Genomic DNA, 115,343 nt, shown 5'->3' with positions numbered 1-115,343 from the left:
TCCTGGATTTCCTGCAGATCATAGCCGCGGCGGAAGGCCTCGGCAATCAGGAACAGGCGCTCATCGTCTGCCTTCGCCAGTCTTGTGCGCAGCACACTGTCCTCCAGCTTCTCCGCACCCGGGAGACGGAAACGGTGAAGACCGATTTCCAGAGAACGGATGGCCTTGTGAATCGACTCTTCAAAGGTACGGCCAATCGCCATTACCTCACCGGTTGCTTTCATCTGCGTGCCCAGCTTGCGGTTCGCGTAGATGAACTTGTCAAACGGCCAGCGCGGAATTTTGCTGACAATATAGTCCAGGGTCGGCTCGAAGCAGGCATACGTCTGTCCGGTCACCGGATTGACGATTTCATCCAGCGTGTAGCCGAGCGCGATTTTGGCCGCCATCTTGGCAATCGGATAGCCGGTTGCCTTCGACGCCAGCGCCGAGGAGCGGCTGACACGCGGGTTCACTTCAATGACATAATATTGATAGCTCTGCGGGTCGAGCGCGAACTGCACGTTGCAGCCGCCTTCGATATTCAGCGCACGGATAATCTTCAGCGAAGCGCTGCGCAGCATTTGATATTCACGGTCGGACAAGGTCTGGCTTGGTGCTACGACGATGCTGTCGCCTGTGTGCACGCCAACCGGATCGAAGTTCTCCATATTGCAGACCACGATGCAGTTGTCATTCGCATCGCGCATAACCTCATATTCAACTTCCTTCATGCCGGCGATGCTCTTCTCCACCAGACATTGGCCAATCGGGCTGTAGCGGATACCCGCCTTGACGGTTTCGCGCAGCTCTTCTTCGTTGTCGCAAATCCCGCCGCCGGTACCGCCCAGCGTATAAGCAGGCCGGACGATCAGCGGATAGCCGATTCCGGCTGCGAAGCCCATAGCTTCTTCCACACTTGTGATAATGGTGCTCTCCGGTACAGGCTGATTCAGCTCACGCATCAGTTCACGGAACAGATCGCGGTCCTCCGCCTTCTCAATGGACTCCAGTTGTGTGCCCAGCAGCTTCACATTCTCCTGCTCCAGCACGCCCGCACGGGCCAGCTCCACAGCCATATTCAGGCCGGTCTGTCCGCCCAGCGTCGGCAGCAAGCCGTCCGGACGCTCCTGGCGGATAATTCCGGTAACAAATTCAAGGGTAATCGGCTCGATGTATACCTTGTCGGCCATATTGGTATCGGTCATAATTGTGGCCGGGTTGCTGTTGATCAGCACAACCTCCACGCCTTCTTCTTTGAGGGCCTGGCAGGCCTGGGTTCCGGCATAGTCGAACTCGGCGGCTTGGCCGATAACAATCGGGCCGGAGCCGATGACGAGAATTTTTTTAAGCTTATCGTTCTTTGGCATGTTATAGAGCTCCTTTCACGGCTTCAAGCTGCGGGGTAACGTTCGGTGCCGTGATTCTGGCGTTGGCCGCAAGCTGTGCCTGTCTTGTGACGGCAGGTCTGCTGGCCTTATGATCGGCAATCATCTGCAGGAAACGGTCGAATAAATAGCTGCTGTCATGCGGTCCCGGCGCCGCTTCCGGATGGTACTGCACAGAAAATGCGGGGTAGCGGGTATGCTTCAAGCCTTCGATGGTCTTGTCATTGTTGTTGATGTGTGTAACTTCAAGCTCAGTGCTCTTCACGGATTCCTCGTTGACCGTGTAGCCGTGGTTCTGCGAGGTGATGAAGCAGCGTCCGCTCTCCAGCTCCTTCACCGGATGGTTGCCGCCGCGGTGGCCGAATTTAAGCTTCTCTGTATCCGCGCCGCAAGCCAGTGCAAACAATTGATGGCCCAGGCAGATCCCGAAGATCGGATATTCACCGAGCAGCTCGGAGATCGTCTTCACCGCATATGGCACATCCTTAGGGTCCCCAGGGCCGTTGGAGAGCTGAATGCCATCCGGGTTCAGGCGGCGGATCTCGTCGGCTGTCACATCATGCGGCACGACAACCACATCGCAGCCCCGGTTGTTCAGCTCACGCAGGATACCCGTCTTTGCACCGTAATCAACAAGCACGATCCGTTCCTTGGTGCCCGGGCTGCTGTAGGTTGTAGTGGTAGAGGTACGGGCAACCTGGTTGCGCAGCTCTTCAATGGAAGTGTCGCCCATCATCTCCATCAGCTCTTCCACACGTTTGTTAGAAGTGGTCAGGATCGCCTTCATAGTGCCGTAGTGGCGGATAATGCGGGTCAGCATCCGTGTATCAATCTCGCTGATTCCGGGAATGCCGTATTCCTTCAGCAAGTCGTCCACACTGTATTCAGCGCGCCAGTTGCTGGGAACCGCCTCATGGCGGCGTACGACAAAGCCGTGCACAAAGGGACGAACCGATTCGAAGTCATCCCGGGTAATGCCGTAGTTTCCGATCAGCGGATAAGTCATTGTGACGATCTGGCCGCAGTAGGAAGGGTCCGACAGCACCTCCTGATAACCTGTAATCCCTGTGTTAAAAACAACCTCGCCCGTCTTTTCGCCTTCCGCGCCAAATGCGGTGCCTGTAAATAGCGTACCGTCCTGTAGCAGCAATCTTGCCTGCATTCCCTTCCACTCCTTCTTGGTTCTGTAGTCTGATACTTTCTTATGTCTTCCATGTCTGCCGGAGTGTGCGCGCGAAAATGCCGCTGTATGTTCTACCTGCCCCATACAGCCGGCAGCTCCGCTCTACCAGTCCGTCAGTTATTCTTCAGTCCATACGGCCCGGCCGTCTACCCATGTCATTACCGGCCAGCCTTTAAGCTTCCATCCGGCAAAAGGAGTGTTGCGCCCTTTGCTGGCAAACGAAGCGGGATCTACTTCCTTCTCTGCCGTCAGATCAATCAGTGTCAAGTCCGCTGGCGCGCCAACCTTAAGGCTGCCTGTGTTCAGCCGGAAAACCCGTGCCGGATCAGCGGTCATGCGCTGTACCAGCAGTGAGAGGTCCCATTTGCCTGTTGCCACAAAAGCTGTGTACAGCAGCGGGAATGCCGTCTCAAAGCCAACGATGCCGAACGGCGCAAGCTGCATGCCTTTGGCCTTCTCTTCTTTGCTGTGCGGCGCATGGTCAGTGACGATGATATCAAGCGTACCGTCCAGCAGACCGGCGATGCACGCCTCCACATCACGGCGCGAGCGCAGCGGCGGGTTCATTTTCCAATTGGCGTCCAGGCCAGGAATGTCTTCCTCCGAGAGCAGCAGATGATGCGGGCATACCTCAGCGGTCACCTTGATACCGATCTCCTTCGCCTGACGGATCAGCCGCACCGACTGCTCTGTGCTGACATGGCAGACATGGTAGTGAACGCCTGTTGCTTCAGCAAGCAGAATATCGCGGCCGACATGAATCGCTTCCGACTCATTTGGGATTCCCTTCAGACCATGCTTGTCGGCAAAAGTGCCTTCGGCTACCGCGCAGCCCTCAACCAGCGAGTTGTCCTCGCAGTGGGCAATCACCGGCATATCCATCCCTGCAGCGATCTTCATCGCATCCTTCATCATTTGGGCACTCTGTACGCCTACGCCATCATCCGTGAACCCAATGGCACCGGCCTCCTTCAAGGCGGCAAAATCAGTCAGCTCGCGTCCAAGCTCACTCTTGGTAATTGCTGCATACGGCAGCACCTTCACCAGTCCCGCTTCACGCGCTTTATCCTTCACGAACTGCACAATCTCCGGGCTATCCGTCACCGGCCGCGTGTTCGGCATACAAGCAATTGTCGTAAAACCGCCTTTGGCCGCCGAGCGGGCCCCGGTCTCCACTGTTTCCTTATGCTCAAAGCCAGGTTCGCGCAGATGCACGTGCATATCAATCAGTCCCGGAATCAGCAGCTTGCCATCAGCTTCAATGATCTCTCCTGCTCCGTCTACAGCCTCGATTTCGCTCTTGATTGCTGAGATAATCCCATCCTGCACTACGATGTGCTTGCGCTCCAGCACGCCTTCCTCATTCAGTACACTGGCGTTCTTGATGATCACGGTTCTGATTCTCCTTCTACCCGCAGACAAAGGCCGCGGGCTCTGTAGTTATTATATAATAAAAATTCATCTTTGTGTATATTTATTAAAATAGAAGTTGTCAGGTCTTTAGTGGATCGCTCTTTCCATTACAGCCATGCGTACCGGCACTCCATTCGCCATCTGAGGAAAAATCCGCGATTTGTCGCTTTCCACCACTGCGTCGTCAATTTCGACATTCCGGTTCACCGGCGCCGGGTGCATGATGATCGTATTCTTGTCCAGCTTCGCGGCGCGCTCTTCGGTAAGTCCATACTGCTTGCGGTATTCTTCCGCCGACTGCAGAATCCCTGTAGCATGGCGCTCAAGCTGCACGCGCAGCATCATGACCACATCCGCTTTCAGCGCTTCCTCCATGCTGACGTAAGGTGCGAATTCGGCAAGCTCAGGCGCCTTCATGCTGTCCGGTGCGCAGAACTGCACCTGGGCTCCCATTTTGGTCAGTCCCCACAGGTTTGAGCGGGCTACCCTGCTATGCATAATATCTCCGATGATTGAAACCTTAAGCCCCTTAAATTCTCCAAAGTTTTTGCTCATCGTGTACAGATCCAGCAGCGCCTGTGTGGGATGCTCATTATTGCCGTCCCCTGCATTGATCAGCGGGATGGATACTTTCTCAGCGAGCTGCTGAAGCACACCCGCAGGCTTCAAGCGCACTACTCCGGCGTCGATCCCCATCGACTCCAGCGTGCGTACGGTGTCGTAGATCGACTCGCCTTTTTCGACACTGGAAGCAGCAGCCGTGAAGTTGAGCACCTGAACGCCCAGCCGTTTCTCAGCCATTTCAAAGGAAAACCGGGTACGCGTGCTGTTCTCAAAAAACATATTCGCCACAAAATGCGATCTCAGCACCGGTGTTAGCTTCTCGGCCTGATTGTCCCAGTATGCCGTTCTGTTCAAAAGCTGCAAAATCTCCGTCCGGTCCAGCTCCTTAATTCCCAGCAGACTGCGTTCCTTCACCTTGGTTGCTGTCATCATCGTTATCGTTCCTCCCGGTTGGAAATAATGTATACCTCGTCCTTGCCATCGAACTCCGTCAGCGCCACTTCGATCTGCTCATGCTTGGAGGTAGGTACGTTCTTGCCGATGTAGTCAGGCCGGATCGGAAGCTCCCGGTGTCCACGGTCCGCCAGCACAGCGAGCTGAATCATCCGCGGCCGTCCGCAATCCATCAGCGCGTCCATCGCAGCACGGATCGTGCGGCCGGTGTAGAGCACATCATCGAACAAAATCACTTTTTTGTCGTGAATGCCCCCGCAGCCCGCCGGCAGCGTCAGATTGCTGTTCACCACCGCAAGGTCCATAGCTTCGCGGTTGTCGCCGCCCTCACGGTCATCGCGGTAATGCGTGATGTCCAGCTCGCCGTAAGGAATTTCGACTCCTTCGATTTCCTTAATGCGTTCCGCAATCCGCTGCGCCAGATATATCCCGCGTGTGCGGATGCCCACCAGCAGGCAATTCTCAATACCTTTGTTCTTCTCCAAAATCTCATGGGCAATGCGTGACAACGCCCGGCGAATTGCCGTTTCGTCCATAATGACATTTTTCTCAGTAACCATAATCCCTGCCATCCTCCTGCTTGATCGCCTGTTCAAGTTCCCCGGATAACAAAAAACTCCTTGCCCAAAGCAGGCAAGGAGTGAAATCCGCAGATTCAAAAAGATGGCGTGTCCGCGCGCAGAGAAAGACCCTCCGTACACATACGGATTCCTCTCAGTGTGTCGCGAACCTCGATTCACGTTACCTTGCCAGCCTCACGGGACTGAATTAAAGGCGCATATTCAACTACAAGGATTATGACAGATGTTGTGGCGGGTGTCAAATGGGGGGAGGAACTAAAAAACACAGTTTGGTATGGTGACGGCCGCAGCTCCAGGGAATGTTTGGACTTCCGGCCGCTGTTAGGTTTGGATTTCTTGATTATCTTCCGCTGTCTGCGGTAGAAATCCAAACCTAAAGGCGGACGCTACCGCTCCTCCAGTTCCAAACTTCCCCTCCGCTGCTTACACCATACCATTTGGTTTTTAGTTCACGGGAGAAAAGCAAAAAAAGCTGCCGCAGATTTCTCCACGGCAGCTTTGTAGGAACCAAATCAATTAAAATTCAAATTCAACGTCGCTCAGGCGGCGTTTGATTTCGGAAATGACACGTTTCTCTTCCTCTTCGCCCTTGGCGATGAAGGTGACGGAGAAACGGACGAAGGCGCCGGCATCATCCCAAGGCACGGTGGAGATCAGTTTCTCGCGGATGAGGTATTGCGAGAAGTCCTCACCGGATTCAAAGCGGCGTCCGCCCTTAACCCCCTTCGGTGCAGCCACATACAGGAAGAACGAGCCCTTAGGCTTCTCAGCATGGAAGCCCAGGCTGTTCAGCGCGTCCACCAGCATATTGTGGCGGCGGGAATACTTGTCGGCAATCGCTTCAGTGATCTCAGGATGGGCGAGACCGTAGGCTGCTGCCTTTTGAATAGCGATGAATTGACCGGAGTCATTGTTGTCCTTCACATCGCTGAAGGCTTTGACTACGAGCGGATTTCCGGCCACGAACCCGATTCTCCAGCCTGTCATATTGTAGGACTTGGACAGGGAGTGCAGCTCTACGCCGACATCCTTCGCGCCAGGCACAGACAGGAAGCTGAGAGGCTTCAAGCCATCATATGTCAAGGCGGAATATGGAGCATCGTGAATGACTACTACATTATATTTCTTCGCCCAGGCTACTACCTCGCTGAAAAATTCAGGAGTTGCACTTGCGCCTGTCGGGTTGTTCGGATAGTTCAGGTAGAGCAGCTTGGCCTTCTGGGCAACGTCCTCAGGGATGGAGTTCAGGTCAGGCAGGAAGTTGTTTTCCTTCTTAAGCTCTACTGTGAACACTTGTCCACCCAGATATTTGGTGTGGGTGCCCAGCACCGGATAGCCCGGAACTGTCATAATGGTAATATCGCCCGGGTTGATGAAGCAGGATGGCAGCATCGCCAGTGCCGGCTTCGAGCCAATGGAGTGCACAACTTCTGTTACAGGGTCGATGCCGTCCACACGGAATACTTCCTTCAAATAAGCTGCGGCAGCAGCTTTAAATTCAGGAATTCCGTTGTCGGAATATCCGCGGTTTTCTTCTTTGGCGGCTTCGGCAGCAAGCGAAGCAACAATGCCTGCATCCGCCATTTCATCCGGTTCGCCAACACCCATATCAATCAGCTCAATATTCGGGAAATCCTGCTTCGCCGATGCTTTGGCGCGTTTGATTTTCTCGAACTTGTAGATGGCAGTGTCTTTGCCGTAATTCGCACCGCCAATGCGGTCCGCAAAATTAGTCTGAATAAAAGTATCCTGATATTGTTCAATACTCATAATCTTCGTTTCATCTCCTGGTTTGTATTATTCTCATAGTCTAAATATGAAGCAAAGCTGCCTTCAAAACCATAGATTTATAATCACTTAATTTGTATTTATCTGCTGCGCAGCATAAACAACACATCTTCCATATCTGCCGGGATTGGCGCATTATACTCCATATACTCACCAGTGGAAGGATGCACAAATCCCAGTACAGCGGCATGCAAAGCTTGTCCGTTCATCGTGATCCCCTTGCTGCGTCCATAGACCGGATCGCCAACCAGCGGATGCCCGATAAACTTCATATGCACACGGATTTGGTGGGTACGTCCGGTTTCTAGCTGCAGTTCCACCAATGTGCAATCACCAAACCGTTCCAATACGGTGAAATGGGTCACGGAACGTTTGCTGTTCTTCTCCGTCACCGTATACAGTTTGCGGTCATGCGGATCACGACCGATAGGAGCATCCACCGTTCCCTGATCATGGGACAGGTTACCATGCACTACCGCTATGTACCGGCGTGTTACACTATGCTCCTTGAGCTGGGCTGCGAGCGAAGCGTGGCTGAGATCATTTTTCGCCGCCATAATCAGTCCTGAGGTGTCTTTGTCGATACGGTGCACAATGCCCGGACGAATCTCGCCGTTAATGCCGGACAGGTCCTTGCAGTGATACATCAGCGCGTTGACCAGCGTGCCGGAAGGGTGACCGGCTGCCGGATGCACAACCATGCCGCGGGGTTTGTTCACCACGATAACATCGCTGTCTTCATATGCCACTTCAAGCGGAATATCCTCCGCAATCAGATCGGTTACCTCGGCTGCCGGAACTGTAACAGCGACCACATCGCCTTCCGCCAGCTTATAGTTGGCTTTAACCGGACCTCCGTTAACCGTAACATGTCCACCGCTAATCCACTGCTGCACCTGGGAGCGCGAAATTTCCTCTTCCCAGGACTCCGTAATGTATTTATCAATCCGCTCCCGGGCGTTCTCCCCGGCAACCGTCCATTCGGTGACGTCCCTTTCTTCTTCGAAGGCAGCGGATGCCGCCTGCTCATTGACGTCCTTGTTCAAGCCTATTCATTCCCTTCCTTAACTTCCTTGGATTCCTTAACTTCGGTAATTTCCTCTCCGCCCTTCATATCGCGCAGTGTATCGAGAATAATCAGCGCCACCCCAATGACGATGCAGGAATCGGCCACATTAAAAATCGGGAAGGTGTAGCTGCCAAAATTGAACATCAGAAAGTCAACTACCTCGCCGTTCAGCATCCGGTCCAGAAAATTGCCCACGGCTCCTCCCAGCACCAGCGCGAGCGCGGTAGGCAGCAGCTTCCGGGTGGCTTTGGCCTTATTGAGGTACCAGACGATACCAGCCACAACTACAACGGTGATCAGGAAAAAGAACCACTGCTGTCCCTGGAGAATCCCAAAAGCGGCTCCTTGATTGCGGTGGGAGGTGATAATGAAGAAATCCTTGATAACCGGAATCTGTTCTGCGATCTCCAGCCGGGTAGCAATCAAATACTTGGTACCCTGGTCGATCAAAAATACGATTAGCGCTATCAGATAGTACACCACAGAAGCTGTCACTCCGTTCTTATTTTTCCCGCTGAGGGCGGTGCGAATTCTGTATAAAGACTTGTATATTGTAGCACAGGCCTCAAGAAGCCGTCTATTGCGCGCGCATACAATGCATCCGGTCATAGGACTATTTTCCAGCGCTAAAAACGGGCCTCCCCGGTCAAGCTAACAGAGAACGAAGCCGGTGTACGCCGGTGAAAAGCCTGCCTTAAGCAATAGAAAGGAGCGACCTCCTATGAGCCATTTGACATCACAGCAGCTCTCCGGGCTGCATGCAGAACTGCTGCGGCAGCAGCAGGAAATCAGCCACAGACTGCAGAACAATGAGCACTACGGATTGCAGGATGCCATGCGCGATTCAACCGGAGAGCTGTCCGAAATCGACAACCATCCCGGCGATGCCGCCACGGAGCTGTACAACCGCTCAATAGATATCTCCCTGCTGGAGCGGGATGAACATGAGCTGGAGAATATTGACGCCGCGCTGTCCGCCATGGAAAAAGGAACCTACGGAAGCTGTGCCGTTTGCGGTGAAGCGATTTCCTTCGAACGTCTGTCGGCAGTCCCGGCTACCCGGTTTTGCAAAGAGCATAATCCCCGCCAAAACGCGCATTTCACGCGCCCCGTTGAAGAAGAGCTGCTGTCTCCGCCCTTTGGACGTACCAGCCTGGACGAGCGTGAGGATCAAAATGGCTTTGACGGCGAAGACGCCTGGCAAATTGTTGAAAGCTGGGGCAGCTCCAATTCCCCCGCCATGGCCGAGGACAGTGACATTTCTTCATATAATGATATGGAGATTGAAGCTGACGAAAACGAAGGTTTCGTGGAGCCTTGGGAGAATTTTATCGCCACCGATATCGCCGGAAACCATGTGACTGTCATCAAGGGCTCAAGCTACCGCCATTATATGGACAGTGAGGAAGGCAGCCATCTGCTGGACCCGCTGAGTAAAAGAGAAAGGGAGTAGCCGGTGCTGCTCCTTTTTTTGTTATTGATCCCTCTTCAAAAGGTCTTCAGCTCAAGCTGATGCTGCACAATCCGCACGATGTCTGCAATGTAATCGCCGATGATCGGCAGATTTAACGCACCAAGCACCTGAAGCACATAAATAATCGTCGCCGCAAAAAATGTAAAGCCCAGCGCAATCCCCAGTCCACGCGCAACGCCTGACAGAATATTCAGCCAAATCAGCCGCAGGGGAGAATTGAGCAGCTCTGTATACTCGGCAATTCTGGCTTTCTCCATTTGCTGCACCAGTCCCCTGGTCAGCCGGTAGACAGCATTCAGCTTCTCCTCCTGCGGCATGTCGTGCAGATCGCGGTTTGACCCGCCGGAGTCTGCCGGATCATGAACATTACGGGCTGCTGCGCGCTGCTGCTTAGGCCGAACCGGCTCCGAGGAATGAACCTCGCGCTGGCTCTCTCCAAGCCTATCCGTGCCGCCTGCCCCTGATGTCCGAACCGAAATTCTCCCGGTTTTCCATGTGCCCATCTTGTCCTCTTTCCGTCCCTCCATGCGTCTGGCTCCTCTCTAGCGTCACTCTATAGTTCCACAAAGTAAACGAGCCCGGTCAAAAGAGAGAGGACTCTCTTTAAGCACCGGGCTCGCCATTTTGCTTCTAACCCATAGAACCTTTTCCTTTGCCGCTAGGTTGCCTGCGAACTGCAATCGAATGATCAACAGCGGCATTTTTATCAGCAAAACGGAAGTTTATATACTATTTGCGCTGAACGCATACCTAGTATATGCCATTTAGGGACAGGTAATGCAGAGGATTAGACTCCGATATGAATTCCGAAGGTTCGGCCCCCGGCCTCCACCGGCTCAAAGACTTGCTCCCCGTCAAAATCAACCGTTGTCACCAGCACGTTCTCACGAAGCACATGCTCAAACGCCGTTACCGCAGCCTTCAGCTCCTCGTCTACCTTCAGAGTCAGGGCGACCCGCTTCTCGATCGGCAGATCCAGACGTTTGCGGTAATCCTGCACCGCGCGCACAATCTCGCGAACCCAGCCTTCCTGCACCAGCTCTGGCGTAATTTCGGTATTCAGCGCCACAGTAAGCCCATAACCGGATGCCGAGGCAAAGCCCGTTTTGGCCTGTTTCTCCACAAGCAGCTCCTCGGCGGTGATTTGCAGTTCTTCCCCTTCAGGCGAAAGAATCGAGATGACACCGTCCTGTACCGTTTTACGGGTAGCGCCGCTGTCCATTCCTTTCAGGAAACCTTGAAGGAAGCCAACATTTTTGCCGTATTTTTTACCGGCTACCTTGAGGTTCAGCTTGAGTGTAAAATCAACAAATCCGCTGTCGCTGTTCTCCACCACGATCTGTTTGACATTGATCTCATCCTTGATGATCTCTTCATAATCCGCCACACGGAAGCTGCGGTCGATCGACACAATCAGCTCGGACAGCGGCTGGCGTGTCTTGATGCCCGATTCGTTGCGGACGTTGCGGGCCAGCTCAACGATTTGTCTCGCGCTCTCCATGTCCCGTTCCAGCTCAAGATCAATCAGGCTCTCGTCTGCGGCCGGATAGTCAGCCAGATGCACGCTTTCCCCGCCGCCCAGGTTCGTAAAGATATCCTCGGACAGCATCGGCATAAATGGAGCCATCAGCTTAGCTGTAGTCAAGAGTACATGCGTCAATGTGCGGTAAGCGTCAAGCTTCTCTTCGCCAAGGCCGCTGCCCCAGAACCGGTCACGGGAACGGCGGATATACCAGTTGCTCAGCTCATCCACGAAATTCTCAAGCGCTCTGGACGTATTGACAAAATCATTGATGGCCAGGCCCTTATCAACCACAAGGATCAGACTGTTCAGGCGGGACAGAATCCAGCGGTCCAGCTTGTGCTTAGACACCCTGAACGGATGATCCGCAGGTTCATAGCCGTCGATACCGGCATACAGCGTCAGGAACGCATGTGTGTTGACCAGCGTATCCACCACCTTGGATTTCGTCTCACCGACCAGGCCGCGTGAAAAACGTTTGTTGTTCCACGGCGCGCTGTCGGACAGGATCGCCCAGCGGAACGCATCCGTACCGTATTCGTTCATGATTTCCCAAGGGTCGATGACATTGCCTTTGGATTTGGACATTTTTTGGCCGTTCTCATCAAAGATGTGGCCGTGCGCGATAACCGCTTTGTATGGCGCTTTGCCCTTGAACAGCGTCGATACGGCAAGCAGGCTGTAGAACCAGCCGCGGGTCTGGTCGATCCCTTCGCAGATCATATCCGCCGGATACTGATCCTCGAACGTATCTTCATTCTCAAACGGATAATGGCTCTGTGCGAACGGCATCGAACCGCTGTCAAACCAGACGTCGATGACCTCGGAGGTCCGCACCATCACGCCGCCTTCACTGAACGGGCTGCGCAGCTTGATGTTGTCGACATACGGCTTATGCAGCTCGATATCCTCAGGCACTTCACCGATGGCCATTGAACGGAGTTCCGCGATGCTGTGCGGCGCGAATTCCTTGCCCGTGTCCTGGCAGACCCAGATATTCAGCGGCGTTCCCCAGTAACGGTTGCGGCTGATATTCCAGTCCACCAGCTCTTCCAGGAACTTGCCGAAGCGGCCTTCACGCACATGCTCAGGATACCAGTCCACACTGTTATTGTTCGCAATCAGCTCATCCTTGATGGCTGTTGTTTTGATGAACCAGCTATCTGTTGCATAGTAGAGCAGCGGCGTATCGCAGCGCCAGCAGAACGGATAGCTGTGCTCGTATTTCTCCTTGCTGTACAGCAGCCCTTTCTCGGAGAGCACCTTCACGATATCCAGATCGCATTCCTTCACGAATCGTCCGGCAAAATCAGAAACCACGTCGGTATATTTACCGGAGACATCCACCACATTCACGAAGCTGATGCCGTTCTCGCGGCAGCTCTTATAGTCATCTTCACCATGCGCCGGAGCCATATGCACGATTCCGGTACCGCTGGAATCCGTAACAAAAGACGCACCGACAATTACATTGTGCTTCTCCGCCTTGATGTAGCCGAATGGCGGAGTGTAGCTCTGGCCGATAAAATCCGTACCCTTATGTGTGGACAGGATTGTAAAATCGCCCTTAAGCACATCATCCACAAGATTCTTCGCGAGTACATACACGCCGTCTTCCTGCTGAACGCGGACATACTCCATGTCCGGGTTCATCGCCAGCGCCATGTGCGCCGGAAGTGTCCAAGGCGTGGTGGTCCAAGCCAGCACATAATCGCCGCTGCCAGCCAGCTTGAACTTGGCTGTTGCACTAAGATCCTTGACCGTCTTGTAGCCCTGCGCCACTTCGTGGGAGCTAAGGGTAGTCTGACAGCTCGGGCAATACGGGCTTACGCGGTGTCCGCGGTACAGCAGCCCTTTCTCATGCACCGTCGCCAGGATGTTCCATACACTCTCAATGTAGGTATTGTCCAGGGTAACATACGGATGATCCAGATCGGTCCAGTACCCGATAGCTTCCGTGAACTCGCGCCACTGCTTCTCATAGCCAAATACGCTGTCTTTGCACTCCTTGATGAACTTCTCGACTCCATATTCTTCAATATCCTGCTTACCGGAGATCCCCAGCTTCTTCTGTACGCCCAGTTCTACCGGCAGGCCGTGTGTATCCCAGCCCGCTTTGCGTACAACACGATAGCCCTTCATCGTCTGGTAACGGCCGATAAAGTCCTTGATTACGCGGCCCAGCACGTGCCCGATATGCGGCACGCCGTTCGCTGTTGGCGGCCCTTCATAGAACACATAGTTCGGACGGCCTGCGCGGTTCTCCATAGATTTGCGGAACGTATTTTCGTCGCTCCATTTCTTCAGAATGCGGACGTCTCTCGCCCGCGCTTTTTCTCTGACATCTACTTTTTGCATAGTAATGGTCAACCCTTCCATAGTAATTTCCGTGGTAATTTCGATCCCTCCCAAACCCTCCCTTAGCCAAGGGAGGGCTCCAAGGGCTCCGCCCTCTGGACACCCGGAAAAAGTTGTCTAAATTCCGGGGAGAGGCGGTTTTTGATCTTGTTTGGTTGTAATGCCCGCTTATCGCCGCAAGCGGCACGCTCTACCTCAGGCCCCCGGCACGCGATCCCGTCAGGGCAGCACTAGGCCGGGGGCCTCTACGGCGTGGCGCGCAGCCCGCCGCTGCTCTTGCTTTGCCTCTGGGACCCGGCACGCGATCCCGAAGGGCAGCGATGGGCCGGGGACCTCTGCGGCGGCATGGGGCGCAGCCCGCCGCTGGCTTTGCCCTTAGGGACCCGGCCTGCGATCCCGAAGGGCAGCGATGGGCCGGGGACCTTGCTCTAGGCTGTTGCTCTTTGTTTTTTGCTCTTTGCTCTTTGCTCTTTGCCCTTTGCCCTTATGCAGTCAAGGCCCCGCAGGCGTTCCCGCCAGGGGAGCCTAAGAAGGGCCGCTCCCCCGCCGAACAAGTCCTTTCCCTTCCGCAGACGTCCGTCTTTCCGCGATAATCCCTTGTTGCGGGTGTCCAGAGGGCGGCCAGCCCTTGGGGTCCCCCTTAGAAGGGGGATTTAGGGGGATGCCCACACAACAAAAAGGCGTCCCCCCGCCCCCAAAGGGGCGAGACGACGCTCGCGATACCACCCTAATTCTGCGCCTCATGCACACCCTCAGGGGGGAGTGTACTCAGCACAATCTCAGTTCCGCGCACAGATTACCGCGCGGGTCCGGGATAACGTCCGGCAGACGGCCAAGCTTACCCACGTATGCTACGCTTCAGCTTGGCTTCTAGGGGAAGATCTTCTGAACAAGGCTTGAACCATCGGCTCGCAGCAATCACCGATTCTCTGGAGAACGTTACCTCGCCCTTACTTGTCCCGTCATCGAATAAATATAACGATACAGATATGATCTAGTTATAGACGTTTTTGGGTGAAAAGTCAATATTGGAGGAGGTGTGCAGCATGAGTATCCCTGCAATACAGGATGTACCCATTACAACCTTTTAAAGCGCGTTCTCACTCACTTCACGGCTCTCCAAAGCATTCCAGTCATCAGTGGACAGCAGCTCCAGTTGTGCTTCCAGCAGGGTCCGGAACCGGGTACGGTAGATCGAAGCCTGCTTGCGCAGCTCCTCCGTCTCAATCGCTACCTTGCGGGATTTGGACAAAGCTTCATTAATGATCCGGTCTGCGTTTTTCTCGGCTTCCTTGATGATCAGTTGTGATTCTTTTTTGGAGTTATTCTTCACATCATCTGCAGCTTCCTGAGCAACGAGGATCGTCTTGGACAGGCTCTCTTCGATATTGACAAAATGATCGAGACGCTCCTGCATGGACAATAGCTGGTTATGCAGCTCTTTGTTCTCACGGATGACGCTCTCATAATCCTTGATGACCTGATCCAGAAACTCGTTGACCTCGTCCTCATCATAACCGCGGATTCTCCGGGAGAACTCCTTGTTATGTATATCGAGCGGTGTTAATGGCATGCTGTGCACCTCCTAGAAATTTCGGACCTCTAATGCCCCTGAACTCATCTGTCCCGCAGGCATAGAAGAAAGACTGTATCAAGTGGAACGGCCGCGCCGTCCACACATCCATATAGTTCAAGTATACGGCGAATGGCAAGATTTCATTCGGCTGCCGCTTCAGGGTCCGCCTCTTCTACAAATATCGGCGTACAGCATTCAAAATGTTTGCTTCCCTTAGAGATAATCAATTTCGACAGGCAAAGCCGGATTCCTGCATGCCTTTCAGACAAATTTGCCGATCCGGACACGGTAACGGCCTTTTTTCGTCAAACTGCCGATCTCCAGAACCTTAAACCGTCCAAAGCCTTGGATGGAGATCATATCACCGTCTTTAAGCCCGTAGGAAGGGTCCTCTTCCACTTTCCAGTTGATGCGGACTCGTCCGGCTTTGATAGGGGCAAGAATTTTGCTCCGGCTAAGCCGGGTAACATCCGCAGCAATGCCATCCAGCCGCAGGGAAGCCACTGTCAGCTCCATTGTCTCCAATTTGACGCTGCTTCTGCGCAGGGCAGACAGAGGCAGAATTTCCGTACTGACGTTAATCCGGTGCACACCGGTTAAATTCATAGCTAAATAATCGGCAATGTCCGCTGCCACAATAACATGACAACCGTCCTCCAGCACATGGATGTCGCCGATTTTTCCTCTTTTAATACCGAGTCCAAGAATAGCGCCCATATAATCGCCATGCTCCAGATCCAGAAATTTCTGTTCTCCCGAGGAAATGGCCAGAACCTTCAGCTCCATATCCTCACCGGCGAGCTCACGATAATCTGGGGCCACCAGCGCCCGCTTTCGTTCAGCCTCTTCAGAACCGCCCTCCCATCTTACCGATACGTCGGGATGCCTGTTCACAAGCGTCTGCAGGATGTAACACTGCCGGGGGTCCAGAAATTCAGTCAGCTTCGTCTCATGATATTCACCTGCATGGGTAACCCATTCCCAGGCCTTATCTACAAATTGCCGCTCGTCAGGGTGAAAATGTCCGTAAATTTCATTCTTCATCTTAGCTGCCTAAAATATATACCAAATCAGATACTTCAATCCGTTCTTTGCGAATTCAAGCACGAACAGCGCAATGATCGGGGAGACATCAATCGTTCCGAACAGCGCCGGAATGAACCGCCGAAACGGGGCCAGGTAAGGCTCCACCAGCTTGCCCAGCAATTCTCCGATAAAGCTGTCACGGACATTCGGCAGCCAGGACATAAGAACGTAAATAAAGATCATTGCAAAGTAGATGTTGTAGAGAATATCAATAATTAGATTTATTTGGGACAAAGCCCATTCACCTCATTCTGTTATAGTCTTGATCGTCACTCAGAATTTCCGTAATGGAGCCTTGGATTTCAACCGTATCCGGTGTGCACATAAATATATTGCCCCCAATCTTGGAGATTCCTCCACCCAGGGCATAAACAGTTCCGCTGAGAAAATCAATAATGCGCATCGCCTGATCATTTCGTACCCGCTGCAGGTTAATGACCACCGTACGGTGGGATCTCAGATGATCGGCAATTTCCTGTGCTTCCTCGTATGAACGGGGCTCATACAGCACGACCTTCACATTTTTTTGCGAATGGATACTGACGACGTTGGCCCGCTGATTTTTGCGGGTTTCTACAGGGGCGGGCTCGTATTCTTCCTCATCGCGGGAAATTTGCTCCCGCTCTACAATTTCCTCTTCCTCCTGCAAGCCCAAAAAACTCATAAACCGGTTCATCACGCCCATCAGGCTCCCTCCTCATGACCTACTAATACCGTACCCAGGCGCACCTGGGTGGCTCCTTCCTGAATAGCCACTTCAAAATCATTCGACATTCCCATCGACAGCTCTTGTATAGGCTCAGGTGTCAAAGCTAGCAGATTGAGCTCATCGCGCAGCTCACGGAGCCCCCGGAATACCGGGCGGGTCTCCTCTGGTTCAGCTTCATAAGGCGCCATCGTCATAAGTCCAACCACCTTAATACGGTGCAGGCCTGAGATTTCACGCAGAAACCCCGGTACCGCTTCAGGCGGCAATCCAAACTTTGTATCTTCCCCTGAAATGTTCACCTGGAGAAAAACGTTTACGGTAAGTCCCGCAGCCTCAGCCTTTTTATGTAATTCCCGGGCCAGAGACAGGCGGTCAAGCGAGTGTATATATTGAAATTTACCGATAACATCCTTAACCTTATTGGTCTGCAAATGTCCTATGAAATGCCAGGTTCCCTGATGCCCCAGGGCGTTCCATTTGTGTTCGGCATCCTGCCAGCGGCTTTCTGCAATATCCTCAAGACCGGCATCCAGCACAGCGGATACTGTTTCCAGAGACACATATTTTGTCACTGCGATAACCTTGACGTCCGCCACATCCCTGCCGCTTGCCGCACAGGCCCGTGCTACACGTTCCTCTACCCTGGCTATTCTTTCCTGTAGTGTCGCCAAGCTTCAACTCTCCTTTATTCCGATCCAGCTCGTCATTCTCCCTGTAACCCCATTTTCCTTCCGGTAAGAAAAGAATAAATCGTGATTACAGCTTGTACACCATGATGTACATTCGATATGAGTCGGCAATATTCCTGCTTTAATCATAATGCGTCGATTCATTTCTTTCAAGTTCAGCATGCTTTTGCCTGCGTCTGCTTCCGACTTTTTGTATAAGTCCTGTCCAGCCCCGTAAGCAATCCCTGCCAGTTCCACCTCAAGGCGGCGGACGTGATTCATCACATAATCATCCACCTCATAGCAGCAGTCGCCGATGGAGGGACCGATACCCGCAAGAATATCCTGAGGGCGGCTGCCGTACACCGATTCCATTCTGGACACCATCGCAGAAGCAATCTCCGCCACCGTTCCCTTCCAGCCTGCATGAGCCAGGCCAACCGCCTGATGATGCGGATCGTAGAAATACAGAGGGACACAGTCGGCATAAAAGGAGGTCAGCAGCACCCCCGGCACATCGGTAAGCAGACCATCCGTAGCTTGAAAAGCAGATGCTCTGTCCAGGCTGCCGCGGCCGCGGTCCTCCGCTTTAACCACTGCTATATCTTTTCCATGTGTTTGCTCTCCGCAGGTCCAATCCTGTAATGTAAACCCGAGGCTCTCGGCAAGCAATGAACGGTTCCCGAGCACATCCTCCGGCTGATCGCCAACATGAAAGGCACAATTAAAGCTGTCATAAGGCGCCTTGCCAATACCGCCCTGCCTGCCTGTGAACCCTGCTGTGATTGCTGAATGGTTCGTACGCCAAGGCTCCAGATGAAGCAGCGCGGGCGTCCCGCCCTTTTGCATAAACGGTTCCATATCCTCACCTCCGCCTAAGTGTACCACAAGAATCCTTCCCTTTGCGCCAAGACTCTATCATTTAATACATCCCCAAAATCCAGAAAAAAGACGCACTCCTCAGTAAGTGCGCCGTTCACTGCGGTCTCCCCGCTCCAGATACATCGTTTCCCGTTCCTCCTGCCCTTGAGACATCCTCGACTCTTCAATTCTCACAAGCACTACATCGGCGCCGATCTTCACAATATTCCGCCACGGAATGATCAGATCGGTACCGCCTCCGAACAGCCCCATGAAGCGCGTGAAGCCCGGGACAATGATCGCATCAATGACGCCGCGGCGCAGATCCAGCTCCAGATCGCTGACCTGCCCGAGCCGCTTCCCGTCGACAATATTGATCACATCCTTCGTCTGAAAATCGGAGATTTTCATTTTTTTGCCGCTTCCCAAGGAATCCTCGTTCACCTCGCCACCCCTGTACATTTAGACGTATAGTCCAATATATGTTCCCCGGGCTTGGCAACATGCCAATCTGAATTGGATTCCCCCCGCACAAAGGGGCATCCCGTGCAGCAACGCCGCTCCCGGAATACCCCTGTTACTTTCCGCTAGATTTGTTTAAGACTTAACATGCTTCTGCATTTGCTGAATTGCCGATTTCTCAAGCCGCGACACCTGGGCCTGGGAAATGCCGATTTCATCTGCTACCTCCATTTGGGTCTTCCCTTCAAAAAACCTCATCGACAAAATCCGTTTCTCCCGCTGGCCCAGCCTCTGCATGGCTTCACGCAGCGCAATTTCCTCGATCCACGACACATCCTTATTTTTGTCATCGCTGATCTGGTCCATCACATAAATCGGATCGCCGCCGTCGTGGTAAATCGGCTCGAACAGGGAAACCGGGTCCTGGATGGCATCGAGTGCAAACACTACATCTTCTTTGGGAACTCCTAGCGCCTCAGAAATTTCAAATATCGTCGGCTCCCGTGAATTCTGATTCGTCAGGCTGTCACGTACCTGAAGCGCTTTGTAGGCAATATCGCGCAGTGAACGCGACACCCGGATCGGGTTGTTGTCCCGCAGGTATCTGCGGATTTCACCGATGATCATCGGCACGGCGTAGGTAGAGAATTTCACATTTTGCGATAGATCAAAGTTATCAATGGCTTTCATCAGTCCAATGCAGCCTACCTGGAACAGATCGTCAACGAACTCTCCCCGGTTATTGAACCTTTGAATAACGCTAAGAACGAGTCTAAGGTTACCGTTTACCAATTTCTCTCTGGCGGATCGCTCGCCCTGCTGCTGCAGCGAAGTGAACAGCTCCCGCATTTCCACGTTGGTTAGAACGGGCAGCTTGGCGGTGTCCACACCGCAAATCTCGACTTTGTTTCGGGTCATGATGATTTACCTCCCAAGGAGAAACATTACTGTACATTATCTCCCCGGCCGGGCATTTTATTCCTTCGCTTCATAAGCTCACACCATCTTATTGAACTCCTTGCGCAGCCGCTTGATAATTCTTTTCTCCAGACGCGAGATGTAGGATTGGGAGATGCCGAGCAGATCGGCTACGTCCTTTTGCGTCTTTTCTTCGCCCCCGCGCAGCCCGAAACGCAACTCCATAATCAGCCGTTCCCGCTCGCTGAGCTTCTCCAGCGCCTTCTGCAGCAGCTTGCGGTCCACCTGCTCTTCGATGTTCCGGTAGATAGTGTCATTCTCCGTGCCCAGCACATCTGAGAGCAGGAGCTCGTTGCCGTCCCAATCAATATTCAGCGGCTCATCGAAGGAGACCTCGCTCCGGGTTTTGCTGTTGCGCCGCAGGTACATCAAAATCTCATTTTCAATGCAGCGCGAGGCGTAGGTCGCCAGCTTGATTTTTTTCTCCGGATCAAAGGTATTAACCGCCTTGATTAGACCAATCGCCCCGATCGACACCAAATCCTCGATGTTGATGCCGGTATTCTCGAATTTGCGTGCGATATAGACCACCAGCCGCAGGTTGCGTTCAATCAGCATAGCCCGGACTGCCGCATCGCCGCTTGACAGCCGCTGCAGCAGATACTCTTCTTCTTCCCGCGTCAACGGGGGCGGCAGCGCCTCACTGCCGCCGATATAATAGATTTCCTGGCTCTTCAGCCCCAGCAGAAACAGCATGCGGTAATATTGCAGTTGCAGCGCAATCTTCCATTTGACCATTATTGTTCCTCCTCCAAGAAGGGCACAGTTACCCTGAGTTAGTTACTCGATCCCATATTCCCATTTCGGAAGCCGCTTGCGGCATCTGCGATGCTCAGGAAGACACCGCCGTCTCTGCAGCGGACTCTTTTTGAATCAGGTCTGGATGGATAATCGCCCGGTACGCCCCTTCTCCCGACAGTGTCCCGCCATCCAGCCCAATAAGAACCCTCTGAATATAAAAGCTCTCTTCACCCAGCTTTATCGTCACCAGATCAGGCTTCAGCGCCAGCATAAATGACGCCCCGCGGTTAATCCCCCTATAGGGCACAAGCCGCATTCTGTCCTGCCAGGCAAAAGACTGCCCGTCCGTTTCCAGCAGAAGCTTATCGGCGCTCATTTGAGTCATTTTCCCTTTCCAGGAGGCCGGTAAATATCCCTCCCAGAGTGACGCCTCCATCACCATCACGGGTATCCGGGTCAGAGGATCGTTCAGACGATTGCCGGTATCCAGCAGGCCGGGGCAGGTCACACTCACCCCATCAATCTCAACGCACACTTCGCCGATGTACGTCTCGAGCCGCTCTCTCCTGTTTTTTGAGGATTGAATAAATTTGAAGATGAGCAGCACCAGCGGCAGGACCGCAAGCACGAACCAGAAGCCGATTTTTAGGCGGTAAGCTTGGCCTCCCGAAGAGGTGAACAGAATACCGTTCCAGATTTCGCCGGAGCTTTGCAGCAAATAATGAATCCCGACAACCCCGCCCGCCGCTGCAAAATTAATAATATAAAAAGCCCCCAGCACCCGAAGGTAGCTTTGCAGACTCCTGAATCCAAAAGCAATCCACAGCATCACTACCGACAATCCAAACTTGATGAGGAAGGTGTACAGGAAGGAAAGCTCCGGCACAAACATCATCACCACATACAGTGCGCCCACCAGCGCGGAGAGAAAGAGCCGCCACCAAGAGACTTTAAGCTTGACCAGCCAGCCCGTCAGCCACAAAAGAATTCCGTCGATCAGCAGATTGGCAGCGAAAATCAAGTCAATATAAACAACCAGTGCACTCACCTGCCTGCGAACGGATATTATGCGAAAGACTGAAGATCAGGCTCTCTTTTTGGACGATATGATTAGTATAGAAAGACTCGCATCCAAAGTCTGTCTAAACATGGGGGGCATTCCTGAGGTTTTTTTGTCGATTTATAGAGGCAGCCTCCACGCATATTTTCATAGCGGCCGTTCCGTCCTTACCGCTTTGTCACAATCCGCTCACAACCCTCGCCAACCGTTGAAGATCTCAAACACTTTCCACAAGATATTCCATTCTTGAATAAATTAGCAATCCGTATAATGAGTGCACACCCCGCAACAAAATGGATTCGAATTTTCGCATGTGAAATAAAGTGCAAATGAAGCTGAAGGGGTTTAAATAACAACGAGGAGTGTTGAACCATGAGTATGGCTCTGAAAGAGGGCTATGATGAGCTGAAGCAATCGGTGACCGGGAAGAGCAAGGGCCTTAGTATGAAAGAGAAGATATCCTACGGGTTCGGAGACTTCGGCAATGGATTTATGTTTGATCTGGGGCAATTGTACCTGTTGAAATTCTTCACGGATGTGGCGGGAATTCCGGCAACGGCGGCAGGAGGAATCTTTCTGGCCAGCAAGCTGTTTGCCGCCGTCTGCGATCCAATCGTCGGCTCTTCCATCGACTATCGCAAAAACATCGGCCCCCGGGGCAAGTTCCGTCCTTATCTTTTAATCGGCAGCATTGTGCTGGCCATATTGACTGTGCTGACGTTTATTTCTCCAAATGTCTCACCCACCGGCAAGCTGGTCTACGCTTATGTTTCTTATATGCTTTGGGGTCTGGGCTATTCCTTTGCGAACATTCCCTATGGGTCTCTGAGCGCATCTATGACGCAGAATTCGGCAGAACGGACTTCCCTGGCCTCCTTTCGGCAGGCTGGCTCCCTGGGCGCACTGTTCTTCACCAGCATCATCGTCATGCCGCTTATCCTGCTGTTTTCCAACGCACATCTGGGATATCCGGTAATCATGGGAGCCATGTCGTTAATCGGCATTGCCTCCTTCTATATTTGCTACCGCAACTGCAAGGAGCGGATTGTGCCGCAAAGCCCGCCCAAGGAGAAGCTCAGCGCCAAAGCCATTATCAAGACCTTTGCTGCCAACAAGCCGCTGCTTGTCCTGGTGCTGATGACCGTCTTCACCATCTCGGCCTACAATCTGAAATCGGCCATGCTGATTTATTTTGCGCAGTACAATCTGGGCAACGTAAAGCTGATGTCTTACATGAACTTTATCATCATCGGCTCCTCCTTCCTCGGCGTATTTCTTCTGCCCAGACTGGTTAAGCGGTTCGGCAAAAAGAAAACTGCCATTCTCGGCATGGTGATCAGCGTTGCGGCGGACAGCCTTAACTTCTTTATGCCGTCCAACATCTACCTCTTCACTATTCTCGCAAGCATTGCCTTCATCGGGATCAGTATCCCGAACGGCATCACCTGGGCCCTTGTGTCCGATATTATCGACTATGGCGAATGGAAGTCGGGAGAGCGGAAGGAAGGCACCACTTACTCCTTGTTCAACTTCTCCCGGAAACTGGCCCAATCACTGTCCGGCTTTCTCTCAGGGATTGGCCTGGGCTTAATTGGATATATTCCAAATGTGGCGCAATCTGCCGGTACCCTGCTTGGAATCAAAGGACTGCTGCTCCTGTACCCCGCGTTTGCTCTGACTGTTGCCATGCTGGTTATCGGCCTCATGTATAAGCTCACGGACCAAAAGCATGCAGAGATTGTCTCCGAGCTCCAGACCCGCGGTTAAGCAGCTCCACGACGCAAGAGGATGTACCTCAAGCCTGCATGGCTGTCAGTACACCCTCTTTGTTTTACCGCCCTTGTGTAATTCTTACAGCACTGTTACCGGGACTGCCGAAATTCCGACGGAGTCATGCCGGTATGCTTCTTGAAGCTGACGCTGAAATACTGCGGATTTCCGTACCCTACCCGCTCTGCTACCTCGTAGGTCTTCAAGTTCTCCTTGCCCAGCCACTCCATAGCCGCCTGCAGGCGGGTCTCCGTCAGGAAATCGCTGAAGTTCACCCCGGTTATCTTTTTGAAAATGGTGCTTAAATAGGTAGTGCTCACGTGCACGTGATCCGCCACCTCCTGAAGAGACAGGCCCTCCTTGCCGTACCACTCCCGGATGTAGGCTACCGCCTGGTCGGCCAGATGATTCTGCTGGCTGCAGCGGCGCTCCCGCACAGCCGCCGACAGCTTGATGACAAAGATGCGGATATGGTCAAAGATCTCCTTCGCGGTGCGGAGACGGCGGATTTCATCGAATAGGATCTCCGCTGCATTACGTGGATAAGGCGGCTCCTTCCAATCCGAGAAAGCGTTAATCAGAATAAATGCCATTTCCATTCCAAAGAGATGCAGGCGATCCAAAGATACGTTTGCTCTCACCCGTATTTCTTCCTCCAGCCGGTCTATGACGGTTAGCGTCTCCTGCTCCAAACCGGCCTTGATTTTCATGGACAACTGCACCTCCCACCCCGCCATCTCTCCCGGCGCAATCTCAACAGGCGTATGAATCAGGCTGTCCCTGTACAGGAACACCTGGTTGGTTCCGGTTAAATGCCGGTATTCCGTAGCAGCCAGCGCACCGCGGTAAGATAAGGCCAGCTCCTCCAGCCGGTTGACCACAGGACCGATACCGACCGTTACGGTTGTTTTCAGATAAGTCTCAACATGGCACCGAATCAGCTCGGCAAGGAGCAGCGCCCCGCGTTCCAGCACCGAATCATCAGCTCCTTGGTCATGACCATACAATATAACAATGGCCTCCTTGATGGATTCAAAGACCAGACTGCCATTCCCGCCCGTACATTGCGTTCCGCCTTCGCCCTGGAGAACCTCTTCAGCCACATTATGAATGCAATATTTCAGCAGCTCCTGGCTGTAGCGGCTCTGTGCGCCTGTCTCATAATACTCATCGGCCAGCAGCAAAATTACCGAATAGCGGGAGCAGTGCAAATCCAGGTCAAGAAAAGCCAGCTCCCGCTCGATTTCCTCCTGCTTGTAACGCCTGTACAGTAAATTTTCAAGGAACCGCTGTTTCAACAGCGGCACTCCCTCCATGACCTTTTTGGCGAGTACATGCTCCCGCTCCCATTCCTCAGCCGCCCGGTTGACGGTTTCGATCAGCCGGTCCTCATCAAGAGGCTTCAAGATAAAATCAAATACCTTAAGCTTCAGCGCCTTCTGCGCAAATTCAAATTCATCATAACTGGTCATCATGATGATCTGGATGTCCGCGTAACGCTCTTTAAGCAGCTCCGTTAGCTCCAGCCCGTCCATGAACGGCATCCGGATGTCCGTCAGCACTATCTGGGGGCGTTCCTGTTCGATGGCAGCCAGTCCGTCCTCCCCGTTGGTATGGGCTGCCACAAGCTCGAACCCATGCTGCTTCCAGGCTATTCCCTTGGACAGTCTCCTCAATATGATCTGGTCATCATCCAGTATCACCAGCTTCCTCATGGCCTCTTCCCTCCCTGAACGAATCTCAGACAGCTCCTCCAAGCTTTTTCAGTATTCAGTACTCCTTGGATGACACCTCTGCAAGCGGCGGCTGAACGGCGAACCTCACCGTCACCGTCGTCCCTTGTCCCAGCTTGCTCTCATAAGTGAGGCCGTAGCCCGGCCCGTAGTGAAGCCGCAGCCGGCGGTGCACATTGCGGACTCCATAGCCTACCTGCGAGGACTCCTCGGCATGAACGTCTCCAGCAGCATCCCGCTCCAGCCCCTCGCGCAGTGCCCGGAGACGCTCCGGTTCCATGCCGTAGCCATTGTCCCGCACCTCGAAGTAACCGTCGCCTCCCGACAGCCAGCCCCGTACCTCTATCAGTCCCGGATGCCGGATTTTTTTTACTCCATGATATATAGCGTTCTCCACCAGCGGCTGCAGCGTCAGCTTCACCACAGGGCAAGTGAGCATTCCCTCCTCCAATTCCAGCTCGTAACGAAAGGTGTCGCCATACCGCATCTGCTGAATATACAGGTACTGAATGATATGCTCCCTTTCACTGGCAACGGAAATAATGGGGCTGCCTTTGCTGATGCTGATCCGGTAATAATGGGACAATGCCGTCAGCATGCGTGAAGCGTCTTCTGTTTCATTCATTTCGCACAGGCTTTTAATTGAATACAGCGTATTGTACAAAAAATGAGGCTGAATCTGCGCCTGCAGCACTGACAGCTCAGTCAGCCGCTTCTGCTCCTGTTCTTGTTCCACCTGGCCGAGCAGTTCCTGGATACGTCGGAGCATATCCCGGATACTTTTGTTCAGAATGGAAATTTCCTGATTGGGATGGTCGAACAGCTTCACCTCCAGATGGCCCTGGTCGATGGCGTTCACCGCCCGGGTGAGCTGGGAGAGCGGTTTTGTGATTTTGCCGGCAATCCATCCCGACAGCATTACGGCGAGAACAATTACAGCCCCCATAACAGAGAGGATCGCCACCCTGACCGAACGGAACCTGGTGTACAGATCCTGCTGGGGATAGACGGCTGCAAGCTTCCATTTGTTCATCCCTATGGTGTCATATATCACCGTCAGCTTGCGCCCGGTCAGACTCTCCGTTTCGAAACGCCCTTTCCCGGCGGGAGCTGCCAGCAGCTTCTTTTGAAGCAATATTTCATCCATGGCATAGAGGCCTTTCACTGTCTTGAAGCGGACAAGCCCGTCCTGGCTGGCAGCCAACAGGTAGCCGTTAGGACTGATCTCTGGCGCAGACAACAGGCTTCGGAGGAGCCGCTCCTTCAATTGGATCACCAGTATGCCTTCCCGGGCCCCCACTTTGCCCTCCTCCCATTTGTACAGGCTGATCACCTGCTCCCCCGCTGAATCCCTTTGGCTCGGATGCAGATTCAGCCAGTACACCCAGGAGGAGGAGGTGTAAGGCAGGGATTCGAATTCAACAGGAGGCCTGACATTCTCTGTCTGCAGATAATCTTTGCGGTAGAAAGCAAGCTGCCCGTCTTTGTAGTAAAAATAGACCGAATCGACGATGCTGTACAGATTGGCGTACGCTGTATCCAAATGGCGGCTCAGCACCAGATAATCCTCCGGTGTCATTTGAAAATCAGCCTTATCCGCACGCTGCATCAGAGCGCGAAGCTCGCTGCTGTTGTCGATGGCCGTTAGCTCGGCCAGTACAACAGATAATTTCTCATTCAGATAATCCTTGGTCTGGGTCAGCGTATCCTGAATGCTGGTTTCCGCATTGGCCCGCAGTTGTGAAGACGCAAGAAAGTAGGATACCATGCCAGTCACAGTAACAAACACCAGAATAAGCGGTATGAAAAACAGCAGAAAGGTCGACTTCAGTGTTCGTTTGAACATGATCTTCAAGGTCCCCCTCTTTCGGACGTGCATTCCAGCAGGATCATTGGCGATAATGGGAATAGGCCTGCTCCATTACCTGTGCCCAATCGTTGAGAAAATCCTCATCTGTCATGGAGCCGGACAACACTTTCTGAAAATTAGGCTCCAGCCGCTGTTGGATAATATCGGTATAATTAGGCAAATTATAAGGAACCCGCAGCATCACTGTGCGGTTGTCCTCCATTGCCAGTAGAGCCTCCTTCAAGAAAGGGGTGTCCTGGATAAAGTTCTGCAGCAGCGCCTGCTGATTTGTAGGAAGCTGTCCCACATTGCGGTTCCAATAGGTCTGGCTCTCTTCCGACAACAGAAATTTCACAAGCTCCCAGGCAGCGTCCGGATTGGCAGTGGAGCGGAATATCCCGTAGCCGTTGGCGGTCAACGTCATTACGCGGTTACCGGTTACGGACCGAGGCAACAGGGCTGCTCCTACATTGGCGGCTCCGAGGGCCGACAAATGGTCTCGATAGGAACCAAAATTATGGGTGAACATAGCCGAGGCTCCCGAATCAAAAGCCGCCACCATTTCCTTGTAGCCGTTCAGAATATCGCTGGTTTTCGTGCGGCTGCCGTAAAGAGCCGTATACCGTTGCAAAAACTCCAAATGACGCGGATCATTGATCGTACAGCGGCCATCCTTCGTGAAATATTCAGTAATACCGGAATATGCATATAGCAGAGACGTAAGCTGTGTAATACTGCCCGCCCCACCGCGGAGGCTATAGCCGCGCCGGCCCTGATCCGGCTTATCCAAGCGGTCGACTGCCTGGAAGAAGCCGTCCCAGGATTGCGGGGCTGCAAGCCCCTCCTTCTTCAGTAAATCACTTCTGTACCACAACACATCGAAAAAGAACGTGCCGGGAATTTGATACAGCCTGCCGTCCGGGGCCAGCCCACGATTGAACGAAATGAACCGGTCCGCGATTTGCTCACGTTCAGGCCACTGCGCATAATAGCCGTCCAGTGGCAGAAGAACGCCCTTCGCAGCAAATCCGGCCAACCACTCCGCGTTCATCGAGGCCACATCCGGGGTATCGCCGGACAGTATAGCCATATCAAACTTCAGCTTATTGAAGCTTACCGGAATCCCTGAGTATTCTACCTTGAGATTTGGATGCAGCTCCTCGAAGCGGCGGAACAGTTCCAGATAATACGGAGTGCGGCTCGGGCCGGCATTCTCATCCCAGAAACGGATGACAGTCCTCTCCGTCTTCGCTGCTTGCTTGTCTTCATGAAAGGGAAAGTAGCTGCAAGACGACGTCAATGCAAGCATTACCGCAAGGAGTAGCGCCTTGCTGGTTGTTGAAATTACTCTGTTACCCATCAGCTTCTCCTTCTTCCTACTGCCCCCGAAACGGATACGCCTCTCAAACATCTTTCAAAAGCATCAATAATGTACAGCGCTTTCAATTAGAACAATCAAACGTATCTATTCGTCAACAACGAGGAGGCTGTCCCAAGTACCTGCTAACCGGTCTATTGGACAGCCACTCTCATTGAATCTTACGTACGGTCAGTACAGACTGCGCTTTTTCGGTGATCCTCACTGGGAGTGCTGTTTATTTGTATTAGATAGACTTCATTTCCTCATCCGTCAGCCCTGTCGCTGTCTGTATAGCTGAGCGGTCCAGACCCATAGCCAGCAGGTTCCTTGCAACTTCTAGTTTTCCTTCTCTTAAGCCTACTTCTTTCCCTAATTCTAAACCTTCCACTTTCCCTAATTTGATACCTTCCACTTTCCCTAATTCTAAACCTTCTTTTTTACCTTCTTCAATTCCCTCTTTAATTCCTTCCTGCAATCCTTTAGCAAAACCTTCTCTTTGCGCACCGTCCCGTTGCGAGGCTTCGTCATGCAGGAACTTCTGACGGTCCTCATATCTACGCCGGGCTTCCGAATCCTGACTCAAAAACTCCAGCGTTTCCATTGCCTTTCTCAAAGCCGGTTCGTTCATCCTGAGTACCTCCCAATTCGAATTATCGTTCCCTTTCAAAAAAAGCAGCCAGTTGACCAGACCGCCTTCACCGGGGACAGCAGACTGCTTCAGCTTAGGCAATTCCAGAAAATGAATCTCTATGTCGTCGTTAAGCGGGGCTCCGCTGCTATCCTCACGCAGATGAAAAACGCTGTGGGTGTGTTCATTCGGCAGCACCTTATAATTCAAAATATTTATCGTCACACATTTTTTGAGCTCTGAGTACCTGCCGCCGGTCTGCATTTGGCCTGAGTACCGCTTGCTCCAGTAATACAAGGTCCGCTTTTCCATATCATATTTGTTGAAGAGCTGCATCTCAATATTAATCAGCATTCCATCTACTGTCTTAGCCCATATGTCAAAAATAGATTGTTTATCCAGAGGATCATCCTTATCCGTATAGGGATTAAGCAGTACCACTTCTTCCAGCGGCGAGTCCCCGGCATCCATAAATACACGGTTCAAAAAGGCGAGCAGCACATCCTTATTATTCTCGCTTGCAAATATTCTTTTAAACACAAAATCCACCCGGGGGTCCAGCAATTCCATCATATTCACTCCCGTTATCCGTATTATAACAGCCTGTAAATCAAAAAAACACCGTATCCGTCATAGCTCTTCGCTATGGCAGATACGGTGCTTCCGTAAGTTGGTATAAAATTATGGCTATTCGTTGTTGCCGCGTGTCCGGTTGCGCAGGAACGTCGGAATGTCGAGCTGATCAGAGGTGGTCTGATTGCCGAACGGGCGCAAATTAGCATTCTTGTCTGCTGCTGCAGGCTCACTGCCCGCCGCCGGACGTCTGTTAGGGGCAACAGGGGAGGTCTTATGCTCAAAGCCGGTGGCAATCACCGTAACTTTAATTTCATCCTTCATGCTCTCCTCAATAATGGCCCCGAAGATCATGTTGACTTCAGGATCTGAAGCTGAGGTAACAATCTCGGCAGCTTCATTGACTTCATACAAGGAGAGGTTCGAGCCGCCAGTAATGTTCATGATTACGCCGCGCGCGCCTTCAATAGAAGTTTCGAGCAGCGGGCTCATGATGGCTTTGCGGGCCGCTTCCGAGGCACGGTTCTCGCCAGTGGCAATTCCGATGCCCATCAGTGCCGAACCGCGTTCTGTCATAATCGTCTTCACATCGGCAAAGTCAAGGTTGATCAGACCCGGAACGGCAATAAGATCCGAGATCCCTTGCACAGCCTGCCGGAGCACGTTGTCCGCTTCGCGGAAGGCCTCCAGCATCGGTGTTTTTTTATCAACAATTTCAAGCAGGCGGTCATTCGGGATGACAATTAAGGTATCTACCTTTTCTTTCAATGCTTCAATGCCAAGCTCCGCCTGGTTAGAGCGTTTTCTTCCTTCAAAAGTAAACGGGCGGGTGACAACCCCAACAGTCAGCGCCCCGCATTCTCTGGCGATTTCAGCAATAACGGGCGCTGCGCCGGTACCTGTACCGCCGCCCATGCCTGCGGTCACAAATACCATATCTGCGCCCTTGAGCGTATTGGAAATCAGATCGCGGGATTCTTCGGCCGCTTTCTTGCCCACCTCAGGATTGGCACCAGCGCCTAGTCCCCGGGTCAGCTTGTCCCCGATTTGCAGCTTATGCTCCGATTTGGCCATATGCAGCGCTTGGGCATCTGTATTAACTGTGATGAATTCAACACCCTGAACGCCGTTTTCAATCATCCGGTTGACAGCATTGCTTCCGCCGCCGCCCACGCCGATGACTTTTATTTGAGCTAAGCTCTCCATTTCAAAATCAAATTCCAACATATTGTTCCATCTCCCCCTAGAATAGTGCTTGGATGGCCGGTCCAAGTATATCTGGACTTACACTTATATGAATTCGCTGAACATATTCTTTAGACGTTCTACCAAACCGGGCTTCTTCGCAGTATCCTGGCTTGGTACGGCGTTCTGCTTGTTTCGGTTGACCGTCTTCTTGTTGCCGCTTCCGCCGCCGCCGCTCCGCCCGCGGAATCTGCGGACGACAGTGTGAAGAATGCCTACTCCACCGGTAAATCCGGGGTCCCGGACACCGATATAATCCGGCACAGCAATGCGCACAGACGCAGCCAGCTCGGTCTGAGCCGCCTTCAGGACACCCGGCATAGATACCGTGCCGCCGGTAAGGATATAACCTCCCGGAAGCTCAGTATAGCCAAGCCGTTTCACTTCCTGACGGATCAGGTGAAAAATCTCCTGTACCCGCGGCTCAATAATCGCTGCCAAATCTTCCTGATTGAATTCCTTTTCCACATTGCTGCCGATACGCAGAACCTTGAACACTACGTCAGAAGCCGCATCGTCTATCCAGGCGCAGCCATACTTCAGCTTTACCTTCTCCGCCTGATCGGTAAGTGTACGGAGTCCGTATGCAATATCATTGGTAACAAATTCTCCTCCGATCGGGATCGTGGAGGTTGCACTAAGGGAACCTTCTTCATATACGGCTATCGTCGTTGAACCTGCACCGATATCCACCAGCACAGCGCCCATAGATTTCTCATCTTTGGAAAGCGCCAACCCGCCGGCTCCAAGAGACATCAGCACGAGATCTTTAACTTTCAGCCCTGATTTCTCTACACAGCGAAGCAGATTATGTATTGGCGTTTTGGCTCCGGTAATGATTGTCGCTTCAACCTCCAGACGAACACCTATCATTCCGCGAGGATCCTGAATACCTTGAAGACCGTCGACGATATATTGTTTGGCGACAACATCAATTACTTCGCGTTCAGGAGGCAATGCAATGACTTCCGCAGCCTTAATAACGCGGTCGATATCCTCCTCGCCGATTTCACGATCCTCATTCTGGACAGCTACAACACCATGACTGGACTGCAGACCGATATGATTACCGGATATGCCGACATAGACCTCGGATATTTGAATACCGACCATTTGCTCCGCATGATCCACAGCACTCTTGATAGATTGTACAGTCTGGTCGATATCTACGATCGCACCTTTGCGGATTCCTTCCGAATCGGCAGATCCAACGCCAATAATATTAAAGGTTCCATTGGTAACTTCCCCAATAATTGCCCGAACTTTGGATGTACCGATGTCCAAACTAACAATGATGTCATTGTTGCTCAAGCTCTATGGCACCTCCTGTTATAATCAAAATAAAAATGTAATAAAATTGCTCGTTCCCGGTCCCGGGAAACATCTCTGTACATATTCAACATACCTAATCCTTTCCCTCTTTTTTCTACAAATTTTTTGAGTGGAATAATATGACAAGCATTCCGCATATACATAGATGCTTACTAGAATCTGTAAAATCAGCGTTTTTAGCAAGAAATATATATATAATAAAGAAATGATACCCAAATTTATGAATTCACTTCAAAAAATCCGGAGAAAAAAGAGGGATAGTGCTTATTGCCCGTAAATCCGATTGTAGCATTTTTTTGGTCCTAATAGTAGGGACTATTTACTCTAGTGTGTCTGCATTCTCTTCATTAGCAGCCGGTGCAGCCTGAAAAGGAACATACGAATCTGCTTCAAGCATCTTGATCAGACCGGGCTCTTCCGTCTCTATGACCTTATTCAAATATTCCACCTTATCCTTAAGCAGGGATATTGCCGTTATGACTTCAAAATGCGAACGTGTGTACAGCTTAATCCGGTCTGGAAAAGACAGCGTCGGCGATGGAACAATTTCAGAGATGTCACTGGTAAGCTCATTTGGAATGAGGGCGAGCGCCTGGCACAGCTTGGCCTTATACGGGTCGGAGTCTTTCCAGTTGGTCAAGATTGGCTTTTCCACGGCAATTCCGGTGTCATTTACGGATACAGCGGCTCCGCTGGAGAGAATCGCCTTAAGCGTACCTCCCTGGTCCAATTCGTAAGCGACGGCAGGATACTCATCAATGCTTATCGTGACAACTCCGGGAAATTTCTTCTGTACGCTTACATCCTGTATCGTCTTAAGCTTTTCCAGGGAGTCCTTCACAGATGTCTTGGAGACGGCAAAAAACTGTCCTCCAATTGAAAGGCCGCTCTGAGACAGCAGCTCCTCCCGGGTGGTATATTTGCCGCCTTGGAAATGAATTTCAGTAATGCGGCTGACGGACGAGCGGAAAAATATCACAGCCAGCAGCGCAATGAACAGCAGCAGCAGGATGATTGTGATTTTGCGGCTCACTTTCTTAGGTGGCTTGTCCTCTTTAAGAAGAGGTAAACGGGTTTTAGGCATTCTCATATCTCCGTAATAAGGCCCTGTCTCCTCCCCTCACATAAGCCGAAGGAGACAGGGAGCTTTAATTGGCCAAATCTAACGGACCCGGCACAGGTATTTTGCGTGTAATGTGTGCGCCAAGCTTCTGGAACAGCTTCTCAATGCCGTCATATCCGCGGTCAATATGGTGCGCCTGCTCAACAATCGTAGTGCCTTGAGCCGCGAGACCGGCGATCACCAGGGCAGCCCCCGCCCGCAGGTCGGTAGCTTCCACCGTGGCACCGTACAGCCTTTGCACTCCGCGGATAAACGCACGGTTAAGGTCTATGGAGATATCGGCACCCATCCGTGCCATCTCCTCCACATGCTTGAACCGGCCCTCAAACACCGTTTCTTTGATCACGCTGAATCCATCGGCCAGTGACAGCAGAACCATAATCTGAGATTGCAGATCCGTGGGAAAAGACGGGTAGGGTGAGGTTACAATCCTCTCCACCGCACGGGGACGACCCATGCAGCTAATATTAATTATATCATTGCAAACTGTGATTTGAACACCAGCCCGCCTCAGCACATGAATGAGCGAGGATAAATGCCCGGCATTAGTATGGGTCAATGTCACACTTCCCCTTGTAGCTGCTGCGGCGATCATTACTGTTCCGGCTACAATCCGGTCGGGAATGACCTCGTACGTACAGGGGGAGAGCTTCTTGACGCCTTGAATCGTAATGGTATCGGTGCCCGCACCGATGATCTGAGCACCCATCTGGTTCAGATAGTTCTGCAAATCCTGGATTTCCGGTTCTCTGGCCGCTCCGGATATCGTAGTGGTGCCTTCCGCCATGGCAGCGGCCATCATGATATTCTCCGTTGCTCCTACGCTCGGATAATCGAGATGAATATCGTTGCCGATCAGCCTTTCGGCCCGGCAGGAAATCTGCCCGCCCGATTCCTCGATTTCCGCGCCAAGCAGCCTCAGCCCCTGCAAATGCAGGTCAATTTTGCGTTCCCCGATTGCGCAGCCTCCCGGCTGATAAATCGTCACCTCTCCAAATCTGGACAGCAACGGTCCCATCAGAAAAATGGAGGATCTCATCTGCCGCATCAAATCCTCAGGAACATGGGAGGTAAAGGCAGCCGAAGTATCTAACGTTACCGTCCCTTCAGCATGCACTCCCCTGCACCCCAGCCGTTCCAGAATATTCAGCATGGTTTCGATGTCCAGCAGCTCCGGCACATTATGCAGTGAGTGAACTCCTTCGGCCAGCAGGCTAGCCGCCAGAATCGGCAGTGCCGCATTTTTTGCTCCATGGATACGTATGGTGCCTGACAGGGGACTTCCACCCTCAATCACCAATTTGTCCAATGTATCACCTCCGAGATTACCGCTCACCCACCACCGGGCACTTTCCATACGGGGATTAGCAAAATGCCTGTAAGAGCTTTCCTGCCCCGCATTTCACAGTCCGAAAGTGCTCTGGGTGATTGTCACGATTATAGGATTATCCTATGTTCGTAGCCTCGGGTGTGTGACAATGAAGGTCAGGCAACCGGCAACAGCCTTCAGCACCCATGTGCAATAATATTTATAACTGGCCATACGGGGCCAATAGGAGTGGTTAAGACCGCTTCTTCTGGGCCGCCAGTCTGCGCAGCTCGGTGACGACTAGTGCAGCAGCGTCTCTTTTGCCGAGGCGCCGGGAGGCTTCCGACATTTGAGAGCGTACAGACTCTGCACCGATAATCTTCTGGACCGCCTCCATAAGAGACTGGCCGTTCAAGTCCTTCTCAAGCAGCACTGCAGCCGCACCTTCGCGCTCCAGTTGTCTTGCATTTGCCTCCTGGTGATTGTTTGTCACGTTAGGGGACGGAATAAGAATAGAGGGAATTCCCAGCGCTGTAATCTCAGCCAGAAAAGAAGCGCCTGCCCGGTTCACAATAAGGGAGGTACAAGCCAGCACCTCGGGCATATTGTGAACATATGGGAGAAGGTGCAGCCAGTTCGGCACGCCGCCCAGCTTCTGCCGAAGAGCCTTGCGGGTTTCTTCGAAATAGGACTCACCGGTTACATACACATAGTGGACACTATTCCCTTTAACCACAAGCGGGGCCATTTCGATCATTGCCTGGTTAATCGCTCTTGCTCCACCACTGCCGCCAACCATCAGCACAACCGTACTGCCCTCTGGAATGCCCAGGGAAGCAAAGCCGCGCTGCGGATTGGCGGTGGTTACGGTGGTCGCCCGGGGATTGCCGGTATAGATCACATTTTTTCCTCCGGGAAAAGCCGATTCCGTTCCTTCGAAGCTTACGGCAACCGTGTCGGCATAACGGCTGAGAAATCGGTTCGTCAGCCCCGGAATCGCATTCTGCTCATGAATGAGCGTGGGAATGCCCAGCTTGGAGGCCGCATACACCACAGGCCCGCATACGTATCCTCCGGTGCCGATCACAACATCCGGTTTAAACTCCCTCAGCATCTCCTTGGAGGCTTTCACCCCCTTCAGAAAACGCATCACGGTCTTCACATTGTCGATTGAAAGCTTGCGGCGGAAGCCGGTGATATCTATTGATTTGAACGGGAGATTCTCCTGGGGTACCAGCTTGCTCTCCAGCCCCCGCTTCCCGCCAATATACAAAAAGGACGAGTTCTCTTCTTCAGCCTCAAGCTGCCTGGCGACGGCGACGGCGGGATAGATATGTCCGCCTGTACCGCCGCCGCTTAATACGATACGCATGTCTTTCACCTCGCATAACGGGATAAATTAAGTAAAATTCCAAGTGCGGTGAGCATCAGTGTCAGCGATGAGCCCCCGTAGCTGATCAGCGGAAGCGTAATGCCGGTGACCGGCATGAGACCGATGACAACGCCGATGTTGATGATGACCTGAACGGCCACCATACAGACGATCCCGACTGCCAGATAGCTGCCAAAGCGGTCAGGCAGGCTCATCGCCACCTTCATGCCGCGCCAGATCAGAATCAGAAACAGGACCAGCACAATCAGCCCGCCGATGAACCCCAGCTCCTCCGCCAGGATGGAAAAAATAAAATCGGTCTGCGGCTCAGGCACATAGCTGTACTTTTGCCGGCTCATGCCAAGCCCCAGCCCGCCAAGCCCGCCGGGACCAATCGCGTATAGCGACTGGATAATCTGGTAGCCCGCCCCCAGCGGATCAGACCAGGGATCAAGAAATGCGGTGATCCGCTGAAGCCGGTAAGGCGCAGCAGCGACGAGACCGGCGAAGCCAACGACTCCCAGCGCGCCAAGAGAGAGCAAATGCTTCATCCTTGCCCCCGCTGTATAAACCATCATCAAGGCAGCGCCGAACATTACGGTGCCTGTGCCGAGATCCGGCTGGAGCATAATGAGCGCAAATGCGGAGCTGATCAGCGCCAGCGGCGGGAACAGTCCGCGTGTGAAGGTGGAGATGTCATAATCGTCTTTTCCAAGCCAGTTAGCCAGAAAAAGAATCATCCCCATCTTCATGAACTCTGAGGGCTGAATCCCGAAGGAACTGATCCCCAGCCAACTGCGCGCCCCGCCGCGTACAACGCCGATTCCGGGAATCAGCACCAGAACAAGCAGGATGAAGCAGACAATCAGGGCCGGTCTGGCGAATTTCTTCAGCACCAGATAGTCGGTGTTCGCGGTGACGAACATTGCTCCCAGCCCGAGTCCCGCGAACAGCAGTTGCCTTTTGACAAAATAAAACGAATCTCCATAATTGCGGAAGCCCAGAACGGACCCGGCGCTGTATACCATCACCATACCGATGGCCAGCAGGGAGAGTATGGCCGCCAGTATCCAGATATCGGGCGCATGACGGGATTTATTCATCAGGAGCACACCTCTTGCATCCGTAGTAGGGGCTTATCCACCCCCCTACTTAAAGGTTATGCACCGCCTCTTTAAAAATACGCCCGCGCTCCTCATAGGATGTAAACATATCCCAACTGGCACATGCAGGAGAGAGCAGGACAACATCTCCCGCTTCCGCCAAGGCGGAAGCCTCCCGCACAGCCTCTTGCAGCACGGCGGCGGCGCTCTCCCCAGTATCGACGGAGATAATGCTCTTTACTCCTGCGAGCTGCGCGACGTTAACAAGCTTGTCCTTCGTTTGACCCAGGGCCACAAGCGCTTTGACGCCTCCAAGGACAGGCACAAGCTCCATATAGTCAGAGCCGCGGTCTAAACCTCCGGCAATCAGCACAACCGGCGCCCGGAAGGAGGCTAGCGCCATGGCCGTTGCTTTGGAATTGGTAGCCTTGGAATTGTTATAATAGGCGGCTCCAGAATGATCGGCCACATATTCAAGCCGGTGCTCCACCCCCCGGAAGGAAGCCAGCACTCCGCCCAGCACTGCCGGATCAGCCCCGGCGGCGATGGCAATGCCGCAGGCAGCCAGCGCATTCTCCACATTGAACCGTCCCGGCAGGCCGATGGAATCAACGGGCGCTATTTCCGTCTCACTCTCTGTATAATCACGGTAAACGATAACCCTCTTCAGGTCATCATCGGTTCCCGGCACAAAGGCCGGTCGGACAAATATCCCCTGAACCAGTTCCTCAGTCATCGAAAAAGGCAAAATCCCGGCCTTGATATAAGGCACCAGCTCCCGGCAGACCGGATCATCCCAGTTCAGCACCGCCGTATCGCTTGGCTCCTGATTAGCGAACAGCTTGGCTTTGGAGGCTACATAATCCTCCATGCCGCCATGATAATCCAGATGGGTTTCCGCCACATTCAGCAGACAGCCCACCTTGGGACGGAACGTTTCCGTCCCTTTAAGCTGAAAGCTGCTGAGCTCAACGACCATCCAATTGTCCTCGTGGGCCTCCTGTGCGGCCTGACAGAGCGGTGTGCCAATATTGCCGGCAACAATAGGCTTCATTCCGGCAGCCTCCAGCATACGGCCTACCCAGGTTGTCGTCGTCGTCTTCCCGTTAGAGCCGGTAATTCCGATCATCGGTGCCGCGCAGAGACGATACGCCACTTCTACCTCGGTCACGACTTCGATGCCCAGTTCAAGCGCCCGCACTACAGGCGCTGCCGAATAGGGGATGCCGGGATTTTTGACCATCAGGCTGACCCCCTCATGGATCAGCCCCTCGGGATGCCCGCCGCATATAACAGAAATTCCCAAAGACTCCAGTTCGGAAGCTTCGGGACTTTGATCTCTTTCCTTTTTATCATTGACCGTTACAACTGCGCCGCGCTCATGCAGCACCTTGGCCACCTGGACGCCGCTTTTGGCAAGCCCCAGGACCACCACCTTTTCACCACGGTACTCATCCGGATGTTTCATTCTTTACAACCCCTTGCTGATATATAGTCCAACGGCCGCCAGAACCAGGCTCACCGCCCAGAAGGAGACGACAACCCGCCATTCCGACCAGCCGCCAAGCTCAAAGTGATGATGAATCGGGCTCATTCTGAATATGCGTTTGCCGCGTGTCTTGAAAGAGGTCACCTGCAAAACAACAGACAGCATTTCAACGACGAATACCCCGCCGATCACGAGAAACAGCAGCTCGCTTTTGGTCACGATAGCGATGGCTCCGATTGCGCCGCCGATGCCGAAGGAGCCGAAGTCGCCCATGAACACCTTAGCCGGATGCGCATTAAAGACCAGAAAGCCAAGCACCGCCCCGATCATCGCAGCCGCGCAGACTCCAGCCGCAATAGAGGTAGCCTGCATAGCCACCACAGCAAAAGCAGCCAGTGCAATTGCGCTGACACCTGACAAAAGCCCATCTACACCATCGGTAAAATTAACCGCATTTGTTACAGCCATCATCATGACGATAATAAACGGATAATAGAACCAGCCGCCCCAGTCAAAGCTCAGATCGGTTCCCGGGATGCTAATGCCGGTGTTGTGACCGGCGGAGATCAGCAGGCCGCACATTACTGCGCCGACCACTAGCTGGCCCAGCAGCTTCTGCCGCGGCGTCAGACCCAGGGAGCGTTTGAATACGATTTTGATATAGTCATCCAGGAAGCCGATCAGCCCGTAACCGAGCGTAGCTACCAATAGAACATAAAAGTCTGAGTCCACTACAGAAAATTTCAAAAAAGACAAGGTGAACGCCACCATGATGATAATTCCGCCCATCGTAGGGGTTCCGGCTTTTTTCAAGTGAGATTGAGGTCCGTCATCACGAACCTGCTGTCCGAATTTCATCCTCCGCAGCAGCGGAATGAAGAGCGGAGCGGCAATGACCGCAAGGATAAAGGATACGGCAATAGTCAGCAAAAGTAGTTGATAATCCATGGGTACACCCCCTCCATTAGTTTATATCTGCCCGAGAATGCTCATTCAAGCTGTGCAGCACTTCCTCCAGGCGCATTCCCCTGGAAGCTTTGAACAATACAACATCCTTGGGGCCGCATTTGCCAATCAAGGCAGATGTAAGCTCCCCTTTATCTGAAAAAGCAAACACCCGCTCAGACCCAAATTGTGCTGAAGCTGCTTCCGCGATATGCGCAGACAGCGGCCCGTAGGTAAACACCAGATCCGTTTCTGCCGGGTTCAAATAGCTGCCGATTTCCGCATGGAAACGCACTTCGTCCGGCCCAAGTTCCAGCATGTCCCCCAGCACAGCGATTCGGCTTCCCCCGCATTTCATAGACTGAAGCACATCAATTGCTGCTCTCATGGAGGTGGGACTGGCATTATAAGCATCATTCAGCAAAATAAGGCCGGATGCCGCCTGCATCACTTCGATCCGCATGCCGGTCAGTTTAAGCTTACTTAAACCATCCTTGATATTGTCCTCTGACACGCTGTAATGGCGTGCAACTGCAAGCGCAGCCAAAGCGTTGACGACATTATGCTGGCCCGGAAGCGGCAGAGAGAAGGCTAGCTCCGGATGAAGGCTGGACGTAAAGGTCATTCCTCCCGAATGCGACATCATTCCCGTCGGGTAATCATCGTTGTCAGGAGACAACCCGAAGCGGAAGGACTTCATTTCCGCTGGAGCGCGGAACGCAGGCTCTGCAATGACTTCGGCAAGCAGCGGCTCGTCGCCGTTATAAATGAGCAGGCCTCCGGGCTTCAGCCCTTCAGCGATTTCCAGCTTCGCTCTGGCAATCTCCTTGCGGGAGCCGAGCTGCAGCAGATGTGATTCGCCTACATTGGTAATTACAGCTACGTCAGGCGGAGCCAAGGAAGCGAGATGAGCTATCTCTCCCCGCGAGCTCATCCCCATCTCCAGAACGGCAATCTGGGTTTCCCCGCTCATCGAGAGAATCGTAAGCGGCAAGCCGATGTGATTATTGAAATTGCCCTGTGTTTTGTGGACTCTATACTGTCCCTCCAGCAGGGCTGTAATGATGTCCTTGGTTGTTGTCTTACCGTTGCTGCCTGTGACGGCAACAACCTGTGGAGCAATTTGGCTTAAATAGGCTGAAGCCAGCCGCTGCAGCGCGGCCAGTGTGTCGTCCACCAGGATGACTCCGCCGGCTTCAGGCACTCCCTCTTTGTCCCGCTGCCACAAGGTGGCGGCGGCTCCTGCCGCCAAAGACGCGTCACCATAATCATGCCCGTCGAAATGTTCCCCGATCAGCGGAACGAACAGGCAGGCAGGCGTGATTTTGCGGGAGTCGGTAACGACCCCCGCAATCTCCGTATCCATATCCGCAGGGGAGATCAGCTCTCCCCCGCACATGTCAGCAATGTTTCGCAGCGTTCTTATAATCAATAGCTTCGGCCCCTTATAACTTCTTTGGCGACTACGCGGTCATCGAAATCATGAACCACTCCGCCGATTAGCTGATAGGTCTCATGACCTTTCCCCGCAATCAATACTACATCGCTGGGGCTTGCCATTTCAATAGCTTTTCTGATAGCTTCCCGCCGGTCCGCAATCATTTCATAGCGGTCCTGCGCTATTCCATCCGCCTTCAGTCCGGCCTCGATATCCCTCAGAATCAGCAGCGGATCTTCGGTACGGGGATTGTCGGAGGTTACAAATACATGATCGCTGTACTTCGCAGCAATTTTGCCCATCAGCGGACGTTTGGTAGTGTCTCTGTCTCCGCCGCAGCCAAAGACTGTAAGCACCTTGCCTGCCGCAAATTCACAAACCGCCTTCAGCACATTCTCCAATCCGTCGGGTGTATGGGCATAATCTACGATAACCGCGAAATCCTGGCCTTCATCCACGGATTCCACACGTCCGGGTACACCGGCAACCGACTCCAGACTGGCCTTGATATCCGCAAGGGGCACATCCTCCAGCAGAGCAGCCGTGATCGCGGCAAGCGCATTGTACACATTGAACTTTCCGACCATACGCAGAGAAATGTCAGCCTCTCCTTTAAACGTATCCACATGGAAAAAAGTTCCTTTGGACGTGATGGAGATTTGCGAGGCCCGGACATTGGCGTCGCTGTCGATGCCGTATGTAATGACCTCCGCCGCAGTCTGTGCGGCAAAATAGGCGCTTGCCTCGTCATCCGCATTCAATACGGCATATTTCCGTTCTTCCTTCCAAGGCGAAATCACATTGCCGAGCCGGGAAAAGAACAGCCCCTTAGCCGCACGATACTCCTCCATCGTATGATGATAATCCAAATGATCCTGGGTCAAATTCGTAAATATTGCGGTACGGTAGTCCGTTCCCTTCACACGTCCCTGCTCGAGCGCGTGGGAGGAGACCTCCATCACACAGCACTGTACTCCCTTAGAGACCATATCACTAAGCGTACGCTGCAGTTCAAGCGATTCCTGCGTTGTGCCGGACATCGGATAGCTCTGACCGTCATAGCGCATCTGAATCGTTCCAATCAGCCCTGTCTTCACATTATGATCCTGCATAATCCGCTCAATAAGATAAGTGGTCGTCGTTTTGCCGTTCGTGCCGGTAATCCCAATCATTCGCAATCTGCTGCTCGGCGAGCCGAAAAATGCGCCCGACAACACGGACATCGCAAACCGGCTGTCATCCACCACAATCTGTGGCAGATCAATCTCAAGCTTCCGCTCACAGACAATGGCGGAGGCGCCATTCGCGGCGGCCTGCGGCGCAAATTCATGCCCATCCACGGTAAAACCCGGCAGACAGATGAACAAGTCACCCGGCTGAATGCGGCGCGAATCCACCTGGATATTGGTGATTTCCGTCTCTCCATTCCCATAGAGACGCGAAGCTGCAAGACAAGACGATAATTCATTAACTTTCATAGCAATCCCTCACTCTGCATTTTCGGATAAGAAACACAGCCTTATACCTTATTTTTCACTGTCAGCACCCATATAGATCCTGATCGTTGAGCCCTGCTCGACTCTGGCACCTGCCTTCGGCGCCTGATTGATTACTGTATTGCCGGTTCCTGAACGGGCGAGCGTAAAGTTCATGTTCAGATCCTCGTAAATATCCTGGACCGTTGCCCCCGTAAGATCGGGAACCGTCACAATTGGATTTTCGCCATATTTATAGGTTTTGGGAAGCTGATCCTTGCGCTCAGGGACCTTCAAATAGTGCAGGGAGTCTTCCAGAATATTTTGTACGATTGGAGCTGCCACTACCCCCCCGAACTGAATCCCCATAGGATTATCAACTGCTGTATATACAACAATTTGCGGATCATCGGCAGGCGCAAACCCTATAAAAGATACGATATGCTCGGTCGCTGAATAGCGGCCGTTAACTACTTTTTGTGCCGTCCCTGTCTTGCCTCCCACACGGTAGCCGTCAATAAATGCCGGCCGGCCGGTTCCCTTGGCAACTACGCTCTCAAGGGCAGCGCGCACCTTCTTCGAGGTCTCTTCCGAAATGACCTGCCGCACCACCTCCGGCTGTGGCTCCGACACGATCTTGCCGGTATCGGGATTAATCCATGCCTTGGCGACATGCGGCGTATAGAGCTTGCCGCCGTTAATGGCTGCCGATACAGCGGCAATCTGCTGAATCGGCGTGACCGACACCCCTTGACCGAAGGCTGTGGTCGCCAGCTCTACCGGCCCCACCTGCGCTGGCTTGAACAGAATTCCGCTGGCTTCGCCGTTCAGATCAATACCGGTTTTGGCGCCGAAACCGAAATCGCGGATATATTTAAACAGAGTATCCTTACCCAGACGTTGTCCAAGTGCGACAAAGCCCGGATTGCAGGAGTTCTCCACCACCTCAAGAAAGCTCTGGCTTCCATGGCCGCCCTTTTTCCAGCAGCGCAGCTTGGCCCCGGCAACCTCAATATAACCGGGATCATAAAAGTGGTCGTTCTGCAAGTCTACCTTACCCTCCTGCAGCGCGGCAGCCAAGGTTATGATTTTGAATGTAGAACCCGGTTCATAGGTCATCCAGATCGGCAGGTTTCGGTTATAGACCTGAGCGTCATATTCCTTGTAGGCCCCAGGCTCATACCCCGGTCTGCTTGCCATGGCCAGGATTTCTCCGTTCTTCGGATTCATTGCAATCGCCCAGCTACCCTGGGCCTGATATTTCACCATCGCCTGATCCAGCTCGCGTTCCATAATGGACTGAATCTGCTTATCTATCGTCAGTTGCAGATTGAGTCCATCCTTAGGAGCCGAATATTTCTCCGATGACCCGGGCATCAGCCTGCCCCCGGCATCGGACAAATAGGAGATATTGCCCGCGCTGCCTTGAAGCAGCTTGTCGTAAATATTCTCCACCCCGGTAATCCCCTGATTATCTATGCCTGTGAAGCCAAGGATATGTGCCGCCAAATCGCCATAGGGATAAAACCGCTTGTTATCCTCAGCCACAACGATGCCCGGCAACTGCAAATCACGGATGCTCGCGGCCAGCTCCATCGTAATTTTGCGGCCGCCGGGCTGCAGCTTCACCGATGACTCACTTTTAGACAGCAAAGCCACCAGCTTCGTCTCGCTCATACCGAGCAGCGGAGCCAGCGTCTGTGCTGTCTTTTGCTTCTCCTTCACCTGCACCGGAACCGCGTAAACAGTTGGGGAGCTGATATTATAGGCCAGGGCAGTCCCTTCCCGGTCCAAGATTTCACCGCGTTTGGCGGTATAAGGAATATTACGGCGCCACAGATCTTCCGCCTTGGCGCTCAGCTTCTCGCCCTGGGATAACTGCACATAGGCAAGACGCACAGCCAGAGAGCCGAACAATACGGCAAGTCCCAGCAGCGTCCACAGCATTCTCCGCCGAGTTACGACCTTCGAAACCTTCATTCCGTTCTCCCCCCGCTTTCGCTACTTAGACATGAGCTCTTATCTTCATGACTATTCGGGACAAACAGGGGTTAGAACAAGCCTGCACTTATACGCTATTCTGTCTTCGTGTCTTTCTTAGTGTCATCCGCAGCAGGAGGGACAGGAATATTCTCACCATACTCATTGAGCGGCTTAAGCCCCAGGGTAACCAAGGTTTTCCCGTTCTTGATGCCCTGCGTTTGCTGGGACACATAACCTTCGCCCTCAATGGCAATACCTACCTTAAGCAGACTGAGAATTTCCAGCGCATCACGCAGGGACTGCCCGCGTAAATCAGGAATAACAGGTTTTTCACCCTGCTGGCTCAAGAGATAGACACGCTGCCCTGATGCCAGCAGGGTTCCCTTCTCAGGGTATTGGCTGACCACTGTTGTTCCCTCGCCGACCGCCTCGAAATCATAGCCTTGATCAATCAGCAGTTGTCTGGCCGCTTGCATCGTTTTACCGGTCAGATCAGGCGCAGAGCGCTGCTCGGACGGTGTGCTTTTCACTGTTTTCTCTGTGCTGCCTTTAGAATCCGCGACTGCTTTGGGTACTCCCATGTAAGGCAGAGCCTGCGACACAATCTCTTTGAATATTGGAGCAGCGGCAGCACCGCCGCCTTCTCCGTCCTGCGGCTCGTCAATGATTACAATAACTGCAATCTTCGGATCATTGACCGGAGCATAGCCGATAAAAGAAGCAAGCACCTTGTTACGGTCATAATCCTTACCTTGAACCTTGATTGCCGTACCGGTCTTGCCTGCCACACGGTAGCCTTCAATGTAAGCATGGCGTCCGGTGCCCTTGACCTGATCGGCAACAACCTGCTCCAGATAGCTGCCCGTTTCCCGGGCGCTCTCCTTCGAGATTACCTCGCGTACTACCTCTGGCTGGGTAACCGTTGTCTTGCCAGTGTTAGGGTCGGTAATTTCCTTGACCACATGCGGAACCATCAGCTTGCCGCCGTTGGCAATGGCTGATACCGCCGTAAGCTGCTGAATCGGAGTAACGAGCACCTTGCCGTGTCCATAGGCGAGCGTGGCATTTTCCGAGGCAATGCTCGGATTCGGGTTGACAATACCGATGGTTTCACCCGGCAGGTCGATTCCGGTTTTTTCATTGAAGCCGAAATCATTGATATACTGCAGCAGCTTCTCCTGACCAAGCATCTCATAGCCAAGCTTAACGAAGGCTACGTTACTGGAGCGCTTCACACCTTCAAGGAACGAAATTTTCCCCCAGCCGACTCTATTGATGTCATGGAGCGGTTTCTTGTACCCTTTGATGTAAATTTGGCCGGACTGAAAGGTAGCATCAGGATTAAAGAGCTTCTCCTGCACGGCTCCAGCCAGCGTCACAATCTTAAAGGTTGAACCCGGTTCATACCTGGACTTGATCGCATGATTATAGAAGCCTGCGGAATTCTGATTAGTATCCCAGTATTCATTCGGGTTGAAGGTAGGCATATTCGCCATGCCGAGAATTTCCATCGTATTCGGGTCGGCAGCAATGACACTCATGCTTTTAGGCTTGTATTTGTCATAAGCGGTTTTCATGGCCTCTTCAATATAATATTGAATTGTACTGTCAATCGTCAGCTTGAAATTGTTTCCATTGACCACAGGCTGGTACGTATCATTGGATTCGGGAAGCTTAACCCCTTTGCCATCGCTCTGATAGAGAAGCTTGCCGTCCTCCCCTCTAAGCTGCTGGTCAAAATACTTTTCCAGCCCCATAATCGCATTGCCTTCTCTGTCGGTATAGCCCAAAATATGCGCGGCAAGTGTATTCTTAGGATAATAACGCTTTTGTTCCGTAACAAGTCCTACACCTGTCTCCTGAATGTCATGCTCTTTCGCTAGCCCCTTGTTGAAGGCGTCTACCTTATCCGCAAGTTCTTTGCTTATCTTCCAGCCCTCATTGCGGATCTCACGGTTCTTGAGGTATTTGCCTTTATCATCCTTAGCCTCTACCAGCTTCTTCAGTTGGTCCACCGGTTTGCCCAGCAGCTTATTCAGTCCCGCGATAACCTCTTCACCAATTCCCCGTTCAGCAATAACCTCGGGATCAACGACAACGGTATACGCAGGAACATCACTGGCCAGAACATTCCCGTTGCGGTCCTCGATTTCACCGCGTACTGCTTTGATTACTGCTTTATGTGCCCACTGGCTGGCTGCCTCTTGCTGCCAGTATTCGCCATGCAGTATCTGAATCCAGAATACCCGGGCAATTAAAACAAGAAAAAAGAGGGTGATACACCCTCCTATAAACAGCGTGCGAAGTTTTATTCTTTTCACCATACGCAGACCTCACAAACTTTATTATTACGATTGCTGCCAATCGCCAACTAGTTGCCTCCGTCTGTGGCTGTATTGCTCAGTGGAACATGAATGGTCGAGCCCTCATCAGGTGTTTTATACCCCATGTCACTAGCTCGCTTGGCTACGGTCTGTTCTAGACCCTGCTTCTCCATCTGATAGGTAGCGATCTGCTTCTTCGTCTTGGCAATGTTGCTGTCCAGCTTCTGCGCCTGCAAATTCAAATCGTAAATATGCACGTAACGCCAAATCAGGGTGGCAGCCACCAGCACAAATACGCCAAGTGTCAGCATATAGAGCAGCTTCTCCTTCAGCGGAAGCACCATGCGTCTGGTAACTACTTTTGTCTTCTCGCGGTAAAGCCTGTCCGCCTCTTCTTTTCTTTTGGGTTGAACTGCTAAATTGCCGCGGGTATAGGCCATCTCTGACTCTCCTTTATCGTTATTTACAATTTCTCTGCGATGCGCAGCTTCGCTGAACGGGCGCGCGGGTTAAGCTCCAGCTCTTCCTCGGAAGGCACAAGCGGCTTGCGGTTAATCAGCTTCAAGGTGCCTTCTGCACCGCAAACGCAAAACGGAAAGTCAGGCGGACAAGTGCATTTGCTCAAATAGCTGCTGAAAATCTGTTTGCAGATCCGGTCCTCCAGCGAGTGAAACGTAATGACCGACACTCTTCCTTCAGGTGCCAGGCAGCGCACCGCCGCGTGCAGCCCTTCCTCAAAAGCGCCAAGCTCATCGTTCACCGCAATACGCAGCCCTTGAAAGCTCCGTTTGGCGGGGTGTCCTCCCGTTCTGCGCGCTGCAGCCGGAATGCCCTCCTTGATCAGCTCTGCCAATTCTCCCGTGCTCTCCACGGGGCGAACTTCTCTGCGCTCTACAATTTTGCGGGCAATCCGCCGTGAGAACTTCTCTTCTCCATATTGGAAAAGCACACGCGCGATCTCCTGCTCGGGCCAGGTATTCACAATTTCGGCTGCGGTCAGCTCCGCGGACTGGTCCATCCGCATATCGAGCGGAGCATCGTGGTTATAGCTGAATCCCCGTTCCCCTTCATCGAACTGAGGCGAGGATACACCCAGATCGTACAGAATTCCATCCACTTGGGGAACGCCGTCCTTTTGCGGAACAAAGGGGATTTCCTTCAGCACCTGCTCAAGCTCCCGGAAGTTGGTCTTAACCAAAACGACCTTGTCGCCGTATTCACCGAGTCTCTGTCTTGCATTGTCCAGAGCCCAGTCATCCTGATCCAGACAGATCAATCGGCCTTGGCCGCTAAGCTTCGAGGCAATCAGCGAACTGTGTCCGGCCCCTCCAAGCGTGCAGTCGACATATATGCCATCCTTCTTGATGTGCAGCCCTTCTGTCGCTTCTTCCTTAAGCACCGTGATGTGGTGAAACAAGCTGCATCCCTCCAGGGCAGTATTCGAATTGTTATTGTGTTATAGATCGAAATTGAAATCCACCAATTTCTCGGCAATCTCATTGAACGTTTCCTCTGACTGTTCGAAGTACTGCTCCCATAGCTCCTTGTTCCAGATCTCCACCCGGTTCGAAACGCCCAGAATTACACAGTCCTTGTCCAGCTTGGCATATTGCCGCAAATTCCCCGGCAGATTCACCCTGCCTTGCTTGTCCCATACACATTCGGTCGCTCCTGAGAAAAAAAAGCGGCTGAAGGCACGGGCATCCGATTTCATCAGTGAAAGGCTTTTAAGCTTTTGTTCCATGATTCCCCATTCTTCCATGGGATAAACAAATAAGCAGGTGTCGAGGCCGCGGGTCGCTACGAAGGAGGCTCCGAGCATTTCCCGGAACTTGGCAGGGATAATGATACGTCCCTTGTCATCAATGCTATGCTGGTACTCACCCATAAACATGATTTGTCCCCACCTCTAGCTCCCAATTCCCCACTTTACCCCACTTTACACCACCTAAGCATAATAGATTCGCCATTAAAAATCAAAAACCTTTTTTTAGAGCAAAGTAATTTTCCATAAATGTCAAGCTGCAAAAAAAACAAGGTGCCCGAACCATTCACATGGCCGGACACCTTGCTTCAGTTCTATGGATTATGCGTTCAGATTCCAACTGTCCAAATATTGAACCTGCTCCGGAGTCAGGCTGTCGATGGCAATCCCGAGACTCTCCAGCTTATAGCGCGCTACCTGCTCGTCCAGCTCATAAGGAACATTTTCAACCTTTACTCCGATGTTGTTGTAATTGTCATTCACATATTTCAGGGAGAGCGCCTGCAGCGCAAAGGTTGTATCCATGATCTCTGCCGGATGGCCGTCAGCCGCGCCCAGGTTTACAAGCCGTCCCTCTGCCAGCAGATACAGCTTGCGTCCGTCCTTCAGCTTGTACTCCTCGATGTTCTTGCGCACAGTGCGCTGGGATACTGCCCGTTCGGACAATTCGGGCTTATTCACTTCGACGTCGAAATGGCCGGCGTTGCACAGAATCGCTCCATCCTTCATCACATCGTAATGTTCGCCGCGGATCACGTAACGATTGCCTGTCACTGTAACGAAGAAATCCCCCTGCTTCGCTGCTTCCAGCATCGGCATCACATGGAACCCGTCCATATGGGCCTCCACAGCCTTGATCGCATCCACCTCAGTCACGATGACATTGGCGCCAAGCCCTTTTGCCCGCATAGCCACCCCTTTGCCGCACCAGCCGTAACCGACTACGACCACTGTCTTACCAGCCACAATAAGGTTGGTTGTGCGGACGATGCCGTCCCACGCAGATTGGCCTGTACCATAGCGGTTATCGAACAAATACTTGCAATAAGCATCATTGACGGCTACCATCGGGAACTTGAGAATGCCCTGCTTCTGCAATGCTTTTAGCCGGATAATGCCTGTAGTCGTTTCTTCTGCGCCGCCGCGGATATTCTTCATCAGATCAGGGCGTTCGGAATGCAGCAGCGTAGCAAAATCGCCTCCGTCATCAATAATCAGGTCCGGTTTGCTTTCCAGTGCCTTGATATTGAGCGCTTTGAATTCTTCAGGAGTGGGATTGTATTTGGCAAATACGGTGATGCCGTCCTCCACCAGCGCTGCACAAACATCATCCTGCGTAGACAGCGGATTGGAGCCGGTAATTGTAACTTCCGCGCCGCCTGCCTGCACAACCTTTGCCAGATAAGCTGTCTTCGCTTCCAGGTGAAGCGTAATAGATACCTTCAAGCCTTTGAAGGGCTGCTCTGCCTCGAACTGCTCGCGGATACGGTTCAGCACCGGCATATGCTGGCGAACCCAGTCGATTTTGAGATGCCCCTCCGGAGCCAGCGACATATCTGCAACAATACTGTTTTCCTTGGATAATGAACTCATAATGATACCTCCTGAAAGTTTTATGGAGCTTGTGCTTCATTGAAATCCTTCGCAATAAACTAGCCTCGTAAGCATAAGCTTAAGTTTTGCGGAATATCCGCTTCTTCGAAATTACTATGCAGCAAAACTCGCTTCGTAAGCGTAAGCTTTAGTTTTATTACATATAGATGATACGGTGTGTTCCGCTGTAATCTGCGGGTATTTTCATCAGCTCATCGAGCCAGGCGGGACCGTAACGATTCAGATAATACATAATATTGTACACTCTTTCCTGCAACTTACCCAGCGGCATCAGCGACAGCTCAATCCGCTCCCACTGGCGGAGCGCAGCTTCATTCTGCTTCTCCATCGCATCCTGGGCTTTGGCTTGAAGAAAGGTGATCTGATCCAGAATTTTATCTTTATTATTGCTGCCCAGCTTAAGAAGTCCCACTTGAATTGTTCCAAGCTGTTCAATTATCGGTTCGTACATTGCGGAGAAAGCTGCCTTTGTCTCTTCGAACCGGCGTCCCAGCTCCAGCTCATCCTGGGCGGCAAGCCATTCTTGTCTTCTCTGATCCAATCCTTCTCGGACATCGCCATAAGAGAGCCCGTACTTGTCCATATGCTTATGCAAAGTCCCTTCCACAACCGTAAACGACATGCGGGGTATAATCAGCGGCATCCGTTCACCGACTACCTCAAATGCCAGTTGCGGAATGGCCCAATAGGCGATTTCACCTTGTCCTAGCACAGTCGCGAGAACCGGCAGCAGATAATCTTGCATAAGCGGACGCGTCAGCACATTATTGCTGAACCGCTCGGGATGAGTCTCCAGCCGCCGCAGCAATTCTTCCGTGGAAAAGGAAATCGTGCCCTTGCGGTCGGTGAAGCGCCCAGCTTCCTTATGCAGCAGCAACCGGTTCCCTTCATGAATATAAAAAAGATTGGCACCGCCAGCGACCACAGCAGCCTGCAGCTCATAACCGCCACCAGCAATATTGGCGGCGGCCGCCTGATAAGCGGTCTCCAGCTCATCATTGCGTTCTATCAACGATGCAAACAGCGGAGCTTCCAGCTTACGCAGCCCAGGATCTGCAGAATCCAGCAGAATGAGTCCAAATCTGCCAAACAGCGAGCCTATCAGCTTGGCAAAAGCATCACTCATGCTGCCGGCGGTACCCGAGGATTGGCGGATAAACTCCATAATCTGCGGTTTGAATTCGCTCTCCTGCAGCAGCCCGTTCAGTTGCTCGGTAACTTGCAGCCAAATGGCTTCGTCCACCTTGATGGTGCTGACAGAAGAACGATGTTCATCTGCTTTGTCCACTTTAAGCTTGGTGATCTCCCCTGCGCGGTTCAATACATAGGTATGATTGACCTCATCCCAGTCATGATCCTCACCCGCAATCCAAAACAGCGGGACGACAGGCCGCCCCAACTGCGTTTCTGCTTCTTTTGCCGCCTGAATCGTTGTAATTGCTTTGTATATGACAAAAAGCGGACCCGTGAACAGGCCGCTTTGCTGCCCGCCGGTCACGACCAAAGTCCCCTGCTGCTCCAGCAGCGCCAGGGAATTCATCACCGCAGCATCAGGATTGTGCTGCAGATTGTATTTCCGCAAGCATGCTGCAAGCTTGGCACGATCGGCCCGCAGATTCTCACTGCTGTCCAGCCATTGCGCGCGTTCCGCTCTGCTCTCCTCATTACGGAAATCTCCACCGTACAAATGTCCTACCTTTTCATAATGATGTATATAGTCGCTTGCAAGCGCTGATCCGCCCGGGAGAGGTTCCGGTACTACATTCATGAACAACTGCCTCCTGTTCTACTGTAACTGCTATATGTAATCACTAGCCGATAAACTCTTTATGATTGTATCCAAAGTTAGCGGCCGCGTCAAAGAAGAAAGTATAGAGATTATTAGATGATCCGTCAAGAAGAAACTTATCACCAATTTTATATACATCTTATCCACAATAGAAGAAATCAAAATTCCTAATCAACAAAAAAAACATCCCATAAATTTGATAAAGAGATGTTCTTCTTATTTTGTATATATGCAAACGAATAATGGATTCTCTCTGCTACATCTCCGTGCGGAATCTGACCAACTAAAAGATTTAGACTTGGTACATTAGTAATTAAATATTTCAGATTGATATTACCTCCGTTTCATTCATCTCAACAAATTCAGCCACATCTAGATTCAAAATCTTATCGCAGATCATTTTTATGTCATCATCATGTGTTATTAATAGAATTATTTTATGCTCTTTTATAGAATGTAATATTGAGACAAAAAATTCAAAACCAATCCGATCCATCATTGAAGTAGGCTCATCTAGAATTAAAACTTCAGGTTCTTTCAACAAGGCTCTAATAATTGATGACTTTTGAGCTTCACCACCTGATAAATTCATGAAAGTCTGGTTAGGATTATCCAAGTCAATTCTATCATTGAAATTAAAACCTTTCATTAACTCCTTAAGATTGTCCTCGTTCCATTCACTAACTCCATATAACAAATTTCCAATAAACCCCTGCTGAATTACTAAAGAATTTTGTTCTGCTACACCAAAAATTCTCCTTCTAATCTCGTACATATCCAGTTCTCTTAAAGGAATATTATTATATGATATCTGACCTTCATATTGGTGGTATAATCCGCTCAATAAATTGATCAAACTTGTTTTTCCACGGCCATTTTTACCTGTTATCGCATATACTTTACCTTTATTAAAATCAACATTGAAATTTTTAAAGATGCTTTGTCCATTAAAAGCCAACGTGATATTTCTTAATGAAATAGATTCAATAGATTCCAATACAATTTCCCCATTTTCTTCCTTTGGGGTGTTAATGTGATTGAGCAACCGGTCCAATGAAGCTTTTACAGATTGATAATTCTTTGATGTATCTATAAAAAACTGAAGAGAACCAATAGCAGTTCCTAAATAAGAAGAGATAATTATTAATTTGCCTATAGTAATATTCCCCTTTGCAACCCCAACCGCACCTACAAACAAAATAATCAGGTTACAAACATTAATAAAAAAGCTATTAGTGGTGCCTGCAAAACTTAATATTTTTACATTTTTAACCAAAGAATTCATGAATTTATTAAAACTAAAAATAATATCTTTTCTTAAAGGCTGAAACAAGGAGTTAATTTTTATAGATGAAATATCGTTCAACTGGCGATACATATCTGCAAATAATTGAGACTGACCATTCTTCAATTCCAGAGAACTTTTATAGATCGGCTTTTTAAATATTAAATACAAGCATATATATATAGGAATTGTGAGTAAAAATATCAAAAATACAGCAATATTAATTTTCCATAACAAATACAGTGTCGTAAGCAACACAATTAAGCTCGTTATTCCCTGAGTAATCAAATTCAAAAAATAACTACTCACAACATTACTGTCACTGTTAAGCTGCTCTGTTAAAAAAGAAGAATTAAACTGTCTAGAATACTCAATTGGAACCTTCTGAATATGGTCAATCAAATCGAAGTTAATGTCAAAGGCCAATCTGGTATTCATTGTATTATGAAATATACTAACCATATAAGAAACAAGCAGAGAAATAAAATTCACCGCTAATAATATTATTAAAATTTTAGCTACATTTTCTAATTTAATAGATCCTGTAAGATTATCAAAATAAAGTCCATTGAAATAAGGTAATAATAAGCTTGATAAACTTGAAGAGACGAGGGTAGAAAGAAATAAAACCAATATTTTAAATCTATTTTTATTCAAATATTTTAAAATTAATGTAGTCGTATCCATCTTTATCTCCTTTTTAAAAAGAACAATTGGGCATTCGAGATTCAAATGCCCAAGAGGTGGCCTACATGTACGCTTTACAACCAGGGTAGTACGAAGCGCACTTAGCTACACATGCACTTTGTGAAGGGCAATAATTTGTACAAGTAAATCCTCCAGAACCATTACAATTAAAATTACAGTCAGTTGTTCCCATATTTCCGCTAGGTAATACAAGAAAGTTCATCTTCTCACCTCCTTTATTTAATTTTATATATGAGATTTGAGTACCCATTGAGCAGTCAAATTCATAAACACTTAAATAATACTATGTTCTTCTTTCATAGAAGATTGTTTAATTAGAAAGGTCGCATAATCTTCAAGTTTTTTTTGAAGGTTGTATTTATATTCTGAACATCGATCATCCTCACCACTAACTCTACTATTTGGGCACCCTCCCATACATACAGGAAGTATCTTACAACTTGAACATTTATCATTATTGAATGGTTCAAAGAGTAAGTACTCTAGTCTAAGATTAATATTCCCCTCAAATGATTCATCTACGATACTTCCATAGCTGTCTTTCACATTACCCACTTCAGTCCAACAATTGTAGATGTACCCTTCAGGATCTAAAACCATAGAATTCATTGAATCTGCGGTACAGTACGGTCCGGTAAGATTCGGAAAGCTATAGAATCCAGAATGAAACCCATTATTATGCACTTTCTCATCAAATTCATAGGAAAGCTCAGTAAAGCTTTTCGTAGTCATACAACTATTCTTACTGTAGCAATCATTAGAATTTTTCACATGTCCAAGATAAATATGAATTTTTTCTTTTAAGTCACTATTTTTTATAAGCTGTAATAAATCATCCAGTTCATCTTTGTTGGTAGTATCTGTATTTATACGTAATGAAATATTTAATACATCTGAAGTTTCTTTAATGTTATCTAGAATTTTATCAAACGTTGGTTGTCCTCCCACCAAAGGTCTTCGAATATCATGAATCTCTTTCGGCCCATCTATGGTTACTTGTGCCATGAACACTTTAAAACCTCTCAATTCTTCTGCAAGTGAACGGTCAAGACGATAACCATTAGTAATTATGCTCGCCGAATATTCTATTTTATTTTCTTCACAGATTTGCATAAATTTATTAGAAAGAAAGCGAATTACGTTCATGTCAAGCAATGGTTCTCCACCGTACCAACAAACGCTTAGTGAATCCAGCCCTTTCGCTTGATTCATTACAAGCTCAACTATTTTATCCAACACTTCCTGACTCATCTTCTTGTTATTTCTAAAATCCTTTTCGTAACAATAGATGCAGCCTAGGTTGCAGTTAAGAGTGGTAGCTATTGTAAGACCTAATTGTCTGGTGGAGTATCGGTTGCGCAAAAGTCTGGATTTCATAATATCAATTTCACTTAAATCTCTATCTAAGATGAAACCTCCAAGTTTAAGCTGTTTTATCAATTCAGCATCAAGATATGTAATATCATTTTCATTTTGAAATTTTTGATAACTATCATATTTATCTTTTTCCATCAAAGCCAAAGCCGCGGTTCTCGAATTATAAGCAAGCGTTTTTCCTTCTTCAGGAAAATCATAAAAAAAGTTATAATTGGATGCTTTCATAATTAGTCACCTCTATGAATTATTTACAAATTCTATCTATAGTGAAATGTACACCGAAAAATAAATACCATTATATGAACTTTGTCATAATTCAACACATTTATACCATATAAAATCTTTTAATACTTTTTCCGACATTTTGTAACAAAAAAAGCCTTTTTGAGGTATCGTTCTGAAATTATCAGAATGATCTCAAAAGGCTTTCTAATTTAAGTTTTTTAACTCTGATTAAGCATACTGTTTCGCAACAAAATGTCCTTTAGACACTTCAACCAATTCAAAATCGCTGTCATTGGTTTTTTCGCCTGCAGCATAGATTGGAGAACCCAATTCATCATGCAGATGAATACGCTTCTTGTTGACTTCAACCTCGGGGTCTGGAACCGGAATCGCCGACAACAGCGACTTCGTATACGGATGAATTGGGTTGGCATACAGCTCTTCACTCTCGGCCAGCTCAACCATTTTGCCCAGGTACATAACCGCTACGCGGTCACTGATATGCTTAACCATAGACAAGTCATGCGCGATAAAAAGATAAGTAAGACCGAGCCGGTCCTGCAGCTCCTTGAGCAGGTTGACCACCTGCGCCTGGATAGATACGTCCAGTGCGGAAATCGGTTCGTCACAAACAATGAACTTGGGATTGACTGCAAGCGAACGGGCGATCCCGATACGCTGGCGTTGTCCACCGGAGAATTCATGCGGATAACGGGTTGCATGGTCATGGTTAAGTCCAACCATATCCAGCAGCTCTTCAATCCGTTTTTTACGTTCTGCACGGCTTCCGGCCATTCCATGAATGTCCAGCGCTTCACCGATAATATCAGAAACCGTGAACCGCGGATTAAGCGATGCATAAGGGTCCTGGAATATCATTTGCATATCACGGCGCATAGCCTTCATTTTGCCCGAAGACAATTTGTAGATGTCCGTACCATTGTATTTCACACTTCCGGCAGTCGGTTCGTAAAGACGAAGGACTGTCCGGCCGGCAGTAGTTTTACCGCAACCGGATTCCCCTACCATCCCCAAGGTTTCGCCTTCGCGAATCGTGAAATTAATATTATCAACAGCCTTAAGAACCTTTCCCTTGCCAACATTAAAATACTTCTTAAGACCTTCTACTTCAATCAGGTTCTTACTCAAACGTACTGCACCTCCTTGGCCATCGAATGCAGATTCCAGCAGCGCGCCATATGCGTCTCGCTGAATTCTGTTGCACCGGGGTCGATTTGTTCGCAGACATGCATCGCTTCGCTGCAACGCGCTGTGAACGGACAGCCGACCGGCGGTTTGATCAGATCCGGGGGAGTTCCGATGATTGGAATCAAAGGCTCACCCTTTTTTTGGTCCAGACGCGGCATCGACCGCAGCAAACCCTTAGTGTACGGATGCCGCGGATTTCTAAAGATTTCCCAGCTTGTACCTGTTTCCACCACTTCACCAGCATACATGACAATGACCCGGTCACACATCCCGGCAACGACTCCGAGATCATGTGTGATCAGAATGATGGAGGTCCCCAGCTTGTGCTGCATCTCTTTCATGACTTCCATGATTTGCGCCTGAATCGTTACGTCAAGCGCTGTTGTCGGCTCATCTGCAATGAGCAGAGCCGGGCGGCAGGCAAGTGCAATAGCAATCATTACACGTTGACGCATCCCGCCGGAGAATTCGTGGGGATATTGGTTAAAGCGAGCTTCAGCATTATTGATACCGACCAACTCCAACATCTCGATACCTTGCTTTTTCGCTTCAGCCGCTGACATATTCTGATGTTTGATCAAAACTTCGGTTATCTGTTTGCCCACCTTGATCGTTGGGTTCAAAGAAGTCATCGGGTCTTGAAATATCATGCCAATATCTTTGCCGCGAATACTTTCCATTTGCTTCATGCTTTTGTTCAGCAGATTCTGTCCTTGAAAAATAATCTCGCCCTGTTTCACTTTGGAAGGAGGCGTAGGAATGAGCCGCATAATGGATTGTGCGGTAACACTTTTTCCGCTGCCGGATTCACCGACAATGGCGACTGTCTCACCTTTGCCTACTTCAAAATTCATACCGCGAACAGCCTGTACTTCTCCGCCTTTTACAAAAAAAGAAACATGCAGATCCTTAACCTCCAGAATGGGTTCCATCAATATTCACCTCCTATGCTATTTTTTCAGTTTAGGATCCAGTGCATCGCGAAGACCGTCACCAAAAATGTTAAAGGAAAGCATGGTCAAGCTTATCAAGATAGCCGGGAACAGGAAGCGCCACGGATAATAAAGCCAGCCCGTCAGTGAATCATTAATCATCGAGCCCAGGGAAGCGACAGGAGCCTGTACACCAAGACCCAGGAAACTTAAGAACGCTTCAGCAAAAATGGCATTCGGTACAGAAAGGGTAATCGTTACGATAATCGGACCCACCGCATTTGGCAGCAGATGACGGAACAGCAGTCTGCCTGAACCAGCACCCATTGAACGCGAAGCCAGAACGAACTCGCGGTTCTTGAGCTGCATGATCTCACCGCGCACAATCCATGACATCGTAATCCAGCCTGTAATGGTAAGCGCCAAAATGATCGTCCCTAAACTTGGTTCCAAAACTACCAGCAACAAGATAACAACCAGCAGGTAAGGAATGGAATACAAAACTTCGGAAATCTTATTCATGATATTATCTACACGGCCGCCAAAGAAGCCCATAATACCGCCATAGATAACACCAATGAACAAGTCGATTGCTGCTGCCGCCAAACCAACGATCAGTGAGATACGTGCTCCATACCATGTACGGACAAAGATATCACGGCCCAGATCATCGGTACCAAACCAATGGTCAGATGAAGGAGGCTTATTGGTGCTGAGCAAATCGTTAGAGTAGTAATTGAATTTCGAAAACAACGGACCAATCAGCGAAGCCAGAACGATCAAGCCAAGAATAATCAATGCCGTCATGGCCATTTTATTCTGACGGAGCCGCTGCCAGGAATCCTTCCAGGCTGAAAGACTTTCACGTTGAATAACCTCTGCCTGCTTCTCATCTATACCGATTTTCTGAAAATCTTCCGGTTTCAAATCCGCATCCAGCGAACCCATGTTTTTGTCAGATGCCAATTTTTAGCCCTCCTTTCCTCCAGTTAGTTTGATCCGCGGATCTACAAGCACATAAGCTATGTCTGTAATAAAGCGGGCCAACATGAGCAGAACACCGTAAAAAATAGTAATCCCCATAATTACGGTATAATCACGGACACCAATGGCCTCCACAAACTGCTTGCCGATACCGCCGATACCAAAAATCTGCTCAATAACTACAGAACCGGTTACAATGTTAGCGGTCATTGGTCCCATGTAAGTCACAATCGGCAAAATTCCGTTGCGCAGAACGTGACGGCTCAGAATAGCGATCCAGCTTAGGCCTTTAGCCTTAGCGGTCTTAATGTAATCAGCATGCAAAACCTCCAGCATGCTGGAACGGGTCAAACGGGCTATGAAGGCTATCGGCTGGGCCGAAAGCGCCGCTACCGGAAGGAAATAATACATGGGTCCTTTGAAGCCTGAGACCGGAAAAATGCTGAATTTGTAGGCAAATACATATTGGAGCAAAGACGCGACAACAAAGCTCGGAACCGCAATCCCCAGCACCGCCAGCACCATTGCAGCGCTATCAATAAATTTGCGGTGGTATAGTGCCGCCAGCATGCCGAGAATGACCCCAACAATAACCGACACGATAATTGCGACAACTCCCAGCTTCAAGGACGCTGAAAAAGTCTGTCCAATCAAATGCGTTACATCCTGATTCAGACGTTTCATCGACACACCCAAATCACCCTGGGCAACTTCACCCAAATACTTGAAATACTGATGATAGAGCGGCTTGTCCAAACCATATTGCTCATATAAACGCGCTTTAATTTCCGCCGGAACCTTCTTTTCAGAAGTAAACGGGTCCCCCGGAATAGCTTTCATCAGAAAAAAAGTCGCTGATATTAGTACAAACAGCGATACGAGCATGTAGAAAAACTTATTTGCAATATAACGAACCATCCCCATCAACACCTCCTTCGACATTTTTTTAGACACATAATTTGATTTTATGAAAAAATCAGACTTTTGTCCATTTTCTATTTTTGTAAACCAGAGCGGCCTAGACAAAAAGCCGAAAATGCAAAAAAAAGGGATATATATGGAACTCCACATATATATCCCGAAGCGTAAGGCTAACTTCAGACGGCTAACTATTCAATTTAGCTGCTAGAGACTGTATCTTAGTGCTCAAGCAGGTAAGCGCGAGTATAGTCAACTGCACCACTGAAGTCAAGAGTTACACCTTTGAGGTACTCTTTAGTCAGGGAGTTGTTGGTGTAGTAGTAGATCGGCATGATAACCATGTCGTCCTGTACCAGCATTTTCTCAGCAGCAGCAAAATCTTCTTGGCGTTTAGCCAGATCAGAGCTTGCTTTCGCATCAGCAATCAACTTGTCATATTCAGGATTAGCATAACCAGCATCATTGTTACCGCCGCCCGTTACCCACATATCCAGGAAAGTCATTGGATCATTGTAGTCGGCTACCCAGCCGGCACGAGCAACCTGGAAATTCTGGTGTTGACGGTTTTCAATAAATACAGCCCACTCTTGGTTCACTGTGTTTACAGTAATACCAAGGTTATTTTTCCACATGTCAGCAATCGCAAGAGCAATTTTCTTGTGGTTCTCACTTGTGTTGTAAGTCAGTTCTACTGGAGGAAGTGCAGTCAAACCTTCTTCCTGCAGGCCTTCCTTAAGCAATGTTTTAGCCTGTTCAACATCCTCAGTGAAGTAGCTGTCTTTAACAGCGCTGCGGTATTCACCGTCGGCGCCAGCAATACCTGGCGGCACGTAGCCAAAGGCAGGAAGCTGTCCGCCCAAAGTAACGTTATCAATCAAAGCTTGACGGTTGATTGACATAGCCAGTGCTTTACGAATTTTGACATTACTGAAAGGTTTCTCAGTAGTGTTGAACTCATAGTAATACGTAGAAGCAATCCCTTTGGAAACGAACTCGTTAGGGAAGTCTTTTTTGACGATAGGAAGCTGTTCGGATGGAATTTCACCGTTCGGGTTACCGGCACGATCCAATTCACCGTTCTTGTAGCTCAGCAATTCAGTAGCGCCGCTGTTAACAAGAGTGAAGTCAATCTTGCTCAATTTAATGGAAGCTGCATCCCAGTATTTGTCATTCTTAGTTACTTGGATAGCTTGACCTGTAGTCCATTCAGTCAATGTGTATGGTCCGTCTGTAATCATAGTGTCTTTGCTTGTTGCCCATTTATCATTACCCTCAATGGATTTGTGAACAGGGTAGTAGGTATAGAAGGACAACAATCCCAAGAAGTAAGGCGTTGGCGATTTCAGCGTAACTTCCACCGTTTTCGCATCAACAGCTTTCACGCCTACTTGACTGAAATCTGTAACTTTCTTAGTGTTAAACTCTTCACCATTTTTTAGGTAGTACAATTGATAAGCATAAGGTGGCGCAGGAGTTGTCGCAGGGTCCAGCACGCGTTTCCATGCACGAACAAAGTCTGCAGCTTCTACAGGATCGCCGTTGCTCCACTGGGCATCACGCAGATGGAACGTATATACCAGACCGTCAGCGGAAATATCCCATTTTTCGGCAATCCCTGGCTCAGCCTGGCCTGTTTCAGCATTCACACGAGTCAAGCCTTCATACATAGTTTGCAGGACAGTGTGTGCCTGATTGTCTTGAGCTTGTGCAGGGTCGAATGTAGGTGGCTCTGCGCTCAGGTTAACTTTAAGCGTTTGGTCAGCAGCCAATTTCTCGTCGCCACTTGCATTGCCAGTGTTCGTGCTTGCATTGCCCGCATTAGTTGCCGCGGCATCGTTGCCTTTGTTTGCATTGTTGTTTCCGCCGCAGCCAGCAAGCACTGTGCCGATAACGAGAACCAATGCAATCATGAGCAATAGACTTTTACTCTTCTTCATCTAGCAGTTCCCCCTAAATAGAATGTGGTATATGGTTTATGATTATACAACCAGTGGTCAAAAAAATCTACAGCAATATTTTCTGAAAACACTTTTTTTTTAAAACTTTAAAATTTTGTGACATTGACGCTTTACCGGAGCAATGGAACATTACATCGCTTGTGATATGTACTTAATAAGGCCAACGATCATGAATAGAACGTATCCAATGCCCATGAATAAGAAGGAAAGTCTCCAGACTGCCCGAAGCAACCGCTTCCCATCCACTTTTCCTTTCAAGCGATTTTGGGCGCCTCCAATCAGTCCAGCGCATATTAATACAATAAGCAGTATAAGATAGAACCCAAAACCCGATTTGAAAATGTTATTAAATAAGGCGGATACAGATAGAAATAAAAACAAGGTTGTTACATCCATAGCCAATAAAAAAGTTTTCTTCTTCTCTTGTTTGAGGCCTATCCCTATGAAATATACAATCAAAAAAGGAATAACCGGAATAACGCTTAGCAGCGTGAACGAATTCCACAGAAATTCCAAACAGCCTCACCTCTCCTTCACATTCATGCCTTCTACCAACCGGCAAATCCAGCGGTGTAAAGGGACCGTGATTCCAGCGCTTTCTGCCATCGCTACAATGCTGCCGTTAATCCAGCGGATTTCTGTTGCTCTTGCAGCAAGCACATCGGCAAGCATTGACGAAATATTGCCCGAGGTTGCCCGGCAAACTTCAAGAATGCCCTCCCATGCATCAGCAGCATAAGCAATGCCGCAGGCATCATATACGCGAATAGCTTCTGTATACAGCTCTTTCATTAACTGCATACGCTCTTCAGAAGCCGGCAGTTCACCGTTCGGAATACGCCAAATCGCCGTTAGCGGATTGATTACGGCATTGATGAGCAGCTTCCGGTAAATCATGGTATCCACTTCTTTCGACATCAACGCGTAGAATCCTGCTGCTGTAAGGGCCTCAATCAAACTAATTGCAGCGGTATTCTCCTCATTTTGAGCATTTTTATGCGATTCCTGTCTGGGGGCCGACCGTTTCCCTATACATATTTCCCCTTTGCCTGCATGAATAACCTCTGTTAATGTTTTCCTTTTCGCAGCCTCGGTGGTTACTGCCGCCCAGATTGAAGCCTCAGGAAGCAGCTCCTGAAGCAGCTCCAAATGGCCGTTGCCATTTTGAAAGCAAACCGCGTGAAGTCTGCTGTTCCGCAGGGGAGCCAGTATCTCCGGCAAAGCTTGATGAAATATGTTCTGTTTCAGCGTAATTGCCAACCAGTCGCCGGGCTCCTGAAGTACGGTTTCAGCGAACCTGCTTATGGGCGCTGCCTGAAAGCGTGTACCCTTAAGCCGAATGGCTTTTCTCCCGTCTTCGCAGCTAACAGTTAAACCTTCTTCGGCCAGCCTTCTGCACTGTTCTTCACTCCGGCACCACAGCCTGACTTCCGTTCCGGCATTAATCAATTTCCCCGCCAGCAGCAGACCCAGTGAGCCCGCGCCGATTATATCTATCCTCATGCCTGCACCTGCCGTTCCACAGCAATTTTCCTAATTATATCTTCATTCCGGCAAAAGCAGAATAGCCTCGCAAAGCTGAGCATTGAGTATGGACGCAAAAAAAACCCGCAAACGGGCCAGGAGCCACTGCATGCGGGGTTGATGAAACCTGTGAATTTATTCGATTCGTTCCAGATTGCCGTTCGCGTCCATTTTGAACCTCGTCTTCATTTCTTCATCCTCTTCGTTAAGAAAAGCGAGCCTTCGGGCACGGTCCATAATCTGAATTAAAGCCTTGTAATCGTCGTTCACAACTCGATAGTCACTCTGGGCAAGGTTAACCTCTTTGGATAACCTTTCATTCTCCACCCTAAGCTCAGTCAGCTCATCCTCTTTCTCTCGCAAATCCCTTTCGAGCATCTTGAGCTGGCGGCCAGCTTCCTGAAAACTTCCTTTCCATTGTCTTAAGAAGCGGATTACCGCATCAATAGACAATGAATTTTCGCCAAGTCCTTCGCTGCGCCCGTATTCCTCTTCAATGTCTCCGAGAATCAAGCCGGCTACCTGAGCACCTCTGCTGGCGGGCTGCTTTTTCAGATAACTCCGCTTCTGGCGCTGGCCTTTGGCGATGCCGATTGCATCTTCATAGCTTTTGCGGACACAACTGTTCCAGCGAAATCCGCATGCCGCCGAGGTTCTGCCGATTTTTTCACCCACCTCTTCAAAAGCTGCAAGCTGTGTGCTGCCCTCCCGGATATGACGCAGCGTTATTTCTGCTAGTATCAAATCATCTTCCGCGCTCCAAGCATCCTGTCTAACGGCTGTCATAAAGCCAAACCCTCCTAACAACATCATGAAATAACCATCTTCATAACCGGCAGCTCCGCCGGATAGTGAATAGGATAAAAGCTGCTTACTCCATTTCTATGCCTCTATTAGAGTTCATAGAATCTATTTGATACTAAATTGTATTTCCATTTTGACGGAACCTCATACTTGCTGCGTGCTATAATTTCTGTTTTCTCATCCCAAGTTCATGTGTCAATAATAAAAATCATATTTTTCCAGTAATTTAAGCTTTTTTTCGATGAATTCGTTTACAGGGTTAGCTTCGGAAGGTATAATAAATGTCATAGAATGTATTGCCGGAACTATACTGGGAGGGGGATATTCTCTTCGACCGCATGTTTCGTGTGCTGGTTTTTTTACGCTTTTGATCGGACTCATGGCTTTTGCCGGGAATCTGACGGAGATGGCCCTGATCTTTTGGGGATATATAACCATTTATATTTAAGACGGATGCTTCCTTACATTAAGGAGAGCCTCCGTTTTTTTGTTTTGCGTTTATGCAGGTCTTCCACATGGAATGCAGGTATGATATTTTAACAAAGGTAAACATATTATTAGTACATACCTGTCTATTCCTTCTAAGGTGGTGGTGTGGTGCTTTTCCGTTATAATAGATGCCGATTGTCTGCCGTTCTGATCTTCCTTGTATGCTTCACAATCCTGCCTCTGACGCCCCCTGCCCTTCTCGCTGCCGATCCCGTTACAGAGCTGAACGCCGCTCCCCCGGCTATGCCTGATAATGAGGAGACGCGCAAGCTGATGGAGCAGACGTTATCCTCGGCTGAAATTGAACGTGAGATCACCCGCATAAGCGCTGAGCAGCAGACGCTTGAAGCAAGGGTGTCTGTGCTTGAGAAACAGGCAGAATCGCAAAAAGCAGCAATAGCCGAAGAGCGGGAGCGTGCCGGTGCCATTGTGCGTTCTTATTACATGGGCGACAGGGACGGATTGCTGACGGCTGTTCTCTCCGCAAAAAGTATTGGCAGACTGCTGGCTTTATATGATTATTATGAAATTGTGATTGGACGTGACCGTGACATTCTGTCTCAATATGAGAAGGAATATAAGAAGCTGAAAACAACGTTAGCTGCGGCACAGCGCAGTTCACAGGAGCTGGCGGAGCTCAAAACGGCTCTGGAAGAACAAAAGGCCCGGGTTACGGCGCTCAACGCAGAGATCGAAGGCGGCATTCAGGGCAGCAGTGATCCCGAAAGCATGAGTGCTCTACTGGAGGAATTTACGAAGTATTGGGAAAATATCGGCATCCATGAGGTTAGAACGTATTTCAAAGCTTTGTCGTCGGCCATGAAGAATTTGCCGCAATTCGTTCAAAGCCATGACGGGATGCTGACGCGCAAAGGAATGACTTACAATCTGGCGTTAAAGGAAGCGGATCTGAATGAGTTCCTGGTGGCGCAGAATTCATTGTTCAAGGACTTTGCATTCCATTTCAATGATAATGAGATTACCGCAACGGGAAAAAGCGGGGGGTTGTCACTCACGCTGACCGGCCATTATACGATTCAAAATGATCCGGTCAACGCGCTGATGTTCCATGTCGATGAAGTTGTATTTAATGGACTGAAGCTGCCGGATACTACCCGTAAGGCGCTTGAGGAAGATTTCGACTTAGGCTTTTATCCGGAGAAAATCATCTCTTTCCTGCGTGCCACCGATGTGAGCAGTGCAGCGGGTGTGCTCCATGTGAAGCTTGCGCTCTCATTCTGAAGCCTTGGCTAAAGCTGCGGCATACCCGGCAGCATTGACTTTCCCTGTAAGCAGCAGGGTGACTGCCGCCGTAAGCTCCGACCAGCCTCCCGCTGTCTCCTTGCTTATGGCGGTTTCCTCAGTAAGCAGCAGCTTGGCGTCAAAAGGAAGCTTCGTTCGCTCGGGCAGCCCGGTGCGGTAAAGCTCATCAAGGGCAGGCAACCGTCCTGTATTCTCCAGCCAATCCAACTGTGCCGTGCTTGAGGTTACATAAGCAAGCCATTTCACAGCAGTCTCAGGATCGGCGGATTGCGCCGGAAGAGCGAAAAAGCGGCTATACAGTGCTTGGTACCCCATTTTACTTCCGGCGGCCACCGGCGCTTCAGCAGCTAGTGTAGAATTCCCGTGCTGCTGCCACTCCGAGAGCGGGAGTGCCGCAACCGCAACCTTTCCATCCTGAAGCATATCCCAGATGCTTGTATTATAGCGGCTTGTCAGATAAAAATAGCGGCTTGCATTTTGTGTCCATTCCAGCAGAGCCGAATTAATGTTCAGCAAGTTGCCCCCCATACTCTCCAGCACTGCTGAGTAGCCATAAGGATCAAGGCTATCCATTGCCAGCAGATAACGTTCCTTGCCCTGCTGCTCAAGGATGCGCTTCAATAACTCATTCCACTGCTCCATGCTTCTCGGAACCTCTGTCAAGCCCAGCTCGCTGAGCCGCTGAGGTGAGTACACCAATACATAGGGGTCAATATCCAGCGGAACTCCCCAGTCATATCCATTCCATTGCATCTGAGGAATTAACGTAGTTAGCGGCGCACTTCCGGGTAGACTCTGATAAATATCTACCGGCAGCAAATATCCCCGGGTTGCCAGATCACTGATGCTGCGGCCGTCGATCATCACAATATCCGGACTATCGCCAATTGTCAGATCCTGCTTCAGCTTCTCATCGGCATCTCCGCTGTCCACATTGCTCAGGACGACCTGAACTCCCGTGGACAAACTGTAGTTATTGCTGATCCGCTCCAGCTCCTTAAATTCCTCATTGCTTAGAGACACCCGGATACTCAGCTTTTTGATACTGTCCTTATCACCGGAAGCAGGCCGCTCCGATTGATTCAGCGGCTTTCTCAGCGGATGGGAATCGTCACGGGTATCCAGCTCCATGCTGGGGGACAGGCTTGTCAACGACAGCAATAAAATAGCAAACAGCAGCCAGTAGTTTCTCCTTCTCAGCACGTTCCTTCTCCTCCCGCCTTGACTCGTCCCCCCTATTTTACCAGATGCATTCCTGGTTGTCTGCCATCATGAAAACGTTCTCTTTCTATTATATAGGTATGAATGACGACGATAATTGGATTGCGACATTGGGCCATTCCAAGAAAGCTTTGGACTTCCGATCGCTGTTATCCTCAGATTTCCTGATTTGAATTACCGCTTCTGCGGTAGAAATCCAAGGATAAAGGCGAACGCTGCCGCTTCTCCAGTTCCAAACTTTCTTTCCATTCTCTTGTCGCAAAAGGATTTCCCCCTCGCCGTTCCTCGGGGCAGCAAAAACCTTGCTGGAGAGCCAGGACGCTGCGCGTGCGGATTATTCTTCCGATCGCTGTTGTCCCCGGATTTATTGTAATTGATTTAGTGGTGGAAATCCGGGGGCAAAGGCGAACGCTGCCGCTTCTCCAGAATAATTCCGCTCTCTCCGCTAACTGCTCTCTTTATGCACATTCATTTACCCCTCGCCGTTCCTCGGGGGCAAAAAAACAAACAGCCGGGAAAGATCTCCCGGCTGTTTGATCTATTGCACTTCGTACACTCACATTTGCAATATTCTGTCGCATTTCAGGTTCTATTGTACTCTGCGCAATAGATTTATCGAATTCTACCCGTAACGGTCGATTTCCTTAAAATCAGTTGCATGAAATACAGCAGAAGGCGTTTGGGATGCCATTTTGCCTCATTCTATCCTGAAATAACGATGTCCGAACAGAGGACATTGTTATGGAAGCCTCGAATTTGGCGAAGCCAAATTGAGGGTCTTCTATGAAATTTCATCGTCTGAAGTGCCGCGAAAGAGCGGCATGGATGTCTGTTGCACATTGTGCAATCACACCAGCCTTTACTCTAGCATACAGCAGGCGGCTCTACAGTGGGCTGAACTGGTATATAAGGCAACGCCTGTAGCTACAGCAGATCAGCAGCCAGTTGGGCTAGATGCGAACGCTCACCCTTTTCCAGGGTAATATGTCCGCTGATACCCTGCTGCTTGAACTTCTCAACGATATAGCTAAGCCCGTTGCTCGCAGCATCGAGATACGGATGATCAATCTGCTCCGGATCGCCCATCAGAATGACTTTGCTGCCTTCACCGGCTCTGGAGACGATAGTCTTCACCTCATGACGGGAAAGATTCTGCGCCTCATCAATGATGATGAATTGCGATGGAATGGAACGCCCGCGAATATAGGTGAGCGCCTCAACCTGGATGCTGCCCAGACCCATGAGGATTTTATCAATGTCTCCAGACTTCTTGGTATCGAACAGGAATTCCAAATTATCATAAATCGGCTGCATCCACGGACGAAGCTTCTCGTCCTTCTCACCAGGCAAATACCCGATATCCTTGCCCATCGGCACCACCGGGCGGGCGATCAGCAGCTTTTTATATTTATGCTCATCTTCTACCTTGAACAGTCCCGCAGCCAGGGCCAGCAGCGTTTTCCCCGTTCCCGCCTTGCCCGTGATAGTCACCAGCGGAATGTCATCATTCAGCAGCAATTCCAGAGCCATCCGCTGCTGGGCATTGCGGGCACTGATTCCCCACACCGCATCATTCCCGAGATAAAGCGGCTCCAGACGGGTCGCATCGCTGTTCACTCTAAGCAGGGCCGACTTCCCGGTGCCGATCTCATCCTTCAAAATGATAAATTCATGCGGATAGAGCGGATACGATAGGGCTAGTTGTTTGACTGACAAGGAACGGTGGCTATAATATTCATCAATCAGCGAAGGATGGACCATCAGTGACTGGCAGCCGGAATACAGCTCGTTCAGGTCGCCAGTGCGGTCCGATAAATAATCCTCCGGAGTAATACCAAGCACATCCGCCTTGATGCGGACAAGCACATCTTTACTTACGAGTACCACAGGTCTGGGGTCAGCTTTTTCATTCTCCTCATGGAGATAATTGAGGGCCACAGCCAATATCCGGTTGTCGTTGGACACCTCGCCGAACATTTCCTGTACCTTGACGAAGCTGCGGTGATTAAGCTCTACCTTCAGCGTACCTCCATGCTCCAGCTCCACACCGCTATGCAGGTGGCCCAGTTCACGGAGTCCGTCTAATAAGCGCGACACGGTGCGGGCGTTGCGGCCGATTTCATCGGCGTTACGTTTCTTGGAGTCAATTTCTTCCAGCACTACAGCGGGAATGACAACCTCATGCTCCTTGAAAGCAAAGATCGAATTGGGATCGTGCAGAAGCACGTTGGTGTCTAGTACAAATATCTTTTTCATGTTATCCCCTCCACAGCGCCTGGTTTGATTGGTCATACATAACTCTTTTCAGCCGGGGCAAGATATAGCAAGTAGAAACGGCTTCGCCATCCTTAAAGGATCGGTATCCGTTTCAGCGAGAAATATAAGGATGATTGATGAGTAGAGCATATCCTTATATTTAAAAACTGATCTTTGGCTGAAAGGAGTAAGCACATATGAGAAAATCAATGTGTCTGTTGCTGGTACTGCTGCTGCTGACAAGCTGCGGTATCGCTAATAAAGGAACATCACCCTCTCCTCAGGATAAACAATCGGCAAAAGCTCTAAGTAACCAGGGGAACCGCGGGGTACGGCCACTTGCGACTGCAGGAGCAGCTACACTGAATCCTACAGCGATGCCTGGTCAGGCTTACAACACTTCAGGTGAGAGCGATATTACACTGAAGAATCATTTTGAGCAACTGGCCAAAAGAGTACCGGGCGTAAACGGCGCCCACTGTGTCGTAATGAACAATATGGCTGTAGTCGGCATAGATGTTGATGGATCTCTGACCCGCTCGCGTGTCGGAACCATTAAATATTCCGTAGCTGAAGCTATCCGGAAGGACCCGAGAGGTGTAAGGGCACTCGTCACCGCTGATATGGACCTTAACAGCAGACTAGCCGAGATGGGCCGTCATATCAGCGAAGGACGCCCGATTTCCGGATTCGCCGCCGAGATGGCCGATATTATCGGCCGGATTATACCACAGCTTCCTAAGGATGTCAGACCGCACGGAAAGTAAAAGTCTTAAATTTCAAAAAAAGCCTAGTGAGAATATCACTGGGCTTTTTGCATGGCGGCAAACACTTGTCCGTCCAGCTTGTCAGCCGCACGTGCATCGTATACCTTCGCATATTTTGGGGCAGATTCCAACTGGGCGCCATAGAACAGCGCATTGCGGACCGCTTCAATTTCAATATCAAAACAGCACATCTTAAACGGGACATCGGGCAGCGGGTCCTGCCTCACGACAGCACGGCCGTTAATGGCATGAACGGTACCCTCGCCAAAAACTGTAATCGTCACCAGCGGATTCACCTTCATGTTGTTCACAAGCCTGGAGCGATGATCCACCGCCAGACGCACAATGGATGGACTCACTGCATAGATCCAGGAAATAGCGGTGGATGTAGGACCACCCGATTCCGCATCCACAGTGCTTAGAAGAACAAAAGTTTCTGTCTGCAGCATGGATAGCAGGCTTTCATTGAGCTGAGCAACGGCTTCGGACATAAATTCAGGCCCCCTATGATGCTTGTGTGCGTTCGATTAATTATATTATAGCACATGCCCGAACTTGCATTCAATTTTGAGCTGCAGCCCCGGCAATCCGATTCTGCAGACTTTTTTTAGCCGCGTCAAGCTCTTCACCGTTAATATATACATATGGACTGCGCCAAGTTCCGGTCACCGGTTTAAATTCAATATTCGACTTGGATATTTTCCAATAGGTGGATATCATGCTCTTAATCTGCTCATTCTCGATATCAGTCTTCATGTTGTCATCCACAGCATCAAGCACTTTGCCAATCTTGAGTACCCCGCCCAATGACTGCATTTGTCCGACTAACGAATTCAGCACCTCGTTCTGGCGTTTATTGCGGTCAAAGTCATCCGAAGATTTGGTCTTCGGGCTGCAGTTGGACTTGCGGTAACGAACATAATCAAGCGCATCGTCGCCGTTCAACTGTGCCTGACCCTTCTTCAGGTTGATATCCGTGCCATCCACACTATCCGTATAACACATATTCTCACTGATGTTGACGTCCACTCCACCTAGCTCATCGACTACATCACGGAAGCCCTGAAAATCAAGCACGGTGGCATAATCAATATCGACTCCGAGATATTTGCCCATCATTGTCTTCATTTCATCCTCGGCAAGTATACCCGATTTCTTCTCCTTGCCCTTGAACCGGGCGTAGAACTCGTTAATCTTGGTCTTCTTATATCCGCTAAGCTCCACATAGGTATCGCGGGGAATCGAGACCACAGTTGCAGACTGGGTATGCGGGTTAAGCGCTGCGACCATAATGACATCCGTCAGATTCGATGGATGCTTCGGCCTGTTGTCCGTTCCCAGCAGCAGCATCGTAATAGGCCTTTCTGCAGCCGAATGTCCCGCCGGAACCGCCCGGTCAATACCAAAGCTGCCTTGATCGAACTTCCAATACAAATAACCTGCGTAACCAAGCACTGCAAGTATAACAATCAAAAGGATCATAAGCAGCGTCTTGCCTGCTCTGGCAAACGCTCCACGTTTCTTAACACTCTTCTTGTTCTGCGCGGGTCTGGACGCGGCGCTTGGCTGCGGTCTGTTGTTTCTTGGGTTCCCGCTGGATCTTGGAGGCAAACTGCCCTTACTTATACTCATAATGAAATAGAGTCCTTTTCATCTCAATTGGAATTATATTGCTACGTATTAAATTAGACGGAAGCCTGCGGTAAAAGTTGCGTTTACTGTCTTGTTGCTGCTGCTGCCGCCTTTCGCTTCTGCCGTGCTTCCACCATATAACGAACCCGCTCTGCACAGCTCTTCACTCCTCCCGGGAATAAGTTCGCTTACATTATGTCATCCGCTGCGGGTTTTCCCGCTAATAATTCTTAGAATTATTAGGAGCTCTTGAAAAACGAACAAAAGCCGCCGGACTGGCCGGCGGCTCAAGAAGAAAGATAAGGTGATTCGGTCCTTATCTTGGATATACAGCTTAGGCTTGGCTGGCTTGCGCCGCTTTACGCTGCTTTTCTACACGTTCGCGTTCGCCCTTATTCAGGATCTTTTTACGCAACCGGACAGATTTAGGAGTAATTTCGCAATATTCATCATCGTTCAGGTACTCAAGCGCACCTTCCAGGGAGAACAGGCGAGGGGTCTTCATCTTCACCGTTTCATCCTTTGTAGCAGAACGGACGTTAGTCAGTGCTTTTTCCTTACAGATGTTGACAATGATGTCGTTGTCGCGGGTATGCTCGCCTACGATCATCCCTTCGTAGATTTCAGTCCCAGGCTCCAGGAAAAGGATACCGCGGTCCTCTACACCCATCATGCCGTAAAGAGTAGTGTTGCCGGTCTCACTGGATACAAGCACACCTTGATGGCGTCCGCCAACCTGGCCGCCGATCAGTGGAGCATAGCTGTCAAATGCATGGTTCATTACCCCATAGCCGCGTGTCAGCGTCAAGAAGTACGTGTTGTAACCAATCAGGCCGCGTGCAGGAATCAGGAATTCCAGACGAACCTGTCCGGTGCCGTGATTGATCATGTTGACCATTTCTGCTTTGCGTGTTCCCAGGCTCTCCATTACGGCGCCCATGCTTTCTTCCGGAATATCAATCATCAGACGCTCAAGCGGCTCCATTTTGGCACCGTCGATTTCCTTGACGATAACTTCAGGTTTGGATACCTGCATTTCATAGCCTTCACGGCGCATATTCTCAATCAGAATTCCGAGATGCAGCTCACCGCGTCCAGACACGATAAAAGCATCAGGGCTATCGGTTTCCAGCACACGCAAGCTGACATCCGTTTCCAGTTCTTTGAAGAGACGCTCACGCAGCTTGCGGGAAGTCACCCACTTGCCTTCCTTACCGGCAAATGGACTGTTGTTCACCAGGAACGTCATTTGCATAGTCGGTTCGTCAATCTTCAATACAGGCAGGGCTTCCGGGTTAGCCGGGTCGGCAATCGTCTCACCGATGTTGATATCCTTGATACCGGCGATGGCCACGATGTCACCTGCACCTGCTTCTTCGGTTTCCACACGCTTGAGGCCCTGGAAGCCGAACAGCTTCTCAATGCGCGCAGTTTTGCTCTTGCCATCGCGCATGATGACTGTAACGGATTGGCCTTGCTTGATTACGCCGCGGTTCACGCGTCCGATGGCGATACGGCCCAGATATTCGTTGTAGTCCATCAAGGTTACAAGGAATTGCAGCGGCTCATCCACTTTTTCAGTTGGAGCCGGAATGTGCTGGGTAATGGTCTCATAAAGTGCTAGCATGTTGTCGTCCTGCTTCTCAGGGTCCATGCTGGATGTGCCGTTAAGCGCGGAAGCATAGACAACCGGGAATTCCAATTGATCGTCGCTCGCTTCAAGCTCAATGAACAGATCCAGCACTTCATCAATAACTTCCTTAGGACGTGCTGCCGGGCGGTCAATCTTGTTCACGACTACGATTGGTGTCAGGTGCTGCTCCAGCGCTTTGCGCAGAACGAATTTTGTCTGCGGCATGCAGCCTTCATAGGCATCGACAACGAGCAGTACGCCGTCAACCATCTTCATAATACGTTCTACTTCACCGCCGAAGTCGGCGTGTCCCGGTGTATCTACGATGTTGATCAGGAACTCTTTATAGGTAATAGCTGTATTTTTGGCTAGGATAGTTATTCCGCGTTCCCGCTCCAGGTCATTCGAGTCCATAGCGCGTTCTTGAAGATGCTCGTGAGCGCTGAAAATACCTGATTGCTGCAGAAGCTGATCGACGAGTGTTGTTTTGCCATGGTCAACGTGGGCAATGATCGCAATGTTGCGGATATCTTTTCTTGAATGCATGATTTGTATCCAAATCCTCTCATTTATCAAATTAAAAATGTTCAAATTTATAGCGTGTCGCAGCAGTCTCACAAAAGAAGCGCCAGGCAGAAAGCCGACGCTTCAACATATCCTTAATATTATAGTGAAAGCACTATGAAAAGCAAGTCTTTTTATGAAAAAATCACTTACCAGCCTCCATTCCACTTCTTGCCGCCTCCCGGTTTGCCCCGTCCGAACATCAGCCAAGCGCCTGCTGCGACAAGAATCGCACCAATCAGGTAAAGCGCTCCGGTACCCAGAAGACTAAAGACCAGCAGGATAACACTCAGCAGTCCAAGAATGACGGCCGTAGTCGTAAGCCTGCCGCTTCGGCCCGGCGAATAGAGCGAATACTCATACAGTCCGATGGCAATGCCCAGCAGCAGCAGCGGCCACAGATGTCTCATCAGCCCCCAGCCCCACGCATTGCATAACCCCAGCAGCAAGCCATATACAGTTAGAATTCCGGCGGGCAGCAGCACGGATGCCGAGGCACGGCGGCTGAAGAAAAGCACATGCAGGAACAGGCCTGGTATCAGAATCACGAGTGGCCAGAGGGCACGCCCAAGGAATCCGAACACCCCCAGCTTTCCGAATAGAATTACGATGCCGGCGGCGGCGATAAACACACCCAGTTTCATGTCGTTTTTGGAAGACATTTTTCACCCATCCCTTCAAAGTTCTCATCTAATATGACAGGATTCCATTTATATTTTATCTGAAAAAAGCATAAAACACCATCATCATCATTCTTCGTACGTTTGGCAGAAACGCCAAAGAGGCCGCGCCAAAGCTTATTCAGCTCTGTCTCAGCCTCTAGTATTGCCAGATTTCTACTTTAACGATACGGGTCTGCGCTTAATAGCACCGGATACCACAACTGCGATGCCGAGCAAGAGCGGCAATGTGGAATGAAGCGACGGCAGCAACAAAGAAATTACCGGACCTAACTTAGCATCCTGCAGCAGCAATTCGCCGGCGGTATGCGCGAGGATATAGGCCCCGATGTAGATCAGCACCGGAAAGCGGTGCAGCCAGCCTACGATAATGCCGCTTCCCCAGACCACAATCGGAATGCTTAAGGCGATACCAATCACGATCAGCGCGAGATCCCCTTTGGCTACTCCCGCAATCGCCAGCACATTGTCCAGGCTCATAATGAAGTCGGCAAGCAGAATGGTGCGGATCGACCTCCAGACGGTTGAGCTTTCCTCCACCCTGACATCTTCCTCTTTCTCCAGCAGCAGCTTGAACGCAATCCATAGCAGCAGCATTCCCCCGCCGGCTTCAATATAGGGAATTTTCAGAAGCAGCACCGCAGCAAAAGTCAGCAGGCATCGCAGCACAACGGCTCCGGCTGCCCCCCACCATACTGCCAGCCTGCGGTGCTGCTCCGGCAGATTCTTGCTGGCCATCGCAATCACCATTGCGTTATCTCCGCTCAGCACAAGATTAATCATCAGTATTTCACCAAGCAGCAATAAGGAATCCATTGTTTTTAGCCTCCCCGAACAACATGTAATTACATGTATGTCCAAGGGCGACAAGCTATGCTTACTTTACGCGCTTTTTTCCGCGGAGACGAATGTCCGGAGCTTTTCCAGCGTATACAAAACTATGCAGGCACAGCCGCCCTGTCTCCACACCTTTAGCATACAAAACCTTAGGAGTGACCCCAATTGAGCTCATCCGTTCTGGATTTCATATTGTCGCTGCTGAACATCGTCTTTCTGGATTTGATTCTGGCCGGCGACAATGCAATTGTCATTGGTCTAGCTGCCCGGAATTTGCAGGGCGGTACACAGAAAAAAGCAATTCTGCTGGGTACGGGCGGAGCCGTCGTGCTGCGGATTATTGCTATTATTCTGGTCGTATGGCTGCTTAAGGTTCCCTGGCTGCTGCTTTTTGGCGGATTGCTGCTTATTCTGATCGCCTACAAGCTGCTGACGGGAGAAAGTAACGGTCCGGATATAAAAGCTGGAGGGACGCTGTGGTCCGCAGTCCGGACAATCATTGTCGCCGATGCCGCCATGGGCCTTGATAATATTATCGCTATTGCCGGGGCAGCCAATCACAATATTATCCTTGTTGTGCTGGGACTCCTGATCAGCGTACCGATTGTAATCTGGGGCAGCACGCTTTTTATTAAGCTGATTAACAAATATTCCTGGATTATATATATCGGTGCAGGTGTGCTCGGATTCACAGCCTCCAGCATGATTGCGGGAGAACAGCGAATTGAGCCTTTTGTACGGGAGCATCCGCTGCTGCATATTCTTTTCATCATTCTGGTTATTGCTGGAATTCTTGCGGCAGGTCACCTGAAGCGGCTCCATAGTGACAGAAAAGCTGCGCACAGCCACAATTTTGACTAAAACCACTCTTCCTGCAGTCCGGCTTCGGCCGTGACTACATCGCTGGGCTTCTCATTTCCGTAAGGCGTAATGATAACCTTTTCGGTCCCGGCCGCCGCTGCGTCCAGCAGTGCAGAGTACCCCGGAAGTGTGGCTTCGATTTTATCCACGATTCGCAGATTCGGGTTCGTCGTTGGAGATTTCGGGACAAACAGTGTACAGCAATCCTCATAAGGCAGAATAGACAGCTCGTAAGTGCCGATCGTTTGCGACAGCCCCACGATGTCACTCTTATCCATCATAATCAGCGGACGCAACAGCGGAAGTGCCGTGGCACGGCCGATGACATTCATGCTGGACAGTGTCTGGCTGGCGACTTGCCCCAGGCTCTCTCCTGTAACGAGTGCCAGCGCACCTTCCTGCTCCGCCAGTTTTGTAGCAATCCTCAGCATAGCCCGCCGCATCAGCGTAATAATCAGATTATCCTGACCGATGCCGGTAAAAGAGGTCTGCACCTCCGTAAACGGGACAAGGTGGAGCTTAATGGTTCCTGCATAACGCGACAGTACCCGCGTCAGATCAACGACCTTCTGCCTTGCCAGTTCGCTGGTATAGGGATAGCTGTAAAAGTGGACGCATTCCACTTCCAGCCCCCGGCGCATGGAAGACCAGCCGGCAACAGGGCTGTCAATTCCGCCGGACAGCAGCAGCATCGCTTTGCCGTTAGTGCCCAGCGGGAAACCGCCGACGCCGGCAATATTTTCACAGAAAATATACGTATGTTCTTCGCGAATCTCAATCTTCATCTCAAGCTGCGGGGACTTCACATCCACGAGCAAACCGGGATAACCTTGAAGAAGCGGAGTCGAAATCAGCTTGTTCATTTCAAGCGAGCCATGCGGAAATCCCTTCCATACCCGGCGGGCATTGACCTTGAAGCTGGTCCCTGCAGCCGGAGCGATAATCTTCAGAAAGGTACGGCTGACCGACAGAATGTCCTCAAATTCAGACCGCGCAACCTTGACCGGACTTATCGAAGCAATGCCGAACACATTTTTCAGCGCCGTTATCAGTTCTTCCGCCGGTTCTCCGTTAAGCTCTATATAGATCCGGCCGAATTCCTTGCTCAGATTAACGTTGGGATAAGGCTTGACCATCTCCTTCACATGGCGGAATACGGTTTTTTCAAAGCGGGAGCGGTTTTTCCCTTTTAAAATAAATTCTCCGAAACGCAGCAAAAGCATATCCGCATATTCAATGCTGTGTCCGTCAGCTTCTGCTTGTGCATCTATCTCTCTCATCTGTTATTTCATGCCTCCTTGAGCTTTCTTCAATGACTGTACAGCAGTCAGCAGCGCTTGTTCAAGCTGGACAACGTCAGCCTCCGTATGACAGTCCCCCAGGCTGATGCGGATGCCGCCGAGCGCTGCCGAGGCATCTCTCCCCATCGACAGAAGAATCCGGCTTGGCTTAGCAAGGCGCGAGGAACAGGCCGAACGGGTCGAAACGGTCATCCCCAGCTCCTCCAGCTTACGGGCCAGAACCTCTCCCTTCATGCCCGGATAGGAGAAATGAACAATATGCGGCGCTCCGTCCTCTCTGCTGTTCAGCATCAGCCCAGGCATGCCGGATATAAAACGCAGGAGCCGGTTCCGCAATGGAACCAGGTGTTCATTCAGCTCGGGCCGCTGTTCACCGCTCATCCGTACAGCCTTGGCCGAACCGACAATCGCCGGTAAATTCTCCGTTCCCGCGCGCAGTCCACCTTCATGGGAGCCTCCGGTTATCAGCGGAAACAGCGTAACGCCTTCCCTGACATATAGTATCCCCGTACCGCGCGGTCCACGGATTTTGTGCGGCGACAGGCTGTATAGATCGGCCTGCCATTCCTTCAGCCGCGTCTCCAGCTTGCCGTAGCCCTGCACACCATCAACGTGAAACAGCGTCCTGCGGTTGACAGCTTTAATCTGCCGCCCAATCTCTTGCAATGGCTGTACGGTTCCGATTTCATTATTGACATGCATGACGCTGACAAGCACAGTATCCTGGCGGACAGCAGCGGCAATACGCGCAGGATCAATAACACCGGTGCTCTCCGGTGCCACAAAGGTAATCTCCCAGCCCAGCTTTTGCAGTTGCAGACAGCTCTCATAGACTGAGGGATGCTCCAATTCGGTAGTTATGATATGCCTGCCCCTCGACTGAAGCGCCAAAGCCGCGCCTTTAATCGCCAAATTGTTGCTCTCGGTGGCTCCCGAAGTAAATAGAATTTCCTGTGGCTGCACTCCAAGTGCAGCGGCGCATACTTCCCGTGCGCGTCTGATCAGCCTTTCCGCCTCTCCGCCTGCACGGTGAAGCGAAGAGGGGTTGGCATAATGCAGCCTCATGATTTGTTCCACGGTCTGCACCACCTCATCGTAAGGAGGTGCGGCGGCGGCATAATCCCAGTAAAGCATATATCGGCGGTCTCCTTTACATTTAGTCAAGTAGAAACGGCTCCGCCGTTCTTAGAAAGACGGTTAAAGTATAGCGTGAAGCTATACTCTCTTATCATTCAAAAAAGGATCAAACGGCCCTCTGCCACCCCGGTGGTTTAAGGTTAACCCGTTTGATCCTTTTATTATACCGCGTATTGTGCGCGGGCGCGTTCTATTTTGGCGATATAGGACTGGGTTTCAAGCGGAAGCTGCGACAGATTGGCCATCAGCTCCAGATCGTTGCTTACGCCGAGCTTGTTCACCCGCCCCGGACCGGCATTATAGGCCGCCAGCGCCATTTTCTCCTGCCCGCCATAGCGCTGCAATTGATAGGACAGATAACGGACCCCGCCATCAATGTTCTGCGCCGGATCGAAGGGATTAGATACACCCAATCCATTCGCCGTTCCATCCATTAACTGCATCAGGCCTTTGGCCCCGGCGGAGGAGACGACATTCGGATTAAAGGAGGACTCCGTGTCGATTACAGCTTTGATCAGATCAACCGGCACTCCGTATTTCGCGCTTGCCGTTTGAATCAAATCATCATAATCGGTAGGCTTGGTTCCCGTTATTTCCCCGGAAATTGAACTGGAGTCATTCTGCATTCCCCCAAGCTGCTGCCACAGCAGACTGCTTAGTGAAGAGTTGTCCATTGAGGTAAGCGCGCTGCCGCTGCTTCCACTGGCATTCTGCAGAGCAAGCTGCTGCAACATGGCGGCAAATTCTGAAGCGGATGTTCCCGACACTTCCTTGCTGGTGGTAGAAGCACTATTCTTGACGTTTGACGAAGTCCTCAGATCAACCCATTTCAACTGCCCAAGTCCGCTTCCAGCAGCGGTATTCATCTCCATGCTGCGCATTCCTTCTTTCCGGTTTGTCTTTTATGTTAAGGTGCTCAATTCCAAATTTGAAATGCGCCTTTATTTTACAATTTTTTCGCGGGAAATGCTATATACTGACACGCAAAAACAGACTTCAGACCCGTAAGTTTAGGTCTGTAAGCCTGTGTCTGCTTCATATTCCCGGCTGCAAATGCTGCTAACGCGCAAAAGGAATCATAACAAAATAGCTGAGTGTAGATACAATGCCAAGCCCGATTGCCCACGCTCCGGAGGTTTTTTGCCCTCTGGCATAAGCGAAATATCCTAATATTGCAGCAATTGGCCCTAAGATGACCGACCAAATAAATAAGGAGACCACGCCAAATCCAAGGCCAACATAACCCAGGGTACGACTGTCACTTTGGGTCTCATCTTGTGTGTCTTCCGCATCCTTAATATGCGTTCTTTGCACATGTGCAGGCAGCGGAGCCATTTCGGCAGCGTACTCTTCGTTCAGCGACCGGTCACGGCGGGGATAGTCCAGCCGGCGCGGGCGCAGAACGATCTTTTTCCGCTCTGAGCGGTCCAGCTTGGATTCATCATTGTGCTTGTCCATGGTATCCTCCTAAGCGTTAGGCTTGAACGTCAGGCAACAGGTGGCAGAGGAAGTTCCGGCAAGGTCGTGGTGGTTGCGATCCGTCATTTCTTCGGCATATTCTTCCTTGAAATGGCTCCCGGCATGCTTGTCGATTTCGATCACAATTTCATTAGCCTGGCACAAGTTCTGCTCTCCCCAATAATGACAGTTGCTCACACTGCATTTCACAAGCGGTTTGGCGTTTGTCATGTTTATCACCTCGACTTCATTATGTCCTTGGCCCGCTGCCTCTATGCTGTAAAAGGGTTACCAGTTGGTGAAGCACAAAAAGGACCGTGCCGTCATCCTTCCATGACAGACACAGTCCTGGCTGTAGCTGAACAGATAAGTAACTGCTATACCTGGTTCTGCATACGCTTTTCGGTCAAATAATCATTTTCATAATAGCTCAGATCATCACGAAGCTCTTCATAAACCTTGGTGATATCCAGAATAATGTCACGTACCGGACGAACCGGCTTCTTACGGAAGCGGATGGCATCCTGACCTGTGTAGGCATAACGCCCATCTTCAGAATAGCTCTCATTCTTAGGGTAAAAGAAGTTGTTCACACCGAAATGGTATACGTTATAAAGCGCTTTTTGCGCAAAGGCTTCGTCAAAAGTGGCGCGGCGCAGAGCTACCCCCAGCTTCTCATAGGACATTTCCGAGAATACCAGCAGATGGCGGAGATCGGACAAGAAGCCTTGATAAAACAACAGGGTTTCCTCATCATCTTCAGTTACCAGTTGCGGCAGCGCATGCTGGTTAAGGAATAATTCCATTTTTCCGATTACGGCGTGTAGCTTTTCTCTCGTCGTTTCACACAATTTCTGCACGTTGGCTGCTGACATGGCAATTGGTCCCCCTTATTAGTCCTAGCTCGGTAAGCACTTACTTTTTTGATATTAACATAAATCTTTGGACGGCGGTATCCTTTTCTGACAAGCAGAAACGGCTTCCTTATCCTTTGCTTTGTTCTATATGATGCATAAAACCGGCGCTCTCTTCTAAAGCTACAGGTATTACGATGCCATGAAGGGGCGGAAAATATGTCACGAAAAAATGTTCTAATAGCCGGTCTGGTCACCGCTGCAATCTCGGCAGTCCTACTAACATTTACCCTTCGGCCTGAAGGGACCGGCAAGCTTCACCAAACCGCCGTGCCTAATCCGGCACAGGAGAAAGCGTTCAAGAAAACCTCGCTTACCCAGGATGTCAGCGCTACCGACCGTCTGAACAGAGTGGATGTCAGCAGGCATTTAAGCACCATGCTCGCAGAGACTAATGGCGCTTCGCCCGGAGATATTTCAGCATATGCCAAACGTCTCCAGCAAGGACACGGACATATCACCATGCTAATGTGGATTGATTTCCGTACAGAGCAGACGAGCACCTTCAAATCCTCGCTTCCGGAAGGCAGCGATCAGGAGAATCAACAACTGCTGAGATACCTAAATACCGCGAAAGCCGCGATCAAAAAGCATCAGGCTTATGAATCCCCTACCTTTATTATCGGGAAGAAGAAATATTACTTTATGGCTCAGCGCGACAAAGCAGGACATTTCGGTGTTATTGCCCTGATCAATCAGAAGATTCTGGACCGGGTTGCCGAACATCAGCTCAAGAACCTGCGCCTCATTCCTTATCCCAAGGAAGGCAAGTACCGCGTTGAATCGGTTCACACCGACACCCTGAAGGATATCACCGTCAAAACCGGCCACGACAATGAGAACGCCAGCCATTATTATGAGAATGAGATCGTTGTCCGCTTCCAGAACGGCCATCCTGCTGCGGGACAGCTTCAGACCATTGCCGCAGATATCCAGTCCAAGGAGCCGCGCAAGCTGGGATACGCATATATTTTCCGCTCGGAGAAGATGAACTACACAGAGCTCAAAGCTTATTTTTCTAAAAAATGGAAACCTGAATATACAGAGCCTCACTATATGTATTTAACCAATGATGTGGTGAACGAAAAGACCGGAGCGAATGTGCTCACGCCAAATGATTTGCTGTTCTCCACCTATCAGTGGAATTTGCCGGCTATCGAAACCGAACAGGGCTGGAATCTCTCCAAGGGCAGCAAGGATGTAGTGGTGGCTGTGGTGGATACCGGCGTGCAGGCCAGTCATCCTGACCTCAAGGGCCAACTGCTGGCCGGGTATAATGCGATCACAAAAGGCTCGAAGCCTGATGACGATGTCGGACATGGCACTCATGTAACGGGCATCATCGGAGCCTTGACGAACAACAAGGAGGGTGTGGCCGGCATTAGCTGGTTCAACAAGATCCTTCCGGTAAAAGCTCTCGACAACTCGGGGGCAGGCACCACCTACTCCGTTGCCGAAGGAATTATCTGGGCTGCGGACAAAGGCGCGAAAGTGATCAACCTGAGCTTGGGGAATTACGCCGATTCACAGTTTCTGCATGATGCGATTAAGTATGCCTATGACCGCGACGTGGTGCTCGTGTCCGCATCCGGCAACGACAACACTGAACGTCCGGGCTATCCGGCAGCATACCCGGAGGTAATTGCAGTTGCCGCAACAAACGCCTCCGGGGACAGAGCTTCCTTCTCCAATTATGGCGACTATATTGATGTCGCCGCTCCGGGAGAGAGCATAGCCAGCACTTACCCGGACAACCAGTATGCGGCGTTATCGGGGACCTCCATGGCAAGCCCTCATGTGGCGGCGCTCGCCGGGCTCATCCGCTCGCTGAATCCGGCCCTGACCAACAAAGAAGTGATGGATCTGATGACTTCGAATGCGGTGGATCTCGGTACCCCCGGTCATGACAAATATTATGGCTGGGGCCAAGTCGATATCTACAAAACGCTTCAGGCAGCCACCGGAAGCGAAGTGCCGTTGCAGTTGTTTCCGCAGCAGGTCGGCCGGCAGCTCAAATCACTTCAGCAGAATCTTCAAAGCAGCGACTAACGCAAAGAGTTGAGATGCTTGTCCAGCAGGATCAGGAACAGCTTGAGCCCGCGCTCCATGTCGGCTTCCTTCATTTGCGAATAGCACAGCCGGATATGCCGGGAGGGAGTATCACCGGCATAACACACATCGCCGGGAAGAAAGGAAATCCCCTCCCGTTCGGCCAGCACGTGCAGCCTGTCGATGCCGGCTGCGGACGGGAGCTGAAGCCAAAGATTCAATCCGCCTTCGGGCAGATTCCAGGCAACACCAGGAGGAGCGTACTGCTTCAGCAGCTTCGCCGCCTTCTCCATACGTCTGCGCAGAGCAGCCCGCAGCTTACAGGCATAGTTCTCGTATTTGTGGGAGATGAACGGAAGGACTGCGCCCTGAGTCAGCAGCGGACTGCCGAGATCACTCGCTGACTTGGCGGCGATGAGCCTGGAGAGAATATTCCCCGCTGCGGCCACACAAGCGATTCTGCAGCCGGGGGCGAGGACCTTGCTGAAGCTTTTCATATAGACCACATGTCCGTCCTCATCCATGGATTTGATGGAAGGCGGCGGAGGCGTGCGGAAATACAGATCACTGAACGGGTCATCCTCCACAATGAGACAGCGGTAGCTGCGGGCCAGCTCCAGCAGCCGCTGTCTTCTTGGCATGCTCATCGTGACGCCGCTGGGATTCTGAAAGGTAGGATTCGTATAAATCAGCTTGGGCGGTCTCTGGTCGCACAGCCTCGTCAGCACGTCAACCCGCATCCCCTCCTGATCCATCGGCACAAAGATCATTTCCGCACCTCTCCCGGCAAAAACATCAATCGCCCCGGTATAGCTCGGCGCTTCCAGATAAACCGTATCCCCGGGACCGACAAAGGTCCGGGCTACCAAATCAATCCCCTGCTGTGACCCGCTGGTAATCATCAGGTCGGCGGAGCTAAGCGTAATGCCGCGCGGCTGCAGATGCTTCCGCATAATCTCCCGCAGCTCCAGATTGCCCTGGAAATTACCGTAGGAAGCCATTAGCTCAGGCTGCTCTGTCACTAGTTGGGCCATCGTCGCACCGATTGGCCCCAGGGGAAGCAGCCCGCTATGAATGGCTGCCATATGGAACGGGTATTCCACCTCTGAGTAATCAAAATTCCTCCATAGCTGTGCCCGGGGCAAATAGTCGTCATATACCTCCTGCCAGCCTGTGCGGGTATCAGGCCCATTCCGTTCATGCTCCGCGACAAAGCAGCCCTTGCCTTGGCTGCATATAATATGTCCCCGCTTCTCCAGATCGGCGTAGGCTTTGCTCACAGTAACCTGGCTCACCTTCAGGCTGACCGCCAGCCCTCTGACGGAAGGCAGCCGGGTACCCGGCTGCAGCAATCCTGAAGTAATCCGCTGTGCCAGTGTATCGCAGATTTGCTGCGGCAAGGATTTAGCGCTGCTGCGAAGCAAATCAATATGCATCCTTCCGTCCTCCCCCACTGTTATATTCAATGCTTTACTGTTATACCGTTATGCCGTTATGATACAACAAAATTCGAAAGCGGGGAGCATTTTTTATGAAAATCAATTTCTCTACGGCCGCTAATCATTTGGGGTCTTCAGCAGTCCGTGAAATCCTCAAGCTTACACAAGGCAAAGACATTATTTCTTTAGCCGGGGGCCTGCCCGGAGAAGAGCTGTTCCCGATGCAGGCTGTCCGTGATGCATACAGCCGCGCTCTATCCGCGGATACTTCAGCACTGCAGTACGGATTGACCGAAGGTTACGCCCCGCTGCGCGAGCAAATCGCCGCAAGGCTGACCAAGCAGGGAATTCCTGTGAGCGCCTCTGAAATGATACTGACAACAGGCTCCCAGCAGGCCATTGATTTGCTGTGTAAAATCCTGCTTGATCCCGGCGATGCCGTGCTGGTGGAAGCGCCTACTTATCTTGCCGCCCTGCAGGTGCTTGGTTCTTACCGCGCGGACATTCATATTGTCCAGAGTGACGGACACGGCATGCTGCCGGACCATCTGGAAGAGCAGCTTCGCCAGCAGCGGCCCAAGCTGCTGTATGCTGTTCCGACGTTTAACAATCCATCGGGAGCCACCTGGAGCAAGGAGCGCCGGGAGAAAACCGTGGAGTTATGCCGGCGCTATAATGTGCTTATCCTTGAAGACAACCCGTATGGAGAGATCACCTTCGATGAGTCACCCGGCGCTTATCCCCCTACCCTGGCGGAGATCGACAGAAGCAGCAGCAGTGAGCCTTGTGTAGTCTACACAGGAACCTTCTCCAAAATCGTCGCCCCGGCGCTGCGCACAGGCTGGATCGCGGGTCCCGCTGAGCTGATCAAAGTGATTACCAAGGCGAAGCAGGCGGCGGATTTGCACTCCAGCGCCATTGATCAGCGCGCGCTGTCTGAGCTGCTTGGATTCTTTGATATCGAAGGGCATATCCGCGAGATCTCGCGTCAATATTACTCGCGTATGAAGCTCCTGTCCGCCGAGCTCTCCTTCCGCAGTTGGAATGGCACCCGTTTCCACGAGCCGCGCGGCGGCATGTTTCTGTGGCTGACATTGTCCGAGCAGATTAACACCACGAAGCTGCTTCCCTTTGCCGTAGAGCAGGGCGTTGCCTTCGTGCCCGGAGAGGTTTTCTTTTCGGCGCAGCCGCTCACAAACACGATGCGGCTCAATTTTACCCACACCCCGCCGGAGCTGGTTCCGCTTGCGGTACAGCGGCTGGAAAAAGCGCTGGCTCAATATGAGCAAAGCGAACTGTCGTTTCTTCACTGATTACTCAAGACCAGGGCAGCAGATGCTCCAATCTCTGATATGCAAAAAATATACAAAAAGCGGCCCTCCTTGGAGGGCCGCTGTCTTATAGTCTGCTTACATTTACAAATGCTTGGAAGTTGTCAGTTAGGAAAGTTTGCCGTAAGCCGGGTTCTGTGCTCGTCGTGGTTCAAACGGGAACTACCCTCCCACCATAAGCGACAATCATCTATCTAGGCCGTACATTACTGCACAGCTCCAGCGACCAACCTAGACGCGCCTCAGGCGAAGGCTGCCCCTTCCGGTTAAGGAGGCGGCTGCGTCTCATTAGGTCTTGCTCCAGATGGGGTTTACCAGGAACGAAGTCACCAGCGTTCCTCGGGGTCTCTTACACCTCGGTTCCATCCTTGCCTGTGCCGCCCGAAAGCGGCCATCGGCGGTCCATTTCTGTGGCACTATCCTTCAGCTCGCGCCGACTGGATGTTATCCAGCACCCTGCCTTATGGAGCCCGGACTTTCCTCCCGCGACGTCTTCACGCCGCCGGCGATTGTCTGTCAAACTTTCCGAACAACATTGTATATTATACAGACTTGATTAAGCCGGCACAAGTGTAAATTACAGGAACCTACAGGAAATTGAAAGGCTCTGTATTCACCTGTGAGGCATGCACGGCTGTAGCATACTTATGCTCTGCCAGCTTGCCCGAGATCCATTCGGCTACTTTTTCCTTCATGATCTTCTCCGCATTATGACCCGGATCTATCAGTGTAATGCCAGCCAAATAAGCATCCTGAGCCGTATGATAGTCAATATCTCCGGTTACCAGCACGTCGGCTCCCTTGAAGATGGCGCTGTTATAATATTTAGCACCCGATCCGCCCATCACCGCCGCTTTGCGGATGGGACGGTCCAGGTCCCCAACCACACGCACCTTGTCGACCTTAAGGCCATTTTTGACAATTTCAACGAATTCGCCCAGAGTCGTCGGCTCCTTAAGCTTGCCAACTCTGCCCAGGCCGAAGCTGCGGCCCTTGAGGTCCATCGAATACAGATCATAGGCCACCTCCTCGTAAGGATGGGCTTTCAGCATCGCCTGCACAACCTTATTGCGGATAGGCTGAGGAACAATCGTCTCAATTCGGATCTCCTCAGCATGCGTAAGCTTGCCTTGCTCACCGAGGTAAGGCTCAGAACCCTCTCTAGGCATAAAGGTCCCGTAACCTTCGATATTGAAGCTGCAATGGCTGTAATTGCCGATCCAGCCTGCCCCGGCATTCAGAATGGCATCCAGCACCTTCCGGTGATGATCCTTCGGTACGAACACCACCAGCTTCGAGAGCTGCTCGGTATGGATATCCTTAATTGGCGCACCGTCCTGAATGCCAAGCGCTTCTGCCATCCAGTCGTTCATTCCGCCTTCGGCCACATCCAGATTCGTATGGCTTATATATACAGCTATATCATTCTTGATCAGCTTCTCGTACAGCTTGCCCATCGGAGTATCGGTCTGAATTCCCTTGATCGGGCGGAAAATAATCGCATGATGCGCGATGATCAGATTGCAGCCCTGAGCGATGGCTTCATCCACCACGGCGTCATTGACATCAAGCGCCACTAACACTCCCGAAATCTCCTTCTGCAAAGAACCAAGCTGGAGGCCGACATTGTCCCATTCCTCCGCCAGATGTTTGGGGGCGAGCTGCTCCATATACCCAATTACAGTTTGTCCTTTGGCAAACATTCCAGCACCTCCTTAATTCGCTTGATCCGCGCCAGAATCTCATTGCGCTTGTCCTCTGCCGCCGCCTGGCCGGAGCGTGACAACGAAGTCAGAATGCCTTCCAGCTTGGTAATTTCACCCTGCCACTTCTGATGAAACACAACATTTGGTGCTTGCAGCAGATAAGGTCCCATCTCCAGCAGCAGTTCACGGTCGCATAGAATGCCGGAGGCCAGCTTCAAATCACGGTATAGCTGATCATTCGTAACATCGGCTGCAGCTTCTGGAATTGCCGTCAGAATTTCATAAATCTTGCCGTCTTCCTCCAGGATATGCTCCGCAGTGAGCACCCAGCCGTGACTAAGCAGCCAGCGGCGCAAAACATCCTCGCCCACGTTCGGCTGCAGCGCCAGCGTCTTGACACCTTCAAGCTTGCCCAGGCTGCGGCCGCGTTCCAGAATGGCAGCAATCAGCGATCCGCCCATTCCGGCAATGGTAATGCAGTCGGCTTCTCCCGGCTCCAGCACCTCCAGCCCGTCTCCGCGGCGGACGGAGATAACCTTGCCTAGCCCAGCCTCAGCCACCCCTCTGCGGGCCGCTTCGAACGGCCCCGAGGTCACTTCGCCGGCAATGGCGGACAGTGCCCGCCCGCTTTCTATAGCCGCTACAGGCAGCAGTGCATGGTCTGAACCGATATCGGCGATAATGCTGCCCTGCGGAACCTGCTCCAGCACAAGCTGAAGCCGGTTTGATAATTTTGTGTTGTTCATGAAGCCACCCACGTTATCCATTTTTTTCGGAAAATAAACAGCAGAGCAAGTCCTGCCGCAATCTTCAATATCAATAATAGTGAAACCCATTGCGGATAATCCTGCCTTAACATCAGCGCATCAATTTCAGGCATAATCCACAGGGAGACACCTACACCTAAATATACGCCCGATACACCGTTTACACGGTGATACAGCAGCCAGCTCAGCCAGATCATCAGCACACAGATCGGCAGCCAGAGCAGCTCCAGCTCAAAGATGGAGGCATCCGGACTTTTTTGGCCAAAGAAACCGGCATAGAGCAGCGCCCAAAAAGCAAAGCCGCAGTAATGAAGCAGCCCAATCCGCAGCAAAAATCCCAAAACCACCCACAGAAGTCCGCAGCCTGCAATCAGGATAGGCCTCCACAAGTCAGTGTCCAGGTTATGCAGGTTAATCATCCATAATCCGAAGCCCAGCGTAAGCACGCTCCCGGTCCCTGCCAGCACCAGACTGATCATCTTGTTGCGGTCCTGGTAAATCGCCGAGTATCCATAACAGACAATTAAGACACAGAGTGCCGTAGCAAGTTGCAATGGCCAGGGAAAAACGCTAAAATATAGACTAATCAAGAAAATCAAGGAAATAATTCCAAAACCAAACAGCCATACTTTGATGCTGCCCTGTTGAAGATTCTGGAGTGAAATCGGATTGCTGTCCTTTACCTCAGTCTCCTCATCATAGAGGTTGGTGAGGAAATCGCAATACTGCTCCGGCAACACCCTGCTTCTTCTCCAGTACTGAATTTCTCTTAAAATAATTTCACGTTTTTCCAAATTCAACGGCTCATCCCTCTTTCGGACCTTGAGTCTCCAGCTTCATTCAAGCTAAAAGGACCTCCTGCCACCGTGCAGCAAAAGGTCCGGGTCATGCGATACTATTCGAGGAAATCCTTCAGCCGCTTGCTGCGGCTTGGGTGACGCAGCTTCCGCAGCGCCTTGGCTTCGATCTGACGGATCCGCTCCCGGGTAACACCGAACACTTTACCCACTTCCTCGAGCGTTCTCGTCCGTCCGTCATCCAGACCGAAACGCAGACGAAGCACATTCTCTTCACGCTCAGTAAGCGTGTCCAGCACGTCCTCCAACTGTTCCTTCAGCAGTTCATAGGCTGCCGCATCCGCAGGAGCCAGCGCCTCCTGATCCTCGATGAAATCACCCAAATGCGAATCATCCTCTTCACCGATCGGCGTTTCCAGCGATACCGGCTCCTGGGCAATCTTCATAATCTCTCTAACCTTCTCGACCGTAAGCTCCATCTCGGCGGCAATTTCCTCCGGCGACGGCTCGCGGCCCAGCTCCTGCAGCAATTGACGGGAGACACGAATCAGCTTATTGATCGTTTCCACCATATGCACCGGAATCCGGATTGTCCGCGCTTGATCCGCAATCGCCCGGGTAATGGCCTGACGAATCCACCAAGTGGCGTAGGTACTGAATTTGAACCCTTTGTTGTGGTCGAATTTCTCCACCGCTTTGATCAGACCCATGTTGCCCTCCTGAATCAGATCCAGGAACAGCATGCCGCGTCCGACATAACGTTTGGCGATACTGACCACGAGCCGCAAATTCGCTTCAGCGAGCCGGCGTTTCGCTTCCTCGTCGCCGTTCTTGATTCTCATTGCCAGCTCTACCTCATCGTCTGCCGACAGCAGCGGCACGCGTCCGATCTCCTTCAGATACATCCGTACAGGGTCATTGATCTTGATTCCCGGCGGGAGTGATAAATCATCGTCGAAGCTGAAGTCATCATTGTCGCTGCCTTCATTGTCCTCGTTCGGACGAAGTGTATTGACCTCTTCGTCATTCTCGTTCACAACCTCGATACCGTGGTCGCTCAGTTGCTCGTAGAATTCCTCCATTTGCTCGGGGTCTTGATCAAACGGCGACAATTTCTCCATAATATCTTTGTAATTCAATGATGATCTTTTCTTGCCTTGCTCAATAAGCTGATCCTTAACCTGATCCAGAGTAAATTCCGCTTCCAGTTCAGTGTGCTGATCGTTCGCCATAATTCGACTCCCTCCTCCCTAGGTACATCCTGTCAACGCTCATTGTCTCTCTAGGGCAATAATCTCACTTGCTATTTGTGCCGCACGCAAAAAGTCGCCCGACTTCTCAGCCTGAATCATCTCTTCGCGTTTCTGTTCCATCCCGCGCTGAACGGGGTATTTCCGCACTTCACGGATACAATCGTCCAAGACCTGAGTATTCCAATCCGGAGGAGTGTCCATCATGGAAATTGCTGTTGCGGTTTTTTCCAGACGGTCATCCTGAAGCGATGATAAAAACCGGCTGATGCCGGGGGGCTTGCCTTGCGCGTAATAGGCATATAGATAAGCGGCAATGGCCGCATGATCATCAATGTTGAACTCTTCGCCGAGGCGTTCTCCCACATAAGCAGCGGCTTCAGGGTCCTGAATCATTAAGGACAGAAGTCGCCGTTCCGCAGCATGATAAGCGGGCAGCAACGTTGGTGCTTGCACCTGCCCTTTTTTATGCCTACCATTATTCCACCTTTTGTCGTTATTATCCCCTTCAGGGATGTTTTTTTGCATTGACGCCCGAAGTAAATTGCAGTCCTGCTTTAAGCTATCATATGACAGATCCAGCTCGGAGGCGATTTCCCTCAGGTATACCTCTCGCTCTGTGGAGGAATGCAGCGTGGCGATAATCTCCAGCGCCTCCTTGACGTAGGCGATTTTGCCGTCTTCCTCTAGGAGTATATGGTTTTTTTTCAGATATATAAGCTTAAATTTTATGGATGAAACCGCTGAGTCCATTACCTGATCCTTGAACCGCTCTCCGCCATGCCGGGAGATGAATTCATCGGGGTCCAGTCCGCTTGGAAGCACGGCGACCTTTACACGCAGGCCGTTGTCTTCCAGCATCGGAATGGCCTTCATCGCTGCGGCTTGTCCCGCCTTGTCGCCATCATAGGCCAGAACAATTTCGTCGCCCAGGCTTTTCATCAGCACCACATGTCCATCGGTAAGTGATGTTCCCATAGTAGCCACACCGTTATGCACACCTGCTTCCCAAGCCGAAATGACATCGCCGTATCCTTCAAAAAGGACGATTTGCCGCGTTTTGCGGATGGATGCTTTGGACTGGTGCAAATTGTACAGAATCCGGCTCTTGTTAAACAATCTGCTCTCGGGGGAATTCAAATATTTCGGCTGCCCGTCTCCGAGAATTCTTCCTGCAAAGGCAATGACCTTACCCGTACGGTTCGCAATCGGAAATATAACCCGTCCGCGGAAGCGGTCAAGATACCCTTTGCCTTCGCCCCTGGCAGACAAAAGCCCGCCCTTCTCCATCTCAGCGAGATCAAACCCCCGTTTCTCCAGGAACTGCAGCAGTGTGTCCCAGCGGTCCGGCGCATAGCCGATCTGGAACTGGTCAATCATTTTGTCGCTGAAATTACGGGTTCTTAAATAATCCATTGCGGCAGTGCCGTATTCCGTATTCTTCAGCAGAAAATGATAGAACTTCGCAGACAGCTCGTACGCCTGAATGAGACGGTCACGCTCCGGATCAGGAGGAGACAGGAACCCCCCTTTTCCCTCGGGAACAGGGATATCGCTTTCTTCCGCCATTATTCTGACTGCTTCGGGGAAGGATAATCCTTCGATTTCCATCCTGAATTTGATGGCATTTCCACCCATACCGCAGCCAAAGCAATGAAAGACCCCCCGTTCAGGGGTCACCGTGAAGGAAGGGGTTTTCTCCGAATGGAACGGGCAGAGGCCCCATAAATATTTCCCCTGCTTGGACAAATGGACAACCTTACCGACTGTATCGACAATATCATGCCGCGCCAGCACGCTTTCGATAACCTCTTCCGGAATATTACCTTGTCCGTTAGCCAATTTTAGCCACCTTCATCTCTTAACAAATAAATATAATTCGCTATAGCTGGACATTCTCCTGCAAAAGGGTTAAAAGTTTTGTCAGTTTATGTTGAAAATAATTTTTTTCCTCGGCGGTAATCGCTTTTGGCCCTTTGGAATAATGGCCTCTCCTTCGTTCAACCGCTCTGGCATGCCTGCCCTCCAGCATAAAATCCATTTTGGAATCCTCATACTCCTGTCCGCGGTTCGAAAGCACCTTGCAGCGTTTGGCGAGTGCCAGTGCAGCAAGGCCATAATCCTGCGTAATGACTATATCTCCCGCAGAAATATGATTGGCAATATACAGATCAGCGCTGTCGGCTCCCCGTTCCACCTGGACCACCGAGACACCTTCTTCAGCCTTCAGCACATGATCGAACGAAGAGACCATAATTACCGGTATGCCGAAGCTTCGGGCAACAGCAATAATCTCTTGTTTGACCGGACAAGCATCCCCATCGACCACTATCGTTCTTCCCTGGGACCTCTCCATGACATCACCAATTTCCCGTGTAATATATATACGCTTTGAGAGACAGAAATCCTTCTTTGTAAAGCATAAATACGGAACGGATGTCAACCTACGCATTGGCACCGTTCCGTATATTTATACCCTAAACCAACGTTCTATACCATAAGCTGCACAAATTTGTACTTTTTCCGGGTCAGACCGCATCCTATAACCCGTATCAGCGGGAATCTACCACACCAGCTTGCCAAAATCGGCAAAGGCCTTGGAGTCGGCATCAATGCCGGCCAGCAGCGCCAGACGGTTCGTACGGATCTGCTCGTCTTCAGCCATAACCATTACGGAATCGAAGAATCCGGTAACAGCATCCTTCAGTCCCGACAGAATCTTCAGAGCTTCCGCTGCATTTCTGGCATTCATGGCTGCCTGATAAGGCGTGTGAATAGCTTGCCAGATTTCATATAGCTTCCGCTCGGCTTCTTCCTTCAGCAAGGACGGCTCCACGGCAACACCATTGTCTGCTTTGGCTGCCAAATTGCTGACCCGGGTCAGCGAATCGACAGTGATTTTAAAATCAGCCTGCCCGTTCACAGTATCCATAAGCGCACGGCTTCTGCCTACCGCATCCACGATATCATCAAAGCCTGCAGCAATAACCGCATCCACAACATCATAACGGACATTGTCGGATAACAGGCGTTTAACGCGCAAGCCGAAGAATTCGTACAGGTTAATACGCAGGTCAGCGGCAAAATGTTTCTCTGCACGTAAATTTTCGTGAACCTCTACCGCTGTGTCGAAAATTTCCTGCAGCGTGATCGGGAGTTTATGCTCAAGCACCATCTGTACAATGCCTGCCGCCTGGCGGCGAAGCGCGTAAGGGTCCTGAGAGCCTGTCGGAATAATGCCGATGGAAAAGCAGCCCACAATCGTGTCGATTTTATCGGCAATGCTGACTACCAGACCCGCTTCTGTTGAAGGAACGGCGTCTCCGGCAAAACGCGGCTGATAGTGCTCAAAAATCCCTTTTGCCACATGCTCAGCCTCACCGGCTTTACGCGCATAATCCTCACCCATCGTGCCTTGCAGCTCAGGAAATTCATAGACCATCTGCATAACCAGATCGAATTTGCAAATATCGGCGGTCCGGCTTACCTCATCTGCTGTAGTCCCGGACAGTGCAAGCTTTACGGCCAAACGATCGGAAATTGCCCGTATCCGGCGGACCTTGTCTCCCACACTGCCCAGTTCTTCGTGATACACAATAGTTTCCAGCTTCGCCAGCGCATCGCTGATCTGCAGCTTCTGATCCTCTTCGTAAAAGAACTTCGCATCCGACAAGCGGGCGCGCAGCACCTTCTCGTTCCCTTTGGCGATGACGTCCAGCGATTCCGCATTCCCGTTGCGCACAGTGACGAAGAACGGCAACAGCTTGCCCGACGCGTCAAAGACCGGGAAATAGCGCTGATGCTCCCGCATTGAGGTGATCAGCACCTCCTGCGGAATATTGAGGAATGAAGGATCGAAGGTGCCGAACAGTACCGTTGGAGTTTCCACCAGAAACAATACCTCTTCCAGCAGATCTTCCTTGATCCCGATTGTCCAGCTTTTGTCTGCAGCCAGCTTGTTGATCTGGTTCAGAATCAGCTCTTCGCGTTCCTTCACATCCACAAGCACATGCTGGGTGCTCATGGTTTCCACATACTTCGCCGGCTCGGCAATGACCGCTTCCGTCCCCAGGAACCGGTGGCCCCGGCTGGCGTTGCCAGCTTTAACTCCGGTGATTTCCAGTTCTATAATCTCTTGGCCGAATAGAGCAACCAGCCAGCGGATCGGACGCACAAACTTGAAGTCATAGGCTCCCCAGCGCATATTTTTCGGAAAAGTCATTGAACTGACGATTCCGTGCAGTCCCTCCGATAGAAGGGTGGAGGTTTCTACGCCGTCACTGTTCTTAGTGGCATAGATATATTCCACTCCAGCCAGCTCTTTGAATGTGAATTGCTCCGGTGACACTCCTTGACTGCGGGCGAACCCGAGCGCCGCTTTACTCCATTCGCCGCTGGCATCCAGGGCGATTTTGCGCGACGGGCCTTTTACTTCTTCGCTGATATCTTCTTGTCTTTCGGCAGCCTCCTTCACCAGTACCGTTAGACGGCGCGGCGTAGCATAGGCGTTCACTCCGCTATGGGTGATGCGTGAGCTTTCCAGCCACTTCTCCGTTCTGTCCTTCAACTGCTCCATCGCCGCACGGATAAACCGCGCAGGTATTTCTTCCAGACCAATCTCGAACAATAGATCCTTAGACACGGTCAGCACCTTCTTTCTTCAGCAGCGGGAAGCCGAGCTTCTCGCGTTCCTCAAGATATGTCGCCGCTACGGTACGGGCAAGATTGCGCACTCTTGTAATAAAGCCTGTCCGTTCGGTCACACTGATTGCTCCGCGCGCATCCAGAAGGTTGAAGGTATGCGAGCACTTCAGCACATAGTCGTAAGCCGGGAATACCAGATGGCGCTCCATCGCTCTGCGTGCTTCTTCTTCGTAGGTGTTGAAGAGCGAGAACAGCATTTTGACATCCGATACTTCAAAAGTATAGGTCGAGTGCTCCACCTCAGGCTGGTGAAAAACATCGCCGTAGGTCATGCCGTCCACCCATTCCAGGTCAAATACATTTTCCTTGTCCTGGATGTAGGAAGCCAGCCGCTCCATCCCGTATGTGATTTCCACGGCTACCGGATGGGTCTCAATTCCGCCGACCTGCTGGAAATAAGTGAACTGGGTAATTTCCATACCGTCGAGCCATACCTCCCAGCCAAGACCTGCGCAGCCCAGCGAAGGATTCTCCCAGTTGTCTTCGACAAAACGGATATCATGCAGCAGCGGGTCCACGCCAAGCGCCTTCAGACTTTCCAGATACAGCTCCTGAATATTGTCCGGTGAAGGTTTGATAATGACCTGAAACTGATGATGCTGGTACAAGCGGTTCGGGTTCTCTCCGTAACGTCCGTCTGACGGGCGGCGTGAAGGCTCAACATAAGCAACCTTCCACGGCTCGGGTCCGAGCGAACGCAGGAATGTCATGGGATTCATCGTTCCCGCGCCTTTTTCCGTATCATACGGCTGGACGAGAATACAATTCTGGGCGGACCAGAACTGCTGCAGCGTCAAAATCATCTGCTGAAAATTCATACTACCGTCTCCTTCGCTTTTACAAGTTAATCTTCGCCTTTTGCCATGAATCTTGGTGCTGCTGCGCGATGGAGGCGGCTTCTTCTATCCCTGCAGTGCCAGGCGCATACTCTTTCACGTCCTCACCACACGGCAAAAAAACTCCCGCCCCCATGCCTGTTATACAGACATAGGGACGAGAGTCTAAAATATACTCCCGCGGTTCCACCCTACTTGATTCCGTCAGTAAATGACGAGATCCACTTTCATTCAGCCGCTTCCCGTGCTCCCGGGTGCCATGTTCATGAACGTTGTCCCGCCAGGCTTCCACTCTCCCCGGCTCGCTTAAGCGACAATGGTGTTCATTACTTTCCCGATCGCTGCACGTTTCTCCAGGTTAGGAGTCACCACGGCGCAACTATAAAAAGAAACTGTACCTATAGTAACGGATAATTTGCATTTCGTCAAATATTGTATTTATCGAGCTGATCCAGGAAATTCTGCGATTTCAGCTTCAGACCCAGTTGATGGTCCATAAAGGCCCGCATAATTATCTTCAGTTCAGCCCGGGTCTCTTCCTTCACATCGACGCTGCCAAGCCGTGTCAGATCAAGCGCGGCGAACAAACGCAGCAGCTTGAGCGTACGGGGAGACACCTCCATCGCCGGAGGGTCATTATGTCTGCAACTGCGGCAGAGCACCCCGCCAAGGCGGGGGCTTAACCGCAGTTCCCCGTCGGGCTTCTCCTGGCCGCAGATGATACAGGCATCAAGCTGGGGACCGTAGCCTGCGGCCTGTAAAATTTTCATCTCAAAAACATTGTTGATGACACCGGGTTCCTTGTCTTCCTCCAGCGCATTCAAGCAGGCTGCGAGCTGGCGAAACCAGAAGCTGCCGGTCTCCTCATCATGCAGCACACGGTCAAGCAGCTCGCAGGCATAGGAAGCATACGCCGCCTTTACCAAATCCTCACGCAGCGAATGGTGGGACTTCGTTATTTCACCGGCATTCAGTGTTCCAAGCCCTCCATTGTTGCGGAAAAACACAAATTCACCAACGGTGAACGGCTGGATCAGGGCAGCATGGCGGCTTTTGACCTTTTTGGCACCACGCACAAGAACGCCTACTTTACCGGCGTTCTCGGTGCAAAGCGTAATGATCGCGTTCCCCTCACCGTAGTCCATGCTGCGGATGACGATCCCTTCCACCCTGTATAACATGCCTCTTCCCCCAACCACTCGGCAAGCAACCAGTCCTTATTGCGCTTCTTCATCAAGGGCCTTCTCTTCCTCCGCAAGCAGCGTGCCGCTGCTCTCAAGCGGGCCTACAGCTTCTTTGTACAGCAGATAAGCATCGACATCTCCAGTCATTGCAAAATACTTCCACGAAAAATCTCGCATTCGTATTCATCCTTTCTTCGGAAACACGATGTCTCTTCAGAAATAGGATGTGCGATAGGCCAGGATCTATCCTTGCAATTCCTGCCAAGCAGAAGCGGGACAATCCGGATGATTACTGGCGGGAAGCCGATGCAGCCTTATTGTTCAAGAAGCTGAGGATGCAGAGGTTAAAGATCCTTGTGGAAGCCCAAATCACGCAGAACGCGTTCCTGATTGCGCCAGTCTTTTTTCACTTTTACCCATAGCTCCAGAAAAATCTTCGAACCCAGCAGATTCTCGATATCCGTGCGCGCCCGTCTGCCGACTTCCTTGAGCATTGCGCCCTGCTTGCCGATAATGATCCCTTTCTGGGAATCGCGCTCAACAAAAATCACCGCAGACACATGCACAACGCCGTTCTCCTCCACGCGCATGTCCTCGATGGCTACCGCGATGGAATGCGGCACCTCTTCGCGGGTCAGATGCAGAATCTTCTCGCGGATCAGCTCAGCGCAGACGAACTGTTCCGGGTGATCGGTAATCTGGTCGTCAGGATAATACTGCGGGCCTTCCGGCAGATACTTCACCACCTGGTCCAGCAGCGTGTTCACATTGCTGCCCAGCTTGGCCGAAATCGGCACAATCTCCGCAAATTTATGCAGCTTGTTGTATTCGGTAATCAGCGGAAGCAGCGCTTCCGGCTCAATTTTGTCAATTTTGTTCATCACCAGAATGACCGGTGTCTTGACTTCGTTCAACTGCTCAGCAATGTAGCGGTCACCGCCGCCCATACCTTCAGATGCATCCACGAGGAACAGCACCGCTTCCACCTCATGCAGGGTGCTCATCGCCGTCTGATTCATGTAATCGCCGAGCTTCGACTGTCTTTTGTGAATACCCGGTGTGTCCAGAAATACAATCTGTGAATTGTTCGCGGTGTAGACACCGTGAATTTTGTTTCTGGTTGTCTGCGGCTTATCCGACATGATGGCGATCTTCTGTCCGATCACCTGGTTCATAAGTGTCGATTTGCCTACGTTCGGTCTGCCGATAATGGCGACAAACCCTGATTTGAATTTCATATGATCTTCCTTCCTAAATTCATGAGTCTAACCTTTTGCAAAAGCTTTTTCGATCCCCCTAAATCCCCCTTAGCCAAGGGGGACCCCAAGGGCCCCGGCCCTCTGGACACCCGGAAATGGGCGTGAATGTGGCTTTCGGCGCATGGGAGAAAAGTTTTGGCGGGTGGAGCGCTTACGTCCCCTGCGGGAACACGCTTGACTGTGGTGAAAAATCTAAATTGGTTAAAGACACAGTAGCACCACAGTCGCGGCAATCCTTACTTAATTGTATTTTGTACAGTTATTTCGGCTTGAATCTGCAACTTTGCTGGTTTAGCTGTATTTCGTGCAGTTATTTTTAGCAATAGGGGCTGTTTTTGCAGCAATTAGCCAATATAACTGCAGAAACTGCAATTAAATACTCTTATAGCCTAATAATTTGTGATTTAACTGTACGAAATACAATTAAGTCAGTCAGCATATGTGAGCATCAGCAGAGTTCAAACTATTCACCCAAGTAATTCCGATTCACTCAGGAGCCTGTCCCTGCTCCAGATCAGCCGGACCAAACGCGCCTGGCAAAAGCTCACGAACGGTGGTCTCCTGGATGTCACCCTTCAGGTTGCCGAGAATAACCTTCATATCAGGAGGGCACAGCTCCACCATTACTTGGCGGCACACACCGCAAGGAGATACCGGGCCATCGGTATCGGCAATAACGGCAATTGCCTTGAACGATCCGGCCTTGTGCCCGTCCGCAATCGCGCGGAACATGGCTGTCCGCTCAGCACAGTTCGTCGGGCCGAAAGCGGCATTCTCCACATTGCAGCCGTGATGAATATGGCCGTCCTGGTCCAGCAACGCTGCGCCTACGCCAAAACGGGAGTAGGGTATATAGGCATTCGCCCGTGCTTTGATCGCTTCTTGTAGAAGTAGAGCAGAATCCATAGTTGTCCTCCTTCGAGTTTTGTTAGCATGATACTTCTTCGATTTACTTCGTACAAAACTTGCTTCGGAAGCATAAGCTTAGTTTATATGAAGCTATGCTTCTTAAAAAAGCTACGCAATAAAACTCGCTCCGAAAGCATACGCTTAGTTTTGTTAGCATGATACTTCTTCGATTTACTTCGTACAAAACTTGCTTCGGCGCGTAAAGACAATTAAAGACGGAGTGCAAAACGCAGGTCCGCCTCTCCACAAGCTGAAGTTGTAAACTGATTATGACATAAGTCCGGTGATCCAGTCCATCACGGGATGATAAAAAACATAGATTCCGGTAATGACGGCAAACACCGCCGTGAGCAGTACAGCGCCTGCGGCGGTATCCTTGGCGGTCTTGGCCAGGGGATGAATCTCCGGCGAGACCAGATCAATCGTCGCTTCAATCGCCGTATTCAGCAGCTCGGCGGTCAGAACGAGTGTTATAGCGAGCAGCAGCAGCATCCACCTGGGCGGCGGAAGCCTGAAGATGGCGGCGGCGGCAAGCACGAGTACAGCCATGCCGCAATGCACCTTCATATTCAGCTCGGATTTGAACGCCGAGGCAATGCCGTGCGCCGCAAACCGAAAGGAGTGCCAGAATTTTTTGTGGCCCACTGCTGTATTCTTGACCATTAGCGAGTCAACCCGACCTGAGCCAGCACTTGCTCCTGCTTCGCCATCATCTCCGCTTCAGAGTCAGCATCCTGATGATCGTAGCCCAGCAGATGCAGGAACCCGTGAACAAACAGGAATCCAAGCTCCCGTTCCAGGGAATGCCCATATTCCAGAGCCTGCTCCTGGGCCCGGGTAACCGAAATAATAATGTCTCCCAGCACATAAGGCATATCTTCCAGTTCTTCACCGTCTTCGAGCTCGTAAATAATCTCAAGCTCATCTTCACCGGATTCATTCATGGCAAAAGAAAGCACGTCTGTCGGACGGTCAATTCCCCGGTACTCCAGATTAAGCTCATGGATGCGCTCATTGTTGACAAACGTAAGATCCACTTCGCCTTCGTCAATCCCTTCGGCTTCTCCCGCTTTTTGCAGAATACTCTCCAGAAGGGCGATCAACTCATCGCTTATATGATGTTCTTCCTGTTCATTGCTCCATACGATTGCAAGGCTCATGTTGTGATAGCCCCTTCCTCTTTTTTCGGTTTCTTCACATCCTCGGGATATTCAATCCGTGAATGAAAAATGCCCATTACCGTTTCTTTCAGCGTCCGGGCAATGATATCCAGCTCCTTGATCGTCAGATCGCACTCGTCGAATTGATGATCGTCCAGCCGGCTCTTGATGATTTTCTCAATCATCGTCTCCACCTGCTCCACGGTAGGCTTGCGGAGTGAACGAACCGCCGCTTCCACGCTGTCGGCGATTCCGACTACGGCTGCTTCCTTAGACTGCGCCTTCGGTCCGGGATACCGGAAATCCTCTTCGGTGAAGTCGGGCTCAGCGCCTTTTTCTTCAGCCAGCGTCAACGCCTTATGATAAAAATAATGCAGGAACGTCGTGCCGTGATGCTGCTCGGCAATGTCGCGGATCGGCTTCGGCAGCTTGTACTCCTTCTGCATCTCCACCCCGTCCCGGGCATGGGCCACAATGATCGACTTACTGAGCATCGGTTCTATCGAATCATGCGGATTCTCCATATTGTTCTGGTTCTCTATGAAATAAAAAGGCCGTTTCGTCTTGCCGATATCATGATAATACGAGCCCACCCGGCAGAGCAGGCCATCCGCACCAATCGCCTCTGCCGCCGCTTCCGACAGGTTGCCGACCATCACGCTGTGATGATAGGTTCCCGGCGTTTCAGTGAGCAGCTTGCGCAGCAGAGGGTGGTTGGGGTTCGACAGCTCCACCAGCTTCAGCGCTGACAGTATCCCAAAGGAAGCCTCGAAGAAGGGCATCAGCCCGATAACCAAGACAGCAGTCAGCAATCCGCTGGCAAAAGAAAGACCGATGGCGTATAGAGTCAGCGTCTCGTTCCAGTTGCCTCCGCCGAGTACAGTCAGCATAAAGACCGACACGCAGCCGAACAGAGATACCATAATTCCGCCCTTAAGGAGCGTAGAACGCTGCCCGGCGCGGTGGGTGGCAAAGATGGAAACATAGCAAACGATAAGGGCAAAGAAGCCGAATTTGAAATCAAAAATGGTATTCTGCTGCACATTCAGAATAATACTAGAAAGAACGCAGAACAAAATGGAGCAGAAATAGGCCAGGGTCATATCCAGCAGCATGGTGATCAGCATCGCGCCAATCGCTACCGGGGCCAGGAAACCGGCATAAGACCGGGCATCCCCCTGCAGGAATGCAGCCAGCTTCAACGTGATTATCGTAATTACAAATACCAGAACCAGCATCAGCAACTGGGAATTATTATACTTGAAGCCCGATGTTCCACCCGTATAGCGGATGAACGTCAACAGGCCGAAGGACAGCAGTGCAGAGAGCATCAGCAGGCCGAATTGCGGCCAGTAGTTGACCTCGTTGCTCAGCAGGCCATTTTCGTCGAGGAGAGCATACAGCTCTGGAGTGATCAGCTCGCCCTTGGCGACAAGCGGCTCTCCCTGCTCAATATACACATCGGGTGTGTTCTCGCGGGCCTGCACCTTTGCTTCCTTGGTAGCTACCTCGTCACTGAACTTATTGCTGGTAATGACCAGCCGCACCAGCTCCTGAACCACCTCACGGGCGGTACGCTGGCTCAGCGAGCTGACGCTCACCTGCTCCGCCACCTTGGCGCGGGCTGTTTGAGCTTCCATAATCTGGTCATTCATCAGCTTGGTAACGATATCACGGGCAACCGGCTTCATCTCAATGATGTCCTGAGAGGTCAGTCGCGGTATTTTGATATAAGTCTCTTCCGGAATAACATAGGTCTGGTCCTTGATGACCTTCTGCATCTCGTCCAGCAGCGTATCGGAATAAGTCCCGGCACTCCGGCTGGAGGCCACGAAATTCAAGATAAAATCATTGGCACGCTGGGGGATTTCCTCCCGGTATATGGCGGTCTTGTCGCTCTGCGAGATTAAATCATCCTGGTTCAGCCGGTCAATCCGGTCCAGTAAAGAGGTTATCAGATTATCCGCCCTAAGAGGAATGATCGTATAACGGTTGGTCACATTCTCAGCCGCTGCTTCCTGAGCCTTCAGCGTAGCTTTGGTGTCCAGGATTTTCTTGGGGGCTGTGATCTCCTTGGCGCTGTGGGTCCCCTCTTTGATATCATACTTTTTGGGCACCAGGTCAGATGACAGGCTGAAGTAGAAAACAAGCGCGAGTAACAGGAAAAGAGCATAGCGCGTAGCCGCGCTATACTTCCAGCCGTTGTTGCTGTATACAAATCCGCTTAATTTTGTTGGCTGCTTTGAGGCCATGAAGACAGTCCCCTTTTTTATTCGAGGTTTTCGGCAGAGCGTTCATAGGCGACAATGATCTTCTGTACCAGGGAATGCCGTACTACATCCTGTTCTGCAAAATAGACAAACCCCAGCTCTTCAATGCCGGATAAAATCGCTTTTGCTTCGATCAGACCGGATTTCTTGCCGCGCGGCAGGTCTATTTGGGTAACATCGCCCGTAATGACCATTTTGGAGCCGAAGCCGAGGCGGGTCAGGAACATTTTCATTTGCTCGGGTGTTGTATTCTGCGCTTCATCCAGGATGATAAAAGAATCATCCAGCGTGCGTCCCCGCATATAGGCGAGCGGCGCGATTTCAATCAGCCCCCGCTCAAGCGCCTTGGCGACCTGATCAGGCCCCATAACGTCGTATAAGGCGTCATAGAGCGGACGGAGGTATGGATCGACCTTTTCCTGCAAATCCCCTGGAAGGAAGCCCAGGCTCTCTCCTGCTTCCACTGCCGGGCGCGTAAGCACAATGCGCTTGACGGAGCCTTCCTTCAGCGCCGTAACTGCTAGCACAACGGCAAGATAGGTTTTACCGGTACCGGCGGGGCCGATGCCGAAGACAATATCACGCTTCTTGATGGTGGTCACATAATGCTTCTGTCCAATAGTCTTGACACGGATTGGCTTGCCGCGGAAGGTTGTTGTGATTTCACCCTTAAACAGATCAAGCAGTTGGTCGGCACGGAAATCCTTGGCCAGCTCGACCGCATACTGCACATCGCGCTCACTAAGGATGTAACCGCTGCGAATCAGCGACAGCAGCACGCCAAACAACTGTTCCAGCATGTCCACTTCCCGCTCCGCTCCGCGTACTGTAATTTCGGCTTCACGCGAGTCAATAACCGCCGGAATTTCACTTTCGATCATTTTCAGAAATCCATCCTGCGGGCCGAACAGGGATTGCGCTTCTCCCGCATTTTGCAAAGATATACGAATGCTTGAAGTCTGTTCTGACAAGTAGCCTCATTCTCCTCAGTTGTTTACTATCGGAAGTTCCTCCGCAATTCTCTCTTCCACTTCAAAGAGCACTTTCATATAAACTTTACCATTGTCTTTCTTCTCATGCAAAATTTTTTGACTTTTTATGGTGCTATCTGTGCCGTAACGCGCCAAAATATCATTTTTCGCCCGCGTAAGCCCCTCTTCCTGCGCAGCCTCCGCTGTCAAGGTTTCAGTGGTGCTTTTGACCTCCATCTCCTTCTCGGTCAGCACTCCCAGCGGAAGCTGAAAGGTGCGCCAGGTCAGGGGATCATGCTCCGTGAGTGTCCGTGATTCCGCAAAATCCGATTCACCGTAGCCCCACAGTTGGATCGCCCATTTGCCCAGCACCAGGTAGGTACGGTCCTTTCTCTCGCCCGTGAAAGAGCTGCCGGTTGTTTTCAGCGGGACCTCTATATTGTATTCATGCCAGACCAGGCCTTTAACCTCGCCTTTGGCAACCACATACTGCGCGTTTCCTTCGTCTCCGATTATACCGGAGATCAGAATTTGCCCTTTTTTGACCCGGGTGTTGCGGCTTACCACCGGCCTGCCCTGCTCGGCATAGATTTCAGTCACAACCGCATCGGTTCTGCTGACGAGATGGCGCTTGCTGAGCAGGGGCCTGTTCTCCGCCTGGTCAGATTCAACCACCTGAATCGTAACGCTCGTCCCCGTCCGCGACACCCCGACCCAGGATACGCCCGGCAGCCCGGAGTTCAGCTTCTTGGAGAGCTTGTCCGGATCATCCATGCGCCAAATCCACTGAAACGGATAGATCCCCTCCCTGCGTGCCGCATCCAGAATATCCTCAGACGCGAGACGGTTGTTCCCTTCGACCCTGACTGTCCACACCATCGAGCACAGCAGCAGCAGCGCAGCGCCGAACAGCAATATCCCTGCGCCAAAAAACTTCCGTCTCCACAGACGCGCCGCCCTGAACGGCAGCCCGTTCCTGCCTGTGACACGCATGCGGCAGCCTGTCTTCTTCAAGAGCGGCCGAAGGGCAAAAAAGTCATCCAGCAGCAGGCTCAGGGAAGCGCCGTTTCCGGCAGGCCTCACATCCCAGATGACGATACCCGCTTCGGTTACAGCGTTAATAAACTTTTCCACCTGCGGTCCCGTCACATGCAGTGTAACGAACCCCCGCAGTGATGACAGAGGCGGCTGCTTCATGAATTCTCCTCGCTTCCCTTGTATCTGATTTCTCTGACAATGCCCTCTACGGCCAGCTCCTGGCCCAGGATATTGCGGATCACAAGCCCTTCGCCGGCAATCTCCAGCGAACCTTTCACTAACGCAAGCCTTAGCTGCTCGGAGGAAAAATGCAGCACGCCGCGGTGATTCTCGATATACAGCTCTTTATTGCCGATCAGGGTGATCCGGGGCAGCTCCTCCAGCACATCCTGCGGAAGATCCAGCAGCCCGTTTGTCCATCCCCGCAGCCTGCGGCCGATACGGGTCATAAGTAGACTTCTCCCCCTTCCTGCCTTCTGTACACCTTATGCGCTAGCGCATTTTTTTATGAGAAGAACTCACACCATAGCTTGCGGCCGCAGCAAAAAAAGCCCCTGAACTCCTAATCAGGAGTCCAGAGGCTTGCAATCATCCCGCTAATGCTGTGGACAGCGCAGACCTATCTGCGTGAGGAATGGGGCTGCCTGGCGCGGGGAGGGCCCAGAATTTCCGCCCACACCAGACCAGTGCGCAGCGCTTCCCGCCCGCCTGTAAAGCTTGCTTGGCCCGCTGCTGCGTCTGAAGAAGCGGCTGCAGCCTCCAGCCCGGCGCTTGACGGCACTGCGGCGGCGGCTCCGTCAAATCGGGCCTGCATCACCTCCAGCTCCCGCTGCATTCGCTCTGAGCGCATCCGGACTCCATCTTCCTCCCCGGATTGCTCCAAAGACATTCCTTCTCCGGTTTCATAATCGGGAGAAGGAAATTCGGCCGCATCGGACCAGGCTGGAGAAGCGTCATATTCGCTCTCTGGCGCAGACGCCGCTGTCCGGCTTGGAAAGCTGTCACCGGGAGCAGGAAAGCCGCTGCTGTCCCGCATCGGGGGCGTTGTCTCCGGCTGCCGTTCAACGGGCCGGACCCGCCGGAGGGAGCCGTCCCCACCGCCAAATGTCGGCATGCCTCCCCCCGGGGTGTTTTTGCTTTTATTTCTAACCGCTTTGTTCACGCTGGAGATGATCGCGACGATAATTACCACCGCTACATAAATTAAGCTGCCCATGGGAATTCACATCCCTTTATTTATTGGTTGGACGGCTGTTGTCCTCACCGTCGCCCATTTTGCCGAGCGAGCCGCGCATTTGCGTATCGGCTTCAATATTTTTGAGATTCATATAGTCCATGACACCAAGCTTGCCGGAGCGGAGCGCTTCTGCCATAGCCAGCGGCACCTGGGATTCGGATTCGACCACCAGCGCCTTCATCTCGACAACCTTTGCCTTCATTTCCTGCTCATGGGCCACAGCCATCGCTCGGCGTTCCTCCGCTTTGGCCTGGGCAATGCGTTTGTCCGCCTCAGCCTGTTCGGTCTGCAGATAAGCGCCGATATTCTTGCCCACATCAACGTCGGCAATATCAATCGACAGAATTTCAAAAGCCGTCCCGGAGTCAAGCCCCTTGGACAACACAGTCCGCGAGATCGAATCGGGATTCTCCAGCACGTCTTTATGGGAGCTGCTTGAACCTACTGTAGTTACAATCCCTTCACCGACACGCGCGATAATCGTTTCTTCGCCTGCACCGCCGACGAGACGGTCAATATTGGCCCGGACGGTTACTCTCGCCTTCACCTTAACCTCGATGCCGTTCTTGGCTACAGCAGCGACAACCGGGGTCTCAATGACCCGGGGATTAACGCTCATCTGCACCGCCAGCAGCACGTCGCGTCCGGCAAGGTCAATCGCAGCGGCGCGGGTGAACTCAAGCGGAATATCCGCACGCTGTGCGGCGATTAGCGCATTAACAACCCGGTCCACGTTACCGCCCGCCAGATAGTGGCTTTCGAGCTGGTTAATGCCAAGTCCCAGCCCCGCCTTCGTCGCCTTGATCAGCGGATTGACGATCCGGCTTGGCGTAACCCGCCGCAGTCTCATCGCCACCAGCGTAATAATGCTGATTCTAACGCCGGACGCCCACGCGGACACCCACAGCATCACCGGGAAGAAACTGAAGAACACGCTCAGCACAATGATCACGACAACCGCGATCAGCAAAAATGTAATGACAGAAGCTTGACCCATATTATTCATCCTCCGTTACCCTTTTAAAATCCATTAATTCTCCGCTTCCTTCACAACAACGCGTCCGCCTTCGACCTTGACAACGGAAATAGACATGCCCGCGTTGACAAAGCTGCCTTCTGTAACCACATCCACGCGTTCACCGCCCACCATAGCTGTTCCGGCCGGACGAAGCGGCGTAAGGCTGACCCCTATCGAGCCGATCAGATCCAGCTTCTCCGGCACAGGCACAAAGCCCTGCTCCTTAGTTAAGCTGTCCTGCAAAATAAACCGGTTCCAGATGCCCCGCTCCTTGAAGGTCACGGCTACAATAATAATTACCACTGCCGCTGCCGCAAAAGCGATGCCCAGGCTGAACAAAGCATGCGTATAGCTGTAAGCAGCCCGTACAACACCCGCAACAAGGCTGACCGACCCCAGCAGCCCCAGAATGCCGAAGCTTGGGACGAACAGCTCCAGCACGAGCATGACCAGACCCAGAATGAACAGCAGCCAGGTCTCCGCACCCGCAAAACCCGCCACATAGTTGCCGAAGAAATAGAGGGCAAAGGCCAGTGTGCCTATAATGCCCGGAGCACCAAACCCCGGCACCAGCAATTCAATGACAATTCCCGCAATCCCGACGAAGAGCAGAATCGTCATAATAATCGGATTGGTCAGAAAATGCGACATTTTTTCCGCACCGGTATGCTCTACGCGAAAAATGTCGGCAGTGGAATATCCAAGCCAAGTAATCGCCTCTTCCGGCGTGCCCGCAATACTGTCTGCATATCCGGCTTTGAGCGCTTCGGCGCTGCTGAGTGCGATAATCTGCCCCTTCGACTTGCTCACGCCAAGCTCAGGCTTGTTGACACTAAGATTGACATCCATCATGCCGGCAGCGATTTCAGGATCACGTCCATTCAGCGAAGCTGCGCCAACCATTTTGGATTTCCAGTAGGATACCATCTTGGCGTCGTCCACGCTTTTTCCGCTGCCATCTACGAGCGAAGCCGCGCCGATCATGCTGCCGGGCTTCATGATGATGCTGCCCGCATTCAGCGCAATGTAACTGCCGGCGGAAGCGGCATCGCCTTTTATATAGGCAGCGGTCGGGATTGTACTGTCCCTTACCAGCGTGCCGATTTGCTCGGCGGAATCGACAAGCCCGCCCGGTGTATCAATCTCCAGCACAATCAGAACCGCCCCGTAATTGGCCGCCTCCTGGAATCCCCGCTCCAAAAAGCTCTGCAGCCCCCGCTCAATCTCCTGGTCTACCGGAATGATAAATACCGGACCGCTCTTGGGTTGACCAGCGACTGCTCCCGGCGCGCGCGGCGGAGTATTATCTGCGCCTGCTGTTCCGGGCAAAGGCACAAAGAGCAAAAGCAGCAAAAGGGCAGAGACGGCTGCCACAGCTATTTTTCGAAATTTATTCAAACTCTAACCCCCTTTCCTTAGCATATCTCCAATTTATAATGCTTAGTACGCCTATTCCGAAAAGGAGTTTCAAAACAATATCAGCAAAGGGGCGAAAAAAGAGGGACAAAGTATAAGTAATTTCTTATACAAATGTCCCTTAAAATGAAAAACACCCCTTATAAAAAGGGGTGCTAGCGTTATATTATTGCAGAAATTGTTGAACCGCCTGGTTCACAAGTTTACCATCGGCGCGACCTTTTACCTTAGGCATCAGTGCGCTCATCACCTTACCCATTTCACTTTTCGAAGAAGCACCGGTTTCCTGGATGGTCTGCTGTACAATTACTTTAATTTCTTCTTCGGAAAGCTGTTCAGGAAGGTATTTAATGATAATCTCGATTTCTGCCTTCGTACTCGCGGCAAGCTCGTCGCGACCCGCTGATTCAAATTCTTGGAGGGCATCTTTGCGCTGTTTGATTTCACGACTAAGGATATCAAGCACTTCGTTGTCGTCTAATGTTCTCTTCAAATCTATTTCAAGATACTTTATTGTAGAACGAACCATTCGAATCGTGGAGAGTGTGAACTTGTCCTTACTCTTCATCGCTTGCTTCATATCTTCGTTCAATCGTTCGCTAAGATTCATGCGTGGGTAATCCTCCTAAAACTTTCTCTTACGAGCAGCCTCAGACTTCTTCTTGCGCTTTACGCTTGGCTTTTCATAATGCTTGCGTTTCTTCACCTCAGCCAAGACACCATCTTTAGCAATGGAACGTTTAAAGCGACGAAGTGCAGCATCAATTGTCTCGTTTTTACGAACTTTCGTTTCAGACACCAGTTTTCCCTCCCTCCGACCAGACCGTCCAAGAGCATAACAACACGGTTCATCAAATTTCATTATAGGTCAAAGCGAAATATGGTGTCAACCTTCGTGTCATTCTTTTTTTGGGCTGGCGCTTCCGTATTAAAAATCTGTTACGCGTGAGATGTTGAAGTCCCGACGAGGGCGCCCAATTTGGCTCCGCCAAGCAAGTGATAATGTAGATGAGGCACGGCTTGTCCGCTGTCCGGACCACAGTTGTTAATCAGTCTGTACCCGCTCTCGGAAATCCCCAGCTCCACAGCAATTTGCTGCGCCACAGCGTGAATCTCTGCGATCAGCGGCAGATCCTCAGGTGTAACATCTTTCATGGAAGCAATGTATTTCTTGGGAATGATCAGCACATGCACCGGGGCGGCAGGCTCAATGTCATAAAACGCCAGAATCCGCTCATTCTCAAACACTTTCCTGGATGGAATTGATCCTTCAATGATTTTGCTAAACACAGTTTCCATAGGGATTTCCTCCTACTTAATTGTTAACGCTGCTGTCCTGAAATTCATTATGCTACTAATCATACAGGATATTTCCGAATTGGGAAAGCCGCAGGCAGCGGTACCCGGGCAGTCGTTAACGGGACGGCAGATGTGAGGACTGTGGTTATTCTTTGCCTAGCTGTATTAGGTACAGAATAAAGTACAGAGGTGAGGTGCAGAACCAGGTACAAGATAGGTACAGGCTCACTATGGAGAGATATTGTGTTCTATGCTCCAGCAGCAATTGTATCTGATACAGCAGGTGCAGCAGAGAGAAGCAGCACTTTTCAAAAATAGGGGAGATTTGGATCGGAAGTCAGGCAGCGGTCGGAAACCCGCTCATTCCCCGCAGTTACGGCTATACACCTCTAAGTAAAACTAAAGTTCATCTTGTTTAGCAGGAAAATCGCCCTCTATTCTGGGCAAAAACATGCGCTTCAGGAATATAGGAGGAAATCATCCCGTTATTATTGGAAGCTAACCCTTTTTGAGGAAAAATAGACGATTATATAAGGAGGAATTCCCCTTAACTCGTGGATAATGGAGATCTAATACGAACTTGCGGGACTTTTTCCGCTTATTTTGATCCAGGTATTCCAAATTGAGCCCAATAAAAAAGACAAAAAAAAGAAACACCCTTCACAGCTCAGAAAGCTGATTCGGCGGCGGACGTATGAAAAGGAGAGAATTCCCGGTCATACGTCCGCCGAGGTGTTTCAAAATGATGTCGGCTTAGCTGTATTATAACAGGGGGTTGAAGGTGTCTCTGTGACTGATATCACATTCAACCCCGCACATCACATTTTTTCCAAAAGAATCCGCGAACCCCCGCCGCCCTGCTCTGCCGGCACAATGACCAGCTTGCGCGGCAAGCGGGCCCGCAGTTCGGGAACATGGCTGATGATGCCGACCGCTAGCTGGTCATTGTGCAATCTTTCTAGTGAGGTAATAACGGTATCAAGCAGTTCCGGGTCGAGGGTCCCAAAGCCTTCATCCAGAAAAAAGAATTGCAGCGGATACTGTCCCCGCAGTTGAATCTGCGCCGATAGGGCCAGCGCCAGCGACAGGGAGGTCAGGAAGGTTTCGCCTCCCGATAAAGTCGACACCGGACGTCTGACGCCTCCGTTGCCGTCATCGCGAATGACAAACCCTCCGCCGGAGTCCACCTCCAGCGCATAACGCTGTTTGCTCAGGAAGCGCAGCCGCTGCGAGGCGGCCTGGCATACCTGCATTAACTGCTCCTCGGCAATGTATTCCACAAAGGCATTGCCGCGCAGCACTGTCTGCAGCTTGGACAGCCGATCCTGGAGCGAGGCATGCTCCACACGTTCTCCTTCAAGCTCCATCCAGCGGATGTGGCGGTGCTGCAGGTCCTCCAAATCACGCTCCGCGCGCGCACGGCTCTGCAAAGCGCTCTCGTCTTCTTCCTTGCATCTGCGCAGAGTCTCCTGGCTCTCCTGCCATTCCTCCCCGCTCACTGCGTCTCCGCCCAGCTTCTCTTCTATGCTCCGCAATTGCAGTGCAACTTCAGCTTCATCGTCACGATGAGCCTTCACACGGGCAGCAGCCCCGGTGCGTTCTTCCGGCGTTAAGGCTGCCCCTTCCACTTCCGAAGCCGAAGCAAACGGAGAAGACTGCAAGCCATTCCCCCACTGTACGGCAGCCGCTGCACTGTGCTCGCGGGCAGACTCCGCCGCCTGGCGGGCGATAGCCGCCTCCTTCACCGCATGCTGGGCTTGTTCCGCCGCCAGCCTGCTGCCCTGCCTGCTGCTCTCCAGCGCAGTCTGCAGCTCCTGCAGACGCTTCTCGCACTCCGCGAGCAAAGCGGCAGCGGAACGACCGCCGGTCCATTGCCGCAGGCGCTGCTCCTTCTCCTGCTCCAGCGCCTCTTTACCTTCGAGTTGAGCATTCCATTGGGCCAGCTCCTTGTCAAGACTCGCTATTTCCTCCTGCAGCGCCTGGACGGCAGCACTCTTCTCCTCCAGGAACTTGACGCTGATCTCCAATCTTCCCCTGATTTCATCGGCCTGCTCGTCCTTCTTCAGCATTTCACGATAGGCCTGCTCCGCAGCACCCGGCTCCAATTCAGGAAAAAGCACGCTCCATTCTTCCCGCAGTGTTGCCAGTTGCCGGCTCAGTTCCCCGGTTTTGGCGGTGATGCCCTGCAGCCAGCCTGCTTCAGCTTCCACACTGGCGGCTTCCCTGTGCCTCATTTGCTGCTGGTCCTGCATAGAACGCTGCCACTCCACCGCTGTGCGGCGCAGCTCCGCAGAGCGGGCCTTCAGCCCGGCAAGCTCAGCTTCAAGCCCGGCCAGCATCGCCTCATCAGGGACAGATGAGGCGACGGGGGAAGGGGCAGCGGCTCCAGTCAAGGCAGGATTGGAAGCAGAGGCCGCTGAAGGGCCAGAAGAAGCTGGATCTTCCCTGAGACTGGAAAGAGCAGCGACGGCTAAGGAATCAGAGACCGCAGGCAAATCCGACAGATTAGCAGGACCTGAGGGAGGGGTGGCTCCAAGAGAGGCTAACCGACCCTCTGGAGCGGCAGCGACTGACGGATCAGAAGCAGAAGGCAAAATTGACTGATTAAGGGCAACTGTGGCTCCAGCAGCGCTGCGCTGCTCCAGTCCGGCAGCGGCAGGCGACTTCATCAGCTCCGCTGCTCCTTCGCCATAAACCTGCTCCAGCCATCCACCGGTCTGCTCCAATAAGTTATGGAATTGATGGCGCACTTCGAGCGCACGTCTGCCCATTGTCCGGCTGAGTTCAAGCCGGGCTTCCAGCTCCTCCTGCGCGCCGCTGTCTTCCTCCAGCGCAGGCAAGGGGTGATGGAGGCTGCCGCAGACCGGGCAAGGCTGCCCGTCCTGCAGTTCACGGGCGAGCGACAGCGAGAGCCTGTGCAGCTCTTGTCCTTTGAGTGCCGCCGCCACTGTGCTTCCATGAAGCTCCAGGCTGTCTACGGCGGCTTCTGCTGCGGCCTCTCCGGCGCGCAGCTTCTCCAGGTGCAGCGCTCCGACGGCGATTCCCCCGCCGCGCTGCGCCTCCAGCGACTGCCGCCGGTCCTCGGCGGCAGCAAGCCGCGCCTCCGCCGCCGCGTGCACCGCGGCGCGCTCGGCGCGCTCACGTTCCGCCGTCTCCCATTGGGAGGAGGCGGAACGCAGAACCTGCAGCCGCTGCATGGCCTCCTGCAGCGACTGCCGCTCCTGGGAGCGGACCGCGAGCGGCTGCAGGCTCGCCTGCAGCTCTTGCTGGCGCTTTTGGCCCTTGGCCAAAAGCTCACGCTCCCGGGCCATGCTCTCCCGCCGGGCAGCCAGCCCGCGGGAGGCCTCGTCGCGGCGCTCCAGCACCGCTGTGCGCCCCTGCCGCAGTTCGCGAAGCTCGGCTTCCAGCTCGAGCGCGCGGCGGTACGTGCCCTCCGATTCCCGGAGGGCAGGCTCCTCTGCGGCCAGCGCGGCCTGTGCCGCTGCTTCGGCCGCTGCCAGCCCCGCCGCCTGCCGCTCGGCGGCGGCGGCGGAAGCCTCCTGGCCCTCCGCCCGGGCCAGACGGCTCTTCCAGGCCTCTTCCGCGCTGCGCCAGGCCTTCAGCGCGGGCAGCATCTTCTCGGCTTCGTCAGATTTGCCGAGCTTCTGCTCCAGCAGGAGGATGTCCGCCTCCTGCTGGAGCAGACCCCGCCGCTGGCCTTCGCGGCGGGTGCGCTCATCCTGCAGCTCGCGGATTCGGGCGTAGCGCTCTGCCCGCTGCACCGCCTCATCCAACCGCTTGCGGCAGTCCGTTGCATGGCGGACCGCTGCCTGCTGGCGTTCAGCGGCAGCCTCTACGTCAGCCTGCCCGGCGCTGCCGAGACCCTGCTGCTCGGCCTCCAGCGCCCGCAGCGCCGCCTCGTTCTCCTTGACCCGGCGGCTGAGCTTCAGCGCCAGCCCGTCGCCGTACTGCTCCAGATGAAAGAGACGCTGAAGCATCTGTCTGCGGTCTACGCCGCGCAGCGACAGGAACTCGGCGAATTTGCCCTGAGGCAGCACCACGGCACGGGTGAAGTCATCCATTTTGAGTCCAATATGCTCTTCCACACATTTCGTCACATCGGCGAGCTTGTCAGCCATCACCTGGTCGCCGTCTGCTGTAACCTCAATGAATCGGCTGATTGTATTACTGACCGTTTGATCCCCGGTACGCTTGAATTTACGTTCGACCCGGTAACGGCGCGGCCCGGCAGAGGAAACAAGCTCAAAAGTGAAAGCCACGCTAAGCTGATCCTCGGAATGGTTCATGATGCCCTGTGTCCCGTTCACCGCGCGTTCCACCTTACCATACATGGCTAGTGTAATCGCATCCAGCAGACTGGACTTGCCGCTGCCCGTCGGTCCGAAGATACCGAACAGTCCAGTCTCGGTCAGGCTCGCAAAATCAATCTCCTGCTGCTCTCTATAGCTCTGCAGCCCGGCTACTTTTAATAGAATCGGCTTCACTTCAATCCTCCTCTCCTTCTGCAGGCTCGCGCCGTTCTTCTTCCGCCAGCTCCAGGAACAGCTCTACCAGGCTGTCCTCAGGCTCCGCCCCGCCGGTCTGCCGCTGGTAGAACCTGCGGAACAGCTCCTGTACGGGCATGCGTGAACGGGACAGCTCCTCCAGTTCCTGCTCCATCTGCGGATAAATCGGCCGGATATGGATAATTCCCTCACGGGATTTGCGCAGCCGCTGGATGTCATTGAGCGACATTGCTTCTGTAAGGCGAAGCTCCAGATCAATAAAGGCTTCGGCATCCCTGCCTTCATCCAGCCAGCTATACACCTCCTGCAGACCGCCGGAGGACTTCCATTTCACCAACGGACGGCCACAGCGGAGATAGATTTCTTCAAAGGTAGGCTCGCCGCCTGGAGCCACCTCTATCATCGCGACCGATTTAGCCTGCCCAGCCTCCGAGAAGCTGTAGGCGAGCGGCGAGCCGCTGTAGCGGATCATGCCGTCGCCTTTGACCCGCTGGGCGCGGTGGAGATGTCCAAGCGCCGTATACTGTGCGCCGCAGGATAGGGCCGAGGGATCTACGGTGTACGCTCCGCCGACCTGAATCGGCCGCTCCGAATCGCTCTCTACGCCGCCGAGCACATAGATATGACTCATTGCCAGATTCACCGTCTGCGGCGTAAATTCCCGGCCCAGCAGCTTCATCAGCCTGCCGACCCGGGCGCTATAGGCCAGACGCAGCTCCTCCTCTGCGCTGTCTCCGGCGAGCAGTTCGCCGAGCCGGGCTTCGGAGGGGTAGGGAAGCGCAGCGATTTTGGCGATTTCTCCGGTACGCACGGCATGAACCGTCACTGGCTCTGAGGTAGGCAAGCCCACCAGCGTAATGCCCTGTCTGCGGACGAGCGGGGACACGGAAGCTACCCGTTCCGGCTGATCATGATTGCCCGAGATAACAACGAGCGGCCTGCCGCTCGCCGTCAGTCTGGCGGCAGCATCGTAGAACAATTGCTCCGCCGCTGCCGGAGGATTCACAGAATCATAGACGTCTCCGGCCATTAATATAAGGTCCGCTTGGGAGGAATCGGCAATTTCCACCAGCTCATCAATGAACTGTTCCTGCTCCTTCTGCCGGCTTCTCCCTTCCAGCGTCCG

Annotated in this window: 97 protein-coding genes, 1 other RNA gene and 1 pseudogene (2 of these 99 cut by a window edge); 7 read left to right on the top strand and 92 right to left on the bottom strand. The window is 51.5% G+C overall.

Annotation, left to right across the window (positions count from 1 at the left end):
• From carB to lspA, 8 genes are all read right to left on the bottom strand, one after another.
• Nucleotides 1–1,349, bottom strand: the beginning of a protein-coding gene (gene carB / locus B212_RS0105070; protein WP_019909361.1) for a carbamoyl-phosphate synthase large subunit. 1,873 nt of this gene lie to the left of the window's left edge; the window shows 1,349 of its 3,222 coding nt (coding positions 1–1,349); its start codon is at nucleotides 1,347–1,349; its stop codon lies beyond the left edge, outside the window.
• Nucleotide 1,350: 1 nt separating this feature from the next.
• A complete protein-coding gene (gene carA, locus B212_RS30790) occupies nucleotides 1,351–2,529 on the bottom strand; it encodes a glutamine-hydrolyzing carbamoyl-phosphate synthase small subunit (protein WP_051128248.1) in 1,179 nt (392 codons plus the stop codon).
• 138 nt (nucleotides 2,530–2,667) lie between these two features.
• Nucleotides 2,668–3,942, bottom strand: coding sequence for a dihydroorotase (locus B212_RS0105060; RefSeq protein WP_019909359.1), 1,275 nt, complete (start codon nucleotides 3,940–3,942; stop codon nucleotides 2,668–2,670).
• A gap of 108 nt (nucleotides 3,943–4,050) precedes the next feature.
• Nucleotides 4,051–4,959 carry an aspartate carbamoyltransferase catalytic subunit gene (locus tag B212_RS0105055; protein WP_019909358.1) on the bottom strand — a complete coding sequence of 303 codons (909 nt, stop codon included), beginning with the start codon at nucleotides 4,957–4,959 and terminating at the stop codon, nucleotides 4,051–4,053.
• Nucleotides 4,960–4,961: 2 nt separating this feature from the next.
• On the bottom strand, nucleotides 4,962–5,540 hold the full coding sequence (gene pyrR, locus B212_RS0105050) for a bifunctional pyr operon transcriptional regulator/uracil phosphoribosyltransferase PyrR (protein WP_019909357.1): 579 nt from the start codon (nucleotides 5,538–5,540) through the stop codon (nucleotides 4,962–4,964).
• Between the two features lie 537 nt (nucleotides 5,541–6,077).
• Nucleotides 6,078–7,331 carry an LL-diaminopimelate aminotransferase gene (locus tag B212_RS0105045; protein WP_019909354.1) on the bottom strand — a complete coding sequence of 418 codons (1,254 nt, stop codon included), beginning with the start codon at nucleotides 7,329–7,331 and terminating at the stop codon, nucleotides 6,078–6,080.
• A 98-nt stretch (nucleotides 7,332–7,429) separates the two neighbouring features.
• Entirely contained in the window at nucleotides 7,430–8,395 is a 966-nt protein-coding gene (locus tag B212_RS0105040) for an RluA family pseudouridine synthase (RefSeq protein ID WP_019909353.1), read from the bottom strand.
• 2 nt (nucleotides 8,396–8,397) lie between these two features.
• Entirely contained in the window at nucleotides 8,398–8,901 is a 504-nt protein-coding gene (gene lspA, locus B212_RS0105035) for a signal peptidase II (RefSeq protein WP_028530615.1), read from the bottom strand.
• Between the two features lie 238 nt (nucleotides 8,902–9,139).
• Between lspA and B212_RS0105030 the strand changes: the two genes are divergently transcribed.
• Nucleotides 9,140–9,871: a TraR/DksA C4-type zinc finger protein gene (locus tag B212_RS0105030; protein WP_019909351.1), complete on the top strand. Its 732-nt coding sequence runs from the start codon at nucleotides 9,140–9,142 to the stop codon at nucleotides 9,869–9,871.
• A 35-nt stretch (nucleotides 9,872–9,906) separates the two neighbouring features.
• Here B212_RS0105030 and B212_RS30785 read toward each other — a convergent pair whose 3' ends face one another.
• The 12 genes from B212_RS30785 to spoIIGA form a co-directional block, all read right to left on the bottom strand.
• A complete protein-coding gene (locus tag B212_RS30785) occupies nucleotides 9,907–10,209 on the bottom strand; it encodes a DUF5665 domain-containing protein (RefSeq protein WP_051128246.1) in 303 nt (100 codons plus the stop codon).
• 470 nt (nucleotides 10,210–10,679) lie between these two features.
• The gene (gene ileS / locus B212_RS0105020; RefSeq protein WP_028530614.1) at nucleotides 10,680–13,772 is read right to left on the bottom strand and encodes an isoleucine--tRNA ligase; all 3,093 of its coding nucleotides are present in this window, start codon (nucleotides 13,770–13,772) and stop codon (nucleotides 10,680–10,682) included.
• A gap of 1,087 nt (nucleotides 13,773–14,859) precedes the next feature.
• Complete coding sequence (locus tag B212_RS0105010) at nucleotides 14,860–15,345, bottom strand: DivIVA domain-containing protein (protein WP_019909345.1); 486 nt, start codon at nucleotides 15,343–15,345, stop codon at nucleotides 14,860–14,862.
• 264 nt (nucleotides 15,346–15,609) lie between these two features.
• Nucleotides 15,610–16,392: a YlmH family RNA-binding protein gene (locus tag B212_RS0105005; protein ID WP_019909342.1), complete on the bottom strand. Its 783-nt coding sequence runs from the start codon at nucleotides 16,390–16,392 to the stop codon at nucleotides 15,610–15,612.
• Nucleotides 16,393–16,401: 9 nt separating this feature from the next.
• Nucleotides 16,402–16,668 (bottom strand): YggT family protein, encoded by a 267-nt coding sequence (locus tag B212_RS0105000; RefSeq protein ID WP_019909341.1) that lies wholly within the window; start codon nucleotides 16,666–16,668, stop codon nucleotides 16,402–16,404.
• Between the two features lie 7 nt (nucleotides 16,669–16,675).
• On the bottom strand, nucleotides 16,676–17,119 hold the full coding sequence (locus tag B212_RS0104995) for a cell division protein SepF (protein WP_019909340.1): 444 nt from the start codon (nucleotides 17,117–17,119) through the stop codon (nucleotides 16,676–16,678).
• Nucleotides 17,119–17,814 carry a YggS family pyridoxal phosphate-dependent enzyme gene (locus B212_RS0104990; RefSeq protein WP_019909339.1) on the bottom strand — a complete coding sequence of 232 codons (696 nt, stop codon included), beginning with the start codon at nucleotides 17,812–17,814 and terminating at the stop codon, nucleotides 17,119–17,121. The genes B212_RS0104995 and B212_RS0104990 overlap by 1 nt, the downstream gene beginning before the upstream one ends.
• A 3-nt stretch (nucleotides 17,815–17,817) precedes the next feature.
• Nucleotides 17,818–18,672, bottom strand: a complete 855-nt coding sequence (pgeF, locus tag B212_RS0104985) for a peptidoglycan editing factor PgeF (protein ID WP_019909338.1) — start codon at nucleotides 18,670–18,672, stop codon at nucleotides 17,818–17,820.
• A gap of 99 nt (nucleotides 18,673–18,771) precedes the next feature.
• Entirely contained in the window at nucleotides 18,772–19,083 is a 312-nt protein-coding gene (locus tag B212_RS0104980; RefSeq protein ID WP_036668910.1) for a YlmC/YmxH family sporulation protein, read from the bottom strand.
• 186 nt (nucleotides 19,084–19,269) lie between these two features.
• Complete coding sequence (gene sigG, locus B212_RS0104975; protein WP_019909334.1) at nucleotides 19,270–20,052, bottom strand: RNA polymerase sporulation sigma factor SigG; 783 nt, start codon at nucleotides 20,050–20,052, stop codon at nucleotides 19,270–19,272.
• A 78-nt stretch (nucleotides 20,053–20,130) separates the two neighbouring features.
• Nucleotides 20,131–20,853, bottom strand: coding sequence for an RNA polymerase sporulation sigma factor SigE (gene sigE, locus B212_RS0104970; protein WP_028530613.1), 723 nt, complete (start codon nucleotides 20,851–20,853; stop codon nucleotides 20,131–20,133).
• A gap of 91 nt (nucleotides 20,854–20,944) precedes the next feature.
• Nucleotides 20,945–21,892, bottom strand: a complete 948-nt coding sequence (spoIIGA, locus tag B212_RS0104965; RefSeq protein WP_036668907.1) for a sigma-E processing peptidase SpoIIGA — start codon at nucleotides 21,890–21,892, stop codon at nucleotides 20,945–20,947.
• 399 nt (nucleotides 21,893–22,291) lie between these two features.
• On the opposite strand from spoIIGA, the gene B212_RS0104960 reads away from it, so the two are divergent.
• On the top strand, nucleotides 22,292–23,680 hold the full coding sequence (locus B212_RS0104960) for an MFS transporter (protein ID WP_232231534.1): 1,389 nt from the start codon (nucleotides 22,292–22,294) through the stop codon (nucleotides 23,678–23,680).
• A gap of 95 nt (nucleotides 23,681–23,775) precedes the next feature.
• On the opposite strand, the gene B212_RS0104955 is transcribed toward B212_RS0104960, so the two are convergent.
• The 31 genes from B212_RS0104955 to B212_RS0104800 all read right to left on the bottom strand — a co-directional run bounded on the left by B212_RS0104955 (nucleotide 23,776) and on the right by B212_RS0104800 (nucleotide 64,041).
• Nucleotides 23,776–25,398: a response regulator gene (locus B212_RS0104955; protein ID WP_019909328.1), complete on the bottom strand. Its 1,623-nt coding sequence runs from the start codon at nucleotides 25,396–25,398 to the stop codon at nucleotides 23,776–23,778.
• Between the two features lie 55 nt (nucleotides 25,399–25,453).
• Nucleotides 25,454–27,262: a sensor histidine kinase gene (locus tag B212_RS0104950; protein WP_019909327.1), complete on the bottom strand. Its 1,809-nt coding sequence runs from the start codon at nucleotides 27,260–27,262 to the stop codon at nucleotides 25,454–25,456.
• A 43-nt stretch (nucleotides 27,263–27,305) separates the two neighbouring features.
• Nucleotides 27,306–28,625, bottom strand: coding sequence for an ABC transporter substrate-binding protein (locus B212_RS0104945; protein ID WP_019909326.1), 1,320 nt, complete (start codon nucleotides 28,623–28,625; stop codon nucleotides 27,306–27,308).
• Nucleotides 28,626–28,869: 244 nt separating this feature from the next.
• Entirely contained in the window at nucleotides 28,870–29,826 is a 957-nt protein-coding gene (locus B212_RS0104940) for an Rpn family recombination-promoting nuclease/putative transposase (RefSeq protein ID WP_028530611.1), read from the bottom strand.
• Between the two features lie 114 nt (nucleotides 29,827–29,940).
• Entirely contained in the window at nucleotides 29,941–31,053 is a 1,113-nt protein-coding gene (ftsZ, locus tag B212_RS0104935; protein WP_019909324.1) for a cell division protein FtsZ, read from the bottom strand.
• A 63-nt stretch (nucleotides 31,054–31,116) separates the two neighbouring features.
• Nucleotides 31,117–32,382, bottom strand: a complete 1,266-nt coding sequence (ftsA, locus tag B212_RS0104930) for a cell division protein FtsA (protein ID WP_019909322.1) — start codon at nucleotides 32,380–32,382, stop codon at nucleotides 31,117–31,119.
• A 340-nt stretch (nucleotides 32,383–32,722) separates the two neighbouring features.
• The gene (locus B212_RS30780) at nucleotides 32,723–33,487 is read right to left on the bottom strand and encodes a cell division protein FtsQ/DivIB (RefSeq protein ID WP_019909321.1); all 765 of its coding nucleotides are present in this window, start codon (nucleotides 33,485–33,487) and stop codon (nucleotides 32,723–32,725) included.
• 64 nt (nucleotides 33,488–33,551) lie between these two features.
• Complete coding sequence (gene murA / locus B212_RS0104920; RefSeq protein ID WP_019909320.1) at nucleotides 33,552–34,835, bottom strand: UDP-N-acetylglucosamine 1-carboxyvinyltransferase; 1,284 nt, start codon at nucleotides 34,833–34,835, stop codon at nucleotides 33,552–33,554.
• 253 nt (nucleotides 34,836–35,088) lie between these two features.
• Nucleotides 35,089–36,207: an undecaprenyldiphospho-muramoylpentapeptide beta-N-acetylglucosaminyltransferase gene (murG, locus tag B212_RS0104915; protein ID WP_019909319.1), complete on the bottom strand. Its 1,119-nt coding sequence runs from the start codon at nucleotides 36,205–36,207 to the stop codon at nucleotides 35,089–35,091.
• Nucleotides 36,208–36,212: 5 nt separating this feature from the next.
• Nucleotides 36,213–37,310: a stage V sporulation protein E gene (gene spoVE / locus B212_RS0104910; RefSeq protein ID WP_019909318.1), complete on the bottom strand. Its 1,098-nt coding sequence runs from the start codon at nucleotides 37,308–37,310 to the stop codon at nucleotides 36,213–36,215.
• Between the two features lie 49 nt (nucleotides 37,311–37,359).
• Nucleotides 37,360–38,778 (bottom strand): UDP-N-acetylmuramoyl-L-alanine--D-glutamate ligase, encoded by a 1,419-nt coding sequence (murD, locus tag B212_RS0104905; RefSeq protein ID WP_019909317.1) that lies wholly within the window; start codon nucleotides 38,776–38,778, stop codon nucleotides 37,360–37,362.
• Between the two features lie 3 nt (nucleotides 38,779–38,781).
• Entirely contained in the window at nucleotides 38,782–39,747 is a 966-nt protein-coding gene (gene mraY, locus B212_RS0104900) for a phospho-N-acetylmuramoyl-pentapeptide-transferase (protein WP_019909315.1), read from the bottom strand.
• A 16-nt stretch (nucleotides 39,748–39,763) separates the two neighbouring features.
• On the bottom strand, nucleotides 39,764–41,176 hold the full coding sequence (locus B212_RS0104895) for a UDP-N-acetylmuramoyl-tripeptide--D-alanyl-D-alanine ligase (RefSeq protein ID WP_019909314.1): 1,413 nt from the start codon (nucleotides 41,174–41,176) through the stop codon (nucleotides 39,764–39,766).
• Entirely contained in the window at nucleotides 41,173–42,660 is a 1,488-nt protein-coding gene (locus B212_RS0104890; protein ID WP_019909313.1) for a UDP-N-acetylmuramoyl-L-alanyl-D-glutamate--2,6-diaminopimelate ligase, read from the bottom strand. The genes B212_RS0104895 and B212_RS0104890 overlap by 4 nt, the downstream gene beginning before the upstream one ends.
• A 48-nt stretch (nucleotides 42,661–42,708) precedes the next feature.
• Nucleotides 42,709–44,637, bottom strand: coding sequence for a stage V sporulation protein D (locus B212_RS0104885; protein WP_019909312.1), 1,929 nt, complete (start codon nucleotides 44,635–44,637; stop codon nucleotides 42,709–42,711).
• A 95-nt stretch (nucleotides 44,638–44,732) separates the two neighbouring features.
• Entirely contained in the window at nucleotides 44,733–46,964 is a 2,232-nt protein-coding gene (locus B212_RS30775) for a penicillin-binding transpeptidase domain-containing protein (protein ID WP_019909311.1), read from the bottom strand.
• A 47-nt stretch (nucleotides 46,965–47,011) separates the two neighbouring features.
• A complete protein-coding gene (locus B212_RS30770; protein ID WP_019909309.1) occupies nucleotides 47,012–47,404 on the bottom strand; it encodes a hypothetical protein in 393 nt (130 codons plus the stop codon).
• Between the two features lie 23 nt (nucleotides 47,405–47,427).
• Nucleotides 47,428–48,381, bottom strand: coding sequence for a 16S rRNA (cytosine(1402)-N(4))-methyltransferase RsmH (rsmH, locus tag B212_RS0104870; protein WP_019909308.1), 954 nt, complete (start codon nucleotides 48,379–48,381; stop codon nucleotides 47,428–47,430).
• Nucleotides 48,382–48,420: 39 nt separating this feature from the next.
• Complete coding sequence (mraZ, locus tag B212_RS0104865; RefSeq protein ID WP_019909307.1) at nucleotides 48,421–48,858, bottom strand: division/cell wall cluster transcriptional repressor MraZ; 438 nt, start codon at nucleotides 48,856–48,858, stop codon at nucleotides 48,421–48,423.
• A gap of 192 nt (nucleotides 48,859–49,050) precedes the next feature.
• Nucleotides 49,051–50,322: an adenosylhomocysteinase gene (locus B212_RS0104860; RefSeq protein WP_019909306.1), complete on the bottom strand. Its 1,272-nt coding sequence runs from the start codon at nucleotides 50,320–50,322 to the stop codon at nucleotides 49,051–49,053.
• 157 nt (nucleotides 50,323–50,479) lie between these two features.
• Complete coding sequence (gene bshC, locus B212_RS0104855; protein WP_019909305.1) at nucleotides 50,480–52,111, bottom strand: bacillithiol biosynthesis cysteine-adding enzyme BshC; 1,632 nt, start codon at nucleotides 52,109–52,111, stop codon at nucleotides 50,480–50,482.
• 343 nt (nucleotides 52,112–52,454) lie between these two features.
• On the bottom strand, nucleotides 52,455–54,104 hold the full coding sequence (locus B212_RS0104850; protein WP_019909304.1) for an ATP-binding cassette domain-containing protein: 1,650 nt from the start codon (nucleotides 54,102–54,104) through the stop codon (nucleotides 52,455–52,457).
• Between the two features lie 294 nt (nucleotides 54,105–54,398).
• Nucleotides 54,399–55,727 carry a radical SAM/SPASM domain-containing protein gene (locus tag B212_RS0104840; RefSeq protein WP_019909302.1) on the bottom strand — a complete coding sequence of 443 codons (1,329 nt, stop codon included), beginning with the start codon at nucleotides 55,725–55,727 and terminating at the stop codon, nucleotides 54,399–54,401.
• Nucleotides 55,728–55,955: 228 nt separating this feature from the next.
• Nucleotides 55,956–56,876, bottom strand: coding sequence for an ABC transporter ATP-binding protein (locus B212_RS0104835; RefSeq protein ID WP_019909301.1), 921 nt, complete (start codon nucleotides 56,874–56,876; stop codon nucleotides 55,956–55,958).
• Nucleotides 56,873–57,868, bottom strand: coding sequence for an ABC transporter ATP-binding protein (locus B212_RS0104830; protein ID WP_019909300.1), 996 nt, complete (start codon nucleotides 57,866–57,868; stop codon nucleotides 56,873–56,875). Before B212_RS0104830 ends, B212_RS0104835 begins: the two co-directional genes overlap by 4 nt.
• 18 nt (nucleotides 57,869–57,886) lie before the next feature.
• A complete protein-coding gene (locus B212_RS0104825) occupies nucleotides 57,887–58,816 on the bottom strand; it encodes an ABC transporter permease (RefSeq protein WP_036668901.1) in 930 nt (309 codons plus the stop codon).
• 21 nt (nucleotides 58,817–58,837) lie between these two features.
• On the bottom strand, nucleotides 58,838–59,770 hold the full coding sequence (locus B212_RS0104820; RefSeq protein WP_028530610.1) for an ABC transporter permease: 933 nt from the start codon (nucleotides 59,768–59,770) through the stop codon (nucleotides 58,838–58,840).
• Nucleotides 59,771–59,991: 221 nt separating this feature from the next.
• A complete protein-coding gene (locus B212_RS0104815; protein ID WP_019909297.1) occupies nucleotides 59,992–61,710 on the bottom strand; it encodes a peptide ABC transporter substrate-binding protein in 1,719 nt (572 codons plus the stop codon).
• Between the two features lie 150 nt (nucleotides 61,711–61,860).
• Nucleotides 61,861–62,247: a DUF3397 domain-containing protein gene (locus tag B212_RS0104810; protein ID WP_019909296.1), complete on the bottom strand. Its 387-nt coding sequence runs from the start codon at nucleotides 62,245–62,247 to the stop codon at nucleotides 61,861–61,863.
• Nucleotides 62,248–62,253: 6 nt separating this feature from the next.
• Nucleotides 62,254–63,234: a ketopantoate reductase family protein gene (locus B212_RS0104805; RefSeq protein WP_019909295.1), complete on the bottom strand. Its 981-nt coding sequence runs from the start codon at nucleotides 63,232–63,234 to the stop codon at nucleotides 62,254–62,256.
• 156 nt (nucleotides 63,235–63,390) lie between these two features.
• Entirely contained in the window at nucleotides 63,391–64,041 is a 651-nt protein-coding gene (locus B212_RS0104800; protein WP_019909294.1) for an RsfA family transcriptional regulator, read from the bottom strand.
• Nucleotides 64,042–64,656: 615 nt separating this feature from the next.
• On the opposite strand from B212_RS0104800, the gene B212_RS0104795 reads away from it, so the two are divergent.
• On the top strand, nucleotides 64,657–65,790 hold the full coding sequence (locus tag B212_RS0104795) for a coiled-coil domain-containing protein (protein ID WP_156830068.1): 1,134 nt from the start codon (nucleotides 64,657–64,659) through the stop codon (nucleotides 65,788–65,790).
• Here B212_RS0104795 and B212_RS0104790 read toward each other — a convergent pair.
• Both B212_RS0104790 and B212_RS0104780 read right to left on the bottom strand, forming a co-directional pair.
• Entirely contained in the window at nucleotides 65,782–67,014 is a 1,233-nt protein-coding gene (locus B212_RS0104790) for a sugar ABC transporter substrate-binding protein (RefSeq protein ID WP_019909291.1), read from the bottom strand. The genes B212_RS0104795 and B212_RS0104790 overlap by 9 nt on opposite strands.
• A gap of 942 nt (nucleotides 67,015–67,956) precedes the next feature.
• A complete protein-coding gene (locus tag B212_RS0104780) occupies nucleotides 67,957–69,288 on the bottom strand; it encodes a PhoH family protein (RefSeq protein WP_019909288.1) in 1,332 nt (443 codons plus the stop codon).
• A 197-nt stretch (nucleotides 69,289–69,485) separates the two neighbouring features.
• Between B212_RS0104780 and B212_RS0104775 the strand changes: the two genes are divergently transcribed.
• Nucleotides 69,486–70,055 (top strand): YhcN/YlaJ family sporulation lipoprotein, encoded by a 570-nt coding sequence (locus tag B212_RS0104775; protein ID WP_019909287.1) that lies wholly within the window; start codon nucleotides 69,486–69,488, stop codon nucleotides 70,053–70,055.
• A gap of 35 nt (nucleotides 70,056–70,090) precedes the next feature.
• On the opposite strand, the gene B212_RS0104770 is transcribed toward B212_RS0104775, so the two are convergent.
• The 5 genes from B212_RS0104770 to B212_RS0104750 form a co-directional block, all read right to left on the bottom strand.
• Nucleotides 70,091–70,546 (bottom strand): pyridoxamine 5'-phosphate oxidase family protein, encoded by a 456-nt coding sequence (locus tag B212_RS0104770; RefSeq protein WP_019909286.1) that lies wholly within the window; start codon nucleotides 70,544–70,546, stop codon nucleotides 70,091–70,093.
• Nucleotides 70,547–70,616: 70 nt separating this feature from the next.
• Nucleotides 70,617–71,687, bottom strand: coding sequence for an LCP family protein (locus B212_RS0104765; RefSeq protein WP_028530609.1), 1,071 nt, complete (start codon nucleotides 71,685–71,687; stop codon nucleotides 70,617–70,619).
• Between the two features lie 334 nt (nucleotides 71,688–72,021).
• Entirely contained in the window at nucleotides 72,022–73,866 is a 1,845-nt protein-coding gene (gene typA / locus B212_RS0104760; protein WP_019909284.1) for a translational GTPase TypA, read from the bottom strand.
• 167 nt (nucleotides 73,867–74,033) lie between these two features.
• The gene (locus tag B212_RS0104755) at nucleotides 74,034–74,546 is read right to left on the bottom strand and encodes a hypothetical protein (RefSeq protein WP_019909283.1); all 513 of its coding nucleotides are present in this window, start codon (nucleotides 74,544–74,546) and stop codon (nucleotides 74,034–74,036) included.
• Nucleotides 74,547–74,720: 174 nt separating this feature from the next.
• Nucleotides 74,721–75,380 (bottom strand): TerC family protein, encoded by a 660-nt coding sequence (locus B212_RS0104750; RefSeq protein WP_019909282.1) that lies wholly within the window; start codon nucleotides 75,378–75,380, stop codon nucleotides 74,721–74,723.
• A 186-nt stretch (nucleotides 75,381–75,566) separates the two neighbouring features.
• On the opposite strand from B212_RS0104750, the gene B212_RS0104745 reads away from it, so the two are divergent.
• Nucleotides 75,567–76,262 (top strand): TerC family protein, encoded by a 696-nt coding sequence (locus B212_RS0104745; protein ID WP_019909281.1) that lies wholly within the window; start codon nucleotides 75,567–75,569, stop codon nucleotides 76,260–76,262.
• On the opposite strand, the gene thiI is transcribed toward B212_RS0104745, so the two are convergent.
• From thiI to B212_RS0104710, 6 genes are all read right to left on the bottom strand, one after another.
• The gene (thiI, locus tag B212_RS0104740; protein WP_019909280.1) at nucleotides 76,259–77,542 is read right to left on the bottom strand and encodes a tRNA uracil 4-sulfurtransferase ThiI; all 1,284 of its coding nucleotides are present in this window, start codon (nucleotides 77,540–77,542) and stop codon (nucleotides 76,259–76,261) included. The two genes, B212_RS0104745 and thiI, sit on opposite strands and share 4 nt — an antisense overlap.
• A 3-nt stretch (nucleotides 77,543–77,545) precedes the next feature.
• Nucleotides 77,546–78,697, bottom strand: coding sequence for a cysteine desulfurase family protein (locus B212_RS0104735; RefSeq protein WP_019909279.1), 1,152 nt, complete (start codon nucleotides 78,695–78,697; stop codon nucleotides 77,546–77,548).
• Between the two features lie 164 nt (nucleotides 78,698–78,861).
• Nucleotides 78,862–79,572 (bottom strand): lytic transglycosylase domain-containing protein, encoded by a 711-nt coding sequence (locus B212_RS0104730; RefSeq protein WP_019909277.1) that lies wholly within the window; start codon nucleotides 79,570–79,572, stop codon nucleotides 78,862–78,864.
• Nucleotides 79,573–79,759: 187 nt separating this feature from the next.
• Nucleotides 79,760–80,158, bottom strand: a complete 399-nt coding sequence (locus B212_RS0104720; RefSeq protein ID WP_019909274.1) for a hypothetical protein — start codon at nucleotides 80,156–80,158, stop codon at nucleotides 79,760–79,762.
• A 9-nt stretch (nucleotides 80,159–80,167) separates the two neighbouring features.
• Complete coding sequence (locus tag B212_RS0104715; RefSeq protein WP_019909273.1) at nucleotides 80,168–80,389, bottom strand: DUF1540 domain-containing protein; 222 nt, start codon at nucleotides 80,387–80,389, stop codon at nucleotides 80,168–80,170.
• A 146-nt stretch (nucleotides 80,390–80,535) separates the two neighbouring features.
• Nucleotides 80,536–81,033, bottom strand: a complete 498-nt coding sequence (locus B212_RS0104710; RefSeq protein ID WP_019909272.1) for a YpuI family protein — start codon at nucleotides 81,031–81,033, stop codon at nucleotides 80,536–80,538.
• Between the two features lie 198 nt (nucleotides 81,034–81,231).
• On the opposite strand from B212_RS0104710, the gene B212_RS0104705 reads away from it, so the two are divergent.
• The gene (locus B212_RS0104705) at nucleotides 81,232–83,121 is read left to right on the top strand and encodes a S8 family peptidase (protein WP_019909271.1); all 1,890 of its coding nucleotides are present in this window, start codon (nucleotides 81,232–81,234) and stop codon (nucleotides 83,119–83,121) included.
• Here the strand turns inward: B212_RS0104705 and pdxR are convergent.
• Nucleotides 83,118–84,557 carry a MocR-like pyridoxine biosynthesis transcription factor PdxR gene (gene pdxR / locus B212_RS0104700; protein ID WP_019909270.1) on the bottom strand — a complete coding sequence of 480 codons (1,440 nt, stop codon included), beginning with the start codon at nucleotides 84,555–84,557 and terminating at the stop codon, nucleotides 83,118–83,120. The genes B212_RS0104705 and pdxR overlap by 4 nt on opposite strands.
• A 95-nt stretch (nucleotides 84,558–84,652) precedes the next feature.
• Here pdxR and B212_RS0104695 point away from each other — a divergent pair, with 95 nt between their 5' ends.
• Nucleotides 84,653–85,873, top strand: coding sequence for an aminotransferase-like domain-containing protein (locus B212_RS0104695; protein WP_019909269.1), 1,221 nt, complete (start codon nucleotides 84,653–84,655; stop codon nucleotides 85,871–85,873).
• Between the two features lie 127 nt (nucleotides 85,874–86,000).
• Here B212_RS0104695 and rnpB read toward each other — a convergent pair.
• The 27 genes and pseudogenes from rnpB to B212_RS0104555 form a co-directional block, all read right to left on the bottom strand.
• Nucleotides 86,001–86,416: RNase P RNA component class A (gene rnpB, locus B212_RS33555), an RNA gene on the bottom strand.
• A 62-nt stretch (nucleotides 86,417–86,478) separates the two neighbouring features.
• Nucleotides 86,479–87,594: a Nif3-like dinuclear metal center hexameric protein gene (locus B212_RS0104690; protein ID WP_019909268.1), complete on the bottom strand. Its 1,116-nt coding sequence runs from the start codon at nucleotides 87,592–87,594 to the stop codon at nucleotides 86,479–86,481.
• Nucleotides 87,570–88,343 (bottom strand): tRNA (adenine(22)-N(1))-methyltransferase, encoded by a 774-nt coding sequence (locus tag B212_RS0104685; protein ID WP_019909267.1) that lies wholly within the window; start codon nucleotides 88,341–88,343, stop codon nucleotides 87,570–87,572. Before B212_RS0104685 ends, B212_RS0104690 begins: the two co-directional genes overlap by 25 nt.
• On the bottom strand, nucleotides 88,340–89,164 hold the full coding sequence (locus B212_RS0104680) for a hypothetical protein (protein ID WP_019909266.1): 825 nt from the start codon (nucleotides 89,162–89,164) through the stop codon (nucleotides 88,340–88,342). Before B212_RS0104680 ends, B212_RS0104685 begins: the two co-directional genes overlap by 4 nt.
• 95 nt (nucleotides 89,165–89,259) lie before the next feature.
• Entirely contained in the window at nucleotides 89,260–90,393 is a 1,134-nt protein-coding gene (rpoD, locus tag B212_RS0104675) for an RNA polymerase sigma factor RpoD (RefSeq protein ID WP_019909264.1), read from the bottom strand.
• 39 nt (nucleotides 90,394–90,432) lie between these two features.
• Nucleotides 90,433–92,253 carry a DNA primase gene (gene dnaG, locus B212_RS0104670; RefSeq protein WP_019909262.1) on the bottom strand — a complete coding sequence of 607 codons (1,821 nt, stop codon included), beginning with the start codon at nucleotides 92,251–92,253 and terminating at the stop codon, nucleotides 90,433–90,435.
• A 40-nt stretch (nucleotides 92,254–92,293) separates the two neighbouring features.
• A complete protein-coding gene (locus B212_RS0104665) occupies nucleotides 92,294–92,767 on the bottom strand; it encodes a YaiI/YqxD family protein (protein ID WP_028530607.1) in 474 nt (157 codons plus the stop codon).
• A gap of 207 nt (nucleotides 92,768–92,974) precedes the next feature.
• Complete coding sequence (gene glyS / locus B212_RS0104660; RefSeq protein ID WP_019909260.1) at nucleotides 92,975–95,053, bottom strand: glycine--tRNA ligase subunit beta; 2,079 nt, start codon at nucleotides 95,051–95,053, stop codon at nucleotides 92,975–92,977.
• Nucleotides 95,046–95,933, bottom strand: a complete 888-nt coding sequence (glyQ, locus tag B212_RS0104655; protein ID WP_019909259.1) for a glycine--tRNA ligase subunit alpha — start codon at nucleotides 95,931–95,933, stop codon at nucleotides 95,046–95,048. Before glyQ ends, glyS begins: the two co-directional genes overlap by 8 nt.
• A gap of 443 nt (nucleotides 95,934–96,376) precedes the next feature.
• On the bottom strand, nucleotides 96,377–97,132 hold the full coding sequence (gene recO, locus B212_RS0104645) for a DNA repair protein RecO (protein ID WP_019909257.1): 756 nt from the start codon (nucleotides 97,130–97,132) through the stop codon (nucleotides 96,377–96,379).
• A gap of 36 nt (nucleotides 97,133–97,168) precedes the next feature.
• The gene (locus tag B212_RS33685; RefSeq protein WP_019909256.1) at nucleotides 97,169–97,312 is read right to left on the bottom strand and encodes a YqzL family protein; all 144 of its coding nucleotides are present in this window, start codon (nucleotides 97,310–97,312) and stop codon (nucleotides 97,169–97,171) included.
• 167 nt (nucleotides 97,313–97,479) lie between these two features.
• Nucleotides 97,480–98,373 carry a GTPase Era gene (gene era, locus B212_RS0104635; RefSeq protein WP_019909255.1) on the bottom strand — a complete coding sequence of 298 codons (894 nt, stop codon included), beginning with the start codon at nucleotides 98,371–98,373 and terminating at the stop codon, nucleotides 97,480–97,482.
• Nucleotides 98,374–98,880: 507 nt separating this feature from the next.
• Nucleotides 98,881–99,330 (bottom strand): annotated as a pseudogene (locus tag B212_RS0104630) (cytidine deaminase); the annotation flags it as partial.
• Between the two features lie 240 nt (nucleotides 99,331–99,570).
• Nucleotides 99,571–99,966, bottom strand: a complete 396-nt coding sequence (locus tag B212_RS0104625; protein WP_019909251.1) for a diacylglycerol kinase family protein — start codon at nucleotides 99,964–99,966, stop codon at nucleotides 99,571–99,573.
• Nucleotides 99,966–100,463, bottom strand: coding sequence for an rRNA maturation RNase YbeY (gene ybeY / locus B212_RS0104620; RefSeq protein WP_019909250.1), 498 nt, complete (start codon nucleotides 100,461–100,463; stop codon nucleotides 99,966–99,968). The genes B212_RS0104625 and ybeY overlap by 1 nt, the downstream gene beginning before the upstream one ends.
• On the bottom strand, nucleotides 100,460–102,715 hold the full coding sequence (locus tag B212_RS0104615) for an HD family phosphohydrolase (protein ID WP_019909249.1): 2,256 nt from the start codon (nucleotides 102,713–102,715) through the stop codon (nucleotides 100,460–100,462). The genes ybeY and B212_RS0104615 overlap by 4 nt, the downstream gene beginning before the upstream one ends.
• Before the next feature lie 17 nt (nucleotides 102,716–102,732).
• The gene (locus B212_RS0104610) at nucleotides 102,733–103,704 is read right to left on the bottom strand and encodes a PhoH family protein (RefSeq protein ID WP_019909248.1); all 972 of its coding nucleotides are present in this window, start codon (nucleotides 103,702–103,704) and stop codon (nucleotides 102,733–102,735) included.
• Between the two features lie 15 nt (nucleotides 103,705–103,719).
• A complete protein-coding gene (yqfD, locus tag B212_RS0104605; protein WP_019909247.1) occupies nucleotides 103,720–104,901 on the bottom strand; it encodes a sporulation protein YqfD in 1,182 nt (393 codons plus the stop codon).
• Nucleotides 104,898–105,191, bottom strand: a complete 294-nt coding sequence (gene yqfC, locus B212_RS0104600) for a sporulation protein YqfC (RefSeq protein ID WP_019909246.1) — start codon at nucleotides 105,189–105,191, stop codon at nucleotides 104,898–104,900. Before yqfC ends, yqfD begins: the two co-directional genes overlap by 4 nt.
• 170 nt (nucleotides 105,192–105,361) lie before the next feature.
• The gene (locus B212_RS0104595; protein WP_019909245.1) at nucleotides 105,362–105,958 is read right to left on the bottom strand and encodes a hypothetical protein; all 597 of its coding nucleotides are present in this window, start codon (nucleotides 105,956–105,958) and stop codon (nucleotides 105,362–105,364) included.
• 16 nt (nucleotides 105,959–105,974) lie between these two features.
• Complete coding sequence (gene floA / locus B212_RS0104590) at nucleotides 105,975–106,976, bottom strand: flotillin-like protein FloA (protein ID WP_019909244.1); 1,002 nt, start codon at nucleotides 106,974–106,976, stop codon at nucleotides 105,975–105,977.
• Nucleotides 106,977–107,009: 33 nt separating this feature from the next.
• Nucleotides 107,010–108,341, bottom strand: a complete 1,332-nt coding sequence (locus B212_RS0104585) for an NfeD family protein (RefSeq protein ID WP_232231533.1) — start codon at nucleotides 108,339–108,341, stop codon at nucleotides 107,010–107,012.
• Nucleotides 108,342–108,579: 238 nt separating this feature from the next.
• The gene (locus B212_RS0104580) at nucleotides 108,580–109,023 is read right to left on the bottom strand and encodes a GatB/YqeY domain-containing protein (protein ID WP_019909242.1); all 444 of its coding nucleotides are present in this window, start codon (nucleotides 109,021–109,023) and stop codon (nucleotides 108,580–108,582) included.
• Nucleotides 109,024–109,038: 15 nt separating this feature from the next.
• A complete protein-coding gene (rpsU, locus tag B212_RS0104575) occupies nucleotides 109,039–109,212 on the bottom strand; it encodes a 30S ribosomal protein S21 (protein ID WP_005547957.1) in 174 nt (57 codons plus the stop codon).
• A 140-nt stretch (nucleotides 109,213–109,352) separates the two neighbouring features.
• Nucleotides 109,353–109,712 (bottom strand): histidine triad nucleotide-binding protein, encoded by a 360-nt coding sequence (locus B212_RS0104570; protein WP_019909241.1) that lies wholly within the window; start codon nucleotides 109,710–109,712, stop codon nucleotides 109,353–109,355.
• A gap of 818 nt (nucleotides 109,713–110,530) precedes the next feature.
• Complete coding sequence (locus tag B212_RS0104560; protein ID WP_019909239.1) at nucleotides 110,531–114,196, bottom strand: AAA family ATPase; 3,666 nt, start codon at nucleotides 114,194–114,196, stop codon at nucleotides 110,531–110,533.
• Nucleotide 114,197: 1 nt separating this feature from the next.
• Nucleotides 114,198–115,343, bottom strand: partial view of an exonuclease SbcCD subunit D gene (locus B212_RS0104555; RefSeq protein ID WP_019909238.1) — the 3' portion only. Its footprint extends 36 nt past the window's final position; the window shows 1,146 of its 1,182 coding nt (coding positions 37–1,182); the start codon falls outside the window, past its right edge — the gene reads right to left on this strand; it ends in the stop codon at nucleotides 114,198–114,200.

Source organism: Paenibacillus sp. HW567 (assembly GCF_000374185.1).
GTDB lineage: Bacteria > Bacillota > Bacilli > Paenibacillales > Paenibacillaceae > Paenibacillus_AQ.
Note: the sequence above shows the minus strand (reverse complement) of the source record. Positions and strands in the feature narration are given on the sequence as shown.

Bases quoted from the DNA above. Each gene is read 5' to 3' on its own strand.
- carA (WP_051128248.1), bottom strand. From the start codon at position 2,529: ATGCAGGCAAGATTGCTGCTACAGGACGGTACGCTATTTACAGGCACC.
- B212_RS0105055 (WP_019909358.1), bottom strand. From the start codon at position 4,959: ATGATGACAGCAACCAAGGTGAAGGAACGCAGTCTGCTGGGAATTAAG.
- pyrR (WP_019909357.1), bottom strand. From the start codon at position 5,540: ATGGTTACTGAGAAAAATGTCATTATGGACGAAACGGCAATTCGCCGG.
- B212_RS0105045 (WP_019909354.1), bottom strand. From the start codon at position 7,331: ATGAGTATTGAACAATATCAGGATACTTTTATTCAGACTAATTTTGCG.
- B212_RS0105030 (WP_019909351.1), top strand. From the start codon at position 9,140: ATGAGCCATTTGACATCACAGCAGCTCTCCGGGCTGCATGCAGAACTG.
- B212_RS30785 (WP_051128246.1), bottom strand. From the start codon at position 10,209: ATGCCGCAGGAGGAGAAGCTGAATGCTGTCTACCGGCTGACCAGGGGA.
- ileS (WP_028530614.1), bottom strand. From the start codon at position 13,772: ATGCAAAAAGTAGATGTCAGAGAAAAAGCGCGGGCGAGAGACGTCCGC.
- B212_RS0105010 (WP_019909345.1), bottom strand. From the start codon at position 15,345: ATGCCATTAACACCGCTCGATATACATAACAAGGAGTTCTCCCGGAGA.
- B212_RS0105005 (WP_019909342.1), bottom strand. From the start codon at position 16,392: ATGAAGAATGAAATTTACGGACATTTTCACCCTGACGAGCGGCAATTT.
- B212_RS0104995 (WP_019909340.1), bottom strand. From the start codon at position 17,119: ATGGGCGTGATGAACCGGTTTATGAGTTTTTTGGGCTTGCAGGAGGAA.
- pgeF (WP_019909338.1), bottom strand. From the start codon at position 18,672: ATGGAACCGTTTATGCAAAAGGGCGGGACGCCCGCGCTGCTTCATCTG.
- B212_RS0104980 (WP_036668910.1), bottom strand. From the start codon at position 19,083: ATGAAAATCTCCGATTTTCAGACGAAGGATGTGATCAATATTGTCGAC.
- sigG (WP_019909334.1), bottom strand. From the start codon at position 20,052: ATGACCCGAAACAAAGTCGAGATTTGCGGTGTGGACACCGCCAAGCTG.
- B212_RS0104960 (WP_232231534.1), top strand. From the start codon at position 22,292: ATGGCTCTGAAAGAGGGCTATGATGAGCTGAAGCAATCGGTGACCGGG.
- B212_RS0104955 (WP_019909328.1), bottom strand. From the start codon at position 25,398: ATGAGGAAGCTGGTGATACTGGATGATGACCAGATCATATTGAGGAGA.
- B212_RS0104950 (WP_019909327.1), bottom strand. From the start codon at position 27,262: ATGTTCAAACGAACACTGAAGTCGACCTTTCTGCTGTTTTTCATACCG.
- B212_RS0104945 (WP_019909326.1), bottom strand. From the start codon at position 28,625: ATGGGTAACAGAGTAATTTCAACAACCAGCAAGGCGCTACTCCTTGCG.
- B212_RS0104940 (WP_028530611.1), bottom strand. From the start codon at position 29,826: ATGATGGAATTGCTGGACCCCCGGGTGGATTTTGTGTTTAAAAGAATA.
- ftsZ (WP_019909324.1), bottom strand. From the start codon at position 31,053: ATGTTGGAATTTGATTTTGAAATGGAGAGCTTAGCTCAAATAAAAGTC.
- B212_RS30780 (WP_019909321.1), bottom strand. From the start codon at position 33,487: ATGCCTAAAACCCGTTTACCTCTTCTTAAAGAGGACAAGCCACCTAAG.
- murG (WP_019909319.1), bottom strand. From the start codon at position 36,207: ATGCGTATCGTATTAAGCGGCGGCGGTACAGGCGGACATATCTATCCC.
- spoVE (WP_019909318.1), bottom strand. From the start codon at position 37,310: ATGAATAAATCCCGTCATGCGCCCGATATCTGGATACTGGCGGCCATA.
- murD (WP_019909317.1), bottom strand. From the start codon at position 38,778: ATGAAACATCCGGATGAGTACCGTGGTGAAAAGGTGGTGGTCCTGGGG.
- mraY (WP_019909315.1), bottom strand. From the start codon at position 39,747: ATGGATTATCAACTACTTTTGCTGACTATTGCCGTATCCTTTATCCTT.
- B212_RS0104890 (WP_019909313.1), bottom strand. From the start codon at position 42,660: ATGAAAGTTAATGAATTATCGTCTTGTCTTGCAGCTTCGCGTCTCTAT.
- B212_RS0104885 (WP_019909312.1), bottom strand. From the start codon at position 44,637: ATGAAGGTTTCGAAGGTCGTAACTCGGCGGAGAATGCTGTGGACGCTG.
- B212_RS30775 (WP_019909311.1), bottom strand. From the start codon at position 46,964: ATGGTGAAAAGAATAAAACTTCGCACGCTGTTTATAGGAGGGTGTATC.
- B212_RS30770 (WP_019909309.1), bottom strand. From the start codon at position 47,404: ATGGCCTATACCCGCGGCAATTTAGCAGTTCAACCCAAAAGAAAAGAA.
- mraZ (WP_019909307.1), bottom strand. From the start codon at position 48,858: ATGTTTATGGGTGAGTACCAGCATAGCATTGATGACAAGGGACGTATC.
- B212_RS0104860 (WP_019909306.1), bottom strand. From the start codon at position 50,322: ATGAGTTCATTATCCAAGGAAAACAGTATTGTTGCAGATATGTCGCTG.
- bshC (WP_019909305.1), bottom strand. From the start codon at position 52,111: ATGAATGTAGTACCGGAACCTCTCCCGGGCGGATCAGCGCTTGCAAGC.
- B212_RS0104850 (WP_019909304.1), bottom strand. From the start codon at position 54,104: ATGGATACGACTACATTAATTTTAAAATATTTGAATAAAAATAGATTT.
- B212_RS0104840 (WP_019909302.1), bottom strand. From the start codon at position 55,727: ATGAAAGCATCCAATTATAACTTTTTTTATGATTTTCCTGAAGAAGGA.
- B212_RS0104830 (WP_019909300.1), bottom strand. From the start codon at position 57,868: ATGGAACCCATTCTGGAGGTTAAGGATCTGCATGTTTCTTTTTTTGTA.
- B212_RS0104825 (WP_036668901.1), bottom strand. From the start codon at position 58,816: ATGGGTTCGCTGGATGCGGATTTGAAACCGGAAGATTTTCAGAAAATC.
- B212_RS0104820 (WP_028530610.1), bottom strand. From the start codon at position 59,770: ATGGTTCGTTATATTGCAAATAAGTTTTTCTACATGCTCGTATCGCTG.
- B212_RS0104815 (WP_019909297.1), bottom strand. From the start codon at position 61,710: ATGAAGAAGAGTAAAAGTCTATTGCTCATGATTGCATTGGTTCTCGTT.
- B212_RS0104805 (WP_019909295.1), bottom strand. From the start codon at position 63,234: ATGAGGATAGATATAATCGGCGCGGGCTCACTGGGTCTGCTGCTGGCG.
- B212_RS0104800 (WP_019909294.1), bottom strand. From the start codon at position 64,041: ATGACAGCCGTTAGACAGGATGCTTGGAGCGCGGAAGATGATTTGATA.
- B212_RS0104780 (WP_019909288.1), bottom strand. From the start codon at position 69,288: ATGAAAAAGATATTTGTACTAGACACCAACGTGCTTCTGCACGATCCC.
- B212_RS0104775 (WP_019909287.1), top strand. From the start codon at position 69,486: ATGAGAAAATCAATGTGTCTGTTGCTGGTACTGCTGCTGCTGACAAGC.
- B212_RS0104770 (WP_019909286.1), bottom strand. From the start codon at position 70,546: ATGTCCGAAGCCGTTGCTCAGCTCAATGAAAGCCTGCTATCCATGCTG.
- B212_RS0104765 (WP_028530609.1), bottom strand. From the start codon at position 71,687: ATGAGTATAAGTAAGGGCAGTTTGCCTCCAAGATCCAGCGGGAACCCA.
- typA (WP_019909284.1), bottom strand. From the start codon at position 73,866: ATGCATTCAAGAAAAGATATCCGCAACATTGCGATCATTGCCCACGTT.
- B212_RS0104755 (WP_019909283.1), bottom strand. From the start codon at position 74,546: ATGTCTTCCAAAAACGACATGAAACTGGGTGTGTTTATCGCCGCCGCC.
- B212_RS0104750 (WP_019909282.1), bottom strand. From the start codon at position 75,380: ATGGATTCCTTATTGCTGCTTGGTGAAATACTGATGATTAATCTTGTG.
- thiI (WP_019909280.1), bottom strand. From the start codon at position 77,542: ATGAGAGAGATAGATGCACAAGCAGAAGCTGACGGACACAGCATTGAA.
- B212_RS0104735 (WP_019909279.1), bottom strand. From the start codon at position 78,697: ATGCTTTACTGGGATTATGCCGCCGCCGCACCTCCTTACGATGAGGTG.
- B212_RS0104730 (WP_019909277.1), bottom strand. From the start codon at position 79,572: ATGGAGATGAATACCGCTGCTGGAAGCGGACTTGGGCAGTTGAAATGG.
- B212_RS0104720 (WP_019909274.1), bottom strand. From the start codon at position 80,158: ATGGACAAGCACAATGATGAATCCAAGCTGGACCGCTCAGAGCGGAAA.
- B212_RS0104715 (WP_019909273.1), bottom strand. From the start codon at position 80,389: ATGACAAACGCCAAACCGCTTGTGAAATGCAGTGTGAGCAACTGTCAT.
- B212_RS0104710 (WP_019909272.1), bottom strand. From the start codon at position 81,033: ATGTCAGCAGCCAACGTGCAGAAATTGTGTGAAACGACGAGAGAAAAG.
- B212_RS0104705 (WP_019909271.1), top strand. From the start codon at position 81,232: ATGTCACGAAAAAATGTTCTAATAGCCGGTCTGGTCACCGCTGCAATC.
- pdxR (WP_019909270.1), bottom strand. From the start codon at position 84,557: ATGCATATTGATTTGCTTCGCAGCAGCGCTAAATCCTTGCCGCAGCAA.
- B212_RS0104695 (WP_019909269.1), top strand. From the start codon at position 84,653: ATGAAAATCAATTTCTCTACGGCCGCTAATCATTTGGGGTCTTCAGCA.
- B212_RS0104690 (WP_019909268.1), bottom strand. From the start codon at position 87,594: ATGTTTGCCAAAGGACAAACTGTAATTGGGTATATGGAGCAGCTCGCC.
- B212_RS0104685 (WP_019909267.1), bottom strand. From the start codon at position 88,343: ATGAACAACACAAAATTATCAAACCGGCTTCAGCTTGTGCTGGAGCAG.
- rpoD (WP_019909264.1), bottom strand. From the start codon at position 90,393: ATGGCGAACGATCAGCACACTGAACTGGAAGCGGAATTTACTCTGGAT.
- B212_RS0104665 (WP_028530607.1), bottom strand. From the start codon at position 92,767: ATGGAGAGGTCCCAGGGAAGAACGATAGTGGTCGATGGGGATGCTTGT.
- glyQ (WP_019909259.1), bottom strand. From the start codon at position 95,933: ATGAATTTTCAGCAGATGATTTTGACGCTGCAGCAGTTCTGGTCCGCC.
- recO (WP_019909257.1), bottom strand. From the start codon at position 97,132: ATGTTATACAGGGTGGAAGGGATCGTCATCCGCAGCATGGACTACGGT.
- B212_RS33685 (WP_019909256.1), bottom strand. From the start codon at position 97,312: ATGCGAGATTTTTCGTGGAAGTATTTTGCAATGACTGGAGATGTCGAT.
- era (WP_019909255.1), bottom strand. From the start codon at position 98,373: ATGAAATTCAAATCAGGGTTTGTCGCCATTATCGGCAGACCGAACGTA.
- B212_RS0104625 (WP_019909251.1), bottom strand. From the start codon at position 99,966: ATGGTCAAGAATACAGCAGTGGGCCACAAAAAATTCTGGCACTCCTTT.
- ybeY (WP_019909250.1), bottom strand. From the start codon at position 100,463: ATGAGCCTTGCAATCGTATGGAGCAATGAACAGGAAGAACATCATATA.
- B212_RS0104615 (WP_019909249.1), bottom strand. From the start codon at position 102,715: ATGGCCTCAAAGCAGCCAACAAAATTAAGCGGATTTGTATACAGCAAC.
- yqfD (WP_019909247.1), bottom strand. From the start codon at position 104,901: ATGAAGCAGCCGCCTCTGTCATCACTGCGGGGGTTCGTTACACTGCAT.
- yqfC (WP_019909246.1), bottom strand. From the start codon at position 105,191: ATGACCCGTATCGGCCGCAGGCTGCGGGGATGGACAAACGGGCTGCTG.
- B212_RS0104595 (WP_019909245.1), bottom strand. From the start codon at position 105,958: ATGGGCAGCTTAATTTATGTAGCGGTGGTAATTATCGTCGCGATCATC.
- floA (WP_019909244.1), bottom strand. From the start codon at position 106,976: ATGGGTCAAGCTTCTGTCATTACATTTTTGCTGATCGCGGTTGTCGTG.
- B212_RS0104580 (WP_019909242.1), bottom strand. From the start codon at position 109,023: ATGAATCTTAGCGAACGATTGAACGAAGATATGAAGCAAGCGATGAAG.
- B212_RS0104570 (WP_019909241.1), bottom strand. From the start codon at position 109,712: ATGGAAACTGTGTTTAGCAAAATCATTGAAGGATCAATTCCATCCAGG.